At 61.5% G+C, this 115,343-nt stretch carries 92 protein-coding genes and 1 pseudogene; 71 read left to right on the top strand and 22 right to left on the bottom strand.

The genetic code is table 11. The annotated features are described in order from the left end of the window. The first annotated feature begins 1 nt into the window (after position 1). Both C4J85_RS19165 and rmuC read left to right on the top strand, forming a co-directional pair. Positions 2-325 carry a sel1 repeat family protein gene (locus C4J85_RS19165; RefSeq protein WP_124367865.1) on the top strand — a complete coding sequence of 108 codons (324 nt, stop codon included), beginning with the start codon at positions 2-4 and terminating at the stop codon, positions 323-325. 175 nt (positions 326-500) lie between these two features. Next, a complete protein-coding gene (gene rmuC, locus C4J85_RS19160) occupies positions 501-1,865 on the top strand; it encodes a DNA recombination protein RmuC (RefSeq protein ID WP_164487883.1) in 1,365 nt (454 codons plus the stop codon). Positions 1,866-2,542: 677 nt separating this feature from the next. On the opposite strand, the gene C4J85_RS19150 is transcribed toward rmuC, so the two are convergent. From C4J85_RS19150 to C4J85_RS19140, 3 genes are all read right to left on the bottom strand, one after another. Further along, entirely contained in the window at positions 2,543-6,013 is a 3,471-nt protein-coding gene (locus tag C4J85_RS19150; protein ID WP_124367864.1) for a hybrid sensor histidine kinase/response regulator, read from the bottom strand. A gap of 117 nt (positions 6,014-6,130) precedes the next feature. Then, on the bottom strand, positions 6,131-6,514 hold the full coding sequence (locus tag C4J85_RS19145; RefSeq protein ID WP_124363807.1) for a YbaN family protein: 384 nt from the start codon (positions 6,512-6,514) through the stop codon (positions 6,131-6,133). Positions 6,515-6,534: 20 nt separating this feature from the next. Further along, positions 6,535-7,122 carry a YecA family protein gene (locus C4J85_RS19140; protein ID WP_124363806.1) on the bottom strand — a complete coding sequence of 196 codons (588 nt, stop codon included), beginning with the start codon at positions 7,120-7,122 and terminating at the stop codon, positions 6,535-6,537. Between the two features lie 277 nt (positions 7,123-7,399). On the opposite strand from C4J85_RS19140, the gene recQ reads away from it, so the two are divergent. Both recQ and C4J85_RS19130 read left to right on the top strand, forming a co-directional pair. Then, positions 7,400-9,526, top strand: a complete 2,127-nt coding sequence (gene recQ / locus C4J85_RS19135) for a DNA helicase RecQ (RefSeq protein ID WP_124363805.1) — start codon at positions 7,400-7,402, stop codon at positions 9,524-9,526. A 121-nt stretch (positions 9,527-9,647) separates the two neighbouring features. Beyond that, on the top strand, positions 9,648-10,082 hold the full coding sequence (locus tag C4J85_RS19130) for a MarR family transcriptional regulator (protein WP_065884521.1): 435 nt from the start codon (positions 9,648-9,650) through the stop codon (positions 10,080-10,082). 309 nt (positions 10,083-10,391) lie between these two features. Here the strand turns inward: C4J85_RS19130 and C4J85_RS19120 are convergent, their stop codons facing one another. Next, the gene (locus tag C4J85_RS19120) at positions 10,392-12,581 is read right to left on the bottom strand and encodes a patatin-like phospholipase family protein (RefSeq protein WP_124369004.1); all 2,190 of its coding nucleotides are present in this window, start codon (positions 12,579-12,581) and stop codon (positions 10,392-10,394) included. An 83-nt stretch (positions 12,582-12,664) separates the two neighbouring features. Here C4J85_RS19120 and C4J85_RS19115 point away from each other — a divergent pair, with 83 nt between their 5' ends. Next, positions 12,665-12,952: a SelT/SelW/SelH family protein gene (locus C4J85_RS19115; protein WP_124363804.1), complete on the top strand. Its 288-nt coding sequence runs from the start codon at positions 12,665-12,667 to the stop codon at positions 12,950-12,952. Between the two features lie 2 nt (positions 12,953-12,954). On the opposite strand, the gene C4J85_RS19110 is transcribed toward C4J85_RS19115, so the two are convergent. Both C4J85_RS19110 and C4J85_RS19105 read right to left on the bottom strand, forming a co-directional pair. Further along, a complete protein-coding gene (locus tag C4J85_RS19110; RefSeq protein WP_124363803.1) occupies positions 12,955-13,836 on the bottom strand; it encodes a DMT family transporter in 882 nt (293 codons plus the stop codon). Positions 13,837-13,930: 94 nt separating this feature from the next. After that, positions 13,931-14,680, bottom strand: coding sequence for an AraC family transcriptional regulator (locus C4J85_RS19105; RefSeq protein WP_124410482.1), 750 nt, complete (start codon positions 14,678-14,680; stop codon positions 13,931-13,933). A gap of 137 nt (positions 14,681-14,817) precedes the next feature. Here C4J85_RS19105 and C4J85_RS19100 point away from each other — a divergent pair, with 137 nt between their 5' ends. Then, complete coding sequence (locus C4J85_RS19100) at positions 14,818-15,627, top strand: UDP-2,3-diacylglucosamine diphosphatase (RefSeq protein WP_124363801.1); 810 nt, start codon at positions 14,818-14,820, stop codon at positions 15,625-15,627. A gap of 415 nt (positions 15,628-16,042) precedes the next feature. Here the strand turns inward: C4J85_RS19100 and C4J85_RS19095 are convergent, their stop codons facing one another. The 3 genes from C4J85_RS19095 to phhA all read right to left on the bottom strand — a co-directional run bounded on the left by C4J85_RS19095 (position 16,043) and on the right by phhA (position 18,483). Then, positions 16,043-17,236: an amino acid aminotransferase gene (locus C4J85_RS19095; protein WP_124410481.1), complete on the bottom strand. Its 1,194-nt coding sequence runs from the start codon at positions 17,234-17,236 to the stop codon at positions 16,043-16,045. Then, a complete protein-coding gene (locus C4J85_RS19090) occupies positions 17,236-17,592 on the bottom strand; it encodes a 4a-hydroxytetrahydrobiopterin dehydratase (RefSeq protein ID WP_124363799.1) in 357 nt (118 codons plus the stop codon). The genes C4J85_RS19095 and C4J85_RS19090 overlap by 1 nt, the downstream gene beginning before the upstream one ends. 99 nt (positions 17,593-17,691) lie before the next feature. After that, complete coding sequence (gene phhA / locus C4J85_RS19085; RefSeq protein ID WP_124371427.1) at positions 17,692-18,483, bottom strand: phenylalanine 4-monooxygenase; 792 nt, start codon at positions 18,481-18,483, stop codon at positions 17,692-17,694. 257 nt (positions 18,484-18,740) lie between these two features. Between phhA and C4J85_RS19080 the strand changes: the two genes are divergently transcribed. The 51 genes from C4J85_RS19080 (at position 18,741) to yegS (ending at position 71,683) form a co-directional block, all read left to right on the top strand. Continuing rightward, positions 18,741-20,303, top strand: a complete 1,563-nt coding sequence (locus tag C4J85_RS19080) for a sigma-54-dependent transcriptional regulator (RefSeq protein WP_124363797.1) — start codon at positions 18,741-18,743, stop codon at positions 20,301-20,303. Between the two features lie 329 nt (positions 20,304-20,632). Continuing rightward, a complete protein-coding gene (locus C4J85_RS19075; RefSeq protein WP_124363796.1) occupies positions 20,633-21,373 on the top strand; it encodes a flagellar basal body rod protein FlgF in 741 nt (246 codons plus the stop codon). 70 nt (positions 21,374-21,443) lie between these two features. After that, positions 21,444-22,229, top strand: a complete 786-nt coding sequence (gene flgG / locus C4J85_RS19070) for a flagellar basal-body rod protein FlgG (RefSeq protein WP_057721328.1) — start codon at positions 21,444-21,446, stop codon at positions 22,227-22,229. 51 nt (positions 22,230-22,280) lie between these two features. Continuing rightward, complete coding sequence (gene flgH, locus C4J85_RS19065) at positions 22,281-22,976, top strand: flagellar basal body L-ring protein FlgH (RefSeq protein ID WP_124410480.1); 696 nt, start codon at positions 22,281-22,283, stop codon at positions 22,974-22,976. Between the two features lie 6 nt (positions 22,977-22,982). Further along, positions 22,983-24,092, top strand: coding sequence for a flagellar basal body P-ring protein FlgI (locus C4J85_RS19060; RefSeq protein ID WP_372237507.1), 1,110 nt, complete (start codon positions 22,983-22,985; stop codon positions 24,090-24,092). Positions 24,093-24,096: 4 nt separating this feature from the next. Continuing rightward, on the top strand, positions 24,097-25,362 hold the full coding sequence (flgJ, locus tag C4J85_RS19055) for a flagellar assembly peptidoglycan hydrolase FlgJ (protein WP_124410479.1): 1,266 nt from the start codon (positions 24,097-24,099) through the stop codon (positions 25,360-25,362). Between the two features lie 10 nt (positions 25,363-25,372). Continuing rightward, positions 25,373-27,418 carry a flagellar hook-associated protein FlgK gene (flgK, locus tag C4J85_RS19050; protein ID WP_124410478.1) on the top strand — a complete coding sequence of 682 codons (2,046 nt, stop codon included), beginning with the start codon at positions 25,373-25,375 and terminating at the stop codon, positions 27,416-27,418. Between the two features lie 14 nt (positions 27,419-27,432). Then, the gene (locus tag C4J85_RS19045) at positions 27,433-29,037 is read left to right on the top strand and encodes a flagellar hook-associated protein 3 (protein WP_124367855.1); all 1,605 of its coding nucleotides are present in this window, start codon (positions 27,433-27,435) and stop codon (positions 29,035-29,037) included. A gap of 280 nt (positions 29,038-29,317) precedes the next feature. Continuing rightward, the gene (locus C4J85_RS19040) at positions 29,318-30,247 is read left to right on the top strand and encodes a ketoacyl-ACP synthase III (protein ID WP_124410477.1); all 930 of its coding nucleotides are present in this window, start codon (positions 29,318-29,320) and stop codon (positions 30,245-30,247) included. A 262-nt stretch (positions 30,248-30,509) separates the two neighbouring features. Next, on the top strand, positions 30,510-31,931 hold the full coding sequence (locus C4J85_RS19035; RefSeq protein WP_124410476.1) for a flagellin: 1,422 nt from the start codon (positions 30,510-30,512) through the stop codon (positions 31,929-31,931). A gap of 75 nt (positions 31,932-32,006) precedes the next feature. Then, positions 32,007-32,357, top strand: coding sequence for a flagellar protein FlaG (locus C4J85_RS19030; RefSeq protein ID WP_124404862.1), 351 nt, complete (start codon positions 32,007-32,009; stop codon positions 32,355-32,357). 81 nt (positions 32,358-32,438) lie between these two features. Next, on the top strand, positions 32,439-33,833 hold the full coding sequence (fliD, locus tag C4J85_RS19025; RefSeq protein ID WP_124410475.1) for a flagellar filament capping protein FliD: 1,395 nt from the start codon (positions 32,439-32,441) through the stop codon (positions 33,831-33,833). A gap of 140 nt (positions 33,834-33,973) precedes the next feature. Further along, the gene (gene fliS, locus C4J85_RS19020) at positions 33,974-34,378 is read left to right on the top strand and encodes a flagellar export chaperone FliS (RefSeq protein ID WP_124367850.1); all 405 of its coding nucleotides are present in this window, start codon (positions 33,974-33,976) and stop codon (positions 34,376-34,378) included. A 25-nt stretch (positions 34,379-34,403) separates the two neighbouring features. Beyond that, positions 34,404-34,700 carry a flagellar protein FliT gene (gene fliT / locus C4J85_RS19015; protein WP_124410474.1) on the top strand — a complete coding sequence of 99 codons (297 nt, stop codon included), beginning with the start codon at positions 34,404-34,406 and terminating at the stop codon, positions 34,698-34,700. A 170-nt stretch (positions 34,701-34,870) separates the two neighbouring features. Further along, positions 34,871-36,346, top strand: coding sequence for a sigma-54 dependent transcriptional regulator (locus tag C4J85_RS19010; protein WP_124363784.1), 1,476 nt, complete (start codon positions 34,871-34,873; stop codon positions 36,344-36,346). 110 nt (positions 36,347-36,456) lie between these two features. Continuing rightward, positions 36,457-37,668: a PAS domain-containing sensor histidine kinase gene (locus C4J85_RS19005; RefSeq protein ID WP_124365190.1), complete on the top strand. Its 1,212-nt coding sequence runs from the start codon at positions 36,457-36,459 to the stop codon at positions 37,666-37,668. Positions 37,669-37,675: 7 nt separating this feature from the next. Continuing rightward, positions 37,676-39,052, top strand: a complete 1,377-nt coding sequence (locus C4J85_RS19000) for a sigma-54 dependent transcriptional regulator (RefSeq protein ID WP_124367848.1) — start codon at positions 37,676-37,678, stop codon at positions 39,050-39,052. A gap of 258 nt (positions 39,053-39,310) precedes the next feature. After that, positions 39,311-39,640, top strand: a complete 330-nt coding sequence (gene fliE / locus C4J85_RS18995) for a flagellar hook-basal body complex protein FliE (RefSeq protein WP_017134937.1) — start codon at positions 39,311-39,313, stop codon at positions 39,638-39,640. Between the two features lie 16 nt (positions 39,641-39,656). Beyond that, a complete protein-coding gene (gene fliF, locus C4J85_RS18990) occupies positions 39,657-41,432 on the top strand; it encodes a flagellar basal-body MS-ring/collar protein FliF (protein WP_124363782.1) in 1,776 nt (591 codons plus the stop codon). Further along, entirely contained in the window at positions 41,425-42,441 is a 1,017-nt protein-coding gene (gene fliG / locus C4J85_RS18985) for a flagellar motor switch protein FliG (protein ID WP_124367847.1), read from the top strand. The genes fliF and fliG overlap by 8 nt, the downstream gene beginning before the upstream one ends. Before the next feature lie 10 nt (positions 42,442-42,451). Further along, the gene (gene fliH, locus C4J85_RS18980) at positions 42,452-43,216 is read left to right on the top strand and encodes a flagellar assembly protein FliH (protein WP_124407820.1); all 765 of its coding nucleotides are present in this window, start codon (positions 42,452-42,454) and stop codon (positions 43,214-43,216) included. Beyond that, on the top strand, positions 43,206-44,564 hold the full coding sequence (gene fliI / locus C4J85_RS18975) for a flagellar protein export ATPase FliI (RefSeq protein WP_124363780.1): 1,359 nt from the start codon (positions 43,206-43,208) through the stop codon (positions 44,562-44,564). The genes fliH and fliI overlap by 11 nt, the downstream gene beginning before the upstream one ends. A 3-nt stretch (positions 44,565-44,567) precedes the next feature. Continuing rightward, positions 44,568-45,017, top strand: a complete 450-nt coding sequence (gene fliJ / locus C4J85_RS18970; RefSeq protein ID WP_124363779.1) for a flagellar export protein FliJ — start codon at positions 44,568-44,570, stop codon at positions 45,015-45,017. 181 nt (positions 45,018-45,198) lie between these two features. Further along, on the top strand, positions 45,199-45,504 hold the full coding sequence (locus C4J85_RS18965; RefSeq protein WP_124404856.1) for an STAS domain-containing protein: 306 nt from the start codon (positions 45,199-45,201) through the stop codon (positions 45,502-45,504). Next, positions 45,501-47,219, top strand: coding sequence for a fused response regulator/phosphatase (locus C4J85_RS18960; RefSeq protein WP_124371418.1), 1,719 nt, complete (start codon positions 45,501-45,503; stop codon positions 47,217-47,219). Before C4J85_RS18965 ends, C4J85_RS18960 begins: the two co-directional genes overlap by 4 nt. 30 nt (positions 47,220-47,249) lie before the next feature. Then, complete coding sequence (locus C4J85_RS18955; protein ID WP_124367843.1) at positions 47,250-47,594, top strand: Hpt domain-containing protein; 345 nt, start codon at positions 47,250-47,252, stop codon at positions 47,592-47,594. A 104-nt stretch (positions 47,595-47,698) separates the two neighbouring features. After that, the gene (locus C4J85_RS18950; RefSeq protein WP_124410473.1) at positions 47,699-48,985 is read left to right on the top strand and encodes a flagellar hook-length control protein FliK; all 1,287 of its coding nucleotides are present in this window, start codon (positions 47,699-47,701) and stop codon (positions 48,983-48,985) included. Positions 48,986-49,205: 220 nt separating this feature from the next. Continuing rightward, the gene (gene fliL / locus C4J85_RS18945; protein WP_124410472.1) at positions 49,206-49,706 is read left to right on the top strand and encodes a flagellar basal body-associated protein FliL; all 501 of its coding nucleotides are present in this window, start codon (positions 49,206-49,208) and stop codon (positions 49,704-49,706) included. 9 nt (positions 49,707-49,715) lie between these two features. Further along, positions 49,716-50,684 (top strand): flagellar motor switch protein FliM, encoded by a 969-nt coding sequence (gene fliM, locus C4J85_RS18940; protein WP_124363773.1) that lies wholly within the window; start codon positions 49,716-49,718, stop codon positions 50,682-50,684. A 43-nt stretch (positions 50,685-50,727) separates the two neighbouring features. Next, complete coding sequence (gene fliN / locus C4J85_RS18935; protein ID WP_053257298.1) at positions 50,728-51,195, top strand: flagellar motor switch protein FliN; 468 nt, start codon at positions 50,728-50,730, stop codon at positions 51,193-51,195. Position 51,196: 1 nt separating this feature from the next. Next, complete coding sequence (gene fliO, locus C4J85_RS18930) at positions 51,197-51,631, top strand: flagellar biosynthetic protein FliO (protein WP_124367841.1); 435 nt, start codon at positions 51,197-51,199, stop codon at positions 51,629-51,631. Continuing rightward, entirely contained in the window at positions 51,631-52,374 is a 744-nt protein-coding gene (gene fliP / locus C4J85_RS18925; RefSeq protein ID WP_124363771.1) for a flagellar type III secretion system pore protein FliP, read from the top strand. The genes fliO and fliP overlap by 1 nt, the downstream gene beginning before the upstream one ends. A gap of 4 nt (positions 52,375-52,378) precedes the next feature. Further along, positions 52,379-52,648: a flagellar biosynthesis protein FliQ gene (gene fliQ / locus C4J85_RS18920; protein ID WP_057721355.1), complete on the top strand. Its 270-nt coding sequence runs from the start codon at positions 52,379-52,381 to the stop codon at positions 52,646-52,648. A gap of 4 nt (positions 52,649-52,652) precedes the next feature. Next, positions 52,653-53,438 (top strand): flagellar biosynthetic protein FliR, encoded by a 786-nt coding sequence (fliR, locus tag C4J85_RS18915; protein ID WP_124410471.1) that lies wholly within the window; start codon positions 52,653-52,655, stop codon positions 53,436-53,438. Between the two features lie 3 nt (positions 53,439-53,441). Next, on the top strand, positions 53,442-54,578 hold the full coding sequence (gene flhB, locus C4J85_RS18910; RefSeq protein ID WP_124410470.1) for a flagellar biosynthesis protein FlhB: 1,137 nt from the start codon (positions 53,442-53,444) through the stop codon (positions 54,576-54,578). 761 nt (positions 54,579-55,339) lie between these two features. Then, positions 55,340-55,543: a cold-shock protein gene (locus C4J85_RS18895; protein WP_124410468.1), complete on the top strand. Its 204-nt coding sequence runs from the start codon at positions 55,340-55,342 to the stop codon at positions 55,541-55,543. A gap of 739 nt (positions 55,544-56,282) precedes the next feature. Further along, positions 56,283-58,397 carry a flagellar biosynthesis protein FlhA gene (flhA, locus tag C4J85_RS18885; protein WP_124369002.1) on the top strand — a complete coding sequence of 705 codons (2,115 nt, stop codon included), beginning with the start codon at positions 56,283-56,285 and terminating at the stop codon, positions 58,395-58,397. Between the two features lie 12 nt (positions 58,398-58,409). After that, positions 58,410-59,726, top strand: coding sequence for a flagellar biosynthesis protein FlhF (flhF, locus tag C4J85_RS18880; RefSeq protein WP_124363767.1), 1,317 nt, complete (start codon positions 58,410-58,412; stop codon positions 59,724-59,726). A gap of 105 nt (positions 59,727-59,831) precedes the next feature. Beyond that, positions 59,832-60,665, top strand: coding sequence for a flagellar synthesis regulator FleN (gene fleN / locus C4J85_RS18875; protein ID WP_003192912.1), 834 nt, complete (start codon positions 59,832-59,834; stop codon positions 60,663-60,665). Beyond that, a complete protein-coding gene (fliA, locus tag C4J85_RS18870) occupies positions 60,662-61,402 on the top strand; it encodes an RNA polymerase sigma factor FliA (protein WP_124359259.1) in 741 nt (246 codons plus the stop codon). The genes fleN and fliA overlap by 4 nt, the downstream gene beginning before the upstream one ends. A gap of 167 nt (positions 61,403-61,569) precedes the next feature. After that, the gene (locus C4J85_RS18865; RefSeq protein WP_005790040.1) at positions 61,570-61,944 is read left to right on the top strand and encodes a chemotaxis response regulator CheY; all 375 of its coding nucleotides are present in this window, start codon (positions 61,570-61,572) and stop codon (positions 61,942-61,944) included. An 18-nt stretch (positions 61,945-61,962) separates the two neighbouring features. Continuing rightward, entirely contained in the window at positions 61,963-62,751 is a 789-nt protein-coding gene (locus tag C4J85_RS18860) for a protein phosphatase CheZ (protein WP_124363766.1), read from the top strand. Between the two features lie 11 nt (positions 62,752-62,762). Then, on the top strand, positions 62,763-64,970 hold the full coding sequence (locus C4J85_RS18855; RefSeq protein ID WP_124371408.1) for a chemotaxis protein CheA: 2,208 nt from the start codon (positions 62,763-62,765) through the stop codon (positions 64,968-64,970). Positions 64,971-65,018: 48 nt separating this feature from the next. After that, a complete protein-coding gene (locus C4J85_RS18850; protein WP_124410467.1) occupies positions 65,019-66,146 on the top strand; it encodes a chemotaxis response regulator protein-glutamate methylesterase in 1,128 nt (375 codons plus the stop codon). Continuing rightward, positions 66,146-66,886, top strand: coding sequence for a flagellar motor protein (locus tag C4J85_RS18845; protein WP_124410466.1), 741 nt, complete (start codon positions 66,146-66,148; stop codon positions 66,884-66,886). The genes C4J85_RS18850 and C4J85_RS18845 overlap by 1 nt, the downstream gene beginning before the upstream one ends. 187 nt (positions 66,887-67,073) lie before the next feature. After that, on the top strand, positions 67,074-67,961 hold the full coding sequence (gene motD, locus C4J85_RS18840; protein WP_124363762.1) for a flagellar motor protein MotD: 888 nt from the start codon (positions 67,074-67,076) through the stop codon (positions 67,959-67,961). Positions 67,962-68,011: 50 nt separating this feature from the next. Next, entirely contained in the window at positions 68,012-68,800 is a 789-nt protein-coding gene (locus tag C4J85_RS18835) for a ParA family protein (RefSeq protein ID WP_124407812.1), read from the top strand. Further along, positions 68,800-69,591: a CheW domain-containing protein gene (locus C4J85_RS18830; RefSeq protein WP_124410465.1), complete on the top strand. Its 792-nt coding sequence runs from the start codon at positions 68,800-68,802 to the stop codon at positions 69,589-69,591. Before C4J85_RS18835 ends, C4J85_RS18830 begins: the two co-directional genes overlap by 1 nt. A gap of 79 nt (positions 69,592-69,670) precedes the next feature. Further along, positions 69,671-70,153 (top strand): chemotaxis protein CheW, encoded by a 483-nt coding sequence (locus C4J85_RS18825; RefSeq protein WP_124363759.1) that lies wholly within the window; start codon positions 69,671-69,673, stop codon positions 70,151-70,153. Then, positions 70,154-70,546, top strand: coding sequence for a DUF2802 domain-containing protein (locus C4J85_RS18820; protein ID WP_124363758.1), 393 nt, complete (start codon positions 70,154-70,156; stop codon positions 70,544-70,546). Between the two features lie 216 nt (positions 70,547-70,762). Then, a complete protein-coding gene (gene yegS, locus C4J85_RS18815; protein WP_124410464.1) occupies positions 70,763-71,683 on the top strand; it encodes a lipid kinase YegS in 921 nt (306 codons plus the stop codon). On the opposite strand, the gene C4J85_RS18810 is transcribed toward yegS, so the two are convergent. The 3 genes from C4J85_RS18810 to C4J85_RS18800 all read right to left on the bottom strand — a co-directional run bounded on the left by C4J85_RS18810 (position 71,642) and on the right by C4J85_RS18800 (position 73,964). After that, positions 71,642-72,301, bottom strand: coding sequence for a response regulator transcription factor (locus tag C4J85_RS18810; RefSeq protein ID WP_124371402.1), 660 nt, complete (start codon positions 72,299-72,301; stop codon positions 71,642-71,644). The genes yegS and C4J85_RS18810 overlap by 42 nt on opposite strands. After that, positions 72,298-73,191 carry a sensor histidine kinase gene (locus C4J85_RS18805; protein WP_124411212.1) on the bottom strand — a complete coding sequence of 298 codons (894 nt, stop codon included), beginning with the start codon at positions 73,189-73,191 and terminating at the stop codon, positions 72,298-72,300. Before C4J85_RS18805 ends, C4J85_RS18810 begins: the two co-directional genes overlap by 4 nt. 323 nt (positions 73,192-73,514) lie before the next feature. Next, complete coding sequence (locus C4J85_RS18800) at positions 73,515-73,964, bottom strand: hypothetical protein (protein ID WP_177412752.1); 450 nt, start codon at positions 73,962-73,964, stop codon at positions 73,515-73,517. 549 nt (positions 73,965-74,513) lie between these two features. Here C4J85_RS18800 and C4J85_RS18795 point away from each other — a divergent pair. Both C4J85_RS18795 and C4J85_RS18790 read left to right on the top strand, forming a co-directional pair. Further along, a complete protein-coding gene (locus C4J85_RS18795) occupies positions 74,514-75,449 on the top strand; it encodes a chemotaxis protein CheV (protein WP_124367833.1) in 936 nt (311 codons plus the stop codon). A gap of 40 nt (positions 75,450-75,489) precedes the next feature. Further along, positions 75,490-76,293, top strand: a complete 804-nt coding sequence (locus C4J85_RS18790) for an MOSC domain-containing protein (RefSeq protein ID WP_124410463.1) — start codon at positions 75,490-75,492, stop codon at positions 76,291-76,293. A gap of 48 nt (positions 76,294-76,341) precedes the next feature. Here C4J85_RS18790 and C4J85_RS18785 read toward each other — a convergent pair whose 3' ends face one another. Both C4J85_RS18785 and C4J85_RS18780 read right to left on the bottom strand, forming a co-directional pair. Beyond that, positions 76,342-76,623 carry a pyrimidine/purine nucleoside phosphorylase gene (locus tag C4J85_RS18785; protein WP_124363753.1) on the bottom strand — a complete coding sequence of 94 codons (282 nt, stop codon included), beginning with the start codon at positions 76,621-76,623 and terminating at the stop codon, positions 76,342-76,344. 64 nt (positions 76,624-76,687) lie between these two features. Beyond that, entirely contained in the window at positions 76,688-77,230 is a 543-nt protein-coding gene (locus C4J85_RS18780) for an exonuclease domain-containing protein (protein WP_124410462.1), read from the bottom strand. 187 nt (positions 77,231-77,417) lie between these two features. Here C4J85_RS18780 and C4J85_RS18775 point away from each other — a divergent pair, with 187 nt between their 5' ends. Both C4J85_RS18775 and C4J85_RS18770 read left to right on the top strand, forming a co-directional pair. Then, on the top strand, positions 77,418-78,041 hold the full coding sequence (locus tag C4J85_RS18775; protein WP_124410461.1) for a TetR/AcrR family transcriptional regulator: 624 nt from the start codon (positions 77,418-77,420) through the stop codon (positions 78,039-78,041). Positions 78,042-78,131: 90 nt separating this feature from the next. Next, complete coding sequence (locus C4J85_RS18770) at positions 78,132-78,920, top strand: ABC transporter substrate-binding protein (RefSeq protein WP_124410460.1); 789 nt, start codon at positions 78,132-78,134, stop codon at positions 78,918-78,920. A gap of 620 nt (positions 78,921-79,540) precedes the next feature. On the opposite strand, the gene C4J85_RS18760 is transcribed toward C4J85_RS18770, so the two are convergent. Beyond that, positions 79,541-80,092, bottom strand: coding sequence for an RNA polymerase factor sigma-70 (locus C4J85_RS18760; protein WP_124363749.1), 552 nt, complete (start codon positions 80,090-80,092; stop codon positions 79,541-79,543). A gap of 301 nt (positions 80,093-80,393) precedes the next feature. Between C4J85_RS18760 and C4J85_RS18755 the strand changes: the two genes are divergently transcribed. The 3 genes from C4J85_RS18755 to C4J85_RS18745 all read left to right on the top strand — a co-directional run bounded on the left by C4J85_RS18755 (position 80,394) and on the right by C4J85_RS18745 (position 96,824). Next, on the top strand, positions 80,394-81,146 hold the full coding sequence (locus C4J85_RS18755; RefSeq protein WP_124410459.1) for a thioesterase II family protein: 753 nt from the start codon (positions 80,394-80,396) through the stop codon (positions 81,144-81,146). Between the two features lie 51 nt (positions 81,147-81,197). Continuing rightward, positions 81,198-94,097: a non-ribosomal peptide synthetase gene (locus C4J85_RS18750; protein ID WP_124410458.1), complete on the top strand. Its 12,900-nt coding sequence runs from the start codon at positions 81,198-81,200 to the stop codon at positions 94,095-94,097. A gap of 153 nt (positions 94,098-94,250) precedes the next feature. Beyond that, the gene (locus tag C4J85_RS18745; RefSeq protein ID WP_124410457.1) at positions 94,251-96,824 is read left to right on the top strand and encodes a hypothetical protein; all 2,574 of its coding nucleotides are present in this window, start codon (positions 94,251-94,253) and stop codon (positions 96,822-96,824) included. 66 nt (positions 96,825-96,890) lie between these two features. Here the strand turns inward: C4J85_RS18745 and C4J85_RS18740 are convergent. Further along, positions 96,891-97,156, bottom strand: a pseudogene (locus tag C4J85_RS18740) (thiol:disulfide interchange protein DsbG); the annotation flags it as partial. 205 nt (positions 97,157-97,361) lie between these two features. Here C4J85_RS18740 and C4J85_RS18735 point away from each other — a divergent pair. Continuing rightward, positions 97,362-100,055, top strand: coding sequence for a hypothetical protein (locus C4J85_RS18735; protein WP_124410456.1), 2,694 nt, complete (start codon positions 97,362-97,364; stop codon positions 100,053-100,055). Between the two features lie 276 nt (positions 100,056-100,331). Beyond that, positions 100,332-103,049, top strand: a complete 2,718-nt coding sequence (locus tag C4J85_RS18730; protein ID WP_124410455.1) for a hypothetical protein — start codon at positions 100,332-100,334, stop codon at positions 103,047-103,049. A 69-nt stretch (positions 103,050-103,118) separates the two neighbouring features. On the opposite strand, the gene dsbG is transcribed toward C4J85_RS18730, so the two are convergent. From dsbG to dsbD, 3 genes are read right to left on the bottom strand one after another with little or no spacing between them, the layout of a single operon-like run. After that, positions 103,119-103,880 (bottom strand): thiol:disulfide interchange protein DsbG, encoded by a 762-nt coding sequence (gene dsbG, locus C4J85_RS18725; RefSeq protein WP_124410454.1) that lies wholly within the window; start codon positions 103,878-103,880, stop codon positions 103,119-103,121. Beyond that, entirely contained in the window at positions 103,856-104,701 is an 846-nt protein-coding gene (locus tag C4J85_RS18720) for a TlpA disulfide reductase family protein (protein WP_124367824.1), read from the bottom strand. Before C4J85_RS18720 ends, dsbG begins: the two co-directional genes overlap by 25 nt. Beyond that, a complete protein-coding gene (dsbD, locus tag C4J85_RS18715) occupies positions 104,701-106,428 on the bottom strand; it encodes a protein-disulfide reductase DsbD (RefSeq protein WP_124410453.1) in 1,728 nt (575 codons plus the stop codon). Before dsbD ends, C4J85_RS18720 begins: the two co-directional genes overlap by 1 nt. Before the next feature lie 176 nt (positions 106,429-106,604). Between dsbD and C4J85_RS18710 the strand changes: the two genes are divergently transcribed. The 5 genes from C4J85_RS18710 (at position 106,605) to C4J85_RS18690 (ending at position 111,443) form a co-directional block, all read left to right on the top strand. Continuing rightward, positions 106,605-107,285, top strand: coding sequence for a response regulator (locus C4J85_RS18710; protein WP_124367822.1), 681 nt, complete (start codon positions 106,605-106,607; stop codon positions 107,283-107,285). Beyond that, positions 107,285-108,604, top strand: coding sequence for an ATP-binding protein (locus C4J85_RS18705; protein WP_124371391.1), 1,320 nt, complete (start codon positions 107,285-107,287; stop codon positions 108,602-108,604). The genes C4J85_RS18710 and C4J85_RS18705 overlap by 1 nt, the downstream gene beginning before the upstream one ends. A gap of 120 nt (positions 108,605-108,724) precedes the next feature. Beyond that, positions 108,725-109,492, top strand: coding sequence for an N-acetylmuramoyl-L-alanine amidase (locus C4J85_RS18700; protein WP_124367820.1), 768 nt, complete (start codon positions 108,725-108,727; stop codon positions 109,490-109,492). Between the two features lie 246 nt (positions 109,493-109,738). Continuing rightward, positions 109,739-111,139, top strand: a complete 1,401-nt coding sequence (locus C4J85_RS18695) for an aspartate aminotransferase family protein (RefSeq protein WP_124410452.1) — start codon at positions 109,739-109,741, stop codon at positions 111,137-111,139. Positions 111,140-111,221: 82 nt separating this feature from the next. Beyond that, complete coding sequence (locus C4J85_RS18690) at positions 111,222-111,443, top strand: MbtH family protein (RefSeq protein ID WP_057721389.1); 222 nt, start codon at positions 111,222-111,224, stop codon at positions 111,441-111,443. 204 nt (positions 111,444-111,647) lie between these two features. On the opposite strand, the gene C4J85_RS18685 is transcribed toward C4J85_RS18690, so the two are convergent. From C4J85_RS18685 to C4J85_RS27535, 3 genes are all read right to left on the bottom strand, one after another. After that, entirely contained in the window at positions 111,648-112,781 is a 1,134-nt protein-coding gene (locus tag C4J85_RS18685; protein WP_124370322.1) for an IS4 family transposase, read from the bottom strand. Positions 112,782-112,881: 100 nt separating this feature from the next. Then, entirely contained in the window at positions 112,882-115,050 is a 2,169-nt protein-coding gene (locus C4J85_RS18680; RefSeq protein ID WP_124410451.1) for a mechanosensitive ion channel family protein, read from the bottom strand. 72 nt (positions 115,051-115,122) lie between these two features. Next, the gene (locus tag C4J85_RS27535) at positions 115,123-115,290 is read right to left on the bottom strand and encodes a hypothetical protein (RefSeq protein ID WP_164487701.1); all 168 of its coding nucleotides are present in this window, start codon (positions 115,288-115,290) and stop codon (positions 115,123-115,125) included. Positions 115,291-115,343 lie beyond the last annotated feature (53 nt).

Genomic DNA, 115,343 nt, shown 5'->3' with positions numbered 1-115,343 from the left:
TATGAAGTTTCGCTCAGTATCACCTTCTGTTACCGACACTCCCCAGACTGTTACCGCGCCCAAGCGTTTCTCTTTGAAAGTCGCCTTGTGGCTCCTCGACAGCCCGCGCCTGGGGCAGAGTACCAACGTCAAGCACCTGGCTGGCCGCCTGCTCAAGCAGCCTGCCCGCGAAGGCGTGGTGGCCGCGCAGAGCCGCCTGGGCCAATTGATGTGCCGTGAATGCGAAAATGCCCGCGACCGGCGCATCGGCCAGGATCTGTTGCGTTCGGCGGCCCGCGCCGGCGACCGTCGCGCTCAGCGCGAACTGGGCCAGGTCGAAGACTGAGCTGTCCTCCCGGGCATTGCTTGGTTAACCTTGCTCTTTTTTGGTGATGGCAGAAATGGCTATGGTTTTCGACTGGACCAGTGTCGCCCTCGGGCTTGCTGGCGCCGCGCTGCCGTTATTGGCGTTGTGCTGGCAGATTCAACGACGGCTGACCGCGCGCACCACCGGCTGGGAATTGCTGGAGGAGCGCCTGGCGACCGCGCAATTGGCCCAGGAAGGGCTTGCCGCCCAACTGGACGCCAGCCGCGACGAAATCAGCGATCTGAGCCACGCCAATGCCGCCAAGCAGGCCGACCTGGCTGCGGTGCGCCGCGAAGTCGAGCTGTTGCAGATCGACCGCGATAACGCCCGCGACGCCGCCCACGCCTGGAACCTGGACCGCAGCGCCAAGGAAACCGAGCTGCGCCGGCTTGACGCCTTGGCCGCCGCCTTGCGCGCCGAGCTGCGTGAACAGCAGGACAGCCATCAACAACGCCTCGCCGACCTGCAGGGTTCACGGGACGAGCTGCGCGCGCAGTTCGCCGAACTGGCCGGGAAGATTTTCGACGAGCGTGAGCAACGCTTTGCCGAAACCAGCCAGGAGCGCCTGGGGCAACTGCTGGACCCGCTCAAGGAACGCATCCAATCCTTCGAGAAGCGCGTTGAAGAAAGCTACCAGAACGAAGCCCGCGAACGCTTTTCCCTGGCCAAAGAGCTTGAGCGCCTGCAGCAATTGAACCTGCGCCTGTCGGACGAAGCCACCAACCTGACCCGCGCCCTCAAAGGCCAAAAAACCCAGGGTAACTGGGGCGAGCTGATCCTCGAGCGGGTGCTGGAGCATGCGGGCCTGGAGAAAGGCCGCGAATACCAGACCCAGGTCAGCCTCAAAGGCCCGGATGGCGAACGCTTCCAGCCCGACGTGCTGATCATGTTGCCGGGCGACAAGCAGGTGGTGGTGGACTCCAAGGTCAGCCTGATCGCCTATCAGCAGTACGTTGCGGCGGATGACGAAGTGATTGGCCAGGCGGCGTTGAAGCAGCATGTGCTGTCCTTGCGCAATCACGTCAAAGGCTTGGCCGGCAAGGATTACAAGCGCCTGGAAGGTTTGCACAGCCTGGATTTCGTGCTGCTGTTCGTGCCGATTGAGGCAGCGTTTTCCGCAGCGCTGCAAGCCGAGCCGAACCTGTTCCAGGAAGCCTTCGACCGTCATATCGTGATTGTCAGCCCCACCACCTTGCTTGCCACCCTGCGGGTAATCGATAGCCTGTGGAAGCAGGAACGCCAGAGCCAGAACGCCCGGGAAATCGCCGAGCGCGCCGGTTGGCTGTACGACAAGTTCGTGTTGTTTATCCAGGATCTGGACGAAGTGGGTAACCGCTTGCAGCAGTTGGACAAGGCTTACAGCGCAGCGCGTAACAAGCTGACCGATGGACGCGGCAATCTGGTCAGCCGCACCGAGCAACTGCGCCTGCTGGGCGCGCGTGCCAGCAAAAGCCTGCCGGCGGATTTGCTCGAGCGCGCGATGACCGATTCGGATGGCGTAGCGCATTCCCCTGAATAAAACATGATCAAAATGTGGGAGGGGGCTTGCTCCCGATTGCGGTGGGTCAGCTCAGGGTAAACTGACTGACAGACTGCCATCGGGGCATAGGTATCTACACAACTTTGTAGCAGCCCACGGTAACCACGATGCGAAGCGAGCCGCTCTTGATCTTGCTCTTGATCTAGGCGCCCCGTTAAACCACGCTGGCCGGAATTCGACAGTGATTTGGGGGGTAAACCGGCAGGGATGCCGGTTTAGCCGCCCCGCGCCATGGATGGCGCGTGGCGGCGGCCCCCCAATCAATGTCGGATTACGGGCACACCGAGCCTAGGCGAGGTGCCGAGTGGTGGGGCAAGAGCGTTTTGCTTACTTTTGCGCTTTTCAAAAGTGAGACGCCGTAAGGGCGGAACCCATAGCAGCCGTTACCGCAGCAACGGATATGTACTCGTCTTGATCCAACATCCTGGTCGGCTGTCAGGCCGCCATCGGGGGCAAGCCCTAATGCCTGTCAGTTAAGCGTACACCGCCGTCTGTAGGAGCGAGCTTGCTCGCGAAAAACGTCAACGATAACGCGTGCTTTCTGAATGAACGCGGTACCTGTGAGTTCTTCGCGAGCAAGCTCGCTCCTACAAAAAGCCTTAACTGACTGGCATTAGGGCAAGCCCCCTCCCACATTTTTACCGAGTACATCCCGTCTACAGAGGCAGGTGCCTACTTAACAGCGCCCGCAACGCCGCCGGCTTCACCGGCTTGGCCAGATAATCCAGCCCCGCTCCATGCACCTGCGCCACCATCTCCGGGCGCCCGTCTGCACTGATCACCACGCCGGGAATCGGCTCGGCCAATTGCGCCCGCAGCCAACTCATCAGTTCGGTGCCGGTTTCGCCGTGGTCCAGGTGATAATCCACCAGCGCCAGTTGCGGGCGCATGCCTTCGGCCAACAGGGCCGCGCACTCGGCCTGGCCGGTGGCGGTCCAGACTTCGCAGCCCCAGCGCGTCAGCAGGCTGCGCATGCCGATCAAGATACTTTCCTCGTTGTCCACACACAGCACCCGTGCGCCGCTCAAGGGCACGCCGTTTTCTACGGTGGCCTTCGGCTGCGGGCTGACCTGGCTGCGGGCCAGCGGCACACGCACGCTGAACACGCTGCCCTTGCCCGGCCATGAGCGTACGCTCAGGCGGTGGCCCAGCACGCGGCACAAACCGTCGGCGATCGCCAGGCCCAGGCCCAGGCCCTTTTCGGCGCGGGTCTGGTGGCTGTCGAGGCGCTTGAACTCTTCGAAAATCACTTTCTGTTTATCCGGCGGGATGCCAGGGCCACGGTCCCAGACTTCCAGGCACAATTGGCCCTGGCGGCGACGCACGCCCAGCAGCACCGGGCCATCGGCATAGCGGAAGGCGTTGGTCAGGAAATTCTGCAGGATCCGTCGTAACAATTTGATGTCGCTGTCCACCCGCAGGCGACTGCCGCGCAAACGAAAGCGCAAACCCTGTTCATGGGCGAGTGCCTTGAATTCGGCGCCCAGGGTGTCGAACAGCTCGTTGAGGACAAACGGCTGGCGTTGGGGATTGATCTTGCCGTTTTCCAAGCGCGAGATATCCAGCAGGTCGCTGATCAGATCCTCGGCCGAGCGCAGTGAACTGTCCAGGTGCTGCACCAGTTGCCGGGCCTCGCTCGAGAGGCCTTCGTGCTGGTGGGAGAGGGCGGCGGAGAACAGCCGCGCGGCGTTCAGCGGTTGCATCAAGTCATGGCTGACGGCCGCCAGAAAGCGGGTCTTCGACTGGCTGGCGGATTCGGCCACACCCTTGGCCTCGGTCAGCGCGACATTGAGTTGCGACAGTTCATGGGTGCGCTCGGTCACCCGTTGTTCCAGGCCTTCATTGGCCTCGGTCAGCGCTTGTGCGGCTTCGCGGAACGCGGTGATGTCGGTGAAACTCATGACGAAACCGCCACCGGGCATCGGATTGCCGATCAGCTCGATCACGCGCCCGTTGGGGAACAAGCGCTCGGAGGTATGCGCACGGCCCTGGCGCATCCAGTGCAGGCGTCGCGCCACATGCACTTGGGCTTCACCGGGGCCGCACAGGCCGCGCTCGGCGTTGTAGCGAATAATGTCGGCAATCGGCCGGCCGACACTGATCAAGCCATCGGGGTAGTTGAACAGCTCCAGGTAGCGACGGTTCCAGGCCACCAGCTTGAGCGACTGGTCAACCACGCTGATGCCCTGGGTGATGTTCTCGATCGCGCCTTGCAGCAGGGCGCGGTTGAACTGCAGCACCTCGGACGCCTCGTCGGCGATGCGTACTACGTCCTCCAGCTGCATTTCCCGCCCTTCAATCGCCGCTTTCACCACTGCTCGCGTCGAGGACGCACCGAGCACGCCCGCCAGCAAGCGCTCGGTGTGGGCGATCCAGTCGTTGTCGGCATTCTGGTTGGGGTTGAAGCCTTTGCCCTGGCGATAGGCGAAACGGATAAAGCTCTGCTGCGCCCGTTCTTCGCCGACAAAGCGTGCGGACAAGCTGAGCAGGTCGCTGATCTGTACCGACAACATGGAGCGAGCGCTGGTGCGCTGGCTGGTTTCCTGGCCGATGAAGCGGCCGGCCTGCCAATGCTCGGACACCCGCGTGCGCGACAGCATCGACACCCACACGAACAGCGTGAAATTACCGGCAAGCGAGAATACGGTGCCCAAGGTCAGTGAGGTCACGGAAAACCCGAACGGGTGCGAGTGCATCCAGGTCAGGCCGGGGAAAAGGCTCAGCGACCAGCCCAGGCTTTTCGCGGTCACCGGTAGGACCAGGGTGTAGAACCACAGGAAGGTACCCGCCGCCAAGCCCGCAAAAACCCCGCGCCGGTTGGCCTGCTTCCAGTAGAGCGCGCCGAGCATCGCCGGTGCCAATTGGGTCACGGCGGCAAAGGCGATCTGGCCGATGGTCGCCAGGCTTGCAGTGGAGCCCAGCAGCCGGTAGCTCACATAGGCCAGCAACAGGATAATCACGATGCTGACCCGGCGCACCGACAGCATCCAATGGCGGAACACTTCAAAGGGTCGTTCGGCGCTGGAGCGGCGCAACAGCCAGGGCAGCAGCATGTCGTTGGAGACCATGGTCGACAAGGCGATGCTGGCCACGATCACCATGCCGGTGGCCGCCGAGGCGCCGCCGATGAACGCAAGTACCGCGAGGGCCGGGTGGGCTTCGGCCATCGGCAGGCTGATCACGTAGGAGTCCGGCAGCACCGAACCGGGCAACAGCATCTTGCCGCCCAGGGCGATGGGCACCACGAACAACGCGGCAAGGATCAAATACGCCGGGAACACCCATTTGGCCAGGCGCAAGTCCTGCGGGTCGATATTCTCCACCACCGTCACATGAAATTGCCGGGGCAGGCAGATGATCGCCATCATCGCGACGCCGGTCTGCACCACCATCGACGGCCAGTTGATGGTCTCTTTCCAATATTCCTCCAGGCGCGGTGCAAGCATCGCCTGGCTGAACAGATCGCCGAAACCGTCGTACAGCCCGTAGGTCACAAACGCACCGACCGCCAGAAACGCGAACAGCTTGACCAGGGATTCAAAGGCAATCGCCAGCACCATGCCCCGGTGGTGTTCGGTGGCGTCGAGGTTGCGCGTACCAAACACGATGGTGAACAGCGCCAGCACCAGCGACACAATCAGCGCGGTGTCCTGGGCCCGGGTGCCCGTGGTGTCGGGCCCGGAGCCGATCAACAGGTTCACGCCGAGCACGATGCCCTTGAGCTGCAGGGCGATATAGGGCAGTACCCCAACCAGGCAGATCAACGCGACCACGACCGCCAGGGATTGGGATTTGCCGTAGCGCGCGGCGATAAAGTCGGCGATGGAGGTGATGTTTTCCTGCTTGCTGATCAGAATCATCTTCTGCAGCACCCAGGGCGCCAGCACCAGCAACAGCACCGGCCCCAGGTAGATCGGCAAGAACGCCCAAAGCTGTTCGGCAGCCTGGCCTACGGCGCCGAAGAAGGTCCAGCTGGTGCAATACACGGCGAGCGACAGGCTATAGACCCACGCACGCACGCGCGGCGGCAGCGGCGCATGGCGACGGTCACCGTAAAAGGCGATGGCAAACATGATGGCCATATAGGCCAGGGCAACGGCGGCGATCAGCCCGCTGGACAGCGTCATGGTAACTCCGAGCATAAGAACACCGGGCATTCCGGGCCCGGTTGGACAGTCTCGCATGATGCCTGGGGTTAGTCAGTGTCGACCAAGGTCGTGTGAGGGCGAATGTCGCAGGCGCGTTCAGCGCGGGGGCAGGGTTTTCTGGCGCAGGATGTAAATCGTCACCAGCACTGCGCTGGTCAGCATGAAGCCCCGTGCCCACGGCAACGGCACCAGGTAGCAGGAAATGGCGATGCTCAGCCACATCAAGCCGATGGCATAGACCTTGCCCTTGAGCGGGATGCCGTTACCGTCGAGGTAATCACGAATCCACGGGCCCAGGCGCGGGTGGTCCACCAGCCAGTGGTAGAAACGCGGGGAGCTTCGAGCGAAGCAGGCGGCAGCCAGCAGGAGAAAGGGTGTAGTCGGCAATACCGGCAGGAAAATGCCGATCACCCCAAGCGCTACGCTCAGCCAGCCGATGGCCAGCAGCGCGTAACGCAGGAGCGGCGAACGCTTGCCCATGGGGTCCACGGGCGAGCGACTCAGTGGTGACGTGGCTTGAGGATCGCCGGTTTTTCGTCAGGCGCGTTGCACAGCAGGTACAGCGCGGTGAGGGCTTCAGGGATCTGCACGATCATATCGTCCATCAGGTTGGCGTCGGCGGCGATATCGGAAAACTCCGGCTGGTCGTCGAACAGGCCCGAACCGACCATGATCGGCAGCAGCATTTCGCTGACTTCTTCCTCGGCGGTTTCGAACCAGGCGGCTTCGCGCAGGAATACGCCTTCCATGAAACCAATGCACCAGCCGCGCAGGTCGGAGTCGTCCGGGTCTTCACCCAGGTCCAGCTCGCAAGGCAGCTCGAATTCTTCATCGGAGGCCAGTTGGCGACCGATGTGGGCCTTGAGGGCCAGCAGGGTGGCTTCGATTTCTTCGCGCTGGGCGTCGTCGGCGTAGTGAGGTTCTTCGGCGAACAGCGCGTCGATCCATTCACGCTCGGGCACGTCTTCAGAGCAGATCGACAGGGCGGTCAGGTAGCCGTGGGCGGCCACGTAGTCCAGCGCCTCGTCATGCAGCTCATCGGCGTCGAGGAAGGCTTGCAGGCGGGTTAGTTGCTCAGCGAAGGACATTGAAGGGCTACCTTGGGAATAAACGATGCTGAATTCTAGGCTTTCTTGAGCGCCCAGGCCAGCCGCACGGCATTTTTGCCCGGTTTTAGACAGAGGCGCTCTATTCGTCAGTCGCGCCCTTTGCCGGTGAACGCTCGGGTATACTGCCGCGTTTTGTGATGCCCCTGCAGGCCACGCAGCAATCCGGGAAAACTTCGCTTACGGATTATTTTCCATGAAAGCGGGTTTTTTCGGCCAGCCTGTACAGAGGGATTTGCGCACCATTTTGGAGTTTTACATGCTCGAGCAGGCTCAACGCGTCCTCAAGGACATCTTCGGCTACGACAGTTTTCGTGGCCGCCAGGGTGCGATCATTGAGCGCGTGGCCAATGGCGGCGATGCCCTGGTCCTGATGCCGACCGGTGGCGGCAAATCGTTGTGCTTCCAGGTGCCGGCGCTGTTGCGCAATGGCCTGGCCGTGGTGGTGTCCCCGCTGATCGCATTGATGGACGATCAGGTCGCCACCCTGGAAGAACTCGGTGTCGCCGCCGCTGCCTTGAACTCCACCCTGAGTGCCGAGCAGCAGCGCGACCTGGCGGCGCGGATCAAGCGCGGCGAAGTGAAGATGCTCTACCTGGCACCGGAGCGGCTGGTGCAGCCGCGCATGCTGGCATTCCTGCAGAGCCTGGAAATTGCCCTGTTCGCCATCGACGAAGCTCACTGCGTATCGCAGTGGGGCCACGATTTCCGCCGCGAGTACCTGCAGCTGGGCCAACTGGCGGAGCTGTTCCCTGATGTGCCGCGTATCGCCCTGACCGCCACCGCCGACAAGCGTACCCGCGAAGAGATCGTCGAGCGCCTGCATTTGCAGAACGCCGAGCGCTTCCTGTCGAGCTTCGACCGGCCGAATATTTTCTACCGCATCGTGCCCAAGGAGCAGCCGCGCAAGCAGCTGCTGGCCTTCCTCTCGGAACGGCGCAGCGACGCGGGTATCGTCTATTGCCTGTCACGCAAGAAGGTCGATGAAGTCGCCGCGTTCCTCTGTGAACAAGGCTACCCGGCGCTGCCTTATCACGCCGGTTTGCCCAATGAAACGCGCTCGGCACACCAGAAGCGCTTCCTCAACGAGGAAGGCCTGATCATGGTGGCGACCATCGCCTTCGGCATGGGGATCGACAAGTCCAACGTGCGTTTCGTGGCGCACATGGACCTGCCCAAGTCCCTCGAGGCCTACTACCAGGAAACCGGCCGCGCCGGCCGTGACGGCCTGCCGGCGGATGCCTGGATGGTCTACGGCCTGCAAGATGTGGTGATGCTCAAGCAGATGCTGCAGAACTCCGAAGGCGATGAGCGCCACAAGCGCCTGGAGCAGCACAAACTCGACGCCATGCTCTCGCTGTGCGAAGAGACCCGCTGCCGCCGCCAGACGCTGCTGGCGTATTTCGACGAAGACATGCCGCAACCGTGCGGCCACTGCGACAACTGCATCGACGGTGTGCAGACCTGGGACGCCACCGAGCCGGCGCGCCAGGCATTGTCGACGATCTACCGCACCGGCCAGCGCTATGGCGTGGGCCATCTGGTGGATGTGTTGCTGGGCAAAGACAACGAAAAAATCCGCAGCTTCGGCCACGAGAAACTCTCGGTCTACGGCGTCGGCAAGGCCCGCGCCGAAGGCGAATGGCGCTCGCTGTTCCGCCAGATGGTCGCGCGCGGGCTGGTCGACATCGATATCGAAGGCTACGGCGGCCTGCGCTTGAACGACAGTTGCCGGCCTTTGCTCAAGGGCGAAGTCAGCCTGGAGCTGCGCCGCGACCTCAAGCCGCAGACCACCGCCAAGAGCAGCACCAGCCAGGCCAGCCAGCTGGTGCGTGGCGAAGAGCGCGAACAGTGGGAAGCCTTGCGTACCCTGCGGCGCAAACTGGCGCAGGAACACAGCGTGCCGCCGTATGTCATCTTCCCTGACTCCACATTGCTGGAGATGCTTCGCGAGCAGCCCACCACCATGGCCGAGATGGCCAGGGTCAGCGGTGTGGGAGCGCGCAAGCTGGAGCGTTATGGCCAGGCATTCCTCGAAGTACTCGGCGGCCAGGTCGAAGCACCGAAGGAAATCGCCGATATTCGCCACGAGCTGATCAGCCTTGCTCGCGCCGGCATGACCCCGATCCAGATCGCCGGCCAGCTGCAATGCTCGGAAAAGAACGTGTATACGTTGCTGGCCGAAGCCATCGGCAAGCAGCAATTGTCGTTGGAGCAGGCTCTTGATTTGCCTGAAGATTTGCTCGGTGAAATCCAGGATGCATTTCTCGACGGGGAAGGCGAATTGCCACCTGTCGCGGAAATCGCGCCGTTGTTTACCGGGCGTGTTCCCGAGGGCGTTTTGTACTGCGTACGCGCCGCTTTGCAGTCTGAATTCGAAATTTAGTGTGCCAATTACGACAATGTAACGAATCAGTACATACGGGGCCTTGCCTACTGGCATGGCTCATGCTTAGCTGACTAATAATTAGCCACACTTTGTTTTCAGTCTAAAACATGAGTTTTTTATGCCGTTAACCGATCAACACCGATTTGGCATGCAGTTGGCGCAAATGTCCCGAGGTTGGCGCGCCGAGCTGGACCGCCGTCTGGCGGGGCTGGGCTTGTCCCAGGCGCGATGGCTGGTACTGCTGCACCTGGCCCGTTTTACCGAAGCACCGACTCAGCGTGAACTGGCACAAAGTGTCGGGGTAGAAGGCCCGACCCTGGCGCGTCTGCTCGACAGCCTGGAAGGCCAAGGCCTGGTTCAACGCCAGGCAGTAGTGGAAGACCGTCGCGCCAAACGTATCCTGTTGTGTGATACCGCTCGGCCCCTCATCGACCAGATCGAGACCATTGCCACGGCGTTGCGCCATGAGCTGTTTGTTGGGGTGGACGAAGAGGATTTGCGCGTATGCATGCGCGTGCACGGGCACATTTTGGCGAATCTGGAAAAGTCCTGATTCCTGACACAACGACGATCAAAGTGTGGGAGGGGGCTTGCCCTAATGCCAGTCAGTTAAGAAGTAGAAAGGGTAAAAAGTAACCTGTGGCGAGGGAGCTTGCTCCCGCTGGACTGCGCAGCAGTCCCATTTTTGGGGCCGCTTCGCGGCCCAGCGGGAGCAAGCTCCCTCGCCACAGGTACAGTGTTCGTCCTTAACTGACTGGCATTAGGGCTTGCCCCCGATGGTAGAGTGTCAGTCAGGTATTCATTGACTGACACACCGCCATCGGGAGCAAGCCCCCTCCCACATTTTTTATTCTGCGTTGTGTCAGAAAGTCTGGCCCAGGTTCAGATACACCGCTTTCTGGTTGTCATCATTGAATCCATAGCTGAAATTCAGCGGGCCCAGCGGTGTATCGAAGCCCAGGAAAACACTCGCCGCGTTGATATACCCGCTGTCGAACTGGTTGTCGTTGTTCCACGCCCGACCCCGTTCCACCGAGGCTCCCAGGTACAACGGGAAATCCAGCGGCAGGTACGAGCGCGGTGTCAGCCGGCGGTAGTACACCGCGCGCATCAGGCTGACGTTCTGGCCCGAGATCGCGTCCTCGCGAAAGCCTGACAATTGCCGTGCGCCACCCAACAGGAAGCTGGAGATCACCACGTCGGATTTATCCAGGGTGCGTCCGTAGCGTCCGCCCAGGATCAACGTGTCGGGGCCGTGACTCATGGCTTTGTCCAGCTTGAACTCCCACTGGCGGTAGCGCTGGTCGGAACCCAGCCCCGGCTCGAACTCTCGGTAAGCCAGGGCGATGTCTTCGCCGGTGTGCGGGAAGTACACGTTATCGAAAGAGTCGAATGAGTATTTCAGCTCATAGAAGCCCTCACTGAAACTCACGCTCGGCAGGTCGCGGTCGCCGATACGCACGTCCGCCTTGCCCCAGGCTTCGCCCACGCCAAAGCGAATCTCGCCGCTGTTGCCGATCTGGCGCCCGACGTTCAAGCCGAAACCGTAGCGCTCCAGCCGATATTCCGAGATGGGGTCGTTGTCCATGATCAGCTCGACGTTCTGCGCCTGGGCACGGATGTAGGGCGCGACGAAGTAGCGCGAGCCTGTGTCCATGGGTTGGTAGAATTCGCTGTACAGCTCCTGGCGATCACCGATCTGCACCCGCGTCAGCCATTCGGCGCCGAGGCGGTTGATACCGTTCATCCGGTAGCTGGCGCCAAGGTTGAAGGCGCTGTCGCCGCGCATGTCATCCGACAGGTTCAAACCCAGGCGCAGGTAGTCGGTGCCGCTGCGCTTGCCGCGTGCGCTGATGACCAGGGTATTGTCCTTGGCTTTTTTCACCACGCGGTATTGCACCTGTTCGAAGTAGTCGAGGCCGTACAGCGTGCCCATGTCCGATTGCAGGCGGCCGAGGTTGAGCGGTTCGCCCAGCTCCTGGCGGATGTAATAGCGGATCACGTCGTCGCTGACTTTGGAGTCGTTTTCCACCTTGATCGCAGTGATGATCGGGGTGCGTTCGCCGGGCGTGCGCGCGGCGGTCAATTGCGGGTCTATCGGTTCGGCGGGCCGCAGGTGCGCCAGGCGCAGGTCGAGGGCACGCGTGGCGCGGTAGCCGGCATCGATCATGTCCTTGGCGCGGCCGAAATCCGTCACGCCGTAGGCTGCCAGGGACGGTTGGATCAACACGTCCCTGGGGTGCAAGGCCTTGAGTTGTTCCTCGGAATTGCGCCGGGTCATCAAGGTGATGGACTGGTTGAGCACATCGACCACGGTCGCCAATTGCTTGCGTGAGCGTAGCGGTGTGCCGATGTCCACCACGATGGCGATGTCGACGCCCATTTCCCGCGCCACGTCCAGGGGAATGTTGTCGGTCATGCCGCCGTCCACCAGCAGGCGCCCGTCCAGCTCTACCGGAGCGAACACGGCGGGGATCGACATGCTGGCGCGTATCACCTGGGGCAGGTGGCCCTTGCTGAACACTACTTTTTCGCCGGTGGTGATGTCGGTGGCCACAGCCCGGAACGGAATCGGCAGCTTGTCGAAGTTACGCGTGTTGCTGCTGTGGGCGAACATGCTTTCCAGCAGCAATGCCAGGTTCTGGCCCTGGATCACGCCCAGCGGCAGGCCGAGGCTGCCGTCGTCGCGAAAGCTGAGTTTCTGTTTGACCAGGAAATCGCGGTCATCCTGCTTGCGCCTGAACGGCACGTCTTCCCGGGGCGGTGCATCGGACAATGCCTGTTGCCAGTCGATATTCAGGGCGAGCTTCTCCAGCTCGTCGATCTTGTAACCCGAGGCGTACAGCCCGCCAATCACCGCGCCCATGCTGGTGCCGGCAATCGCGTCAACCTGGATGCCCTGTTCTTCCAATGCCTTGAGCACACCGATATGGGCCAGGCCACGGGCGGCGCCGCCCGACAGCACCAGGCCGATTTTCGGGCGCGGGCTTTCAACGGCGTCGGCGAGAAGGGGGAGCAGGCAGAGGAACAGGCAGGACAACAGGCGGCGCATCATGAATCTCGAGGCTGGGCGATAAAGGCCGGTATTATAGCCATGCGATCCACTGACGCCGTCACGCAGGAGCCTTTCACGTTATGTCCGCAAGCAAACCCGAGATCGTCATCACCTATTGCACCCAGTGCCAGTGGCTGTTGCGTGCCGCCTGGCTGGCCCAGGAATTGTTGAGTACGTTTGCCGAGGATTTAGCCAAGGTGTCCCTGGCGCCCTCCACCGGCGGCGCGTTTCGCATCACCTGCGACAACGTACAGATCTGGGAGCGCAAGGCCGATGGCGGCTTCCCGGAGGCCAAGGTGCTCAAGCAGCGCGTGCGCGATCAGATCGACCCGCAGCGCGACCTTGGGCATAACGACCGTACGCCGTGACGTCAGGCCGCAGCCGGCGGCTTGGCCTGGCTGGCGCTGCCCATCAGGCCGGAAAGCACGATGGCGACGATAATCAGCGCGCCGCCCAGCAGCATGCGCAGGGTGGGCGTCTCGGCGAACAGTAGCCAGGCCACGGTGATGCCATAGACCGGTTCCATGGCAAACACCACCGACGCGGTGCGCGCCTTGATCACCGCGAGGCTGGCGACAAACAGGCTATGGGCCAGGCCGGTACAGAACACGCCCAGCAGGCCGATCCACAGCCAGTCCAGCGCACGCACGTCCGCAAGCCCCGGTGCCGCCACGGGCAGCAGGCAGACTGCGACCACCACGTTCTGGCACAACGCGGCCTGTACCGCCGGAATGCGTCCGGAGCTGGCGCGGTTGTTCAATGACAACAAGGCGAACAGCAGCCCCGACGCGATGCCCCAGAGCAAGCCGCCCGTGGCGTCGCTGGCCAGGTTGAAGTCCGGGGTCACCAGAACCAGGCCGATGCTGACCAGCGCTACCAGCACCATTTCATTGGCGCGAATCCGCTCGCGGAAGATCAGCCCTTCAAGGATCACCGTGAAGGCCGGGAAGGCGGCAAACCCCAGCGTTGCCACCGCCACCCCGGCGACCTTGACCGCGATGAAGAATGTCACCCAGTGCGCGGCAAGCAGCACGCCGCTGACCAGCAGGCGGCGCCAGTCGCGCATCTGCAGGTTTTTCCAGGGCGCATTGCTGGCAAAGCGCGCGAAGACCGCCAGGGCAATCACCGCAAATGCGGCCCGCCCGAATACGATGATGGACGGTGAGGCGGCCGCCAGTTTGCCGAATACACCGGTGAGGCCAAACATCAATGCGCCGATATGCAGGGCGCCGAGGGCTGAGCGGGGAGTCATTGCGATGCCTACCAACGGAAGTGACAACCAGTCTAGAGGTTTGGCGAAAGGGGTGTCTGTCGTGCGGCTCGCGATTTTTAGCGCGAAACTCTTCCTATGACGTTCGCCGCATTGTGCCCGGCGAGGCGCCAAACTCGCGCAACATGGCTGCAGCGAAGGCACTTTGCGAGCGGTACCCCACGCGTGCGGCGATCTCACCAACGGGCAGCGGCGTCTCGCGCAGTAGGGTCAATGCCATTTGCAAGCGCTGGTTGCGCACGTAATCCATGGGGGTCTGCCCGCATTCGACCATGAAGCGCGCGTGCAAACGCGCAACCGACAGGCAGGCAATCCGTGCCAGGTCCGCGACACTCAGCGGGTGAGCGGCGTGGCGTTCGATATGCGCGTTGAACGCGGCATAAGGCAGGCGCCGCCCCGGTGGGGGCATCGCCTGCGGATGATTGAGGCTGGCGAGCAGCAGCAACGCGCCTTGCTGGGCGATCACTGGATCATGTATCGGGCTGCCAGCCAGCCATTGCACTAACTGGTGCTGTCGCGAATCCAGCGCCAGTCGGGCCGGCCGGTCGAGCAGGCGGCGACTGGCATCGGCGTGGTCACCCAATGTTTGCAACAGCCAATGCTCGGTTGGCACATCCAGCACCAGGCAGCGGCTACCCTCGCGGCTGCCGCAGGCGTGGTGAGCGGCAAAGGGCAGGATCATCACGCTGCTTTCCTGCACTTGGTTACCGCAGCCATCCACTTCGAAATCCAGGCGCCCGGACAGGCCGAACACTAATTGTGCATGGTCATGGCTATGGGCGATGGGGGCATCGGTGTACTGGCGAAGCGTAAGACTGGGGCTCATTGCGCTCTCCTGGGCGGCAAGTCCCCAGTCTACATCGCTTAAGGGCGGCCAAGCGTTGTCATCAGACTGAAGCACAGCTGTCATGGGCTATTCACTGCCAGGGCGCAAGCTCGCGAAAACAGCGTCGAGGGACACCCATGACCCGTGCCGAATTCGCCAAGCCCAGCCGCAAGCAACGGGTGCGTACCCTGTGGATTTCCGATGTGCATCTGGGCACTCGGGATTGCCAGGCTGAGCACTTGTCGCACTTTCTCAAGGGCTACCACGCCGACAAGGTGTATCTGGTCGGCGACATTATCGATGGCTGGAAAATGCGTGGCGGCATGTATTGGCCGCAAGCCCACACCAACGTCATTCGCCGCCTGCTGACCATGGCCAAACGCGGCACCGAGGTGATCTACGTCACCGGCAACCATGACGAGTTTCTAAGACGCTATTCCAAGCTGATCCTGGGCAATATCCAACTGGTGGACGAGGCCGTGCACGTGACCGCCGACGGTCGCCATCTGCTGGTGATCCATGGCGATCAGTTCGATGTGATCACCCGTTATCACCGCTGGCTCGCCTTCCTGGGCGACTCGGCCTACGAATTCACTCTCACCCTGAACCGCTGGCTCAATCACTGGCGAGCGCGCTATGGCTACGGGTATTGGTCGCTGTCGGCGTACTTGAAACACAAGGTGAAAACCGCCGTGAGTTTTATCAGCGATTTCGAAGAGGCCATCGCCCACGAAGTGACCAAGCGTGAGCTGCACGGGGTGGTGTGCGGGCATATTCACCATGCCGAAATCCGCAAGGTGGGGGAGGTGGATTACCTCAATTGCGGCGATTGGGTGGAGTCGTGCACGGCGTTGATCGAGCACTGGGATGGGCATATCGAGTTGTATCGGCTGGCGGATGCCCAGGCCAGGGACGCGCAGTTGAAGGCCGAGATGGTCACGAGCTGAAGGTCCTGACTCGGTCAAAATGTGGGAGGGGGCTTGCTCCCGATAGCGGAATGTCAGCCAGCTTATCTCTAGCTGATCCACCGCCATCGGGGGCAAGCCCCCTCTTATCAAACTTAAAATAACTCGCTGATTTTAAAGGATTAATTTTTCAGTTAAAAACTGAAATTTCACATTCAAAGATCGTTCCCACGCTCCTGCGTGGGATTGCAGCCCGTGACGCTCCGCGTCACCTGTGCGCAATCGCCGAAACTTGCAGCGCTTGGCGGGACGCGGAGCGTCCCAGGAGGCATTCCCACGCAGAGCGCGGGAACGATCACCTCAGCGCCAAGAATATTTGTAGGCGCCCCCAGTTTGCTGCGCGACAGCGCTACGTCGAAGAGGTAGTGGGGCCTCCCACATTTAGTTCCCGGTTTATTCAGTTGGAGACGTCGGCGATGGCTTGGGCCAGCAGCGTCAAGCGCGTGGCATCCACCCCCGCCACGTTGGCCCGTCCCGTACTGACCATATATACACTGTGCTTTTCACGCAGTTGCTGGACCTGTTCGGCACTCAACCCGGTATAGGAAAACATCCCACGCTGCGTCCCGATATGCGCATACCGCTCGGCCAAGCCGTGGGGCGCCAGCGCGTCCACCAGCCCGGCGCGCAACTGCGCAATGCGCGAACGCATGGCCTCCACTTCATCGCTCCACTGCTGTTTCAGCGCGGCATCGCCGAGGATGGTCGCGACCACGGCGGCACCATGGTCCGGCGGTGTCGACCACAAATTGCGCGCGATATTGGCCAGTTGACTGCGCACATCCGTGAGCTTTTGCGCATCGGCCGCGCACACGATCAATGCGCCAACGCGGTCGCGGTACAAACCAAAGTTCTTCGAGCACGAACTGGTGATCAACACTTCCGGCAGCTCGGCGGCGAACAGGCGCACCGCCCAGGCGTCCTGCTCCAGGCCATCGCCGAAGCCTTGGTAGGCGAAGTCGATCAGCGGCAGCAATTGGCGTTCGCGCACAATCTGCAGCACCTGGCGCCAGTCATCCTGGGACAGGTCGAAGCCGGTCGGGTTATGGCAGCAGGCGTGCAGCAAGACCACGTCGCCCTCTGGCACGCTGGACAGGGTGGCAAGCATCGCCGCCACATCCAGGCGATTGTCGCTGCCCACATAAGGGTAGTGACTGACCTTCAGCCCGGCTTTGGCGAAAATGGTTTCATGGATCGGCCAGGTCGGGTCGCTCAGCCACACGCCACGGCCGGGCAGGCTGTGGGCGATAAAGTCGGCGCTCAGGCGCAGGGCCCCGGTGCCGCCTGGCGTCTGGGTAGCGCCGGCACGCTGTTCACGCAGCAGCGCCGAATCGGCGCCCAGCACCAGCTCGCTGATCAGTGCGCCGAACGCTGCATCGCCGTGACCGCCGATGTAGGTCTTGGTGGTTTGCCTATCGACCAGGCGTTGCTCGGCGAGTTTTACCGAGTGCGGAATCGGCGTCAGGCCTTGGTCGTCCTTATAGACGCCCACGCCGAGGTCGAATTTGTTCGGGTTGGCATCCTGGGCATACAGGTCCATCAGCCCGAGGATCGGGTCGCCGGGCACGCGGCCAATCGCGTCGAAATGCATTACTTGCGGCCCTCGGCGCTGTTGGCCACTTCATCGGTGCGCGCGGCCATGATGAAGTCGTTGCGGTGCAGGCCCTTGATGGAGTGGCTCCACCAGGTCACGGTGACTTTGCCCCATTCGGTGAGCAGGCCAGGGTGATGGCCTTCGGCTTCGGAGATTTCACCCACGGCGTTAGTGAAGGCCAGGGCGAACTTGAAGTTCTTGAACAGGAAAACCTTTTCCAATTGCATCACGCCGTCGCGCACTTCGATGTTCCAGTCCGGGATCTGTTTGATCAGCACCGGCAGTTCTTCATCGCTGACTTGCGGGGCGTCGGCACGGCAGGCTTCGCAATGGGCTTGGTTCAAGGTGGTCATGTGGGGTGTCCTGAATTCGAATGATTGAAGATCAGTGGGCGTTACCCTAAAGCAACGCGCGGCCAGGGAACAGACTCACCTAGCCTCGAAATGTAAGTGTCACGCGGCTTTGGGCTTTGGTGGAAACTTCGGCGCATGCAGGCCCAACTGCATACCGCGCTCGACCATGCCCATGATGTCTTCCTGCGCCACGTCGAACAGGCGCTTGAGCTCGGGCAGCACGAAGTACAGCGGCTGCAGGATGTCGATGCGATACGGCGTGCGCATCGCCTCCAGCGGGTCGAAGGCCTGGTGTTCGGGCTCGTCCGACAGGCAATACACGCTTTCCTTGGGCGATGACAGAATACCGCCACCGTAGATGCGCCGGCCTTCTGGGGTATCCACCAAGCCAAACTCGATGGTCATCCAATACAGGCGCGCCAGGTACACCCGTTGCTCCTTGGTGGCCGCCAGGCCGAGCTTGCCGTAGGTGTGGGTGAATTCGGCGAACCAGGGGTTGGTCAGCAGCGGGCAATGACCAAAGATCTCGTGGAAAATATCCGGCTCTTGCAGGTAGTCCAGTTCCTCACGGGTACGAATGAAGGTCGCCACCGGAAACTGCTTGCTGGCGAGCAATTCGAAGAAGGTCTGGAAAGGGATCAGCGCCGGCACGCGGGCGACTTGCCAGCCGGTGGTGTCGGCCAGCACTTTGTTGATCTCGCCCAACTGTGGGATGCGATCCAGGGGCAGGCCAAGCTTGTCGATGCCGTCCAGGTATTCCTGGCAGGCACGGCCCTCGATCACTTTCAACTGGCGTGTGATCAGGGTGTTCCACACCGCGTGTTCTTCCGGCGGGTAGTGGATAAAACCTTGCGCATCGGGCTCGCGGGCCACGTAGTGCGTCTGCTTCATACGGCTCTCCTGCTAGGCATTCGTTCTTGTTATGTCCTGCTGTGTGTCTATTGATAACCCGCGCAGCGCAGGTTTTCAGCGGCTTCAAAGGCCTTTGAGTAGGAAAAATTACCGAATTTCGTAAACTATTCGTTACGGATGCGGCGCTCGTCGTTGCCTTGGGCTGGGAAAAGCGCCCGAGCTGTCACATAATCTTGACGACTATCTGCGCCCAGCGGCAAAAAGACGCGGCGCCTACCCACTTTTCGGGCCTTTTCATGCGTATCAAAGTGCATTGCCAGAACCGCATCGGCATCCTGCGGGACATCCTCAACCTGTTGGTGGAGTACGGCGTGAACGTCGCCAAGGGCGAGGTCGGCGGCGAGCATGGCAATGCCATCTACTTGTTCTGCCCAAACCTGGTGAACATGCAGTTCCAGGCGTTGCGCCCGCAGTTTGAGGCGATCGCCGGGGTATTCGGCGTGAAAAGGGTAGGGCTGATGCCCAGCGAGCGTCGGCACATGGAACTCAATGCGCTGCTGGGCGCCCTGGAGTTTCCGGTGCTGTCCATCGACATGGGCGGCTCCATCGTTGCGGCCAACCGTGCGGCGGCGCAGTTGCTCGGCGTGCGGGTGGATGAAGTGCCGGGCATTCCCCTGTCGCGCTACGCCGAAGACTTCGACTTGCCGGAACTGGTGCGCGCCAGCAAGTCGCGGATCAACGGGCTGCGGGTCAAGGTCAAGGGCGATGTGTTCCTGGCGGATATCGCGCCGCTGCAATCTTCCGAACACGATGACAGCGAAGCCATGGCCGGCGCGGTGTTGACGCTGCACCGCGCCGACCGGGTTGGCGAGCGTATCTACAATGTGCGCAAGCAGGAACTGCGCGGCTTCGACAGCATCTTCCAGAGTTCCAAGGTGATGGCCGCCGTGGTGCGCGAAGCCCGGCGCATGGCGCCGCTGGATGCACCTCTATTAATAGAAGGCGAAACCGGAACCGGCAAGGAACTGCTGGCCCGTGCCTGTCACCTCGCCAGCCCGCGCGGCCAGTCGCCATTGATGGCGCTCAACTGTGCGGGCTTGCCTGAGTCGATGGCCGAGACCGAGCTGTTTGGCTACGGCCCCGGCGCGTTCGAAGGCGCACGGGCCGAAGGCAAGCTCGGGCTGCTGGAACTGACCGCGGGCGGTACGTTGTTTCTCGATGGAGTGGGGGAAATGAGTGCACGCCTGCAGGTAAAACTGCTGCGCTTTCTGCAGGACGGGTGCTTTCGTCGCGTCGGCAGTGATGAAGAGGTGTACCTCGACGTGCGGGTGATCTGCGCGACCCAGGTCGATTTGTCCGAACTGTGCGCCCGTGGCGAATTTCGCCAGGACCTGTATCACCGCTTGAACGTACTGTCGCTGCATATCCCGCCCTTGCGCGAATGCCTGGACGGCCTCGGGCCATTGGTCGAGCACTTCCTCGATCAAGCCAGTCGGCAGATCGGTTGCCCACTGCCCAAGCTGGCGCCTGCCGCGATGGACAAACTCAGCCACTATCACTGGCCGGGCAATGTGCGGCAGCTGGAAAACGTGCTGTTCCAGGCGGTTTCGCTGTGCGAGGGCGGGACGGTCAAGCTTGAGCATATTCGCTTGCCGGATTACGGCGTGCGCCAGCCGCTTGGTGATTTCTCGCTGGAAGGCGGGTTGGACGCCATCGTCGGGCGGTTTGAAAAGGCCGTGCTCGAAGCGCTGTATGCCGAGCATCCGAGCAGCCGGCAGCTGGGCAAGCGCCTGGACGTGTCCCACACCACTATCGCCAACAAACTGCGCGATTACGAAATCCTCAAGGCCGGCAAATAACCTGCTGACATCCTGCGGTTAAAATGTGGGAGGGGGCTTGCCCCCGATAGCGGTGTGTCAGCCACAGATTGATGAACTGACCCACCGCCATCGGGAGCAAGCCCCCTCCCACAGTTTGATTTGCGTCGCCTACAAGACCGAGGCTTGCCGTTAGCGGCAGTAGTCCGCCGTTTTTTCGACTCTCACCCCACGCTCGGAATCTTGCGGTTCACCCGCAAACCCCCGCCCTGCCTGATCTTCAGCCAATTTCAAGAAGTTGGTTCGCAAATTGCTTAAGCCTCATCAGTACAGCGGTGGACGGCAAGCGTCCGTCAGAAAGAGGATAGAGCGTGGACAAGTACCTTTACGTGGCAATGACCGGCGCCAGCCAGAATGCTCTGGCGCAGAAGGCCCATGCCAACAATCTGGCGAACATTTCCACCAACGGTTTCCAGCGCGACCTGGAGCAGGCGCGGTCGATGCCGGTGTTCGGTGACAGCTTTCCGGCGCGGGCTTTTGCCCTGACCGAACGGCCGGCCACCGACTTCACGCCCGGCGCGATGATCGAAACCGGACGTGACCTGGACGTGGCCGTCAGCGGCGACGGCTGGATGGCCGTGCAAACCCCGGATGGCAGCGAAGCCTACGTGCGCAGCGCCAGCATGAACGTGGATGCGCTCGGTGTGCTGCGGGCCGGCAACGGTATGCCGATCATGGGCAACGGCGGCCCGATTGCCGTGCCGCCCCAGCAGAAAATCGAAGTGGGCGCCGACGGCACCATCAGCATCCGCGCCATGGGCGAAGGCCCGCGGGTGATGGCCGAAGTGGACCGTATCAAGCTGGTCCAGCCCGACCTCAAGAACATGAACAAAGGTTTGGACGGCACCATCCACACCAAGGATGGCCAGCCGGCCCAGGCCGACGCGAACGTCAAGCTGACCTCGGGCTTCCTGCAGGCGAGCAACGTCAATGCGGTTGAGGAAATGACCGCGGTACTGGCGCTCTCCAAGCAGTTCGAGCTGCACATCAAGATGATGAACACCGCCAAAGAAGATGACCAGGCCATGACCCGCGTCTTGCAGATGAGCTAACAGCCTTAATTGGCTTTTAAATAAACAGCGCAGCACGGCGCCAACAAACAGGCGCACGAAGGAGAACAGCATGCTTCCGGCTCTATGGGTTGCCAAGACAGGCCTGTCCGCCCAGGACACTAACCTGACCACCATTTCCAACAACCTGGCGAACGTGTCGACCACGGGTTTCAAACGTGATCGCGCCGAATTCCAAGACTTGCTCTATCAGATCAAGCGCCAGCCAGGCGCCCAGTCGACCCAGGACAGCGAACTGCCGTCGGGCCTGCAACTGGGTACCGGTGTGCAGATCGTCGGCACCCAGAAAAACTTCAGCGCCGGTAACCTGCAACAGACCGGCCAGCCGCTGGACATGGCGATCAACGGCCGTGGCTTCTTCCAGATCCTGCAACCGGATGGCACTACGTCCTACACCCGTGACGGTACCTTCCACTTGGACTCCAACGGCCAGATCGTGACCGCCAACGGTTTTGCCCTGGAGCCAGCCGTGGTGGTCCCGGCAGACGCCAAGACCTTCACCGTCGGCAACGACGGCACCGTGTCCATCACCGTGGCCGGCAACCCTGCGTCGCAAGTGATCGGCAACCTGCAAACCGCCGACTTCATCAACCCGGCCGGCCTGCAGGCCATGGGCAACAACCTGTTCCTGGAAACCGCTTCCAGCGGCGCGCCGCAAATCGGCACCCCTGGCCTGAACGGTTTCGGCACCACGCTGCAAAGCACCCTGGAAACCTCCAACGTCAGCACGGTTGAGGAGATGGTCAACATGATCACCACCCAGCGCGCCTACGAGATGAACTCCAAGGTGATTTCCACCGCCGACCAGATGCTTTCGTTCGTAACGCAGAATCTGTAATCAGTCTATGGGGCGCCTTGAAAGCGCCTGCAACACCGTGAGGTTAGGGTCATGAGTCGCATTGTTTCTGTTCTGGCATTGAGTGGGATCGCCGTGCTTGCGGGCTGTGTCGCCCCGTCGCCGAAACCCAATGACCCGTACTACGCGCCGGTGTTGCCGCGCACGCCGTTGCCGGCGGCGGCCAATAATGGCTCGATCTATCAGGCCGGTTTCGAGCAGAACCTGTACAGCGACCGCAAGGCGTTCCGGGTCGGTGACATTATCACCATCACCCTGAACGAGAAGACCCAGGCCAGCAAGAACGCCAACTCGCAGATCGGCAAGACCAGCAAGACCGGTATCGGCCTGACGTCGCTGTTCGGCGGCGGCCTGACCACCAATAACCCGTTGGGTGACGGTGACCTGAGCCTCAGTGCCGGCTACAGCGGCGACCGCGCCACCAACGGCAAGAGCGCGGCGGGGCAGGGCAACAGCCTGACCGGCTCGATCACCGTGACCGTGGCCGATGTGTTGCCCAACGGCATCATCGCCGTACGCGGTGAAAAGTGGATGACCCTCAATACCGGCGACGAGTTGGTGCGCATTGCCGGCATGGTGCGTGCCGATGATATTTCCACCGACAACACCGTGCCGTCGACGCGGATTGCCGATGCGCGGATTACCTACTCGGGTACAGGTTCGTTTGCTGATGCAAGCCAGCCGGGCTGGTTCGACCGTTTCTTCCTTAGCCCGCTGTTCCCTTTCTAGGTGGCCATTTTGAACTTCAAGCAGTTGATGGCGGCGGTCGTGTTGCTGTGCCTGAGCGCCGTCGCCCAGGCCGAACGCCTGAAAGACATCGCCAGCATTTCCGGCGTGCGCAGTAACCAGTTGATCGGTTATGGCCTGGTGGTGGGGCTCAATGGCACGGGTGACCAGACCACCCAGACCCCGTTCACCCTGCAAACCTTCAACAACATGCTGTCGCAGTTCGGCATCAAGGTGCCGCCAGGTTCGGGCAACGTGCAGTTGAAGAACGTCGCGGCGGTGTCGATCAGTGCCGATTTGCCGGCGTTCGCCAAACCGGGGCAGGTGGTGGACATCACCGTATCGTCCATGGGCAACTCCAAAAGCCTGCGTGGCGGTACGTTGCTGATGACACCGCTCAAAGGTATCGACGGCAACGTCTACGCCATCGCCCAGGGCAACCTGGTGGTGGGCGGGTTCGACGCCGAGGGCCGCGACGGTTCGAAGATCACCGTCAACGTACCGTCGGCCGGGCGCATTCCCGGTGGCGCCACGGTTGAACGCACCGTGCCGAGTGGTTTCAACCAGGGCAACAGCCTGACCCTGAACCTCAACCGGTCCGACTTCACCACCGCCAAGCGCGTGGTCGACAAGATCAACGACATGCTCGGCCCAGGCGTCGCCCAGGCCATCGATGGCGGTTCGGTGCGCGTGACCGCGCCCCTGGATCCCAGCCAGCGCGTCGATTACCTGTCGATCCTGGAAAACCTGGAGGTCGACCCCGGCCAGGCAGTGGCCAAAGTCATCATCAACTCGCGCACCGGCACCATCGTGATCGGCCAGAACGTCAAGGTCTCGCCGGCGGCGGTGACCCACGGCAGCCTGACCGTGACCATCACTGAAGACCCGATCGTCAGCCAGCCAGGGCCGCTGTCCAACGGCCAGACGGCGGTAGTCCCGCGTTCGCGGGTCAATGCCCAGCAGGAAGCCAAGCCGATGTTCAAGTTCGGCCCCGGTACCACCCTGGACGAGATCGTCCGCGCGGTGAACCAGGTGGGCGCGGCCCCTGGCGACTTGATGGCGATTCTCGAAGCCCTGAAACAGGCCGGCGCTTTGCAAGCCGACCTGATCGTGATCTGAGGCCATGGTCATGGATATGCGCAAGAGCGGGATCAGCAGCACGGCGGACTCGGGGTCTTACTCCGACCTGAACCGGCTTAACCAGCTCAAGGTCGGCGCCGACAAGAACAGCGAAGGCAACATGCGCAAAGTCGCGCAGGAGTTCGAGTCGTTGTTCCTGAGCGAGATGCTCAAGTCCATGCGCTCGGCCACCGAGGCTCTGGGCAAGGACAACCCGATGAACACCCCGGCGGCCAAGCAGTACCAGGAAATGTACGACCAGCAGTTGGCGGTGTCGATGTCCCGCGAAGGCGGTGGTATCGGCCTGGCCGACGTGCTGATGCGCCAGATGCAGAAGAACAAACCGGTGGACGCCCAGGCGGCTACCTTGCAGGGCCCGGCAGCCGATACCCCGGCGAAAAAAGCCGACGTGCCGACGGAAATTGCCGCCGGCACCCAGGCGCAAGGCCCGTTGGGTCGCTCCAACGGCCAACGCCCGTTGTGGGCCTACCGCGTGGCGGTGCCCGAAGGCGCCAGTGCGCATGCCAACGATATGGAGCTGATGAACCAGCGCCGTATCGCCTTGCCAAGCAAACTGACCGACCGCCTGCTCGCCGGCATCGTGCCGAGCACGCCGGTCGCTGCGCAAACCACCAGCGCGCCACTGCGCAACAGTGCTGCCGACGACAACGTGGTCAACAGCAGCGCCCGCAGCGTTGCCGTGCCGAGCGGCAAGATGCATGTCTACGGCCGCGCCATCGCCCAGCCACCGCTGGCACCGGCGAAAAAAGCCTTCAGCTCGCAGGATGAATTCGTCGCCACCATGCTGCCGATGGCCAAGGCCGCCGCCGCGCGTATCGGTATCGATCCGAAGTACCTGGTGGCCCAGGCCGCCCTGGAAACCGGTTGGGGCAAATCAGTGATGCGCGCCGAGGACGGCAGCAGCAGCCACAACCTGTTCGGCATCAAGGCCGGCCAGAGCTGGCAGGGCGGCCAGGCGCGTGCGATCACCAGCGAGTTTCGCGACGGCGCGATGGTCAAGGAGACGGCGCAGTTCCGCTCCTACAGCTCCTACCAAGACAGCTTCCATGACCTCGTGACCCTGCTGCAAAGCAATGATCGCTATAAAGAAGTTGTGAAATCAGCCGATAACCCGGAACAGTTTGTACGCGAGTTGCAAAAGGCCGGTTATGCAACTGATCCGGCCTATGCCAGCAAGATTTCGCAGATCGCCAAAAACATGAACAGTTACCAGAACTACGCTGCCGCTGGCGCAACCACACATTTATAAGGTCTGAACCATGAGTTTGCTCAGTATCGGGATGTCAGGGCTCAATGCCGCTCAAGGATCGTTGTCGGTCTTGAGTAATAACATCGCCAACGCCAACACCTCGGGTTATTCGCGTCAGCAGACCACGCAGAATGCCAATGCCAACAACCCTTACGGCGGCGTGTACATCGGCAGCGGCACGACCCTGGCCGATGTGCGCCGGGTGTATAACGAATTCCTCGACGCGGCCTACCAGAACAGCACGGCGCTCAACAACGACGCCAAGGCCTATTCCAGCCAGGCCAGCGCCATCGACAAGACCCTGTCGGACAAGACCACCGGCATGTCTTCGGTACTCAGCGCGTTCTTCGCCGCTGTGCAGACTTCGGCGGCCAACCCCAGCGATGTGTCCGCCCGGCAAGTGCTGCTGACCAGTGCCCAGACCCTGAGCAACCGTTTCAACTCGATCTCCAGCCAATTGAATGAGCAGAAAGAGTCGATCAACGGGCAGTTGGTGACCATGAGCGATCAGGTCAACCAGTTGACCTCCTCGATTGCTTCCCTCAACAAGCAGATCACCCTGGCCCAAGGCTCCAGCAACAGCGCCCCGGCCAACCTGCTGGATGCGCGTAACGAGGCAGTGCGTTCGCTCAATGAACTGGTCGGCGTGACCACCAGTGAAAAGAACGGCGTGTTCAGCGTCAGCACCGGCACCGGCCAATCCCTGGTATTGGGCGATCAGTCCAACACGATTTCGGCGGTATCGAGCAGCAACGATCCAAGCCAGTACACCATCCAGCTCAATGCCGGCGGCGGTACGGCGATCGACCTGGGCAACGTGCTCAGTGGCGGCAGCATCGGCGGTTTGTTGCGTTATCGCAGCGATGCCCTGATGCCGGCCATCAATGACCTCGGGCGTATCGCCCTGGCGACCGCCGATACGGTCAACAGCCAACTGGGCCAGGGCCTGGACCTGAACGGTGACTTCGGTGCGTCGCTGTTCAAGGACATCAACAGCGCGGCCGCGATTGCCCAGCGCAGTCAGGGCTCGATGGGCAACAGCACTGGCTCCGGCAACTTGAACGTGAGCATCAGCGACACCAGCAAGCTGTCGACCTACGACTATAAAGTCACCTTTACCAGCGGCAACAACTACACCGTGGTGCGTTCCGACGGCAAAGCCATGGGCGCGTTCGACACCACTACCACGCCGCCACCGGTGATCGACGGCTTCACGCTGGCCCTGGATGGCAAGGGGCCGATCGCGGCGGGCGACAGTTTCAAAGTCAGCCCGACGGCCACGGGCGCGGCAACCATCGGCACCGCGTTGACCGACGCCAATAAAATCGCGTTCGCCGGGCCATTGCTGGGCGAGGGCAGCAAGACCAACCAGGGCACCGGCACCTTTACCCCGCCGACCCTGACCTTGCCCATCGATATTCACGATGGCGCCAACACCGCGCAGCTGCGTACCGGTATTGAACATTCGATGCCGGTGAAGATGGTGTTCGGCAAGCCTGCGGCTGATGGCACCCAGGGCTACACGCTCAACGATGCCCAGGGTAACTCGATCGGTACCGGCACCATCGTGCCGGGCCAGGGCAACAAGATCACCGTCGACGTACCGATGCGCGATGCCAACGGCACGCTGCTGGTGCCGGCCAAGAGCTTCAAGTTCGACACCACCGTCGCCGGTTCGCCAGCCGATGGCGACAGCACTACGTTTTCCTTCAACGCTTCGGGCAAATCGGATAACCGTAACGCCCAGGCCCTGCTCGACCTGCAGACCAAAACCACGATCGGCCTGTCCGATGGCAGTGGCGGCGGCTTGAGCCTGGTGGCGGCCAACAGCCGCCTGGTCTCGACCGTGGGCGCCAAGGCCGCTTCGGCCAATACCGACACCACCGCCACCGGCGCCTTGCTCAAGGCCAACCAGGACGCGCGCAACTCGGTGTCCCAGGTCAACCTGGATGAAGAGGCGGGCGACATGATCAAGTTCCAGCAGTACTACACCGCGTCGTCGCAGATCATCAAGGCTGCGCAAGAAACCTTCAGCACGCTGATCAATAGTCTTTAAGGGAGCCTGGGACGATGCGTATTTCTACCGCTCAATATTTCGAAACCAGTTCCGCCAAGTATTCGGATAACTACTCCAGCGTGGTGAAAGCGCAGGAGCAGGCCTCTACGGGTGTGCGTGTGCAAACCGCTTCCGATGACCCGATCGCGGCGGCGCGTTTGCTGATGCTGCAACAACAGAAAGACATGCTCAGCCAGTTCAACGGCAACATCACCAGCCTGAAAAACTCCCTGACCAACGAAGAAAGCGTGCTGGGTTCCATCAATGATGCGCTGCAAAAGGCCAGCGAGCTCGCCCTGCGCGCCGGCGGCTCGCTCAGCGATGCGGATCGCAAGTCGATTGCCGGTGAGATCGGTGCCATCGAGGACCAGGTATTGGGCTTGCTCAACAGCAAGGACTCGTCGGGTAATTATCTGTTTTCCGGCTCAAGGACTTCGACCCCGCCCTACAGTCGCAACAGCGATGGCACTTACAATTACCAGGGTGATGAAACGCCTCTGAGCCTGCAGGTTTCCGACACGCTCAAAGTCAACGCCGGTGATACCGGCAAGAGCATCATGGGTGGCGCCATCAACTCGGGTCGCACCCAGGCGACGTGGATTCCGCCTGCCGTGGTACCGCCGGCGACTGCGCCGGTGCCGAACGACAACAAAGTGGCGCTATCGGCTGGCCTGGTGACGTCGGAAACCGACTACACCAATAAATTCGCGGACGGCCAGCCTTACCAGCTGACGTTCACCAGCAGCACGCAGTTCAAGGTGTCCGATCGAAACGGCAATGACATCACCTCCGAAATTGCGGGCAATGGCAGTTTCGACGCCAGCAAGGAGGAGGGCGCCACGGTGAGCGTGCGCGGAGTGAATTTCGATATCACCCTTAACCTCAAGGATGTCGCCACCGGGCCGAATTCCGATGCGCTGGTCAAGGACCGTTCGTTCAGTCTGGCGGCCAAGCCGGACAGCTTCAGTGTCTCGCGTACGCCCAGCAACGCCTCTGCCGCGCAATTGACCAATGCCACCGTGAGTAACCAGGCGGCCTATGTCAGCACGTTCCCGGCCAACAATGGGGCGGTGATCAAATTCACCAGCGCCACTGCTTATGAAGTGTATGCCCAGCCCTATACCGCCGACAGCAAGACGATTGCCACGGGTGATACGGGCGGCGGCACGACAGTCACCGCTGCCGGGGTAAGCTTTGATGTCAGCGGCACGCCGCAGGCTGGTGATCAATTCGCGGTCTCGGCCAGCACCCAGAAGACCCAGAACGCGTTGGATACCTTGAGCCAGTTGCGCCAGGCCCTGGAGCAACCGGCCGACGGCAACCCGGCGGCGATGCTCAAGCTTCGGGACGTGCTGGATGCATCCATCAGTAACTTTTCCAACACCCGCACCCAGATCGACGGTGTGCGAGGCTCTATTGGTGCACGGCAGAATGCGCTGGATATACAGACCAGCGAAAACACCAGCATCGGCCTGGCCAACACCAGTACCATGAGCGATCTTGGCAATATCGACACGGCACAAGCGGCGATCAACCTGACGTTGCAGCAGACCATGCTGCAAGCTTCGCAGTTGGCTTTCGTGAAAGTCTCTCAGTTGAGCTTGTTCAACAAGATGTAAGCGCGCAACAGAGCAGCCCGACGGCCCAGCCTGGAAACAGGCTGGGCCGTTGTCGTTCATAGGCTTAATTGTTTGAAGGTTTTGCATAAACCACACAAAATTGAGTGACCTGCGAGTCATAAAGCGCATCTTCACTGTATCGTGTGAAAAGGATAAGTCGCCTTGCTGTGGTTATTGCGCGGCTTTCAGCGAAATTTTTATGGGGTTATCCCCTTTATTGTCAGCACTTCGGGCGCAGTCCCTGGGGTGTTCTCCAGCTATTTAGTATTGGGAAGCCACAATGATTGGCATAAAAAGCATCGCCAGTTACGTGCCGGCGGACGGTATCGATAACTACGCCCAGGGTGCCAAATTCGCCAAGGATGAAGAATTCATCATTGGCAAGATCGGTTCGGCGTTCCTGCCGCGCAAGGACGCCACGCAGGAAACCTCCGATCTGTGTGTCGAGGCGGTCAACGCGTTGTTTGCCAACAACCCGGACTTGAAGCGCGAGTCCATCGACGCTGTGATCGTCGTCACCCAGAACGGCGATGAAGAAGGGCTGCCCCACACCGCCGCCATCGTCCAGGACAAACTGGGCCTGCCAACCCACGTGGCCGCCTTCGATATTTCCCTGGGCTGTTCCGGTTACGTGTACGGCATCTACGCGATGAAGGGCTTCATGGAAGCCACCGGTCTGAAAAACGGCCTGCTGATCACCGCCGACCCGTATTCGAAGATCGTTGACCCGGAAGACCGCAACACCACCATGCTCTTCGGCGACGCCGCCACCGCCACCTGGATGGGCGAAGACGCGCCGTGGTTACTGGGCAAATCCAAGTTCGGCACCGACGGTTCCGGTGCGCCGCACCTGAAGGTCAGCGATGGCGTGTTCTTCATGAACGGCCGCCAGGTGTTCAACTTCGCCTTGCTCAAGGTGCCGGCGCATTTGCACGAGCTGCTCGACGAGTCGGACCTCAAGGCCGATGACATCGATGCGTTCTGCATTCACCAGGGCAGTGCGGCGATTGTCGACGCCGTGGCGCGCCGTTTTGAAGATGCGCCGGTGGACAAGTTCATCAAGGACATGGTCGAGACCGGCAATACCGTGTCGTCGAGCATTCCGTTGCTGCTGGAAAAGCACGTGATGGACGCCACCTGGAAGCGCGTGGCGATCAGTGGGTTTGGCGTGGGCCTGTCCTGGGGCTCGGCGATTCTGTATCGCTCCTGACCCTTAAGAGCGCATAGCAAAACGCCGATGATCGAAAGATCATCGGCGTTTTTTATTTGGCGCCAGAAAAACCAATAAACCCTGGGTTTTCGGTAGTGCTAACCCCTTGAAATGCAAGGGCTGGCACAGGGCTAGTAAAAAAAATCAAAAAAACCCTCAAGCAACCGGCTACCACGACGATAACTATTACGTAGGTTCTCAGGCCACACCCGGCGGTTGCCAGGGCCGGAAGCCGCAGTATCCATCCATCGAGGATTTCGTCATGGCTTTAACAGTAAACACCAACATTGCTTCCATCACTACCCAGAACGGCCTTGGCAAAGCGGCCAACTCGCTGCAAACCTCCATGCAGCGTCTGTCCACTGGTCTGAGCATCAACAGCGCTAAAGACAACGCCTCGGGCCTGCAGATCTCCAACCGTCTGACCAGCCAAATCAACGGCCTGGGCCAAGCTGTAAAGAACGCCAACGATGGTATCTCCATCGCGCAAACCGCTGAAGGCGCAATGCAGGCTTCGACCGACATTCTGCAAAAGATGCGTACCCTGGCTCTGTCCTCGGCTACCGGCTCCCTGAGCGACGCTGACCGTACTTCCAACCAGGAAGAATACCAGGCGCTGACTTCGGAACTGACCCGTATCTCGCAAACCACTACCTTCGGTGGCCAGAAACTGCTCGACGGTTCGTACGGCACCAAAGCCATCCAGGTTGGCGCCAATGCCAACGAAACCATCAACCTGTCCCTGGACAACGTTGCTGCTAACAACATCGGCTCGCAGCAGATCAAGAGCGTCGGCGTTGCACCTAGCACCACAGGTGTTGCCGGTGGCGATATCGGTATCACCGGTAACGGCCAGACCGCTTCTGTTACCGTAGCAGCAGGCGCATCGGCGAAAACCATCGCCAGCCAACTGAACGGCGCTGTAGGTGGCCTGAGCGCTTCCGCCAGCACTGAAGCTCAATTCAGCGTGGGTGCTGCCGCCAAGACCGCGCCTGCTACCTTCACCATGACTGTTGGCGGCCAAGCCACCACTTTCACCGGTGTAACCGATACCGCCAGCCTGGCTGACCAACTGAAATCCAACTCTGCAAAACTGGGTATCAGCGTCAACTATGACGAATCCAAAGGCACTTTGTCGGTCAAGTCCGACTCCGGTGAGAACCTGAACTTCAGCGCCTCCACTGACGCCGGTTCGATCACTGTTGCTACCAAAGACGGTAAAGGTGCCTTCGGTACCGGCGTCGCTCTGGCCGACGGCCTGATCGCTACCGGTGCAGTGAACCTGGATTCGTCCAAAGGCTACGCGCTGAACGGTGCTGGTGTGACCGGTCTGTTCGCCGCAGCAGGTACTGCCGCAGCTTCGGCCAAGACCACTGTTGCACAGACCGACGTAAGCAGCGCTTTCAACGCACAGGCTGCTATCGCGGTACTGGACAAGGCTATCGGCGGCATCGACAGCACTCGTTCGGGCCTGGGTGCTGTTCAGAACCGTCTGACCACTACTGTAGACAACCTGACCAACATTCAGAAAAACTCCACCGCTGCACGCTCCACCGTTCAAGACACCGACTTCGCTGCTGAAACAGCTGAGTTGACCAAGCAACAAACCTTGCAGTCGGCTGCTACCGCGATCCTGTCGCAGGCCAACCAACTGCCATCCGCTGTACTGAAGCTGCTTCAGTAATAACGGCGCTTGGTAACTGACGGAAGGGCGCGTTTACGTGCCCTTTCGTCTTTTCGGTTGTAGAGGAGATTGGACATGGACATGAGTGTAAAGCTGGCCTCGTCTTATCCACCGGTAGCCCCTCAAGGCCCGGCCACCGCGGTGGTTGCGGACAAAGACAAAACCAAGGTCGAGGCGATCGTGCCGGCCGCCGGTGAGCCGAAACGGGCTGACCTGGAAAAAGCAGTCACCGATATTCGAGAATTCGTACAAGCGGCCCAGCGCAAACTGGATTTTTCCATTGATGATTCCACCCATCGGGTCGTGGTCAAGGTCATCGCCACTGAAAGTGGTGAAGTGATCCGCCAGATTCCGTCGGAAACGGCCTTGAAGCTGGCACAAAATCTGGCCACCGCCAGTCATGTGCTGTTCGATGAAAAGGTCTGAACTGGCATGAAACTTGTTGCGCTGTTTTCTTGAAGTGCGGTTCGTCAAGAAAACGCCAGCAGCCGTATTAGGAGAAAGACGATGGCGAGTACAACGGTAAACGGTGTGGGTTCTGGCATCGACATCCAGGGCATCGTAAAAGCTTTGGTCGACGCCGATCGGGCGCCGAAGCAGACCCAGATCAATACCCAGTCACAGAAAGCGACTACCCAGCTGTCGTCGATCGGCAAAATCCAGTCGGCGCTGGACGCTTTCCGTGGCGCCATCAAGAGCATGACCGACGACAACAGCTTCAGTGGCCTGACCGGCACTTCGTCGAATGAAAAGGTCGCGACCATGACCACCGCCCAGGGCGCTGCCAACGGCAGCTTCAACCTGGTGGTCAATAAACTTGCCCAGCCTTCCAAACTGTCCACGGTCACCCTGGCTGGCGGCGCTTCGACAGTGGTCAACAAGGGCGGTGCCGCAACCACCCTGACCATCTCCCAGTCGGGTAAAAAGTTTGATCTGAGCGTGCCGCCGGGCGCAACCCTGCAGCAGGTGCGTGACTCGATCAACACCCAGTTCGGCACCGTCGGGCTTAGTGCCAACATCGTCACCGACTCCACCGGCTCGCGCATGGTGTTGACTTCCACCACGGGCGGCGTCGGCTCGGACCTGACATTGTCGGGCAACTCGGGTATTGATACCGGCTATAAAGTGATCGATACGCCGCAGAACGCCGAGTACACCATCGATAACGTGCCCTATACGTCCAAGACCAACAACATCACGGACGCGGTGAGTGGGGTCAGCATCAAGCTGCTGTCGGTTTCACCGCCCGTGGATACGAAGGACCCGGACGGGCCGAAGGCAACCACGACGATTTCCGTGACTACCAGCACCGCGGCGCTCAAGTCCGGGGTCAAGGGCTTTGTCGACAGCTATAACGCTTTGCTCAAGGCGATGAATGCCGAAACCAAGGTGACCAAGGACGCGGCGGGTAACTCGGTATCGGCGACCTTGACCGGTGACGCCAACATGCGCTCGCTGCAAAGCTCCTTGCGCGCCGAGTTCAACGCCTTGTCCGGCAATGGCACCATCAAGTCCCTGGCACAATTCGGTATCAGTACCGACTCCGGTACCGGTCTGTTGACCATGGATGACAAAACCTTCGACAAGATTGCGCTGACCAACTCGGCAGATATCAGCAGTATGTTCAGCGGCAAGACCGGGTTGCTTGCACGCATGACCAATGCCACTGAAGGTTATGCCAAAGCGACCACCGGTATCTTCGCGACGCGCACGACCGCTCTATCCGACAGTCTCAAGACCTTGAGCAAGGACCAGGCGGAACTGGACGTGCATGTGGCGGATCTGCAAGCCAGCCTGACACGCAAATACGCGGCGATGGATTCGCTGGTCGCCCAGTTACGCCAGCAAAGTAACAACATCATGGGCACGCTCAACGCGCTGAACAACCAGAAAAACAATTGATTGAATGCATGAAAAAAGCCCGGGTCATCTGACCCGGGCTTTGTTTTTTACAGGACCATCGGGGTTAAAGTTTCTAGCAGCCCAGTCGACATAATGGTTACTGAAATCCTTTTCGCTGTCGCCTGTCACGAGGTAGAACCATGAATCCCATGCGAGCCCTTCGCCAATACCAGAAGGTTAATTCCCATGCCCAGATCTCCGAGGCGAGCCCGCATCGCCTGGTGCAGATGCTGATGGAAGGCGGTCTGGACCGCATGGCCCAGGCCAAAGGGGCGCTGGCGCGTGGCGACATCGCTGCCAAGGGCCTGATGCTCGGCAAGGCGATTGATATCGTGATCGGCCTGCGTGACGGCCTGGATGCAGAAAAGAGTGATAACCCGGCCTACGTTCAGCAGTTGGAAAGTTTGTATGCATATATGACTAACCGCTTGATGGAAGCGAACCTGCATAACGACGCCGACATGATCGACGAAGTGGCTCGTTTGCTGATCACCGTAAAAGAAGGCTGGGACGCCATTGCGGCGCAACAGGCAGTAGCAGAATAAGGCCTGAAGCCTTAAGGAGCACGTCATGAGCCACGCACTGCAACGCATTGATGAAACCCGTGAAGCCCTGGTCGACGCACTGGCTGCGCGCAACTGGGACGCCATTGGCGAGTTGGACCTGGGGTGTCGCAACGTGATCGATAACGTGCTCAGCGAAGCGCCGGTGGACGAGAATGCGTTGCGGGAGAAGCTGGAGGCACTGTTGGCGGTGTACCAGCAGTTACTCGAGGTGACGACCGGCGAGCGCCAGGCGATTTTCGAAGAGATGTCACAGATCAACCAAGCGAAAAGTGCGTCAAAGGTTTACCATCTGTTCGGCTGATAGGGGCGCGGTTGGTCCGAACGGCGCGTCATATATTTGACTGTGCCAGCATTTTTGACTTAACTAGTGCTGTTTTCAGATTTCAGACGTCTAGTAGAAGATAAGTCTTACAGACGTCTTGATTGCCTTCATTCCGGGGCAGGAAGTTTTACTAGGGAAGTTGCTATTGCATGTGGCGTGAAACCAAAATTCTGCTGATCGATGACGATAGCGTGCGCCGCCGCGATTTAGCGGTGATTTTAAATTTTCTCGGTGAAGAAAATTTGCCCTGCGGTAGCCATGATTGGCAGCAGGCGGTCAGCTCGTTGGCGTCGAGCCGTGAAGTCATTTGTGTGCTGATCGGGACGGTAAACGCTCCTGGCGCTGTTTTGGGCTTGTTAAAGACACTGTCAACCTGGGATGAGTTCCTTCCCGTGTTGCTGATGGGCGATATTTCTTCCGTGGACCTGCCCGAAGACCAGCGCCGCCGGGTACTTTCCACCCTGGAAATGCCGCCCAGCTACAGCAAGCTGCTCGACTCCCTGCACCGCGCCCAGGTCTATCGCGAGATGTACGACCAGGCCCGCGAGCGCGGCCGTCACCGTGAACCCAACCTGTTTCGCAGTCTCGTCGGCACCAGCCGGGCGATCCAGCACGTGCGTCAAATGATGCAGCAAGTGGCTGACACCGACGCCAGCGTGCTGATCCTGGGTGAGTCGGGCACCGGCAAGGAAGTGGTCGCGCGCAACCTGCATTACCATTCCAAGCGTCGCGACGGGCCGTTCGTGCCGGTCAACTGCGGGGCGATCCCGGCAGAGCTGCTGGAAAGCGAATTGTTCGGCCACGAGAAGGGCGCCTTTACCGGCGCGATCACCAGCCGTGCCGGGCGCTTCGAACTGGCCAATGGCGGCACGCTGTTTCTCGACGAAATCGGCGATATGCCGTTGCCAATGCAGGTCAAGCTACTGCGCGTGTTGCAGGAGCGCACCTTCGAGCGCGTGGGCAGCAACAAGACCCAGAGCGTGGATGTGCGCATCATTGCCGCGACCCACAAGAACCTCGAAAGCATGATCGAGGTCGGCAGCTTCCGCGAAGACTTGTATTACCGCCTCAACGTATTCCCAATCGAGATGGCGCCGCTGCGTGAGCGTGTGGAAGACATCCCGTTGTTGATGAACGAATTGATCTCGCGCATGGAGCACGAAAAACGCGGCTCCATTCGTTTCAACTCCGCCGCGATCATGTCGCTGTGCCGCCACGGCTGGCCGGGCAACGTCCGTGAGCTGGCCAATCTGGTGGAACGCATGGCGATCATGCACCCCTACGGTGTGATCGGCGTGGTCGAGTTGCCGAAGAAATTCCGCTACGTCGACGATGAAGACGAGCAACTGGTCGACAGCCTGCGCAGTGACATGGAAGAGCGCGTGGCGATCAACGGTCATGCGCCGGACTTCGGTGCCACGGCCATGCTGCCGCCGGAAGGACTCGACCTTAAGGACTACCTCGGCAACCTGGAACAAGGCCTGATCCAGCAGGCCCTGGACGACGCCAACGGCATCGTCGCGCGTGCCGCCGAGCGCCTGCGTATCCGTCGCACCACCCTGGTGGAAAAGATGCGCAAGTACGGTATGAGCCGCAAAGAGGGCGATGAACAGGCGGATGATTGACGCCTGTTTTTCAACCAGTTGATTCTTAGTTAGTTTTTTTTCGGCACGGGTATTGCTACAGCCCTCGCAACGTTCCGTTTAACTGACGGTCAGCCAAGCGAGAGAGCATGATGCCCCACGCCGCCCAACTATCTCCGGCCCCTGCCATCCAGGGGCTGGTTTCGCCTGTAGAGCCGCCGACCCGCCAGGGTCTTGAACAGGCGTTCTCGCAGTTCAACCAGATGTCGAGCCAACTGACCGATTCCTACAGTCTGCTTGAAGCCCGGGTGTCCGAGCTTAAAGGCGAACTCGCGGTGGTCAGCGCCCAGCGCATGCAGGAGCTGGCCGAAAAAGAGCGCCTGGCCAACCGCCTGCAGAATCTGCTTTCGCTGTTGCCAGGTGGCGTGATCGTCATCGATGACCAGGGCCGTGTGCGCGAAGCCAACCCGGCGGCCTGCGACTTGCTCGGCCTGCCGCTGGAAGGCGAGCTGTGGCGCCACGTCATCACCCGCTGCTTCGCGCCGCGTGAGGATGACGGCCACGAAGTGTCCCTTAAAGACGGGCGCCGCCTGTCCATCGCCACCCGCTCCCTGGATGCTGAACCGGGCCAGTTGGTGCTGCTCAACGATTTGACAGAAACCCGTCATCTGCAAGACCAACTGGCGCGGCATGAGCGGTTGTCGTCGTTGGGGCGGATGGTCGCGTCCCTCGCGCATCAGATCCGCACGCCGTTGTCGGCGGCGTTGATCTACGCCAGTCATTTGACTGATGAGCAGTTGCCGGCTGCTACCCACCAGCGCTTTGCCGGGCGTCTCAAGGAGCGCCTGCACGAGCTGGAACATCAGGTGCGCGACATGCTGGTGTTTGCCCGTGGCGAATTGCCGTTGACCGACCGCCTCACTCCGGCCGGTTTGATGCAGGCCCTGCAAGCGGCGGCGGCCACGCATATCCAGGGCGCCAGCCTGCGCTGGCAGTGCGACAGCCACCACGGCGAGTTGCTGTGCAACCGCGACACCCTGGTCGGCGCGCTGCTCAACCTGATCGAAAACGCCACCCAGGCCAGCGGCCCCGGTGCACGCCTCAAGGTGCACCTGTATCGCCGCGAGCAAACCCTGCGCCTGTGCATCAGCGACAGCGGCAGCGGTATCGCGCCGGCCGTGCTGCAGCGCCTGGGCGAACCTTTTTTCACCACCAAGACCAACGGCACCGGCCTGGGCCTGACCGTGGTCAAGGCAGTGGCCCGTGCGCATCAGGGAGAATTGCAGTTGCGCTCCCGGTTGGGGCGCGGCACCTGTGCATTGATGACCTTGCCGCTGTTTTCCAGCGCGGCGAGCGCGGAGTAAAAGGATCATGGCTATCAAGGTTTTATTGGTTGAAGACGATCGCGCCCTGCGTGAAGCATTGGCTGACACGCTGCTGTTGGCGGGCCATGACTACCGCGCGGTCGGCTCTGCCGAGGAGGCCTTGGAGGCGGTGCAGCAGGAAGCGTTCAGCCTGGTGGTCAGCGATGTGAACATGCCCGGCATGGACGGCCACCAGCTGCTCGGCCTGCTGCGCGCACGCCAGCCGCAATTGCCGGTGCTGCTGATGACCGCCCATGGCGCCGTGGAGCGGGCTGTGGACGCCATGCGTCAGGGCGCGGCGGATTACCTGGTCAAACCGTTCGAACCCAAGGCCTTGATCGAACTGGTCGCCCGGCATGCCCTGGGCGTCATCTCGGCGGTGGCGGGCGAAGGCCCGATCGCCTTCGAACCGGCCAGCGCACAACTGTTGGAACTGGCGGCCCGTGTGGCGCGCAGCGATTCCACGGTGTTGATCTCCGGCGAGTCCGGCACCGGCAAGGAAGTATTGGCGCGCTATATCCACCAACAATCCAGTCGCGCCCAGCAACCGTTTATCGCGATCAACTGCGCGGCGATCCCGGACAACATGCTCGAAGCCACCCTGTTTGGCCATGAGAAGGGCTCGTTCACCGGGGCTATCGCGGCCCAGGCCGGCAAGTTCGAACAGGCCGACGGCGGCACCATTCTGCTCGACGAAATCTCGGAAATGCCCTTGGGCCTGCAAGCCAAGTTGTTGCGCGTGTTGCAGGAGCGCGAAGTCGAACGGGTGGGCGCACGCAAGCCGATCCAGCTGGACATCCGCGTGGTCGCTACCACCAACCGCGACCTCGCGGGCGAAGTGGCGGCGGGGCGCTTTCGCGAAGACTTGTTCTATCGCCTGTCGGTGTTCCCGCTGGCCTGGCGCCCGTTGCGCGAACGCCCGGCCGATATCATTCCCCTGGCCGAGCGCCTGCTGAACAACCATGTCAAAAAAATGAAACACGCCCAGGCGCGGCTGTCGGCCGAGGCCCAGGCCTGCCTGGTCGCTTACCCCTGGCCGGGTAATGTGCGCGAACTGGACAATGCGATCCAGCGCGCGCTGATCCTGCAGCAGGGCGGCTTGATCCAGCCCCAGGATTTCTGCCTGGCCATGGGCAATGGCGTGGCGCCGTTGCCGAGCCTGGCGCCGGCACCGGTGCTTGCCGAAGCCGAATCGGCCGGCGCCCTGGGCGATGACCTGCGCCGCCGCGAATTCCAGATGATCATCGACACCCTTCGCGCCGAGCGCGGCCGCCGCAAAGAAGCGGCCGAGCGCCTCGGCATCAGCCCGCGCACCCTGCGCTACAAGCTGGCGCAGATGCGCGACGCGGGGATGGATGTGGAAGCGTATCTTTTCGCCACCTGACATCGCGCCAATGCCATTTGTAGGAGCGAGCTTGCTCGCGAAGAACCCATAGGCGCCGCGGGCATCCTGGAAGCACGCGTTATCGTTGACGTTTTTCGCGAGCAAGCTCGCTCCTACAAAAAGAACGTGCGGTCACAAGTTTGACAAGCTTTGTCGGCTTTTCTTACGAGTCGCAACGAAGCTGGCACCCTTGTTGCACCTCCCCTGATAACCGCTGCGTAGTGTCAAAAAATTGCGGGTCGTCGGAGAGAGAAGGTCATGAGCCAGGGTATTGAGTTCAATCGGTTGATGTTGGATATGCGCTCCATGCAAATGGATGCCATGGCTCAACCGAAGTCTGTCGCGCCAGCGCCGGAATTGGGCCAAAGCAGTTTTGCCGACATGCTCGGTCAGGCAATCAATAAAGTCAGTGATACCCAGCAGGCGTCCAGCCAGTTGGCGACCGCGTTCGAGATCGGTAAAAGCGGCGTGGACCTCACCGATGTGATGGTCGCCTCGCAAAAGGCCAGTGTTTCCTTCCAGGCCTTGACCCAAGTGCGTAACAAGCTGGTTCAGGCTTACCAAGACATCATGCAGATGCCGGTTTAAGGGCGAGATTTAAGTCATGGCAGAAGCAGTCGTGGACAACGTACCCGCCAAGACAGACGGCAAGCCGCCGCTGTTTGGCCTGTCGTTCCTGGAAAACCTCTCCGAAATGACCATGTTGCGTCAGGTGGGCCTGATGGTCGGCCTGGCTGCCAGCGTGGCGATTGGTTTTGCCGTGGTGTTGTGGTCGCAGCAGCCTGATTACCGGCCGCTGTACGGCAGCCTGGCGGGCATGGATTCCAAGCAGATCATGGAAACCCTCGCCGCCGCCGACATCGCCTACACCGTGGAGCCCAACTCCGGTGCCTTGCTGGTCAAGGCCGACGATGTGGCGCGTGCGCGGATGAAACTGGCGGCCGCCGGCGTCACGCCGTCCGACAGCAATATCGGCTTTGAAATCCTCGACAAGGACCAGGGCCTGGGCACCAGCCAGTTCATGGAAGCCACCCGCTACCGTCGTGGCCTGGAAGGCGAGCTGGCGCGGACCATTTCCAGCCTGAATAACGTCAAGGGTGCCCGCGTACACCTTGCCATCCCGAAAAGCTCGGTGTTCGTGCGTGACGAACGCAAGCCGAGTGCCTCGGTATTGGTCGAACTGTTTTCCGGCCGCTCCCTGGAGCCTGGCCAGGTATTGGCGATCATCAACCTGGTAGCCACCAGCGTGCCGGAGTTGAGCAAGTCGCAGATCACCGTGGTCGACCAGAAGGGCAACCTGCTGTCCGACATGGCCGAAAACTCCGCGCTGACCCAGGCCGGCAAGCAGTTCGACTACAGCCGTCGCATGGAAAGCATGCTCACCCAGCGCGTGCATAACATCCTGCAGCCGGTGCTGGGCAACGACCGCTACAAGGCTGAAGTATCTGCCGACGTAGACTTCAGCGCCGTCGAATCGACGTCCGAGCAATTCAATCCGGACCAGCCCGCCCTGCGCAGCGAGCAGTCCACCAGTGAACAACGCACCGCCAGCAACGGCCCGCAAGGCGTACCGGGGGCCCTGAGCAACCAGCCGCCGGCACCTGCTTCCGCCCCGCAAACCACCGGTGGCGCCGCTGCCACCGCTGGCGCGATTGCAGCCGGCCAACCGCTGCTGGACGCCAACGGCCAGCAGATCATGGACCCGGCTACCGGCCAGCCGATGCTCGCGCCGTACCCGGCGGACAAGCGTAACCAGTCCACCAAGAACTTCGAGCTCGACCGCTCCATCAGCCACACCAAGCAGCAGCAGGGCAAGATCAATCGCCTGTCGGTGTCGGTGGTGGTCGATGACCAGGTCAAGGTCAACGCCGCTGACGGTGCCGTTACCCGCGCGCCATGGAGCGCCGACGAATTGGCGCGCTTCACCCGCCTGGTGCAGGACGCCGTCGGCTTCGACGCCAGCCGTGGCGACAGCGTCAGCGTAATCAACATGCCATTCTCCGCCGAGCGCGGCGAAGTGATCACCGACCCGGCGTTCTACACCCAGCCGTGGTTCTGGGACATCGTCAAGCAAGTGCTGGGAGTGTTGTTCATCCTGGTGCTGGTGTTCGGCGTGCTGCGGCCAGTGCTCAACAACATCACCGGGCATGGCAAGAAACAACTGGCATTGGCCGGTGGCGACGTCGAGTTGGGCGGCATGGGTGGCCTGGACGGCGAACTGGCCAACGACCGCGTCAGCCTGGGCGGCCCGCAAAGCATTCTGTTGCCGAGCCCGAGCGAAGGCTACGACGCTCAGTTGAACGCAATCAAAAGTCTGGTAGCAGAAGACCCCGGCCGTGTGGCCCAGGTCGTGAAAGAGTGGATTAACGCAGATGAGTGATCGAGCCGCTGTTGCCAAGCTCTCCCGGGTCGACAAAGCCGCCGTGCTGCTGCTGTCGTTGGGCGAAACCGACGCCGCCCAAGTGCTGCGCCACATGGGCCCCAAAGAGGTCCAGCGCGTCGGCGTGGCCATGGCGCAGATGCGCAATGTGCACCGCGAGCAAGTCGAACAGGTGATGAGCGAGTTCGTCGAGATCGTCGGCGACCAGACCAGCCTGGGCGTCGGCTCCGATAGCTATATCCGCAAAATGCTCACCTCGGCCCTGGGCGAAGACAAGGCCAATGGCCTGATCGACCGCATCCTGCTGGGCGGCAACACCAGTGGTCTCGACAGCCTGAAGTGGATGGAGCCGCGCGCGGTCGCGGACGTGATTCGCTACGAACACCCGCAGATCCAGGCCATCGTCGTGGCCTATCTGGACCCGGACCAGGCCGGCGAAGTGCTCGGCCACTTCGACCATAAAGTGCGCCTGGACATCATCCTGCGCGTGTCGTCGCTGAACACCGTGCAGCCGGCGGCGCTGAAAGAACTCAACACGATTCTCGAGAAACAGTTCTCGGGCAACTCGAACGCCTCGCGCACCACCCTGGGCGGGATCAAGCGTGCAGCCGACATCATGAACTTCCTCGACAGCTCGGTCGAAGGCCAGTTGATGGACTCGATCCGCGAGATCGACGACACCCTGTCCGGCCAGATCGAAGACCTGATGTTCGTGTTCAACAACCTCGCCGATGTCGACGACCGTGGCATCCAGGCGTTGCTGCGCGAAGTGTCGTCCGACGTGCTGGTGCTGGCCCTCAAGGGCTCGGACGAGGGCGTCAAGGAAAAGATCTTCAAGAACATGTCCAAGCGTGCTTCCGAACTGTTGCGCGACGACCTGGAAGCCAAGGGTCCGGTGCGCGTCAGCGACGTGGAAACCGCGCAGAAAGAAATCCTCACCATTGCCCGCCGTATGGCCGAAGCCGGAGAAATCGTTCTCGGCGGGAAGGGCGGCGAAGAAATGATTTAAGGCGCCCCGCATGTCGAACAAAGATGAGACGCCCAGCGACCTGATTCGCGCGCGGGATGTCGGCGGGTTCGACATCTGGTCGTTGCCCAGCTTCGACCCCCACGTGCCGGAGCCAGAACCTGAGCCGGTGGAGGAACCGCCGGCACAGATGGAAGAAGTGCCGCTGGAGGAAGTCCAGCCGCTGACCCTTGAAGAGTTGGAAGCCATCCGCCAGGAGGCTTACAACGAAGGCTTCGCGGCCGGTGAAAAAGACGGCTTTCGCAGCACCACCCTGAAAGTTCGCCAGGAAGCCGAAGAAGCCCTCAGTGGCCAATTGGCCAGCCTGGAGCGCTTGATGGGCAACCTGTTCGACCCCATCGCCGAACAGGACGCGCAGCTGGAAAAATCCATGGTCGGCCTGGTGCAGCACATCGCACGCCAAGTGATCCAGCGTGAACTGGTGCTGGATTCCAGCCAGATCGAAAGCGTGATGCGCGAGGCCCTCAAGCTGCTGCCTCTGGGTGTCGGCAATGTGCGGCTGTATATCAACCCGCAGGATTTCGAGCAGGTCAAAGCCTTGCGCGAGCGCCATGAAGAAACCTGGCGCATCGTCGAGGACGCGGCGTTGCAGCCCGGTGGCTGCCGCGTCGAGACCGAGCACAGCCGCATCGATGCCACGGTGGAAACCCGCATCAGCCAGATCATGACCAAATTGCTCGACCAGTTGCATGAGCAGGTGCTGCACCCGGCCGAGCCTGACCTGAGCGTTGACCTGGACGCCACCGATGCGCCTTGACCGCACCAGCTTCGCCAAGCGCCTGGGCAGCTACGCCGAGGCCACCGAGTTGCCCGGCCAGCCGATCCTTGAAGGGCGCCTGTTGCGCATGGTCGGCCTGACCCTTGAAGCCGAGGGCTTGCGTGCCGCCATGGGCAGCCGTTGCATGGTGATCAACGACGACAGCTACCACCCGGTGCAGGTCGAAGCCGAAGTGATGGGCTTTTCCGGCAACAAGATTTTCCTGATGCCGGTGGGCAGCCTCGCCGGCATCGCCCCCGGTGCCCGCGTAGTGCCGCTGGCTGACACCGGGCGCCTGCCGATGGGCATGAGCATGCTCGGCCGCGTACTCGACGGCGCCGGTCGCGCGCTGGATGGCAAGGGCGGCATGAAGGCCGAAGACTGGGTGCCGATGGACGGTCCCACCATCAACCCGCTCAACCGTAACCCCATCAGCGTGCCGCTGGACGTGGGCATACGCAGCATCAACGGTTTATTGACGGTCGGTCGCGGCCAGCGCCTGGGCCTGTTCGCCGGTACCGGTGTGGGTAAATCGGTGTTGCTGGGCATGATGACGCGCTTTACCGAGGCCGACATCATCGTGGTCGGGCTGATCGGCGAGCGTGGCCGTGAGGTCAAGGAGTTCATCGAGCACAGCCTCGGTGAGGAAGGGCTCAAGCGTTCGGTGGTCGTCGCCTCGCCGGCGGATGATGCACCGCTGATGCGCCTGCGCGCCGCCATGTACTGCACGCGCATCGCCGAATATTTTCGCGACAAGGGCAAGAATGTCCTGTTGCTGATGGACTCGCTCACCCGTTTCGCCCAGGCCCAGCGCGAGATCGCCCTGGCCATCGGCGAGCCGCCAGCGACCAAGGGCTATCCGCCGTCAGTGTTCGCCAAGCTGCCCAAGCTGGTGGAGCGGGCCGGTAATGCCGAGGCCGGCGGGGGCTCGATCACCGCGTTCTACACTGTGTTGTCCGAAGGCGATGACCAGCAGGACCCGATTGCCGACTCGGCGCGGGGTGTGCTCGACGGGCACATCGTGCTGTCGCGGCGCCTGGCCGAAGAAGGGCACTACCCGGCCATTGATATCGAAGCGTCCATCAGCCGGGTGATGCCGGCGGTGGTGACGCCGGAGCACATGGCCCGCGCGCAATACTTCAAGCAGCTGTGGTCGCGTTATCAGCAGAGCCGCGACCTGATCAGCGTTGGCGCCTACGTGGCCGGTGGCGATCGCGAGACCGACCTGGCCATTGCGCTGCAACCGCAATTGGTGACCTACCTGCGCCAGGGGCTGAACGACAAGATCAGCATGGGCGAAAGCGAAGCACATCTGCAGTCCATCTTCGCCCCCGCGCCAGGCGGCTAAGCCATGGCCAACAGTCGCGCCGCGCGCCTGGCCCCGGTGGTGGAAATGGCCGAAAAGGCCGAAAAAACCGCTGTGCAGCGCCTGGGCTATTTCCAGGGCCAGGTGCGCCTGGCGGAAAGCAAGCTGGGCGACCTCGAGCGCTTTCGCCTCGAGTATCAGCAACAGTGGATCGAGCGCGGCAGCAAGGGCGTGTCGGGCCAGTGGCTGATGGGGTACCAGGGCTTTCTCAACCAACTGGAAACCGCCGTCGGCCAACAGCGCCAGAGCCTGGCCTGGCACCAGAACAACCTCGACAAGGCGCGCGAAAGCTGGCAAGCGGCGTTCGCCCGCGTCGAAGGTTTGCGCAAATTGGTGCAGCGCTATCTCGACGAGGCGCGAGCCCTCGAGGATAAGCGTGAGCAAAAGCTGCTGGATGAGCTGTCCCAGCGCCTGCCCCGCCAGGAACAGTTCTAACCAACGAAGCAGGGCAAATGTGGGAGGGGGCTTGCCCCCGATGCAGTGTGTCAGTCAATAAATCCATTGCTGATACACCGCTATCGGGAGCAAGCCCCCTCCCACATTTGATGTGCTGTGTTGCTCACCTTCTCTTCACCTGCTACACCTTATCCAGTGCCAACGACAAGGAAGCAGTCACATGTCAATCGAGCCAGATGTATCCCTGGATGGGAAGAAGTTGACGATCACGATCAAGGGCCGATTCGATTTCGGCAGCCACCAGGCATTTCGTGATGCCTACGAGCGGTTCTATAAGGTGCCTGAGTCATACGTCGTGGACCTGAAAGAAACCACGTATATGGACAGCTCGGCCCTGGGCATGCTTCTGCTGCTGCGGGACCATGCCGGTGGCGATAACTCAGACGTGCGCGTGATCAACAGCAACATGGACGTGCGCAAAATCCTCGCCATTTCCAATTTCTACAAGCTTTTCGATATCTCGTGAGAGTCCTGGCGCCCTTATCCGAGCCGCTGACCATCCTGATTGCCGAAGACAGTGCCGCCGACTTGCTGTTGTTGTCGACCATCGTGCGGCGTCAGGGTCACCATGTGCTCACCGCGACCAATGGCGAGCAAGCCGTTGAAGTGTTTGCGCGCGAGCGCCCGCAGTTGGTGTTGATGGACGCGATGATGCCGGTGATGGATGGTTTTCTCGCCGCGCGCTGGATCAAGCAATTGGCGGGCGAGCAGTTGGTCCCCATCATCTTCCTGACCTCGCTGCGCGAAAGCGCCGCACTGGCCGAGTGTCTGGACGCCGGCGGCGACGATTTCCTGCCCAAGCCCTATAACCAGTTGATTCTGGCCGCCAAGATCAACGCCATGGACCGCCTGCGGCGGCTGCAAGCCACGGTGCTGCAGCAGCGTGACCAGATCGCCCGTCACAACGATTACTTGTTACATGAGCAGCGCACCGCCAAGGCCGTGTTCGACAAGGTCGCGCATTCGGGTTGCATCAACGCGGCGCCGAATATCCGCTACCTGCAATCGCCCTATGCACTGTTCAACGGGGACCTGTTGCTGGCGGCCTATACGCCGTCCGGCGACATGCACGTGTTGCTCGGCGATTTCACCGGCCACGGCCTGCCGGCGGCCATCGGTGCCATGCCCCTGGCCGAAGTGTTCTATGGCATGACCGCCAAGGGCTATGGGCTGACGCAGACCCTGCGTGAGATGAACGCCAAGCTCAAGCGCATCCTGCCGGTGGACATGTTCTGCTGCGCCACACTGTTGTGCCTGAGCACCGAGCGGCGCGTGGTGGAGGTGTGGAACGGCGGCATGCCCGAGGGCTATGTGCATGAGGTCGCTACCGGCAAGCGCACGCCGTTGATGTCGCGGCATCTGCCGTTGGGCGTGCTGTCGGCCCAGGCGTTCGATGACAGCACCGAAGTCTGGCCCATGGCCCTGGGCGACCGGGTGTTCCTGCTCTCCGATGGGGTGCTGGACACCGCCGACGCCAATGACCAGTTGTTCGGTGCCGAGCGTTTGCAGCAGGTGTTTGCCGCCAACCGCGAGCCCGACCGCTTGTTCGAGGATATCGAGCAGGCGCTGGCGGCATTTCGCGGTGAGGCACGGGACGATGTCAGCATGGTTGAAATCACCTTGCTGTCCGGCCAACCGCTGCGCGTGGCGGAACCGATGTATTCCGACAGTGGCCAGTCGTGCCCGCTGAATTGGTCGGTGAGTTTTGAATTTCGCGCGCAGACCCTCAGGCGCTACAACCCATTGCCGTATCTGCTGCAATTACTGTTGGAGGTCCACGGCCTGCGTGAGCAGAGCGGTGCGCTCTACACGGTGATGGCCGAGTTGTATGCCAATGCCCTCGAACATGGAGTACTGGGGCTGGATTCGCAGCTCAAACAAGATGCCGAAGGGTTTGCGCAGTACTACCGCCTGCGCAACGAGCGGCTGGCGCAATTGAACAGCGGCCATATCCGGATACATGTGCAGGTGTCCCCGACTGCAAAAGGCGGCAAGATGACGTTGCGTGTCGAGGACAGCGGGCCTGGCTTCGATGTTGACGAGGTGCTGGCGCGGCCGCTGGATGCTGACCGTCTGTCTGGCCGCGGCTTGAGCCTGGTGCGTCAACTTTGCAGCGCGGTACGCTGGTCCGATGGCGGGCGCAGTGTCTGCGTGGAGTTTTGCTGGGAGGCTCTGGCATAATCCGCCGATTCTTGATCAAGGAGCGAGCAAGTGGCTGAGATTCATCTGGACCCCGACGTGCTGTCGGGCTTGCAGGAGGTGATGGAGGACGAGTACCCACGGTTGCTGGAGACCTTCCTTCATGACTCCGAAGAGCGCGTCACCGCCTTGCGCAAGGCGCGTGATGACGCCAAGGCGCTGGGGCGCATCGCCCATAGCTTCAAGGGCAGCAGCGGCAACCTTGGGGCGGTGCGACTGGCGCAGTTGTGTCAGCGCCTGGAAGTGGAGTCCGTTGGGACGACGGCGGATCTCGGGGCCCTGGTCGATCAGATCGATCATGAGTTTGCCTTGGTCCGGCCGCTGTATGAATCGGAGCGGCAGCGCTTCAGTCTCTGAAGCACTTCAAACCGCGATTTAGCTGCCCAGGGCGACTTGGCCCGACTCTTGCTCTATCTCTGGATACTGCATCCCCGACCCCCATGCAGTGGAGACCTTTATCTATGCCAGTCGCCCCTAATTCGCTCCTTCAGGCTGCCCCCGCGGCCAAGCCTCAAGCGCCTGCCGCCACCCCTGTGGCAGTGGCTGCGGACCCACGGGACAAGGGCCCTGGCTTCGCTCAAGTGTTCGCCAACCAAGGCGCCAAACCCGCCTTGAAAACCGCAGACGCCCCAGGCAAGTCGGCGCCGACGGCAGCCGACGATCAATCTGCCGCCAGCACGCCGGCGGTTGCCGATAGCGGCAATCCCTTGCCTGCCAAGCCGGCCAAGGCCGACGAGGACGCCGCCGACACAGCCGCCGACCCGTCCCTGGCGCAACAGCCGCCGGCCGATCCGCCGGTCGACCCCGCGCTGATCGCCACGGTCACCCCCGTTGCCGTGCCGGTGGAAACGCCAGCGCCGACGGCGGTCGTGGAAGATGACAAGCCTCAGCCGGCCGCCGCCGCCCCCGTTGCAGTGGTCGACACGGCCAAGTCACCCGCCTTCGACCCCGAAGCCGACCCCCTGGATGCGATGCCCGCCGTACGCTTGGCGATGGAGCAGGGCGGCCATGTGTCGGCCAGCAGCCAGGCGCCGCAGAAAACTGCGCCAGCCACGCCCCTGGATCAACCGACCGCCGCGCAGAACTTCGCGGCAGGCCTGGCCACTATGGTCGATCAACAAGCCACCAAGGACAGCACCGGCCAGGGCGGCGACAAAGCCTTCGGCGCGCTGATCGATGACGGCCTCAAGGATCTCAAGGACGCCAGCAGCGACACCCGCGTGGATGACTTCGCCAACCGCCTCGCCGCGCTGACCCAGGCCGCCACGCCGAAAACTGCCAACGCCCTGCCGCCGGTGACCAACGCCCCGCTGGCCATGCACCAGAGCGGCTGGACCGAAGAAGTGGTCAACCGCGTGATGTACCTCTCCAGCGCCAACCTCAAGTCGGCCGAAATCCAGCTGCAGCCGGCCGAACTGGGGCGCCTGGACATCAAGGTCAACATGACGCCCGACCAGCAGGCCCAAGTGAGCTTCATGAGCGGCCATGCGGTGGTCCGTGAAGCGCTGGAAAGCCAGTCCGGGCGCCTGCGCGAGATGTTCGCCCAGCAAGGCATGGGGCAGGTGGACGTGAATGTGTCCGACCAGTCTCGCGGGCAGGAACAGCCGCAACAGCAGAGCCAGGCGCGGGGCGTGAGTAGCGGCCGGAGTAGTTCTGGCGATGCTGCCGACTCTGTCGACGTGGCGGTCGCCGTCGCGCCGGTGGTGAGCAGTGTGATCGGCTCCAGCGCCGTCGACTACTACGCCTGACCCAAGCCGAACACCGTTCAAAATGTGGGAGGGGGCTTGCTCCCGATTGGGGTACATCAGTCATGGATTTGCTGACTGACACACCGCAATCGGGAGCAAGCCCCCTCCCACATTTTGATCTGTGTTGTCCTGTTGCCCTGGTGCCAGACAACTCTGGCATAACACTTGCTCTTGCCTTTCCGTAGATCTATGAATCCCAGAATAGTGACGGATTATTGGCATGGCGAACAGCGACGACGCAGCAACTCCCCCCGCAGGCAAAGGCAAGCTCAAGCTGATCCTGCTGATTGTGCTGGGCCTGCTCCTGGCCATTGGCGCCTCGGTGGGTGGCACCTGGTACATCATGCACAGCAGCGCCAGCAAGCCGGCCCCCGCTGCCGACGCCGCCACTAACGTCAAGCAACCGGCAATCTTCGAGCCGATGCTGCCGGCGTTTGTCGCCAACTACAACCAGAACGGCCGCCAACGCTACTTGCAGGTGAGCATCACCTTGCTGGCGCGCAACCAGGCGGACCTGGACGCGCTCAAGGTGCACATGCCAGTGATCCGCAACAACCTGGTGATGCTGTTTTCCGGGCAGAGCTTCGACAGCCTGGCCACTGCGGTGGGCCAGGAAATGCTGCGCCAGAAGGTCACTGCCAGCGTGCAGGAAGTGGCCCAGAAAGAGCTCGGCAAAGTCGTGGTCGAGCAGGCGCTCTTCACTAACTTCGTATTGCAGTAGGACCACGACATGGCCGTGCAAGACCTGCTGTCCCAGGATGAAATCGACGCGCTGTTGCATGGCGTCGACGATGGTCTGGTACAGACCGAAATGGCTGCCGAACCCGGCAGCGTCAAAAGTTACGACCTGACCACCCAGGATCGCATCGTCCGTGGACGCATGCCGACTCTGGAAATGATCAACGAACGTTTCGCCCGATACACCCGTATCAGCATGTTCAACATGCTGCGCCGTTCGGCGGACGTGGCGGTGGGCGGCGTGCAGGTGATGAAGTTCGGTGAATACGTGCATTCGCTGTACGTTCCCACCAGCCTTAACCTGGTCAAGATCAAGCCGTTGCGCGGCACCGCGCTGTTCATCCTCGACGCCAAGCTGGTGTTCAAGCTGGTGGACAACTTCTTCGGTGGCGATGGCCGCCACGCCAAGATCGAAGGCCGTGAATTCACGCCCACCGAACTGCGCGTTGTGCGCATGGTGCTGGAGCAGGCCTTCATTGACTTGAAGGAAGCCTGGCAGGCGATCATGGAAGTCAATTTCGAGTACATCAACTCGGAAGTGAACCCGGCCATGGCCAACATCGTCGGGCCGAGCGAAGCCATTGTGGTGTCGACGTTCCACATCGAACTCGATGGCGGTGGCGGCGACCTGCACGTGACCATGCCGTACTCGATGATCGAGCCGGTGCGCGAAATGCTCGACGCCGGCTTCCAGTCCGACCTCGACGACCAGGACGAACGCTGGGTCAAGGCCCTGCGCGAAGACCTGCTCGACGTCGACGTGCCCCTGAGCGCCACCGTGGCCCGTCGCCAGTTGCGCCTGCGCGACATTCTGCACATGCAGCCGGGCGACGTGATCCCCGTCGAACTGCCGGAAGAACTGATCATGCGCGCCAATGGTGTGCCGTCGTTCAAGGTCAAGCTCGGTTCCCACAAGGGCAACCTGGCGTTGCAGGTGATTGAGCCGATCAATCGCCGCTGATGCACCCCCTATTCATGATTGTTTGCTGCGCCGAGGACATGTAATGGCTACCGAACACGAAAACACTTCCGCCGAAGACCAGGCCCTGGCTGACGAGTGGGCTGCGGCCCTGGAAGAAACCGGCGATGTCGGCCAGGACGACATCGACGCGCTGCTGGCCGCCGACGCTGCCTCCGCGCCGGCCGGCAAACGCCTGCCAATGGAAGAATTCGGCAGCGTGCCGAAAAACAACGACCCGGTGACCCTCGACGGCCCTAACCTGGACGTGATCCTGGACATTCCGGTGTCGATCTCCATGGAAGTGGGCAGCACCGAAATCAACATCCGCAACCTGCTGCAGCTCAACCAGGGCTCGGTGATCGAGCTTGACCGCCTGGCCGGCGAGCCGCTGGACGTGCTGGTCAACGGCACGCTGATCGCCCATGGCGAGGTGGTGGTGGTCAACGAGAAGTTCGGCATTCGCCTGACGGACGTGATCAGCCCGAGCGAACGCATCAAGAAGTTGCGCTGAAATGAAGTACAGCATGGCGGGACTGTTGCTGGCGCTGCCCTTGGGCGCCCTGGCGGCTGAGCCGATCGCGCAAGCGGCTGCGGCACCTGCGGTCGGCAGCGTCGGCGGGCAGTTGACGCAACTGATGCTCGGCCTGTTGCTGGTGGTCGGCCTGATTTTCGTGCTGGCCTGGCTGATGCGCCGTGTGCAGCGTATCGGCCCGGGCAACGCCCAGGTCATCGAGCTGATCGGTTCGCGTGCCCTCGGCCCGCGCGATCGTTTGGTGCTGGTGCAGGTCGGCGAGGAGCAGATCCTGCTCGGCCTCACCCCCGGCCGCATTACCCCGTTGCACGTACTCAAGACACCGGTGGACGCGGCCAAGACCGAGGCCGCCACGCCAGAATTCGCCCAGCGCCTGATGGAATTGCTGGGCAAGGATCAGAAGGATAAGAAGTAATGCGCGTGTTCCTGACGCTCATGCTGTTGCTGGCCGCGCCGATGGCCCTGGGCGCCGACCCGTTGTCGATCCCGGCGATCACCCTGGGCACCAATGCGGCCGGCGCGCAGGAATACTCGGTCAGCCTGCAGATCCTGCTGATCATGACCGCGCTGAGTTTTATCCCGGCGTTCGTCATGCTGATGACCAGCTTCACGCGGATCATCATCGTGTTCTCGATCCTGCGCCAGGCCCTGGGCCTGCAACAGACGCCGTCGAACCAGATCCTCACCGGCATGGCGTTGTTCCTGACGCTGTTCATCATGGCGCCGGTGTTCGACAAGGTGAACCAGCAAGCCCTGCAGCCCTACCTGGCGGAGAAAATGACCGCCCAGGACGCCATCGACAAGGCCCAGGGCCCGATCAAGGACTTCATGCTGTCCCAGACCCGCTCCAGCGACCTCGAGCTGTTCATGCGCCTGTCCAAGCGCACCGACATCGCCACGCCGGACCAGGCCCCGCTGACCATCCTGGTGCCGGCCTTCGTCACCTCGGAATTGAAGACCGCGTTCCAGATCGGCTTCATGATTTTCATCCCGTTCCTGATCATCGACCTGGTGGTGGCGAGCGTGCTGATGGCGATGGGGATGATGATGCTCTCGCCGCTGATCATTTCGTTGCCGTTCAAGATCATGCTGTTTGTGCTGGTGGACGGCTGGGCGCTGATTATCGGCACCCTGGCCGGCAGTTTCGGAGGGGTATAGCGCGATGACCCCAGAAGTTGCCGTCGACCTGTTTCGCGAAGCGCTGTGGCTGACCACCCTGATGGTCGCCGTGCTGGTGGTGCCGAGCCTGCTGGTCGGCCTGCTGGTGGCGATGTTCCAGGCCGCCACCCAGATCAACGAACAGACCCTGAGCTTCTTGCCGCGCCTGCTGGTGATGCTGATCACCCTGATCGTCGCCGGCCCGTGGCTGGTGCAAACCTTCATGGAATACATCCTGCAGCTGTACGGCAGTATTCCGCAGTTGATCGGCTGAGCCGATGCAATCGTTACTGGCCTTGACCGACACCCAGATCAGCACCTGGGTGGCCTCGTTCATCCTGCCGATGTTTCGCGTCACGGCCATGTTGATGGCCATGCCGGTGTTCGGCACCACCCTGGTACCACGGCGTGTGCGCCTGTATTTCGCGGTGGCGATCACCGTGGTGATCGTGCCCGGCTTGCCGCCGATGCCGCCGGTCAACGCCCTCGACCTCAGCGCGTTGATGTTGATCGCCGAACAGATCCTGATCGGCGCCATGCTGGGCTTTTCCCTGAGCCTGTTCTTCCAGGCGTTTGTGGTCGCCGGGCAAATCATCTCGGTGCAGATGGGCATGGGCTTCGCGTCCATGGTCGACCCCACCAACGGTGTGTCGGCGGCGGTGATCGGGCAATTCCTGACCATGCTGGTGACCTTGCTGTTCCTGGCCATGAACGGCCATCTGGTGGCGTTCGAGGTCATGACCGAAAGCTTCACCACCTTGCCGGTGGGCTCGGGGCTGGTGGTCAACCACTTCTGGGAACTGGTGGGGCGCCTCGGCTGGGTGCTGGGCGCGTCGTTGCTGCTGGTGTTGCCGGCGATCACAGCGTTGCTGGTGGTCAACATCGCGTTTGGCGTGATGACCCGCGCGGCGCCGCAGCTGAACATCTTCTCGATTGGTTTTCCCTTGACCCTGGTGTTGGGCATGGGGATTTTCTGGGTCGGCCTGGCTGACATTCTCAATCAGTATCAACCGCTGGCGACCGACGCCTTGCAGTTCTTACGTGACCTGGCACGGGCGCGCTGAGCCATGGCCGAGAGCGAGAGTGGTCAGGACAAGACAGAAGACCCCACGGAGAAACGTAAAAAGGACTCCAGGGAAAAGGGCGAGATCGCACGCTCCAAAGAGCTCAATACCGTTGCGACCATGATGGCCGGTGCCGGCGCCTTGCTGATCTACGGCGGTGGCCTGGCGCTGGACTTGCTGGAGTTGATGAAGCACAACTTCACCTTGCCCCGCGAGGTGTTGCTCAACCCCGATTCCATGGGGCTCTACCTGATGCATTCGGGCAAGATCGCGCTGCTGGCGGTGCAACCTATCCTGATCACCTTGCTGCTCGCCGCGCTGATCGGCCCGGTCGCCCTCGGCGGCTGGCTGTTTGCCGCCAGCAGCATGGCGCCCAAGTTCAGCCGCATGAACCCGGCGGCCGGGCTCAAGCGCATGTTTTCCACCAAGGCCCTGGTGGAGCTGCTCAAGGCCTTGGCCAAATTCATCCTGATTCTGTTCGTGGCGTTGTCGGTGTTGTCGTCCGACATCGACGACCTGCTGCGCATCGCCCATGAACCGCTGGAGTCGGCGATCATCCACAGTCTGCAAGTGGTGGGTTGGAGCGCGTTGTGGATGTCTGCCGGGCTGATCATCATCGCGGCGGTGGACGCGCCGATCCAGCTGTGGGAAAGCCACAAGAAACTGCTGATGACCAAGCAGGAAGTGCGCGACGAACACAAGGACCAGGAGGGGCGCCCGGAGGTCAAGCAACGCATCCGCCAACTGCAGCGGGAGATGTCCCAGCGCAAGATGATGGCCTCGGTGCCCGACGCCGATGTGATCATCACCAACCCGACCCACTACGCCGTCGCCCTCAAGTACGACCCGGAGAAGGGCGGCGCGCCGATGTTGCTGGCCAAGGGCAGCGACTTTACCGCGCTCAAGATTCGTGAAATCGCTGTGGCCAACGACATCCTGCTGCTGGAATCACCGGCGCTGGCGCGGTCGATCTTCTATTCCACCGACCTCGATCAGGAAATCCCCGCCGGGCTGTACCTGGCCGTGGCGCAGGTATTGGCCTACGTCTACCAGATCCGCCAGTACCGGGCGGGCAAGGGCAAGCGGCCCGATCCGCTCAAGGACCTGCCGATCCCGCCGGATTTGCGCCGCGACTCCTGAAAACGCGCTTTTATGTCTGCCTCTGTAGGAGCGAGCTTGCTCGCGAAAAACTCCGAGTCGCCGCGTTCATCCTGATTTGCGCGTTATCGTTACCCACCTTCGCGAGCAAACTCGCTCCTACAGGAGGGTGCCCATTACCTGTCAACTTTGACAGTAGCCAATGCGCCGCCTTCACTGTTTGATACAGCGATGAGCTGCGCAGCCATGCGCGGCTCGGGAGGCGGTGATGGATAGGACTACGGTCAAGTGGTTCGATGCGGTCAAGGGCATTGGTTTTATTGCCCGGGATCGTGATGGCAACGCGGTTGCCGTGCAGTCGACAGATGCCAAGTGCGGTGAAGTCCCGCCAGCCGCTCCCACCTTGCGAAAGCCCCGCAAGCGGAAAAAAACACCGAAAGCCCCTCGCTAGCACCCATGGTCGTTTACGTCTACCTGTCAACTTTGACAGTAGCCAGCGCCAGCGTCTCACGGTTCTATTGCACCAGGCACTGCGCGCAGGCTGTGAACGAGATGCAGGGAGAACGGTATTGAAAGTGACGACGGGTACAGTCAAACGTGAGCTGGCCAGGGGCAAGTGGCTGATTGCGCTGGATGACGGGCATGACTGCGTCTTTATCGATTGGAGCGATTGGCGGGGGGCTGCACTGTCGATTGGTAAGAAGTTAACGTTTCAAATGATCCATAAACCCCAGGGCGTTTATGCGCTCCCCGTCAGTGCGCGTAACGATACCGGGATGGGTCCATAGTGTATGGAGACGGCAATGGCAACTGGCACTGTGAAATGGTTTAACGAGGAGAAGGGCTTTGGTTTTATTAAACCAGATGATGGAAGCGCGGATGTTTTCGCTCATTACTCGGCAATTCAGACGGAAGGGTATAAAAGCCTGCAAGAAAATCAAAAAGTTGAATATGACGTAGCACAAGGACCAAAAGATCCTCAGGCCGAGAATATACGGCCTCTTTAAAAGACCACCCTGTTGCAAATGTGGGAGGGGGCTTGCCCTCGATAACCATAGGTATCTACACAATTTTGTAGCAGCCTACGCTAACCACGATGCGAAGCGAGCTGCTCTTGATCTTGCTTTTGATCTTAGGCGCCCCGTTAAACCACGCTGGCCGGAATTCGACAGTGATTTGGGGGGTAAACCGGCAGGGATGCCGGTTTAGCCGCCCCGCGCCATGGATGGCGCGTGGCGGCGGCCCCCCAAATCACTGTCGGATTACGGGCACACCGAGCCTAGGCGAGGTGCCGAGTGGTGGGGCAAGAGCCCTTTGGTTACTTTGGGGCTCTTTTCCAAAGTGACCCGCCGTCAGGGCGGAACCCTAAGCCGCCGTTACCGCAGCAACGGATATGTACTCGCCTTGATCCAACATCCTGGTCGGCTGTCAGGCCGCCATCGGGGGCAAGCCCCCTCCCACATTTGGAGCGCGGGGCGGCAGTTAGAGAGGCTTCGGCTGCTGAGCCGTCACAGGTTCAGGGTCGCGCGAAAGTTGCGTAGATACCTATGGCATCGGGAGCAAGCCCCCTCCCAGATTTGGACACATTTGACCTGAGTTACACCCGTAGGCTGCGTCGCTTCCGAGGTCATCCTGGGCCCAAAAGCAAAGTTGGAAGGCTTCTTGCAATACCGCCTGCAGGACGCCCCCCAGCGTCAAAACTTTGCTTCAAGGACACGAGGAAGACCGGTGGTAGATCGCTCTCAAATGCTCAGCACGGCCCGTGGCACCCTGACTGACCTGTCGCGGGGCAACCTGGGCGTGCCGTTGTTGTTGCTGGTGATGCTGGCAATGATGATGTTGCCGATGCCGCCGTTCCTGCTCGACGTGTTTTTCACCTTCAACATCGCCCTGTCGGTGGTGGTGCTGCTGGTGTGTGTGTACGCCCTGCGGCCATTGGATTTCGCGGTGTTCCCGACCATCCTGCTGGTGGCAACCCTGCTGCGCCTGGCGCTGAACGTGGCGTCCACCCGCGTGGTGATGCTCCACGGCCAGGACGGTCACGCCGCCGCCGGTAAGGTGATCCAGGCCTTCGGTGAAGTGGTGATCGGCGGTAACTACGTGGTCGGTATCGTGGTGTTCGCGATCCTGATGATCATCAACTTCGTGGTGGTCACCAAGGGCGCCGGGCGGATTTCCGAGGTGAGCGCGCGGTTTACCCTGGATGCGATGCCCGGTAAGCAGATGGCTATCGACGCCGACCTCAATGCCGGCCTTATCGACCAGAACCAGGCCAAGAGCCGTCGCCTGGAAGTGGCCCAGGAAGCCGAGTTCTACGGCTCCATGGACGGCGCCAGTAAGTTTGTGCGCGGTGACGCCATCGCCGGCCTGCTGATCCTGTTCATCAACCTGATCGGCGGCATGGCCGTGGGTATTTTCCAGCACGGCATGACCTTCGGCGATGCGGGCAAGGTCTACGCCTTGCTGACCATCGGTGACGGTTTAGTGGCGCAATTGCCATCACTGTTGTTATCCACAGCTGCTGCGATCATGGTGACCCGTGCTTCGGGCTCCGAAGACATGGGCAAGCAGATCAGCCGGCAGATGTTCGCTTCGCCCAAGGCGCTGGCCGTGGCCGCCGGTATCATGGCCGTCATGGGCATTGTGCCGGGCATGCCCCACGTTTCGTTCCTGAGCATGGCGGCCATGGCCGGCGGCGCGGCGTACCTGTTCTGGAAGAAACAGAATGCGGTCAAGGTTCAGGCCCTGCAGGAAGTCGCCCGCCAGCAGGAATTGCTGCCATCGCCGGCCCGCGCCCAGGAAACCAAGGAACTGGGCTGGGACGACGTGACCCCGATCGACATGATCGGCCTGGAAGTCGGTTACCGCCTGATCCCGTTGGTGGACCGCAACCAGGGCGGCCAACTGTTGGCGCGGATCAAGGGTGTGCGCAAGAAGCTGTCCCAGGACCTGGGCTTTTTGATGCCCACCGTGCATATCCGCGACAACCTCGACCTGGCCCCCAGCGCCTACCGCCTGACCTTGATGGGCGTGATCCTGGCCGAAGCCGAGATCTACCCGGACCGGGAACTGGCGATCAACCCAGGGCAAGTGTTCGGTTCGCTCAACGGCATCACCGCCAAAGATCCGGCTTTCGGCCTGGAAGCGGTGTGGATCGAAGTCAGCCAGCGCAGCCAGGCGCAGTCCCTCGGTTATACCGTGGTGGACGCCAGTACCGTGGTCGCTACCCACCTCAACCAGATTCTCTACAAACACTCCCACGAGCTGATCGGCCACGAGGAAGTCCAGCAATTGATGGGTTTGCTGGCCAAAGCCTCGCCAAAACTGGCCGAAGAGCTGGTGCCGGGCGTGCTGTCGTTGTCGCAGTTGCTCAAGGTGTTGCAAGCCTTGCTCGCCGAACAGGTGCCCGTGCGGGATATTCGCAGCATCGCCGAGGCCATCGCCAACAATGCCGCCAAGAGTCAAGATACTGCCGCGCTGGTGGCGGCGGTACGGGTCGGTTTGTCCCGCGCCATCGTGCAAAGCATTGTAGGCGTTGAGCCTGAGCTGCCTGTTATCACCTTGGAGCCAAGGTTGGAACAGATATTGCTCAATAGTATTCAGAAGGCAGGGCAAGGCCAGGAAGAGGGCGTTCTGCTGGAGCCAAGCATGGCTGAAAAGCTGCAGCGTTCGTTGATCGAAGCCGCGCAGCGCCAGGAAATGCAGGGCCAGCCGGTGATTCTGCTGGTGGCCGGTCCGGTCCGCGCGATGTTGTCGCGCTTCGGGCGCCTGGCAGTACCGAATTTGCACGTGTTGGCTTACCAGGAAATTCCTGACAATAAGCAAGTGACTATCGTCGCGACAGTAGGGCCCAACGGCTGAGGGTAGTGGGTTATGCAAGTAAAGCGTTTTTTCGCCGCCGATATGCGTCAGGCCATGAAGTTGGTCCGCGATGAGCTGGGCGCCGATGCCGCGATTATCGGTAACCGTCGTATCGCTGGCGGTGTCGAGCTGACGGCTGCCCTGGATTACACACCTCAGGCCCTGGCTCCGCGTGTGCCGAACATGGAGCTCGAAGACGAGCTGCGCAAGACCGCTTCGCGCATCGTCTCGGCCCAGGCCGAACTGAGCATGCGCGGTGACAGCGACGCCACCACCAACCGCCAATTGTTCGCCGGCCTGCCACTGACCGCCGCCGAGCCGCTGGTGGAACCTACGTTTGTCGAGCCGCCACGTCCTGCAGCGCCAGCCCCGGCCGCCGCAGTCGACCAGCGTGTGTTCGATTCGATGCGCTTTGAACTCAACGGCCTGCGCGAGCTGCTTGAAGTGCAGCTGGGCTCGCTGGCCTGGAGCCAACTGCAAGGCAGCAAGCCGCAACAAGCCAACCTGTGGCGCCGGCTGCAGCGCATCGGCCTGTCCGGGCCGTTGTCCCGCGACCTGCTGGCGCTGACCGCCGAAGTCGAAGAGCCGCGCCAAGCCTGGCGCATGCTGCTGGCGCACCTGGCGCGGATGATCGCCACCCCGGAAATCGAACCCCTGGAAGAGGGCGGTGTGATCGCCATGGTCGGCCCCGCCGGCATGGGCAAGACCACCACCCTGGCCAAGCTGGCCGCGCGTTATGTGCTCAAGTACGGCGCGTCGAATATCGCGCTGGTGAGCATGGACAGCTACCGCATCGGCGCCCAGGAACAGCTCAAGACCCTGGGCCGTATCCTCAATGTGCCGGTGACCCACGTCGACCCGGGCCAGTCCCTGGCCAATGCCCTCGACCCGCTGCTGCGCAAGCGCGTGGTGTTGATCGATACCGCCGGCCTGCAAGCCAGCGACCCGGCATTGCGCATGCAGCTTGAAAGCCTGGCCGGACGCGGCATCAAGTCGAAAAATTACCTGGTGCTTGCAACCACCAGCCAGAAACAGGTTCTTACCGCTGCCTATCACAGCTACAAACGCTGCGGCCTGGCCGGTTGCATCCTGACCAAACTGGATGAAACCGCCAGCCTCGGCGAAGTGCTGAGCCTGGCGATCAGTCATGAATTACCGGTCGCCTACCTGACCGACGGGCCGCGGATCCCGGATGATTTGCATCTGCCGCGCCGTCATCAGTTGGTCAGCCGTGCTGTCAGTGTGCAAATGCAAGACGAGCCTAGCGAGGAAGCGATGGCCGACATGTTCGCCGACCTTTATCACAACCCGGCAAAGCGGGTGGGATAAGGCAGGATGAACACCGTGAAATGTACCTACATCGATGGTCTGCAAGCGATACACGCGACCAAGCCATGTAGCCTGCGTCTAAGCAAGACAAGGTAAAGAAATAAAATGGGCAGCATGCATCCCGTACAGGTGATCGCGGTGACCGGCGGCAAAGGTGGCGTCGGCAAAACTAACGTGTCAGTGAATTTGTCCCTGGCCCTGGCAGAGCTTGGCCGTCGCGTCATGCTGCTGGATGCTGACCTGGGCCTGGCGAACGTGGACGTTCTGCTGGGGCTGACACCCAAACACACGCTCGCCGATGTGATCGAAGGCCGCTGTGAGCTGCGCGATGTGCTGCTCCAGGGCCCCGGTGGTATCCGCATCGTGCCGGCTGCCTCGGGCACCCAGAGCATGGTGCACCTGAGCCCGGCGCAGCATGCCGGCCTGATCCAGGCCTTCAGTGATATCGGCGACAACCTCGACGTGCTGGTGATCGACACCGCCGCCGGGATCGGCGAGTCGGTGGTCAGCTTCGTACGCGCAGCGCAAGAAGTGCTGCTGGTGGTCTGCGACGAACCCACTTCGATCACCGACGCCTACGCCCTGATCAAACTGCTTAACCGTGACTACGGCATGAACCGCTTCCGCGTGCTGGCCAACATGGCCCAGAGTCCGCAGGAAGGGCGCAACCTGTTCGCCAAGTTGACCAAGGTCACGGATCGTTTCCTCGATGTCGCCTTACAATACGTTGGCGCAGTTCCCTATGACGAGTGTGTGCGCAAGGCCGTGCAAAAGCAGCGTGCGGTCTACGAAGCGTTCCCTCGTTCCAAGTGCGCACTGGCGTTCAAGGCGATAGCCCAGAAGGTCGATACCTGGCCGTTGCCTGCCAACCCTCGGGGGCATCTGGAGTTTTTTGTCGAACGATTGGTGCATCAGACGAGCGCGGGACCTGTGCTATGACATCCAGCGGCTACAACCTTTACAAAAAGTCGGCCCGTGACAGCCAGGGCGAATTGATCGAGCGCTATGCGCCACTGGTCAAGCGCATCGCCTATCACCTGCTGGCGCGCCTGCCTGCCAGCGTGCAGGTGGAAGACCTGATCCAGGCCGGGATGATCGGCCTGCTCGAAGTGTCGACCAAATACGACGCAAGCAAGGGCGCGAGCTTCGAGACGTATGCGGGTATCCGTATCCGTGGCGCGATGCTAGATGAAGTGCGTAAAGGGGATTGGGCGCCGCGTTCGGTACACCGCAATACGCGCATGGTCAGTGACGCAATTCGTGCAATTGAAGCAAAAACCGGTCGTGACGCTAAAGATCATGAAGTTGCGGCCGAACTCCAATTGAGTCTCGACGATTATTACGGGATTTTGAACGATACCTTGGGCAGCCGCCTGTTCAGTTTCGACGACCTGTTGCAGGACGGCGAACACGAAGGGCTGCATGAGGACGGCGCGAGCGCGCATATGGAACCGTCGCGCGATCTGGAAGATGAACGTTTCCAGGGAGCGCTGGCGGAGGCCATTGCCAATTTGCCGGAGCGCGAGCGCCTGGTGTTGGCGCTGTACTACGACGAGGAGCTGAACCTCAAGGAAATCGGTGAGGTCCTGGGGGTCAGCGAATCGCGTGTCAGCCAGTTGCATAGCCAGTGCGCGGCCCGCTTGCGGGGGCGGTTGGGAGAGTGGCGCGCGCGCTGACAGGCAGTGTGGGGACACTGCAGACGCTACCGCGAAGGTTTCGGCCTTCGCGGGTTCGCTCCGTGGTGCCCTGGGCAGTCCTTTTTGTGTAACGCCTGTTGATTGAAGTGGCGCGTCCAGGTGCTGGGCGCGTTTAAGACTGCTTGGAGGTCGAATTGGACAAGAACATGAAAATCCTCATCGTTGATGACTTCTCAACGATGCGGCGGATCATAAAAAACCTGTTGCGTGACCTTGGGTTCACTAACACGGTCGAGGCGGATGACGGCATTACGGCGATTCCGATCCTCAACAGCGGGAGCATCGACTTTCTGGTAACCGACTGGAACATGCCCGGCATGACCGGTATCGACTTGCTGCGCCATGTGCGCGCCGATGAAAAACTGCGCAGCCTGCCGGTGTTGATGGTGACCGCCGAAGCCAAGCGTGAACAGATCATCGAAGCCGCCCAAGCCGGGGTAAACGGCTATGTGGTCAAGCCATTCACTGCCCTGGCCTTGAAAGAGAAGATCGAAAAAATCTTCGAACGCATCGGCCATTGATGCTGCCACGGGGGAGCTATGGACCATAACGAAACGTCACAGGGCGATTTTGAGTCGACCCTGAAAAAACATGCTCACCAGTTGGTCGAATGCCTTGAAAAGGGCCAGTTCGGCGATGCGGTGCAGTTGATCCATGAGCTTAACCAGACCCGTGACCGCGGCCTGTACCAGGAAGTGGGCAAGCTCACGCGTGAGCTGCACAGTGCGATCGTCAATTTCCAGATTGACCCGCGCATGCCCCAGGCCGAAGAAATTTCCCAGATCACCGATGCCACCGAACGCCTGTCCTATGTGGTCAGGCTGACCGAGGCTGCGGCCAACCGCACCATGGACCTGGTGGAAAACGCCACGCCTCTGGTCAACGGCATGGCCAGTGAAGCCCAGGCCTTGAGCGTTGACTGGGGCCGCTTCATGCGCCGCGAAGTGGGGGCTGAAGAGTTCCGTGAACTGGCGCGTCGGGTCGACGGTTTTCTGTCGCGCAGCGAACAGGAAAACCGCACGGTGGCCGGCAACCTCAACGACATTCTGCTCGCCCAGGATTACCAGGACCTCACCGGCCAAGTGATCAAGCGTGTGACCCAACTGGTCACCGAAGTGGAAAGCAACCTGCTCAAACTGGTGCTGATGGCCGGCCAGGTCGACCGTTTTGCCGGTATCGAACATGACCGCGAAGCGATCCTCTCGGAAAAAGATCCACAAAAACACCTCGCCAAGGGTGAAGGTCCGCAGATTCATGCCGATAAACGTGAAGACGTCGTATCCGGTCAAGATGACGTAGACGATTTGCTGTCCAGTTTAGGCTTCTAAGGAGCACCCACATGAGCTTCGGCGCCGATGAAGAAATCCTTCAGGATTTCCTTGTAGAGGCCGGCGAAATTTTAGAGCAACTGTCCGAACAACTGGTCGAGCTGGAAAGCCGTCCGGATGATGCGAACCTGCTCAATGCAATTTTTCGCGGTTTTCACACTGTAAAAGGGGGCGCCGGCTTCCTCCAGCTCCATGAGCTGGTGGAGTGCTGTCACATCGCCGAGAACGTGTTCGACATCCTGCGCAAGGGTGAGCGTCAGGTTGACTCGGAATTAATGGACGTGATTCTCGAAGCACTGGATGCGGTCAACGCCATGTTCAGCCAGGTGCGTGAACGTGCACCGGTCACCGCCGCCACTCCGGAACTGCTGGCCGCCCTGGCGCGCCTGGCCGAACCGGCTGCGCAAGCACCGGCTGTGCAAGCCGTGCCTGAGCCAGTGGTGGAAGCCGAGGCGGATGTGACCGACAGCGAGTTCGAGCAACTGCTCGACTCGCTCAATGCGGTCAAGGCCGAGGCTGAAGCACCGGCTGCAACGGCGCCGGTTGCCACACCGACCAGCGAAGACATTACCGACGCAGAATTTGAATCCCTGCTCGACCAGTTGCATGGCAAAGGCCAGTTCGCGGCCGACGCCGTGGCACCGGCGGCTGCGCCAGCGGCACCGGCGGCCAACGCCAGTACCGATATTACCGACGACGAATTCGAGGCGCTGCTCGACCAACTGCATGGCAAAGGCACGTTCGTCGCCGAAGCCTTGCCGCAGGTCGCTGCCACTGCCGCCGTCGCTCCGGCGGCCAGTGCAGCACCTGCCGGTGACGGGCTGATTTCTGATAACGAGTTCGAAGCCTTGCTGGACGAGTTGCACGGCAAAGGCAAGTTCACCGAAGTGGCCCCGGCTCCGGCCGCCGCCGCAGCGGTCGCTACAGCCGCACCGGTTGCCGCCGCCAAAGCCGCAGCGCCGGTCGCCAAGCCAGCGCCTGCACCGGCTGCCGCGCCAGCTCCGGCGCGTCCTGCCGCTGCGCCGGTTGCCGATAAACCTGCCACTGAAGCCGAAACCACGGTGCGCGTAGACACTGCGCGCCTGGACGACATCATGAACATGGTCGGCGAGCTGGTGCTGGTGCGTAACCGCCTGGTGCGCCTGGGCCTGAACAGTGGCGATGAAGCCATGCAGAAGGCCGTGTCGAACCTCGATGTGGTCACCGCCGACCTGCAAACCGCCGTGATGAAAACGCGGATGCAGCCGATCAAGAAAGTCTTCGGCCGTTTCCCGCGCCTGGTGCGCGACCTGGCGCGCCAGCTCAAGAAAGAAATCAACCTGGAACTGGTGGGCGAAGAAACCGACCTCGACAAGAACCTCGTCGAGGCCCTGGCCGACCCGCTGGTCCACTTGGTGCGCAACGCCGTCGACCATGGCGTGGAAACCCCGGAAGAACGCGAAGCCTCGGGCAAATCGCGGGGCGGCAAGGTGATCCTGGCGGCGGAACAAGAGGGCGACCATATCCTGCTGTCGATCACCGATGACGGCAAAGGCATGGACCCGGCGATTCTGCGCAATATCGCGGTCAAGCGCGGCGTGATGGACAAGGACGCCGCCGATCGCCTCACCGACACCGAGTGCTACAACCTGATCTTCGCCCCCGGCTTCTCGACCAAGACCGAGATCTCCGACGTGTCCGGCCGTGGCGTCGGCATGGACGTGGTGAAGACCAAGATCAGCCAGCTCAACGGCTCGATCAATATCTACTCGACCAAGGGCCAGGGCTCGAAGATCGTCATCAAGGTGCCGTTGACCCTGGCGATCATGCCAACCCTGATGGTGATGCTGGGCAACCAGGCCTTCGCCTTCCCGCTGGTCAACGTCAACGAGATCTTCCACCTCGACCTGTCGCGCACCAACGTGGTGGACGGCCAGGAAGTGGTGATCGTGCGTGACAAGGCCTTGCCGCTGTTCTACCTCAAGCGCTGGCTGGTGGCATCGGCCAAGCATGAAGAGCAGCGCGAGGGCCATGTGGTGATTCTGTCGGTGGGCACCCAGCGCATCGGCTTTGTGGTCGACCAACTGGTGGGCCAGGAAGAAGTGGTCATCAAGCCGTTGGGTAAAATGCTGCAGGGGACCCCGGGCATGTCTGGCGCGACCATCACCGGTGACGGTCGCATTGCGTTGATTCTCGATGTTCCGAGCATGCTCAAGCGTTACGCCGCACGGCGTATTTGATTCTGGCGGGGCAGGGCGGTAGCGCCCGCCCCGTCTAACGGAGTGTTTATGGTAGTCAAGGTCCTGGTGGTGGACGATTCGGGTTTCTTCCGCCGCCGCGTCTCGGAGATTCTTTCCGCCGATCCAACGATCCAGGTAGTCGGCACGGCCACCAACGGCAAAGAGGCGATCGATCAAGCCATTGCGTTGAAGCCGGACGTGATCACCATGGACTACGAAATGCCGATGATGGATGGCATCACGGCCGTGCGTCACATCATGCAACGCTGCCCCACACCGGTATTGATGTTCTCCTCGCTGACGCATGAAGGCGCCCGGGTCACCCTGGATGCGCTGGACGCCGGCGCGGTGGATTTCCTGCCGAAGAATTTCGAAGACATCTCGCGTAACCCCGATAAGGTCAAGCAGATGCTGTGCGAGAAGGTGCACAGCATTTCGCGCAGTAACCGCCGCAGTCTGTTCAGCGCGCCCGCGCCGACACCTGCGCCTGCACCCGTGGCCGCGCCGACATCATCGTTCAGCCGCCCGGCGCCCGCCCCGGCAGCTCGGCCCGCGCCGGCAGCGCCTACCCGCGCGGCTGCACCGAGCGCCCATTCGCCCGCGCCCAAGCGCAAGGCCTACAAACTCGTGGCGATCGGTACGTCCACCGGCGGGCCGGTGGCCTTGCAGCGTGTATTGACTCAGTTGCCGGCCAACTTCCCGGCGCCGATCGTGTTGATCCAGCACATGCCTGCCGCGTTCACCAAGGCCTTTGCCGAGCGCCTGGACAAGCTGTGCCGCATCAGCGTCAAGGAAGCCGAGGATGGCGACATCCTGCGCCCTGGCCTGGCGCTGCTGGCCCCGGGTGGCAAGCAGATGATGGTGGATGGCCGTGGCGCGATCAAAATCCTGCCGGGCGACGAGCGCCTCAACTACAAGCCGTGCGTGGATATCACCTTCGGTTCGGCGGCCAAGTCCTACGGTGACAAAGTTCTGGCGGTGGTGCTCACCGGCATGGGTGCCGATGGCCGTGAGGGCGCGCGCCTGCTCAAGCAGGGCGGCAGTGCAATCTGGGCCCAGGACGAAGCCAGTTGCGTGATCTACGGCATGCCCATGGCGATCGTCAAGGCTGACCTGGCCGATGCGGTCTACAGCCTGGACGACATCGGCAAGCATCTGGTGGAGGCCTGCCTCTGATGGATGTCTTGAGCCTGATCGGCATCACCCTGGCGTTTGTCGCCATTATCGGCGGCAACTACCTTGAAGGCGGCCACCTTGGCGCCCTGGCCAACGGCCCGGCGGCGCTGATCGTGATCGGTGGCACCGTGGGCGCGGCGTTGTTGCAGTCGCCGGTGAGCTCGTTCAAGCGCGCCATGCAGATCCTGATTTGGATCATTTTCCCGCCACGGGTCGACCTGCCAGGCGGCATCGACCGCGTGGTCAACTGGAGCCTCACCGCACGCAAGGAAGGCCTGCTGGGCCTGGAAAGCGTGGCCGATGCCGAGCCCGACAGCTACGCCCGCAAAGGCCTGCAACTGCTGGTGGATGGCGCCGAGCCGGAGGCGATCCGCAGCATCCTCGAGGTGGATTTCTACACCCAGGAAAGCCGCGACATCAACGCGGCCAAAGTCTTTGAAAGCATGGGTGGCTACGCGCCGACCATCGGCATCATCGGTGCGGTAATGGGCCTGATCCACGTGATGGGCAACCTGGCCGACCCTTCGCAACTGGGCAGCGGCATTGCCGTGGCATTTGTCGCCACCATCTACGGTGTGGCGAGCGCCAACCTGGTGTTGTTGCCGGTGGCGAGCAAGCTCAAGTCGATTGCCATGCGCCAGTCCCGTTACCGCGAGATGTTGCTCGAAGGCATCCTGTCGATCGCCGAGGGTGAAAACCCGCGCTCCATCGAATTGAAGCTCCAGGGCTTCATGGATTGATGCACATGGGCATGGGCATGTGGCGAGCGAGCTTGCTCGCGCTGGGCTGCGAAGCAGCCCCACTCCAGGCAACACGGTCTTTCAGACAGGTCGCAGCGTCTGGGTTCAGGGCCGCTTCGCGCCCCAGCGCGAGCAAGCTCGCTCGCCACAATGAAGTGTTCGCTGTTGGTCAGAGAGGGAAGTGCCTGTGAGCCGTCGCCGTCGCGAGCCTGAAGAACACGTCAACCATGAACGCTGGCTGGTGTCCTACGCGGACTTCATCACCTTGCTGTTTGCGTTTTTCGTGGTGATGTACTCGATCTCGTCGGTGAACGAAGGCAAGTACAAGGTTATTTCCGAAGCGTTGATCGGGGTGTTTTCCGACTCCGACCGCGCGCTCAAGCCTATTCCTATAGGCGATGAACGACCCAAGACGGTGACCCCGGCCAAGCCGTTGGTCAACGACAGCGATGAAACCGCCGCCGGTGTCGGCGGCACCAGCGACCCGCTCAAAAGCATTGCCGACGATATCAGCGCCGCATTTGGCGACCTGATCAGCTCCAACCAGATGACCGTGCGCGGCAATGAACTGTGGGTGGAGATCGAGCTCAACTCCAGCCTGTTGTTCGCCAGCGCCGATGCGCTGCCGAGCGACCAGGCCTTCACCATCATCGACAAGGTGGCAGCGATCCTCAAGCCGTTTGAAAACCCGATCCACGTCGAAGGCTTTACCGACAACCTGCCGATCAGTACGGCGCAGTACCCGACCAACTGGGAACTGTCCTCGGCGCGGGCGGCGAGCATCGTGCGCATGCTCGCGATGCAGGGCGTGAACCCCCAGCGCCTGGCGTCGGTGGGCTACGGTGAATTCCAGCCGGTGGCCAACAACGCCACGCTCGAAGGCCGTGCGCGCAATCGGCGGGTGGTGCTGGTGGTGTCGCGCAACCTGGATGTACGCCGCAGCCTGACCGGCACCGGCACGGCGAATGCAACACCGGATGCGGCGTTGAGGCGCGCTGGCACACAAACTGCACCGGCCCCTGCAAAGCCGCTGGTGCGGGCCAGCTCCGTCAATTCTCCGTCACCGGCTCACTAACCTATGCAATGTCTCGGTCGCGCTTGTGCCCACCGGGAGGAATCAACCGAATGAGAGTCTGGGCAGTTGCCAATCAAAAGGGTGGAGTCGGCAAGACCACCACGTCCATCGCGTTAGCCGGCTTGCTGGCCGAGGCAGGCAAGCGCGTGGTCGTGGTCGACCTGGACCCCCACGGCTCCATGACCAGCTATTTCGGTTACGACCCGGATGCGCTGGAACACAGCTGCTACGATCTGTTCCTGCACAAAGGCAGCGTGCCCAGCGATTTGCCTGGGCAACTGCTGCTGCCCACCAGCAATGACAGCATTTCGCTGTTGCCGTCCAGCACCGCCCTGGCCACCCTTGAGCGCCAGTCGCCGGGCCAGAGCGGCCTGGGCCTGGTGATCGCCAAGACCCTGGCGCAGCTGTGGCAGGACTTCGACTACGCGATCATCGACAGCCCGCCCTTGCTCGGCGTGCTGATGGTCAACGCCTTGGCGGCCAGCCAGCAGTTGGTGATCCCGGTACAGACCGAACACCTGGCCGTCAAAGGCCTGGAGCGCATGGTCAGCACCCTGGCGATGATCAACCGTTCGCGCAAGCAGGCCTTGCCGTACAGCATCGTGCCGACCTTGTTCGACCGGCGTACCCAGGCCTCCCTCGGCACCCTGCGCGTACTGCGCGATGCCTATCCGGACACCATCTGGAACGGCTACATCCCGGTAGACACGCGCCTGCGTGACGCCAGCCGCGCCGGGCTCACGCCGTCGCAATTCGACGGCAAGAGCCGTGGCGTGCTGGCTTATCGGGCGTTGCTCAAGCACCTGCTGTCCCAGCAGCTTGTGGCGCAGGTGGCCTGATGAACCGTCCCCTGGACTTCAAGACCCGGCCGCAACTGGCACTGGAATCCTACCTGGATGCCTTGCTGCAGGAGGCGACCGCCGAGGAACTGCCGGAACCGATCCTGGTGCTGGAGCCGGCCGTCGAGCCTGACGCTGCGCTGGATGAGTTCCAGTTGGCGGTGCTTGAGGAGCAGGCCCGCGATGCACACGTCGAAGCGACGCCGCTGGTGGTGCCAGTCACGCCTGAGGTGATGGCGCCGGTGGTGGTCGAGCCGATCGTGGAAGTGCACCTGCCGCCGAGCATCACGCCGCCGCCGGTGACCGGCGATGGTCGCCCGTCGTGGGCCGCCGAGCCGTTCGAATGCCTGCTGTTCGACGTCGCCGGGTTGACCCTGGCGGTGCCGCTGGTGTGCCTGGGCTCGATCTATTCCCTGGAAGGCCAGGAGCTGACGCCGTTGTTCGGGCAACCGGAGTGGTTCCTCGGCATCCTGCCCAGCCAGGCCGGCAATCTCAAGGTGCTGGACACCGCGCGCTGGGTGATGCCCGACCGCTACCGCGACGATTTCCGCCAGGGCCTGCAGTACGTGATCTCCGTGCAGGGCTACGAGTGGGGGCTGGCGGTGCATCAAGTCAGCCGCTCGTTGCGCCTGGACCCGAACGAAATCAAATGGCGCAGCCACCGTGGCCAACGGCCGTGGCTGGCGGGCACCGTGATCGAACACATGTGCGCGTTGCTCGACGTCGCCGAACTGGCCGAGTTGATCGCCAGTGGCGCGGTCAAGGAAATGGCGCAGAACAAACGCAGTTGATTGAACAATAAAGGTCGTGCGGTTGCGCGGCCCATTAGCACACACGCCGTCGATAGCGGCATTTGAAGGGGTCAGAAGCATGAACAAGTCAGCGTCCGCACAAGGTTTGGATGATCCGATCCTGCAATGGGTGACCTTCAAACTGGACAACGAGTCCTACGGCATTAACGTGATGCGCGTGCAGGAAGTGCTGCGCTACACCGAGATCGCCCCGGTACCGGGTGCGCCGAGCTATGTGCTGGGCATCATCAACCTGCGCGGCAACGTGGTGACGGTGATCGATACGCGCCAACGCTTCGGCCTGGCGCCAACCGATGTCAACGACAACACGCGCATCGTCATCATCGAAGCCGACAAGCAAGTGGTCGGGATCATGGTCGACAGCGTGGCCGAAGTGGTCTACCTGCGCCAATCGGAAGTGGAAACCGCACCGAACGTGGGCAACGAAGAATCCGCCAAGTTTATCCAGGGCGTGTGCAACAAGAACAACGAGCTGTTGATTCTGGTTGAGCTGGACAAAATGATGAGCGAAGAAGAGTGGTCGGACCTGGAGAGCATCTGATTGTTCCTTGAGGCGGCGGTGATCGTCCTGGCCCTGTTGTGGGCCGGGACTTTGGCGTTTGTGCTGCGCTATGTGCGCCAGCAACGGGAGTTGGCCTTGCAACAGGCCGAGCGCGATGCGGTGCGTGACCGGCGCATTCTGGAGTTGGTCAAGCGTGTCGATCATTTCCAGCAGAGTGCGGTGCGGGTTGGGGATGAAGTGCATGAACTGCGCGCGATTCTCGGGCCGTTGCCGGACAAGTTGGTGCAGTTGGAACAGCGTGATCCTGCGAACCTGTCGTTCGCCCAGGCGGCCAAGCTGGTGGGCATGGGCGCGACGGTGGATGAGCTGACCCAGTCGTGCGGGTTGACCCAGGCCGAGGCGCAGTTGATGAGCAAGTTGCACAAGAGCTGATTCGGGCCGGGCTTGCTGGATTCAATGTGGGAGGGGGCTTGCTCCCGATGGCGGTGTATCAGTCAGCTTAACTAGAGCTGACCCACCGCTATCGGGAGCAAGCCCCCTCCCACATGTTGATCTGCGTACATCAATCAAATTTGTCCAGCCACAGACTTTTCCTCATCCCCAAGGGTCAACATCCTGCAATCACCTTGACCCAGGAGAGTTCCCCAAATGACCACCGCCAGAGCCCTGTTGATCCTCCACGGCAAACAAGCCCTCAACGAGGACGTACGCGCGGCTGTGCTGGCCCGGCGTGAGCAGGGTTGGGAGCTGGCAGTGCGGGTGACGTGGGAAGGTGGCGATGCCCAGCGCCTGGTCAATGAAGCCCTGGCCGACGGTTACACCCACATCATCGCCGGCGGTGGCGACGGCACCCTGCGCGATGTGGCCGAAGCCATGGCTCACGCCAATACCGATGCCAGCCTGGTGCTGATGCCGCTGGGCACCGCCAATGACTTCGCCAAGGCCGCCGGCGTGCCGTTGGAGCCGGCTGGTGCGCTGGCGTTGCTGGATGTTGAACCGAGGGCGATTGACCTGGGCCTGGTCGGCGGGCAGATATTCTTGAACATGGCCACCGGTGGTTTTGGCAGCCAGGTCACCGCCAACACCTCCGAAGACCTGAAGAAAATCCTCGGCGGTGCCGCCTACCTGTTCACCGGTTTGTCGCGTTTCAGTGAATTGAAGGCTGCCTACGGTGAGCTGGAAGGCCCGGATTTCCATTGGAAAGGCGAGCTGCTCGCGCTGGGGATCGGCAACGGGCGCCAGGCCGGGGGCGGGCATGTGCTGTGCCCGGGTGCGCTGGCCGATGATGGCCTGCTGGACATCAGCATCCTGCCGGCGCCCCAGGAGGTGGTCGGCACCTTGCGCGAATTGATGAGCAACGGCTGGGGCCTGGACACCATGTTCGTGCGGGCACGCCTGCCGTGGGTCAATATCAAGGTGGCGCAGGGCTTGTACATCAATCTCGATGGCGAGCCGCTGGAAGGCGATGATCTGCATTTCGAGGCCTTGCCCAAGGCCCTGCGCGTGCACCTGCCGCTGGGTTCGCCCCTAGTCGTCCAGGCTGATGATCTGCTCGCGCACAGCGAATAACACCAGGCCCGCCACGTCGAAAATCTGCAGGCGCTTCATGATCTGCGAGCGATGCGCTTCTACCGTCTTGATGCTCAGGCCCAGGCCGTGGGCGATTTCCCGGGTGGACTTGCCGCGCACGATCAGGCGCAGGATTTCCAACTGGCGCGCCGTCAAGTTGTGGCTATGGGGCGCGGGCGTCGCAGGGCCGTTGCTGCGGATCAGTGCTTGATTGATCACGGTGTGGGCGATCGCCGGGCTCAGGTAGCGCTCGTTGTTGCGCAAGGCATGCAGGGCGTGTTCCAACTCGTTGGCGGTCATGTCCTTGAGCAGGTAGCCGTGGGCACCTGATTCCAGCGCGCGCATGATCAGGTCGGGGTCGGTGTGCATCGACAGGATCAGCACTTTGCTCAGGGGGTAGGCGCCCTTGAGTTCCTGCAAGGCATCCAGGCCGCTGGTGTGTTTCATCGACAGGTCCAGCAGCACGATGTCCGGCTGCAGGGCGCGAAATTGCGCGAGCACTTGCGCGCCATCGCTGGCCTCACCGATCACGTCGTAGCCGGGCATGTCCAGGATCAGCGCACGCACGCCGGCGCGAATCAGTGCGTGGTCATCCACCAGGAGTAAATTGCAGGTCACTCGAAACCCTTAGGGGAACTGGCCCGTTCGAGGGCGCGGGGCGCCCAGGGGAAAAGCGCGTCGATCCGCGTGCCTTGGCCTGGCTGACTGCTGACCGACAAGGTGCCGCCCAGTTGGTCTATCCGCTCGGCCATGCCGGCCATGCCGCGTTGGCCCGCAAGGCCTGGGTCGATAGCCGGCGAAAAGCCCTGGCCGTCATCGCAGATCATCAGCGACAAGCCTTCGGGCAGGCGCCGCAGGCACACCCGCAGGTTGTGTGCCTGGGCGTGACGGAGCATGTTGGTCACGGCTTCCTGGGTGATGCGAAACGCCGCCACGGCCATTTCTTCAGGAATACCGGTCAGGCGTTGCTGGCATTCCAGGCTCCAGCACACCGAGGTGTTTTCCAGGGTCTTGAGCAGGTGCGCGCGCAAGCTGGCTTCCAGGCCCAGGCTGGCCAACTGGCGCGGGTTGAGAATGGCCGACACGTCGCGCACTTTGGCCAGGGTTTCGTCGAGGGTATTGCACAGCACCATGCAGTGCTCGTGCAGCTCTGGCGGCAGGCGACGCTGCAGCCATTCGCTTTGCAGCTTGGCGGCAGTCAGCAGTTGGCCGATGTCGTCGTGCAGCTCGCGACTGAGGCGATGGCGTTCGTTTTCCTGGACCTGCAACAGTCGGTCGGCCAATTCCTGGGGTTGGAATTTGATGGATTTGCGTGAACGCCATTGGTGCAGGCCCACCACCGCCAGCGTGGCCAGGTTGACCAGCAGGATCAGCAGCGACCAGGGCGAAGCATGCGCGTAGGCCCACACGCTGACCGACAACGAACACAGGCACAGCGCAAGGACGATGCGGCGTGCGTTGCTGCGCGACACAGACCTTGAGAAAAGGGGCTTGAGGTTGGCGTACATAGCGGATGGAGCCACTGAGGGTTCGCTGCGGGGAGACCGGTTGGCCGGGCTCTGTTTGGAATACGCTGCCGAATCGTGTTTAACCATGATGAAGTTGAGTCACTTCGAGTGGGGGCATAGTACCACCCCTGTTACCGTTGGTCGCCTGATTGGTTTATGGCCCGCGCAAATACTCTGGGGGGTAATCCCAGAGTTGAAAAAGTTGTATTAGTAAAGTTGGTTTGTATAGTTATTGCGTAGATGGCTAATTGATATTTCTGCCTTTCTCGCCGTTATCGGTCGTTTTTGGACAGGTCAGCTATCGTCGGTGACATGCTTGGGACTCAGGACGCATGATGCAACCGCTGCTGTGGTTTATGCCGGAAATCCTTTTGCGGAATCTGCAAGGTAACCGTCGCGATCAACGACGTTTGCTCGGTCTCGTCCAGGGCCAACTCACCGGTGCGCGTGTCGATCAGCTCCAATTGCCAGGCCAGCAGCGTCAGGCAGTCATGTAACGCATCCAGTGCCTGGTCATGCAGTTGCATCGGGTTTTCGGCGTTGGCAATGAGGTCCTGCAGGTGCCGCGAGAACTCGCTGATCGCCTGCAGCGCCAGGCTGTCGGCCTTCTCAGCCAGTTTGGCGAGGCTGGTTTTCATGCAGTCGATGGCGTCGCTGTCGTTGCGGATCAAATGCAGGTGGCTCAAGCACTCTTGGGACTTGATCAGCAGCATTTCGGCCTCCAGCAGAAACTCGGGAAGTGCCGTTTGCCATTCTTTCGCGCTATTCATCATGCATGTCTCCGCAACTCAAGCTCGGGTGATGAGATGTCGCACCGGGTGAATAGCTTAAAACTAGCGCTGAAATATGATTTGAGCTTGTAGGCTGATTCCGATATTCCAGTAGGACATTTATTGAAATGCTCACGAAAGTCGTGCGTAGTCCCAGTTGAGCGGGATGACACGACTTCAGTTGCCGATACGTGAGTGCCTGGAAGGCCCATGGGCCTAGGGCGTGGGATGGCAAACAAAAGCCTGACTCCATTCATGCAATGAGAATGGCGTCACATTAATGGCTATTAGATATCGCGAATATCAGGTCGGGCCTGATTGCGCATAGGGGAATCCCCTACGTCATGGAACCGCACGCCGATTGGAGTGTCGTGCAAGGCCCACGCAGCCCGAGGACAGGGCTGATGCAGTAAAGCATGATGTCAGTGTGACATCAATGTATTTACATGGCATTTTAGCGGGGTCAAGGTCTGGCGCTTGCCGCCGATAACTTGCCTATACGAACTGCACACCCTCTAAGCGCGCAACCCATGTGCACACCAGGAGCTCTTAATGGCCGGCATTCTCGACACCGTAGATCAACGCACGCAATTGGTGGGTGAGAATCGCCTGGAGATTCTCATGTTCCGCCTGTTCGGGCGGCAGCTGTTCGCGATCAACGTGTTCAAGGTGCAGGAAGTGCTGCAACTGCCCAAGCTGACCCTGATGCCGCAGCGCCATCCGTTTGTCTGCGGCGTGGTCAACCTGCGTGGCCAGACCTTGCCGGTGATCGACTTGTCCCAGGCCATCGGCATGCGCCCCCTGGTGCCAGGGCCCAACAGCACCATTATCGTCACCGAGTACAACCGTTCGGTGCAGGCGTTCCTGGTGGGCGGCGTCGACCGCATCGTCAACATGAATTGGGAAGCCATCCTGCCGCCGCCGGCCAGCGCCGGGCGCCAGCACTATCTCACCGCCATCAGCAAGGTCGATGACCAGTTGGTGGAAATCATCGACGTGGAAAAAGTCCTGGCGGAAATCGTGCCTTATAACGCCAAGGTCTCCCGGGAAAAGCTTGAGGACCCAGTGCTGGAACGCGCCCGTGGCCGTGAAGTGTTGCTGGTGGACGACTCCAACGTAGCGCTGTCGCAGTTGAAGGACACCCTGGGCCAGTTGGGCGTGAAGATGCACATCGCCAGCGACGGCCTCAAGGCGCTGAACATGCTCAAGGCCTGGGCCGACAGCGGCCAGGTGATGACCGACAAGCTGCTGATGATCTTCACCGACGCCGAAATGCCCGAGATGGACGGCTACCGCCTCACCACCGAAATTCGCAATGACCCGCGCCTGCGTGGCCTCTACGTGGTGCTGCACACCTCGCTGTCGGGGAGCTTCAATGACTCGATGGTCAAGAAGGTCGGCTGCGACAATTTCCTCTCCAAATTCCAGCCGGACAAGCTGGTGGATGTGGTGCGTCAACGACTGATGCTGGACGAAGTGCCCGCGTGACACTAGGGTATGCCACTTTGTTCCCCAGGAATGCAGGCTCATGCTCCGTCTCAGCGCGTTGTACCGTTACCCCTTGAAATCCGGCAAGGCCGAGGCCTTGCAGCAGAGTGGCCTGGACAAGCTCGGGCTGGCAGGGGATCGACGCTGGATGCTGGTGGACGAAGCCAGCGGGCGCTTCCTTACGCAACGCGCCGTGGCGAAGATGAGCCAGTTGACCGCGCTGTGGAACGCGGCGGGCGGCCTGACCTTGAGCTCGCCTGGCTATGGGACGCTGGACGTGGCATTGCCCGGCGCCGATGCATTGCGCGGTGTGATCATCTGGCACGACACCCTGCGCGTGCCGGACGCGGGCGATGCGGCGGCGGCCTGGGTCAGCGCCTTCATCGGCAAACCCACACGCCTGGTGCATATGCCCCTGGAGCGTGCACGCTCGACCCAGGCCGGTTTTGGCCGGGATGACGATCAAGTGGGGTTTGCCGACGGCTACCCCTTGCTGCTGATCGGCCAGGCTTCCCTGGACGATTTGTGCGCGCATATCGGCCGGCCGATGGAAATGCTGCGCTTTCGTCCCAACCTGGTGATCGAAGGCGGCGAGGCTTTCGCCGAGGATGGCTGGAAACGCTTGCGCATCGGCGATGTGGAGTTTCGCGTGGTCAAGCCGTGTTCACGCTGCATTCTAACGACCGTCGACCCCCAGACCGGCGAGCGCAGCCCGGACCGCGAGCCGTTCGCCACCCTGCAGGCCTATCGCAGCACCGACAAGGGCCCGATGTTCGGTCAGAACCTGGTCAACGATGGGGTTGGCCAGTTGGAAGTCGGGATGCCGGTAACGGTGCTGGAATAAAAATGCCCGTCTCGCAGGAGACGGGCATTTTTTTGCGCCGAGTCAGGCTCAGCTGCGGTATTCGCACAGGTAAGCGGTGTCTACGCCAACCTTCAACTGGAATTTGCTGTTGGCCGGGACGTTGAACTGGCTGCCGGCGGCGAAGGTTTCCCACTCGGCGTCAGGCAGTTTGACGATCAGCGCGCCGGAAACGACGTGCATGATTTCACGCTGGTCGGTGCCGAATTCGTATTCACCCGGGGCCATCACGCCGATGGTCGCCGGGCCTTCCGCGGTGCCGAAAGCGATCGACTTGACGGTGCCGTCGAAGTATTCATTGACTTTGAACATGAGTGAATCCTCGGAAAAAGGGTCTGGAAAGGTCAGCCAGTATGCCCAAGGGCAGGGGAGCTGCCTAGACCGGCAAAATCAGCGGCAACAGGCGTGCGGTGTTGCGCGCATCCTCCAGCGCCCGATGCTGCTGGCCAATGAACTGCATCCCCGCCAATTGCAGCGCGCCATTGAGCCCCAAGGGCTTGTCCAGCCGCCGGGCCTTGGCGAACCGTTGCTTGAGGTTGACATGGGGCGTCTGGCCGAGCGCGCTGGCCAGGCCATGGCGTTGCCATTCCAGCTCGAGTTGCACACGGTCGTAATCGCCCCAGCTGGCCCAGCCTTCCAGGCGTGCCTGATGCTGGCCCAGCCAGCGCTCGAACAGCGGCCACACCTCGGTGATCGGCGTTGCCGCGTCGATATTGGCCTGGGTGATATGGGTCAATTGGCGGCAAAAAGGCGTCAGCAGCGGCCGCCGCAGGGGGCGCACGAAGCGCTGGAAGTGATCCAGCTCGCGGCCCTGGCGGTTGACCAGGCTTGCGCCAATTTCGATGACTTCCATCTCCGTCACGGGCCAGCCGCCGTCATCCGTGGTGGCTTCAAGGTCAATAATCAGCCAATGAGGCATGCGCAGGTTCCCGTACTGTTCCTGTCCTGATGGGGATAGAGCGTAGCCGGGCCTTGTAGTTCCGCCCAGGGGGCGGATTCGCCTGGTTGGTAAACCCCGTACACAAGTTTTGCCCAAGCGCTTGCTCGGGTGGCGGCCACGGCCTAAATTGCCGCCCAAGACGATAGTAGACATGAGGGACAGCAGCATGGACGACCCCCAAGCCCTGCGGGTGATGCGCACCCTGGTCGACGCTGGACAATTGACCGACCCCGAGAGTGCCCGGGGCAAGTTGCTGCAAACCGCGGCGCACCTGTTTCGCAACAAGGGCTTCGAGCGCACCACCGTGCGCGACCTGGCCAGTGCGGTGGGCATTCAGTCGGGCAGCATCTTTCATCACTTCAAGAGCAAGGACGAGATCCTGCGCGCAGTGATGGAAGAAACCATCCTCTACAACACCGCGATGGTTCGGGCTGCGCTGGAAGCAGCGAGCACGGTGCGCGAGCGCGTTTTGGCGCTGATCCGCTGCGAATTGCAGTCGATCATGGGCGGCAGCGGTGAGGCGATGGCGGTGCTGGTGTACGAATGGCGTTCGTTGTCTGCCGACGGCCAGGCCCAGGTACTGGCCCTGCGCGATATGTATGAGGATATCTGGCTGCAGGTACTGGGCGAAGCCAAGGCCGCCGGTTATATCAGGGGCGACGTGTTCATCACCCGGCGCTTCCTGACCGGCGCGTTATCCTGGACCACCACGTGGTTTCGCACCCAAGGCAGCCTGACCCTCGAAGAGCTGGCCGACGAAGCGCTGTTGATGGTGCTCAAGGCGGACTGAAGTGCGGCTATTAATTTGCGGGTGAACATTGTCTCCCCAGGGAAAAACGCCTAGCTTATCGCCATCATAGAATTCACGGTGTGTGCCTAGATGTTTTCGCCATGGCGGCTGGCTGCAGGACTGACATTTTGGGCATTGGGTACCGCAGGGTGGACGCAGGCCAGCGCCGCGCAGTTGGTGAGGATCGGCGCGGCACATTTTCCGCCGTATACCGTACGCCCTGAGCAAGGCGCCGATACCGGATTGCTGCCGCAATTGGTCGAAGCGCTGAACGCCGTGCAAAGCGACTATCAGTTTGTGCTGGTGCCCACTTCGATTCCCAGGCGTTTTCGCGATTTCGAGCAAGGCCGGGTCGACATGGCGATCTTTGAAAACCCGTCCTGGGGCTGGAAAGACGTGGCCCATACCAGCGTCGACATGGGCCTGGAAGACGCTGAAATCTTCGTCGCCGAGCGTGAACCCGGTCGCGACCAAAGCTATTTCAGCGACCTTGCCGGCAAACGCCTGGCGGTGTTCAGCGGCTATCACTACGCCTTCGCCAACTTCAACCCCGACCCCAAGTACCTGGCCGAGCACTTCAACGCAACGTTGACGTACTCCCATGACAGCAACTTGCTGATGGTCGCCCGCAGGCGTGCTGATATCGCCTTGGTCACCCGTTCGTACCTGAGTGACTTCATGGTGCGCAATGCCGAGATGGCGGGGACATTCCTGGTGTCGGAGCGCATCGACCAGGTCTATCACCATTACGCGTTGCTACGGCCCAAAGCCCCGATCACCGGGCCTGCGTTTGCCGGGTTGCTCAAGCAGCTGCGGGATAATGGCCAAATGCTCAAGATATTTGAGCCGTATCGCATCGATGTAATGCCACTACTCTGAGAGCGCAGGAGATCAAATGTGGGAGGGGGCTTGCTCCCGATGGCGGTGGGTCAGTAACAGATGTGTTTACTGACACTCCCTCATCGGGGCATAGGTATCTACACAACTTTGTAGCAGCTTAAGTAACCACGATGCGAAGCGAGCCGCTCTTGATCTTGCTCTTGATCTAGGCGCCCCGTTAAACCACGCTGGCCGGAATTCGACAGTGATTTGGGGGGTAAACCGGCAGGGATGCCGGTTTAGCCGCCCCGCGCCATGGATGGCGCGTGGCGGCGGCCCCCCCAAATCACTGTCGGATTACGGGCACACCGAGCCTGGGCGAGGTGCCGAGTGGTGGGGCAAGAGCCCTTTGGTTACTTTGGGGCTCTTTTCCAAAGTGACCCGCCGTCAGGGCGGAACCCTAAGCCGCCGTTACCGCAGTAACGGATATGTACTCGCCCTGATCCAGCATCCTGGTCGGCTGTCAGGCCGCCATCGGGAGCAAGCCCCCTCCCACATTTAGGTCGCGGGGTATCAGTTAGAGAGGCTTCGGCTCCTGGGCCGCCGCAGGTTCAGGGCCGCGCCAAAATTGTGTAGATACCTATGCTCATCGGGGGCTTGCCCCCTCCCACATGTGTTTTTCAGACCCTGCGCGCAAACGTATCGCTGTGGTTGCCCGACACCTTGCGGCAGTGCACCAGCGCATCGCGGATCATGAAGTTCACCAAGGTCGGCGAAACCCCGAGTTCCTTGGCGATATCCTTCTGCGGTACGCCGTGCAGGCGGTACATCTCGAAGGCGTAGCGGGTGCGCTGCGGCAGCTCGGTCAGGGCGTCGGCGATGTTTTCCAGGGTGTTGAAATTGATATGGGAAGTTTCCGGTGAAGCGCCGTGGATCACCACATTCAAGCCTTCCTCTTCGGTCCCGGAATACTTGAGCTCCAGGGCCTGCTTGCGGTAGTGATCGATCGCCAGGTTGCGCACGATCTGGAACAGATAGCTCAGTTGGGCCTTGAACGAAGAGGTGATCGTCGGGGCCGACTGCAGCCGAAAATAAGCGTCCTGCACCACATCCTCGGCGCGGGAACGACAGCCGGTAATACGTGCCGCGATCTTCACCAGGATCAGTCGATTGTCGACGAACGCCTGGAGAAGTGGTGAGTCGCACCTGCCTGTGGATACTGGTTCCGTCATGGAAATCACCTGGTTGCAAAAGAGGTTAGGGGAGGGCGTCCTTGCTGAGGCCTCCTACACATCGGGCAACAAATTATGCTGAATGATAATGATTGTCAAATGAGAAGGCGAACTAATCTTATGCCTTCCGGTAAGGTGTGAACCGCGTCTCGCTCGCCCCCGGCGACTAATTATTTGCCGGGGCCGTCCGTTCTTCTGGGTGACAGGCCTGTAAACAAACGGCCAAGGATCAGCACCCGCAGGAGGGCGAAATGGGTTTTTATCGTGCAAACAGCGTGTTTCAGCTTGGAGTCCTCGGGTGATGAGTACGCCAACGCCGCTGCGCCTGTTCTGCCTGCCCCATTCCGGCGCCAGCGCCTCGGTCTACGCACGTTGGCGCCGCGTGCTGCCGGATTGGTTGCAGGTGTGCCCACTGGAATTGCCGGGGCGTGGCATGCGCATGGGCGAGCCGCTGCAGCGCGATATCAAGGCCCTGGCTGCCCAGCTCGCGACTGAAATCAGCCGCGACCTCAATGGACCCTATGCGTTGTTCGGCCACAGCCTCGGCGGCCTGTTGGCGTTCGAACTGGCCCATGCATTGAAAGCGTGCAATGTGCCCGCGCCGCTGGCGCTGTTCGCCTCCGGCACCGCCGGCCCGGCGCGGCGCGATGTCAGCGAATACGCCATCGAAAAGACCGACGCACAACTGATCGCCCGCTTGCGCGAACTGCAGGGCACCTGCGACGCCGCGTTGGCCAATGCTGAATTGATGGAGTTGATGCTGCCGATCCTGCGCGCCGATTTCCTGCTGTGCGGCAGCTTCACCTATGGCGAGCGCGAGCCCCTGGGCGTGCCGATCCATGTGTTCGGCGGCAAGCAGGACAGCGTGCGCGCCGACCAATTGCTCGACTGGCAGCTCGAGGCCGCCAGCGGCTTTTCCCTCGACATGTTCGAGGGTCACCACTTCTTCCTCGTGCAGCACGAAAGCGCCGTGCTGCGCTGTATGCGCCGCTATGCCGACGAACACCTGGCCCGCTGGCGCCTTGGCGCGGCGCGGCAACTGGCCGCCGGCTGAATCTCACCGACTTCCCGACTTTCCCGTAAGCCGATTTCAGGCAGGAACCCCATGATGGACGCCTTCGAACTTCCCCGCACCCTGGTCCAGTCCCTCCAACGCCGTGCCGCGCAGACGCCGGACCAGATAGCCTTGCGCTTTCTGGCCGAGTCAGCCGAGCACAGCGTGGTGCTCAGCTACCGTGACCTGGACCAACGCGCCCGCACCATCGCTGCCGCCTTGCAAGCCGATGTCGCGATGGGCGAGCGCGCAGTGCTGTTGTTCCCCAGCGGCCCGGACTATGTCGCAGCGTTCTTCGGCTGCCTGTACGCCGGGGTAATCGCGGTGCCGGCCTATCCGCCGGAATCCACCAAGCGGCATCACCAGGAGCGCTTGCTGTCGATCATCAGCGACGCCGAGCCGCGCCTGCTGTTGACCATTGCCAGCCTCGGCGAAAGCCTGGCGCAGATTGACCACGCACCACCGGTCTTGAGCGTAGACACCCTCGACGCACAGCTGGCCGCTCACTGGGTCGCCCCCGAGCTGCAAGCCGACGACATCGCCTTCCTGCAATACACCTCCGGCTCCACCGCGCTGCCCAAGGGCGTGCAAGTCAGCCACGGCAACCTGGTGGCCAATGAAGTGCTGATCCGTCGCGGCTTTGGCATCGACCTCAACCCGCACGATGTCATCGTCAGCTGGCTGCCGCTCTACCACGACATGGGCCTGATCGGCGGCCTGCTGCAGCCGATCTTCAGCGGCGTGCCGTGCGTGTTGATGTCGCCGGCCTACTTTCTGGCGCGGCCGTTGCGCTGGCTGGAAGCGATCAGCGAATACGGCGGCACCATCAGCGGCGGCCCGGATTTCGCCTACCGCCTGTGCAGCGAACGGGTCAGCGAGTCGGCCCTGGAACGCCTGGACCTGAGCCAGTGGCGCGTGGCCTATTCCGGCTCCGAACCGATCCGCCTGGACACCCTTGAACGTTTTGCCGACAAGTTCGCCGCCTGCGGTTTCACCTCAAGCCATTTCTTTGCTTCCTACGGGCTGGCCGAGGCGACCCTGTTCGTCGCGGGCGGCACCCGTGGCCAAGGCATCCCTGCGCTGCACGTCGATGAGCACGCGCTGGCCGCCAACCGCGCCGCGCCGGGGCAGGGCAGGGCCGTCATGAGTTGCGGCACTCAGCAGCCGGACCACGCCGTACTGATCGCCGATCCCCACACGCTGAGCGCGTTGGCCGATAACTGCGTGGGCGAACTCTGGACGAGCGGCCCGAGCATCGCCCAGGGTTACTGGCGCAACCCTGAAGCCACCGCCAAGACATTCGTCCAGCACGCCGGCCGGACCTGGCTGCGCACCGGCGACCTGGGGTTTATCCGTGACGGTGAGGTGTACATCACCGGGCGCTTGAAAGACCTGCTGATCGTGCGCGGGCACAACCTGTATCCACAGGACATCGAGCAAACCATCGAACGTGAGGTCGAGGTGGTGCGCAAAGGCCGGGTGGCGGCCTTTGCGGTGAATGACCGGGGCCTGGAAGGCATCGGCATCGCTGCGGAAATCAGCCGCAGCGTGCAGAAAATCCTGCCGCCCGAAGCGCTGATCAAGGCGATTCGCCAAGCGGTGGCCGAGGCTTACCAAGAGGCGCCTAGCGTGGTGGTGCTGCTCAACCCTGGCGCGCTGCCGAAAACCTCCAGCGGCAAGGTGCAACGGGCGGCGTGTGCGCTGCGCCATGCCGATGGCAGCCTCGACCGCTATGCGCAGTTCCCCGAGGTACAAGCGCCGGCGAGTGAGGTCGCGCTGGCGTCGGCCCTGCAACAGCAGATCGCGGCGATCTGGTGTGAGCAGCTGCAAGTGGCCACGGTTGCCGCCGATGATCATTTTTTCCTGCTTGGCGGCAACTCCATCAGTGCCACCCAGGTGGTCGCGCGGCTGCGTGAAACCCTGGGCCTGGAGCTGAACCTGCGCCTGTTGTTCGAGGCGCCCACCCTGCAAGGCTTCGCCGCCAGCGTCGCGCAGGTGCAACAGGCCGGCGGCGTTGCACAAGGCGCAATGGCTGCGCTGTCGCGCCAGCACGAGCTGCCGCAATCCCTGGCCCAGAACCGCTTGTGGATCACCTGGCAGCTGGACCCTCACAGCAGCGCCTACACCATCCCCGGCGCCCTGCGCCTGCGCGGCGCACTGGACGAAAACGCGCTGCGCTCAAGCTTCCAGTACCTGGTCCAGCGCCACGAAGCCCTGCGCACACGTTTCTATGAGCGTGACGGCGAAGGGTTCCAGCGCATCGAGTCCAGTGCGGCGTTCGACCTGCACCTCATCGACCTCAGCGACCTGCCCGGCGCCGAGCGCGAAGCCCGCGCGCAGCAAATCCGCGAAGACCAGGCACGGACTTCGTTCGACCTGGAAAAAGGCCCGCTGCTGCGGGTGACCCTGGTGCGCCTGGATGAAGAGGACCACCAGTTGCTGGTCACCCTGCACCACATCATTGCCGATGGCTGGTCGCTGACTATTCTGATCGACGAGTTCTCCCGTCTCTACGCGGCTGCGTCCCAGGGCCAGCCCCTGGAGCTGCCGCCACTGAGCCTGCAATACGCCGACTACGGCAGTTGGCAGCGCCAATGGCTGGCCGCAGGTGAAGGCCAGCGGCAACTGGCGTACTGGCAGGCAACGCTTGAGGGCGATCACCCGACGCTCGACCTGGCCACTGACCACCCGCGCTCGGCGCAGCGTCTGAACAGCGCCTCGCGGCATACCGTACGCCTGAGCGCCAAGCTCAGTGACGCGATTCGCCAGACCGCACAGGCCCATGAAGCCACCCCCTTCATGCTGCTGCTGGCCGCGTTCCAGACGCTGTTGTATCGCTACAGCGGCCAGCGCGAAATCCGCATCGGCGTGCCCAATGCCAATCGCTCACGCCAGGAAACCCAAGGGCTGGTCGGGTTCTTCATCAACACCCTGGTATTGCGTGCCGAACTCGACGGGCTCCAGCCTTTCAACCAGCTGTTGGCCGCGACACGCCAGGCGGCAATGGACGCCCAGGCGCATCAGGACCTGCCGTTCGAACAACTTTTGGAGGCCTTCCCCCAGGCGCGGGAACAACAGGGCCTGTTCCAGGTCATGTTCAACCACCAGCAACGTGACCTCAGCGCCCTGCGCCGCCTGCCGGGGCTGCTCGCCGAGGAACTGCCGTGGCACAGCCGTGAAGCCAAGTTCGACCTGCAACTGCACAGCGAAGAAGACCGCACCGGGCGCTTGAGCCTGGCCTTCGACTACGCCGATGAGCTGTTTGAGCCGGCAACCGTGCAGCGCCTGGCCGAGCATTACATCCACCTGCTGCAAGCGGTCTGCGAACAACCGCAGCAAGCCTTGGGCGAGCTGAAACTGACCGCAGAGGACGAGCAACAGGCGTGGAGCCAGGCACCCTGCGCGCCGGCCCGGCAGTGGTTGCCCGAGCTGCTCAATCAGCACACCTCGCACGCCCCCGCGCTGGTCTGGCAAGCTGGCAGCCTGAGCTTTGCCCAGTTGCATACCCAGGCCAACCGCCTGGCGCATTACCTGCGCGACAAGGGCGTCGGCCCGGACGTCTGCGTGGGCATCGCCGCCGAGCGTTCGCCGCAATTGCTGATCGGCCTGCTGGCGATCATCAAGGCTGGCGGTGCCTATGTGCCGCTGGACCCGGATTACCCCACCGAGCGCCTGGCCTACATGCTCGAGGACAGCGGCGTGCACTTGCTGTTGACCCAAACCGCACTGCTGGAACAACTGCCGACGGTGGCAGGCGTGTGTGTGATCGCCATGGACAGCCTGCACCTGGACCGCTGGCCGACCCAGCCACCGGGCCTGCACCTGCACGGCGACAACCTTGCCTACGTGATCTACACCTCCGGCTCCACCGGGCAGCCCAAGGGCGTGGGCAATACCCATGCGGCGCTGGCCGAGCGGTTGCAGTGGATGCAGGCCACCTACACGTTGGACGCCAGCGACGTGCTGATGCAAAAGGCGCCGATCAGTTTCGACGTGTCGGTGTGGGAGTGCTTCTGGCCGTTGATCAGCGGTTGCCGGCTGGTGCTGGCGGGGCCGGGTGAACAGCGTGATCCGCAGCGGATTGCCCAGTTGGTGCAGGCGTACGGCGTGACCACGCTGCACTTCGTGCCGCCGCTGTTGCAGTTGTTTATCGATGAACCCTTGGTGGCCGAATGCACCAGCCTGCGCCGGCTGTTCTCCGGCGGTGAAGCCTTGCCCGCGCAGTTGCGCAACCGCGTCCTGGCGCGCCTGCCGGCGGTGCAGTTGCACAACCGTTATGGCCCGACCGAAACCGCGATCAACGTCACCCATTGGCACTGCGCCGTGGAGGATGGCGAGCGCTCGCCGATTGGCCGGCCACTGGGCAATGTGATCTGCCGGGTGCTGGACGAACAGCTCAACCCGTTGCCGGCCGGTGTGCCGGGTGAACTGTGCATCGGCGGCATCGGCCTGGCGCGCGGTTACCTCGGCCGTGCGGGGCTCACCGCCGAACGCTTTGTCGCCGACCCGCTGGGCGCAGCCGGAGCGCGTCTGTATCGCACCGGTGACCGTGCGCGCTGGAGTGTCGATGGCGTGCTTGAATATCTGGGCCGTCTCGATCAGCAGGTCAAGCTGCGCGGCTTTCGGGTGGAACCGCAGGAAATCGAAGCCCGCCTGTTGGCGTTGGACGGCATCGCCCACGCCGTGGTGCAGGTACGGGACGGCCAGTTGATCGGTTACTACACCGGCCCGGCCGAACTGGATGCACAGGCAGTGAAAGCCGCCCTGGCCGTTGACCTGCCCGAGTACATGGTGCCTGCCTACCTGATGCGCCTGGACGCGATGCCCCTGAGCCCCAGTGGCAAACTCGACCGCCGCGCACTGCCGGAACCGGTGTGGCAAACCTGCGAGCACGTCGAACCGGAAACGCCGCTGCAGCAGCAAATTGCCGCGATCTGGCGCGAAGTGCTCGGGCTGCCCCGTATTGGCCTGCGCGACGACTTTTTTGCCCTCGGCGGCCACTCGCTGTTGGCCACGCAAATCGTCTCCCGCACCCGCCAGGTCTGCGATGTCGAACTGCCGTTGCGCACCTTGTTCGACGCCAGCGAGCTGGGTGCGTTTGCCGAGCAGGTCGGGTTGATCCAGGCCTCGGGCCAACGCAACCAACAGACTGCAATTGCCAAGGTCGACCGCAGCCAACCCGTGCCGCTGTCCTATTCCCAGCAGCGGATGTGGTTCCTCTGGCAGATGGAACCGGACAGCCCGGCTTATAACGTCGGCGGCATGGCGCGCTTATGCGGGGTGCTGGATGTGGGGCGTTTCGAGGCGGCGCTGCAGGCCTTGATCATGCGTCACGAAACCCTGCGCACCACCTTCCCGAGCGTCGATGGCGTGGCCTGTCAAAAGGTCTCGCCACAGACCGGCCTGCGCATGGACTGGCAGGACGTCTCGGCATTGACTGAAACCGAGCGTCAGCAGCGTTTGCAGCAACTGGCGGATCAGGAAGCGCATACGCCGTTCAACCTGGAAACCGGGCCGTTGCTGCGCGCTTGCCTGGTCAAGGCAGGTGAGCAGGAGCATTACCTGGTGCTGACCCTGCACCATATCGTCACCGAAGGCTGGGCCATGGACATCTTTGCCCGTGAACTCAGTGCGCTGTACGAGGCCTTCATCGACGAGCGCGACTCACCGCTGGCGCCGCTGCCGGTGCAATACCTGGACTACAGCGTGTGGCAGCGCCAGTGGTTGGAAGCGGGCGAGCGCCAACGCCAGCTGGATTACTGGACCGCGCAACTGGGCAGCGAACACCCGCTGCTGGAGCTGCCTGGTGACCGCCCGCGCCCAGCGGTGCAAAGTCACCGGGGCGAGCTGTACCGCTTCGACCTGAGCGACGCATTGGCCACCCGTGTTCGCGCGTTCAACGCCGAGCATGGCCTGACCCTGTTCATGACCATGACCGCCACCCTGGCCGTGTTGCTCTACCGCTACAGCGGCCAGACCGACCTGCGCATCGGCGCGCCGGTAGCCAATCGGATCCGTCCGGAAAGCGAAGGGCTGATCGGTGCGTTCCTCAACACCCAGGTAGTGCGTTGCCAACTCGATGGGCAGATGAATGTCGCGCAGCTGTTCGAGCAGGTGCGTCACACCGTGATCGAGGGCCAGTCCCATCAGGACCTGCCGTTCGACCATCTGGTGGAGGCGCTGCAACCGCCGCGCAGCGCGGCGTATAACCCGCTGTTCCAGGTGATGTGCAACGTGCAGCGCTGGGAGTTCCAGCAGAGCCGCCAACTGGCCGGCATGAGCGTCGAGTACCTGGCCAACGATGCCCGCGCCACCAAGTTCGACCTCAACCTGGAAGTCACTGACCTCGATCATCGCCTGGGCTGCTGCCTGACCTACAGCACCGATTTGTTCGACGAGCCGCGCATTGCCCGCATGGCCGCGCATTGGCGCAACCTGCTGGAAGCGCTGATCGACAACCCGCAGCAACGCCTCAGCGAATTGCCCCTGCTCAGCGCCGCCGAGCAACGCGCCGTGCAGGACAGCCTCGGGGTGGAAGCCGGTGAGCATCGGCTCGACCAGTGCATTCACCCACTGTTCAGTGAGCAGGCGCGCAAGCGTGCCGATGCGCCGGCGCTGACCTTTGCCGGGGTGACGCTCACTTACGCCGAACTTGATGCACGCGCCAATCGCCTGGCCTGGATGCTGCGCGAGCGCGGCGTCGGCCCGCAGGTGCGCGTCGGCCTGGCGCTGCCGCGTTCGCTGGAAATGGTCATCGGCCTGCTGGCGATCCTCAAGGCCGGCGGCGCCTACGTGCCGCTGGACCCGGAATACCCGCTGGACCGCCTGCATTACATGATCGAAGACAGCGGCATCGGCCTGCTGCTCAGCGATGCGCCGATGTTCGATGCCCTTGGCCCGTTGCCGGCGAACGTCGCGACCTGGTGCCTGGAACACGACCTGCCGCTGCTGAGCAACTACCCGGCCGGCGAGCTGCCGATGATCAGCCTGGCGCAACACCCGGCGTACCTGATCTATACCTCCGGTTCCACCGGCAAGCCCAAAGGCGTGGTGGTGTGCCATGGCGAAATCGCCATGCATTGCCAGGCGGTGATCGAGCGTTTCGGCATGCGCCCGGACGACTGCGAACTGCATTTTTATTCGATCAACTTTGACGCCGCCACCGAGCGCTTGCTGGTGCCGTTGCTCAGCGGTGCCCAGGTGGTCGTGCGCGCCCAGGGCCAGTGGGATGCCGAGGAAATCTGCACGCTGATCCGCACCCATCGCATCAGCATCCTCGGGTTTACGCCTAGCTACGGCAGCCAACTGGCGCAGTGGCTGGCCACGCAAGAGCAGACCCTGCCGGTGCGCATGTGTATCACCGGCGGTGAAGCCTTGACCGGCGAACACCTGCAGCGCATCCGCAGCGCTTTCCAGCCTGCACTGTTCTTCAACGCCTATGGCCCGACCGAAACCGTGGTGATGCCGCTGGCCTGCCTGGCGCCGGAGCAACTGGAAGAGGGCGCCGCCAGCGTGCCGATTGGCAGCATCATCGGCGCACGCGTGGCTTACATTCTCGACGCCGACCTGGCCCTGGTGCCGCAAGGCGCAAGCGGTGAGTTGTATGTCGGCGGGGCAGGCCTGGCCCAGGGGTATCACCAGCGTGCGGGGATGACGGCGGAGCGCTTTGTCGCCGACCCGTTCGCCGCGAATGGCGGGCGTCTGTACCGCACCGGTGACCTGGTGCGCCAACGTGCCGATGGGCTGGTGGAATACTTGGGGCGTATCGACCATCAAGTGAAGATTCGCGGGTTCCGCATTGAGTTGGGCGAGATCGAAACCCGCCTGTTGGAACATGATGCCGTGCGCGAAGCGGTGGTGCTGGCGCTGGATTCGCCGAGTGGCAAACAGCTGGTGGCGTATCTGGTCAGCGACGCTGAGCACGGCGCGTTGCGTGACGCGGTGAAGGCCCGGCTCAAGGCGCAACTGCCGGACTACATGGTGCCCGCTCATGTGATGGTGCTCGACAGCATGCCGCTGACCGCCAACGGCAAGCTCGACCGGCGTGCCTTGCCCGAGCCGGACCCCGAGGCGAATCGCCAACAGTATGTGGCGCCACGCAACGCGCTGGAGCACAGCCTGGCAGCGATCTGGTGCGCGGTGTTGAACCTGCAGCAAGTCGGCCTGGACGACAGCTTCTTTGAGCTGGGCGGCGATTCCATCCTGTCGATCCAGGTGGTCAGCCGTGCGCGGCAGGCGGGCATTCATTTCAGCCCGCGCGACCTGTTCCAGCACCAGACCGTGCAAAGCCTGGCCGCCGTTGCCACGCGCGCCGAGCAGGTTACCGCCGAGCAAGGTGTGCTCACCGGCCGCTCGGGCCTTACGCCGATCCAGCAGTGGTTCTTCGACACTGACATTCCGGCGCGTCAGCACTGGAACCAGGCGCTGCTGCTCAAGCCGCTGCAACTGCTCGACCCGCACCGCCTGGAGCAGGCCCTGCTGGCGGTGCTGGAGCATCACGATGCGCTGCGCCTGAGCTTCACCCGCCGCGACGCCCAATGGCACGCCGAACACCTGGCCGTGCCGCAAGGCGGCGTACTGATGCAGGCATGGGTGCGCGACATGGCCGACTGCACCGCGCTGTGCACCGACACCCAGCGCAGCCTCGACCTGGAACACGGCCCGCTGCTGCGTGCCTTGCTGGTGGACGGCCCCCAAGGCCAGCAGCGCCTGCTGATCGTCATTCATCACCTGGTGGTGGACGGCGTGTCATGGCGCGTGTTGCTCGAGGACCTGCAAAATGTTTATCGCCAACTGAGCGATGGCCAGTCCGTCAGCCTGCCGGCCAAGACCAGCGCGTTGCGCGAGTGGGCGGCGCGTTTGCAGGCGTATGCCCACAGCGAATCCCTGCGCGAAGAACTGAGCCTGTGGCAAGCGCAGTTGGCGGGCCCGGCGCTGGCGTTGCCGGTGGCTCGCCCACAAGGTGCACGGCGCAACCGTGACGCGCAGACGGTCAGCGTGCGCCTGGATGCCGAACGCACCCGGCAATTGCTGCAACACGCGCCGAGCGCCTACCGCACCCAGGTCAACGACCTGCTGCTGACCGCCCTGGCCCGCGTGCTGTGCCGCTGGAGCGGCCACGATTCGGCGTTGATTCAACTGGAAGGCCACGGCCGTGAAAGCCTGTTCGATGACATCGACCTGACCCGCAGCGTCGGCTGGTTCACCAGTGCCTATCCGCTGCGCCTGACCCCCCAGGCGCAACCGGGCGATTCGATCAAGGCCATCAAGGAGCAACTGCGCGGCGTACCGCATAAAGGCCTGGGCTACGGCGTGCTGCGCTATTTGGCGGACGACCTGTGCAAACGCACCCTGGCGGCGCTGCCGAGCGCCGATATCACCTTCAATTACCTCGGCCAGTTCGACCAGAGCTTCGGCACCGATGCGCTGTTCCATCCGCTGGATGAATCCGCCGGGCTCGCGCACGATCCGGACGCACCGCTGCCCAACGAGCTGAGCGTCGACAGCCAGGTGTACGGCGGCGAACTGGTGCTGCGCTGGACCTTCAGCCGCGAACGCCACGATCAACACACTATCCGCGCACTGGCCGAGGCGTATCTGGCCGAACTGCACAGCCTGATCGCCCATTGTCTCGAAAACGATGCCGGCGGCTTCACGCCGTCCGACTTCCCGCTGGCCCAACTGACCCAGGCGCAGTTGGACAGCTTGCCAGTACCCGCCAACGCCATCGAAGACGTCTACCCGCTGACCCCGATGCAAGAGGGCCTGCTGCTGCACACCCTGCTGGAACCGGGCACCGGCCTGTATTACATGCAGGACCGCTACCGCATCAACAGCGCCCTGGACCCCGAGCGTTTCGCCGAGGCCTGGCAACGGGTGATCGCCCGCCACGAAGCCTTGCGCGCCTCGTTCTGCTGGAACGTCGGCGAAGACATGCTGCAAGTGATCCACAAGCCGGGCAGCACGCCGATCGAATACCTGGACTGGAGCGCCGATCCCGAGCACGAGCACGAACCGCGTCTGCAAGCCTTGCTCAAGGCCGAGCGCGAAGCCGGTTTCGATCTGCTCAACCAGGCGCCGTTCCACCTGCGCCTGATCCGTGTGGGCGAGGCGCGCTACTGGTTCATGATGAGCAACCACCACATTCTCATCGATGCCTGGTGCCGTTCGCTTTTGATGAATGATTTTTTCGAAATCTACAGGGCCCTGGGCGAAGGTCGCGATGCGCAACTGGCAACGCCGCCGCGTTACCGCGACTACATCGCCTGGCTGCAACGCCAGGACCTGAACGAAGCGCGCCAGTGGTGGCAGCACAACTTGCAAGGGTTCGAGCGCACCACGCCGATCCCGAGCGACCGGCCCTTCCTGCGCGAACATGCCGGCCACAGCGGCGGCATGGTGGTCGGCGATTGTTACACCCGCCTGGATGCCCGTGATGGTGCGCAATTGCGCGAGCTGGCCCAGGCCCACCAATTAACGGTCAACACCTTCGCCCAGGCGGCCTGGGCGTTGGTACTGCGGCGCTTGAGCGGCGAGCGTGACGTGCTGTTCGGCGTCACCGTGGCCGGGCGTCCGGTGCAGATGCCCGAGATGCAACGCACCGTCGGCTTGTTCATCAACAGCATCGCCCTGCGGGTAAAACTGCCGGCAGACGACCAGCGTTGCAGCGTGCGCGACTGGCTGAGCGGCCTGCTCGACAGCAATATGCAATTGCGCGAGTACGAATATTTGCCCTTGGTAAAGATTCAGGAACTCAGCGAACTGCCCAAGGGCCAGCCGCTGTTCGACAGCCTGTTCGTGTTCGAAAACGCCCCGGTGGAAAGCTCGGTGCTGAGCCACGCGCAAAGCCTGAAGGCCACCTCGGACTCCGGCCGCACCCACACCAACTTCCCGCTGACCGCCGTGTGCTACCCCGGCGATGATCTTGGCCTGCACTTGTCCTATGACCAGCGCTACTTCGATGAAAGCACCGTGCAAGGCATGCTCGGCGAGTTCAAGCGCCTGCTGCTGGCGCTGGTGCAGGGCTTCCATGGCGACATGGCCGAGCTGGCGCTGATTGGCGAGCAGGAACGTGAATTCCTGGTGCACGGCTGCAACCAGAGCGAACACGACTATCCGCTGCAGCGCAGCTATATCGAGCTGTTCGAGGAACAGGTGGCGCAGCATCCACAGCGTATCGCCGCCAGTTGTCTCGACCGGCAATGGAGCTATGACGAGTTGAACCGGCGCAGTAACGGCCTGGGGCATGCGCTGATGGCGGCGGGTGTCGGCCCGGACCAGCCGGTGGCGTTGCTGGCCGAGCGTAATCTGGAGCTGCTGGGCATGATCATCGGCAGCTTCAAGGCCGGTGCCGGTTACTTGCCGCTGGATCCGGGCCTGCCGAGCCAGCGCCTGAGCCGCATCATCGACCTGAGCCGCACGCCGTTGCTGGTGTGCAGCGAAGCCTGCCGGGAACAGGCCATCGAACTGCTCGAAGGCTTCGACTGCCAGTTGCTGGTGTGGGAGGAAGTACCGGCTCGTGGCGAGAATCCCGGTGTCTATAGCGCTCCGGACAACCTCGCCTATGTGATCTATACCTCGGGTTCCACCGGCTTGCCCAAAGGCGTGATGGTCGAACAGCGCGGCATGCTCAATAACCAGTTGAGCAAGGTGCCCTACCTGCAACTGAGCGAGACGGATGTAATCGCGCAGACGGCTTCGCAAAGCTTCGATATTTCCGTGTGGCAATTCCTCGCCGCGCCGCTGTTCGGCGCGCGGGTAGACATCGTGCCCAACACCCTTGCCCATGATCCCCAGGGCTTGCTGGCCCATGTCCAGACACAGGGCATTACTGTGCTGGAAAGCGTGCCGTCACTGATCCAGGGCATGCTCGCCCAGGACGCTATCCGCCTCGACGGCCTGCGCTGGATGCTGCCGACCGGGGAAGCGATGCCGCCGGAGCTGGCGCACCAGTGGCTGTTGCGCTACCCGCACATCGGTCTGGTCAACGCTTACGGCCCGGCGGAATGCGCGGACGATGTGGCGTTCTACCGTGTCGACCTGGCCTCGACGCGGGGCACCTATTTGCCGATTGGCATGCCCACCGACAACAACCGCTTGTACCTGTTGGACGGCGCACTGGAATTGGTGCCCCAAGGCGCTGTCGGCGAACTGTGCGTGGCCGGTATCGGGGTCGGTCGTGGTTACGTCAGCGACCCGTTGCGCACCGCACCGGTGTTCGTGCCGAACCCGTTCGGCGCACCGGGCGAGCGGCTGTACCGCACCGGCGACCTGGCACGGCGGCGCAGTGACGGCGTGTTGGAGTATGTCGGGCGGGTTGACCACCAGGTGAAGATTCGCGGCTACCGCATCGAACTGGGTGAAATTGAAGCGCGCCTGCACGAACAACCCGAGGTGCGTGATGCGGCGGTCGGTGTCCAGGTGGGCGTCAACGGCAAGCACCTGGTGGGCTATTTGGTGGCTGCGGATGAGGCGTTGAACCCTGGCGAACGCCTGGACCGTATCAAGCAACGCCTGCGCGCCGAACTGCCGGAATACATGGTGCCGCTGCACTGGCTCTGGCTCGAACGCCTGCCGCTCAACGCCAACGGCAAACTCGACCGCAAGGCCCTGCCGGCCTTGGAGATCGGCCAGTTGCACAGCCAGGACTACCTGGCACCGCGCAACGCGCTGGAAGCTACCCTGGCCGACATTTGGGCCGAGGTGCTCAAGGTCGAACGGGTAGGGGTGCAGGACAACTTCTTCGAACTGGGCGGGCACTCGCTGCTGGCCACGCAGATTGCGTCGCGGGTGCAGAAGACGCTGCAGCGGGATGTGCCGCTGCGGGCGATGTTCGAATGCAGCACGGTGGGGGAGCTGGCCGAGTATATCGAGGGGTTGGCGGGGAATGAGATCAGTGCCGAGAAGGTGGATCGGTTGAGTGATTTGATGGCGGAGTTGGAGGGGTTGTGAGGCGGCCGTTGGTCTGAAACGCCTAGGCTGTCCAGCAGAACTGTTAATTCTGACAGTAGGAACGCCTGTTTTTTTACGGTGTGATAGGGCGATGCTGATCAGGCCAACACCTGGGCTTCGGCATTCCCTGTCTATTGAAAAGGAACGTTCACCATGTCCAAGTCATTGCCGGATGCCCTTGACCTGCCCAAGCCAAAGCTGCTTGAGGCTGACGAAAATGGCAGTGTCGATTCACTCAACCTGCTGAACGGAGGCAACGTCAGCGTCTGCTACGACGATATGCAGGCAAATGACTTCATCGCTCTGGACTGGCCGTTGGCAGGCAGCTCTTATCCGCCGATAAAGCCCCAGCATGGCGACGACGCAGGCTGTATCAACTTTCATATTCCTTCTGAATACATAGCCTTGTGGTTGGACAATTTCGCGTTGTTTACATACACCGCCACTAGAAACGATGAGAGTCAAACCTCTTTACAAGGTGAGGTACGGATCAGTCTGCCTTCGAACTTGCCTCAGGCGCAAATTCTCGAAGCGATCGATGGCAAACTGGATCTTTCTTTGTTGTGTTGTAAAGATCCGATTCTTTACATTCCACCCTGGGCATTTGCCGGCACAATCCAAACGATCAACTGCTATATAGGCGGCATCTATCCGGATGGCTCCAAGGCCCGACTCTATCCATTCGAGGATGAACCGGTTACCGACGAAGACGTACGCCTGGGGTGGCGTCGAGTACTACCTCGGGCGTTGCTCCAGCAACTTAAACATGACAGCGAACTGTATCTTGTTGCGTCCGTGCGCTTCAGCCGGGCTACTCCCTATAGATTGTTCCGCTCGCTTTTGTTGACGTTGCTCACCGAGCCTCACTTGGAGCTGTCGCCCCCTGAACTCAAGGAAGCTGTACACACCGAGTTCGACGGGTGGGTGGTCAACCCGATAAACACGGTGAACGGAGCGCATATCGCGGTGGCTTATGAGGGCATGTGCAGCGGCGACATGGTTTGCCAGACACTTACCGGCACCCCAGGGCCAGGCACAGTCGAACTGGAATGTCGCCAACCGGTTGAAGGTGAAACCAGCCTGGTGTTTGCGGTACCGCCCTCAGTGATCCGCGCCAATTTTGAGCAAGCCATTACGTTGACCTACAACGTCACGCGCTGCGATGGCAGCCATTGGTCCTCACCCGAGCGCCGAGTGAAGGTGCTGGGCATCATGGACTTGCCAGAACCGGGCATTGAACAGGCCACTGGCAACCGGGTGGACCTCAATACTTTTGGTGATGACGCAACGGCGATAGTGCCCATCTGGCATTACGCCATGGAGCAGGACTGCTGCTGGATGTGGGTAACCGGCACACTTGAGGCCGGCAACGCTTATCAGTTTTATATATTGGAAGGAGAGCCGCTTACTACCGCTTGGTTACGCGACGGAGTTGATACACCGATAGCCAGGAACAAGCTGAAAAAATTGGCCGATTGCAGTGAGTTTGAACTGCATTTTGCGGCGAATTTTGATGGGCTGTGCGACCTGGGCACGGCCGTCGAGTTTCCTGTCCGGACCTTCAGCATCGAACAGGAAGCTCTGGTGCTGGTTGAGCCAACAGTGACGGAGGCGGTGCTTACCAACTTGACCGCTTACAACGGGCGCAATGGTGTACATGTCGAGGTGAAATACGCCGGCAGCAATCCCAAGCACTCCATCAGTGTCTGCTGGAAACGACCGGACGATACATGCTGGTTATTGCCCTCCAAACCTGGCAGCACGACGGGCGCGGTGACCTGGTTGTTGCCGCCGGAAGCCGTGATCGAGAGTATGGGTAAGGTGGTGGAGATCGCTTATACGGTCACTACCGCCTGTAAGGTGCAGACATCGCCGCCGTTGAATTTGAGCATCAGCCTTCCTGTACGCCTGGAAACGCCAAACTTGCGGCAGGCTACGCCTCCCAGAACGCAAAATGGCATTGTGGATACGCGAACATTCGCCGGGAATGCCGATGCCTTCATAGATTGGATGTGGTTTTTGCGAGCAGGACACAAGTGCTGGCTTCGGGCGACAGGAATCAATAAGAGCGGCGCTCCCTACAGTTTTGTTGTTTATGCGGCTCGAACGATTACAGCTTCAGAAGAAGCGGCAGCGTCCGAGGTGGCGGCAACTGTACTGCGATCCGAGTTGGTAAAGGCGCAGGATCAGTCCTCCATGACCTTCACATGGAGCGTGTCGACTGACGGCTTGACTGAGAATGTGGTGTGTCCATCGCGCGTGTTGACCGTAGTCACACCACCTGAAATGCGTTACGAAAACTTCACAGGGCAAGCCACCAAACTGATCTCTGCCGGACAGAGCATTAGTATTCCAACGATGACCATTGCCTTTATTTCAGGCCCTGGACAAGCGGGTATCTCGTCATATTCTTCGATCCCCGGAATGTTGGAAGGCCAGGCACTGGTTACTTCCAATGGCGTACGGCAGGCATCTTCACCGCAACTTCTGCGCTTGACCTTAACCTTCAACTGTAAACGAGTGAGATTTGCTTACACATGGAACAACTTTCCTAAAATGATCACCTTCTATAGTCCACAAGGTGGTTACTTGGGCGCGGTTAGCCTTAATGAAAGCCCTATGGATGGTTGGGTAGATTTCTCGGCAACGGGGAGTTCAACTATTGGGAGGATAGACATCAGCTCCGACGACTATATGTACTGGGACTTCTTTACATTCTGGTTGTAGTCACTTCCTGTAGCAAAAGCGCCCATGTTGATACGTGGGCGTTTTTTTCGTACGTTCCTGCTTACCTTACTTCGGCCCCAGAATCTTCACCAACTTCTCCGGCGACGGCGCCCCTTGCTGTTGCTGCAAGCCCCCCTTGTCATCCAGATAGAAAATCGCCGGCGTCGCCGACAACTCCAGTTCCTCCATCAACTTCATATTGGCATCGAGCTTGGCCTCGATATCCGCCGGGATTTGGCCAGTGCCTGCAACTTGCTGCCCTTGCCGGCGGCTTCGTGTTCTTCCAGGGCTTTTTGCGGGTCTTTAGCGGCTAACAGCGCGGCGCATTGGCCGAGTGTCGCACTCGTTGCTGGCCACGTAGCCAGCACAGTTTGAGGGGGTTATAAGGTGACCGTTGGTCTAAAATCCCGAGAATTCCCGACAAAACTGTTAATTCTGACAGTAGGCAAGGTTCTTGATCCAAGGGTTAGATAACCGCAGTTTCTGGCCAGTCTGGCCAGTCCCGACGGTGATCTAACGCTGGACAGGAGTCTTATCGTGGCGCGCAAAATACCTGCAAAAAAAACCGGTTCCATTCAGACAGCTAATTCGCTGCCAGCCGTTGAAGCGGAACTGCCCTATGCGATTATCGAGCACGCTGCGAACAACAGCCTGCTGTATCCCATCGATGCAATCAATGGCACGACGGCCACGCTGACGTTGCCGGCGAATGCCACCAACGTCATGTTCTATATGGCGGTCAAGGATCAGGACGAGCCGAGATTCGAGCCAGTTTCTGTCGAAAATGGCGTGAATGTCGTCGACATTCCGGCACCGTGGGTCAGCTACTGCATCGGGCACACGGTATTGATCAAGTACACGGCCAATGCAGGGGGGCGGGCATTGGAGTCCTTGACGCTGGAGCTGGAAATCCAACAGATCAGGGAGGAGCATCTCGTCGTCTCAAGGCCGGTGTTTACCCATGCCAAGGAGGAGTGGAGTACCTGGTACCTGCGCATGCAGGAGTTTACGGGGGATGAAATTGTCGCGATCAAGGCCTGGCCGATGATTCAACCCGGGCAGCGGTTGTTTGCCGTTGTTGCGGGTAACCAGCATGTCGCGCCCTATCGCTTCGCCTGGGTGGCCAGGGATCATGTGGTGCAGGAGCACGAAGCCCATCCAGACCATGTTTTCCGCTTTACGCTTTCGCGAGGCTGGCTGTCCAGGCTGGACGACTATTCGGCGATCACCGCCCACCTGGGCGTGATTTGGGACACCACCGCCCCGGTATACCCTGCGCCTGGCGATCCGCTTCTGGAGAATCCGCTCCCAGTGAACGCCGAGGATTTCCACCTGCGCACCACTTCGTTGTTGCTGGTCGACCCCGGACAGGAACTGAACCCACCGCACTTGAAGGAGTCGGTGGAGCTACCCCCAGGTCAATGGCAGGTCAACCCTACCAATACGGTCAACGGCGGGCATGCAATCGTCAGCTACGACGGCATGTTCGAGGGCGACCATGTCTGTGCCTATGCGTCGGGCCCGAATTACGCGCCGGTGGTCCTCGGCTGCCAGGACGTGAAGAAAGACGAGACGAGCCTGTCGTACGATGTTGCCCCCGATATCGTTGCAGCGCTGTTCGACAAGACGCTGACGCTCAACTACAGCCTCCAGTTCAACAGTTATCTACCCCAATCTTCCCCTGATCGCCGCATCAAAGTGCTTGCTCCGCACCTGACCACACCGGATATCGAAGAAGCGACGATGGGGACCGTTAATCTCACTACGTTCAACAACGATGCCACGGGTGTGGTGCCTCTTTTTGACTATGCCAAAGAGGGCCAATGTTGCTGGATGTGGCTGACGGGCGTGGATGAGGACGGCGCGGCCTTGCACTTGGATGTGTTGCAGGGCGTACCACTGAAGCCGCACTGGCTAATCGATGGCGTGGATACGTCCATCGCCCGGAATGCTCTGAAAAAACTGGCGGATTGCAGCGACTTCAAGCTGCATTTTGCGGCGAGCTTCGATGGACAGTGCGATCGATCGACCGCCCGCGAATTCCCGGCTCGATCTTTCACCATCGTCCAGGAACAGCGAGTGCTCAAAGCGCCCACCGTGCATGAAGCTGTGGGCAACGAGCTGACCGTGTGGAATGGACGAAATGGCGTGCATGTCGAGGTGAGTTACCTCGGTAACCACCCCAATCACACCCTCAGTCTGTGCTGGACGAAGCCAGACGGAGCGTGCTGGCCACTGGACGCCCAGCCGGGCAGCGCCAGCGGAACCACTACCTTTTTGGTACCTCGAGAGGCGGTGATCGAAAGCATCGGCAAAACGGTGAAGATCAGCTACACCGTCACCAGTGCTTGCAAGGTGCAGACTTCAGATGATTTGAATTTGCACATCAGCGTACCGGTGCGCCTGCCGACGCCGGTGGTGGAACAGGCCACGCCACGCGCTACTCAATACGGCATTCTCGATCTGGCTACCTTCCCCGCAGATGCTCTAATCACAGTTGAAACCTGGTGGTTTGCGCTGGCCGGGCAACGTGTCTGGCTCAAATGCACGGGTATCAAAAAAGATGGCACTGAGCATACTTTCTATGTGGTGAAGGGCCTACCGCTTACCGCTGAGGAGGCCCAAGCGGGGCTCTCTCAAACGATGAGTCGATCAGATATTTTGCTGTTAAAACATGATTCTCCCCTGACCGTCACCTGCATTACAGCGCCAGATAGCAACGATCCAGAAAGGGATTCCATCACTTTTCCAGTGTTGAACCTGATTGTGAAGCGGCAACTGATCTGCCAGGAAGAGCGCTTTGAGGGACTGGCGCAGGGGACGTTTGCCGCAGGCGGCAGTATTCAGACGAAGTTGATGAAAATAACCTTTCAATCGGGGGCGGGTCTGGCGGGTATAGCGGCCCATGGTAATGACAACTATTACTCAGGTAACCACTTTGTCATGTGCCAAAATTCCGGTCATCAAATTCCACCACAGCTGCATCGATTTGATTTCAGTCGTGAGCTGGAATCTGTCAGGTTCAGTTGGTCCTGGAAACAACTCCCAGGGACAGTCACCTTTTATGGCCCCGCCGGTAATGTGGTCCGGCAAGAGACCTATACCGAGGATTGGCGAGGCGGTTTCTGGGTCGAGTTGGCAACGTCGCCTGGGATCTCGGTAGCGTGGATGACGGTACTTGTAGAGGACTACTCGTTTATCGATAACTTCAGCATGTGCTACCGCGAGTAAGCTGTGTTTGCTGATATACAGTTAGCGAACCCCATGAGTTGTTGTTCTAGGGGAGTGCCCGCCCAGTGCGGGCATTCTCCTGGCTGAGTTGGCGTTGCATGGATGGCGCGTTGGCGGGGTTTTGAGACGGCCGCTGGTCTGAAACGCCTGGGCTGTCCAGCAGAACTGTTAATTCTGACAGTAGGCAAGGTTCTTGATCCAAGGGTTAGATAACCGCAGTTTCTGGCCAGTCTGGCCAGTCCCGACGGTGATCTAACGCTGGACAGGAGTCTTATCGTGGCGCGCAAAATACCTGCAAAAAAAACCGGTTCCATTCAGACAGCTAATTCGCTGCCAGCTGTTGAAACGGAACTGCCCTATGCGATTATCGAGCACGCTGCGAACAACAGCCTGCTGTATCCCATCGATGCAATCAATGGCACGACGGCCACGCTGACGCTGCCGGCGAATGCCACCAACGTCATGTTCTATATGGCGGTCAAGGATCAGGACGAGCCGAGATTCGAGCCAGTTTCTGTCGAAAATGGCGTGAATGTCGTCGACATTCCGGCACCGTGGGTCAGCTACTGCATCGGGCACACGGTATTGATCAAGTACACGGCCAATGCAGGGGGGCGGGCATTGGAGTCCTTGACGCTGGAGCTGGAAATCCAACAGATCAGGGAGGAGCATCTCGTCGTCTCAAGGCCGGTGTTTACCCATGCCAAGGAGGAGTGGAGTACCTGGTACCTGCGCATGCAGGAGTTTACGGGGGATGAAATTGTCGCGATCAAGGCCTGGCCGATGATTCAACCCGGGCAGCGGTTGTTTGCCGTTGTTGCGGGTAACCAGCATGTCGCGCCCTATCGCTTCGCCTGGGTGGCCAGGGATCATGTGGTGCAGGAGCACGAAGCCCATCCAGACCATGTTTTCCGCTTTACGCTTTCGCGAGGCTGGCTGTCCAGGCTGGACGACTATTCGGCGATCACCGCCCACCTGGGCGTGATTTGGGACACCACCGCCCCGGTATACCCTGCGCCTGGCGATCCGCTTCTGGAGAATCCACTCCCAGTGAACGCCGAGGATTTCCACCTGCGCACTACCTCATTGCTACGGGTCGACCCTGCGCTGGATCTGAAACCGCCGCACTTGCGCGAGTCCGCGCATTACAACGGTGAGTGGTGCCTCAATCCTGAAAACACCCAGGAGGGAGGGGAGATCGTTATCCAGGGGCTGGACACTTACAAAGGTGACGAGGTGCGGTTTAGTGTAAGCGGGCCCGGTTATGCGAAAAAGCCGTTGGGGGATTACACGGTTGAACAGGACGGCGAGATGCCTCTCGTCAGACTGCCGGCCTGTGTGGTGGCATGTTTCTTCAACAAGCAGATGACGTTGAGCTATGACCTCGCCGTCAGTGGCACGGTACAGCCGTCCCCAGTAAGGGTGATCAACGTTTTAACCGCCGAATTTGAGCGCCCGTTGATTGAAGAAGCGAACCCGGATCGGTTGTTGTGCCTTGATAACTTTTCAGGGGATGCAAACGTGATAGCGCCCTTGGGGGCATATGGTCAGTGCGCGAGCCATTGCTGGATGTGGATCGATGCTAAACATGCAGACGGCAGCGCTTACCGCTTGGATATTCTGGACGGTGAAGTTGTCACGGACGCTTGGAAAAGCGACGGCGTCAGGGCTGATATTCCAAGGGTTGCGTTGGAGAAGATCGGCGATTGCTCCAAGTTCGAACTGCGCGTCAAGGCCAGCTTTTGCGAGGCGAGCGAACTGAAGGACGCCCTCGAATTCCCACCCGCGACATTCACAATTTACCAGCAGCCCCTGACGCCACGGGCACCCACAGTCAGGGAGGCACAGGGCGGTGTTTTGGTGGCGTGGAACGGTCGTGAAGGGGGGCATGTCGAGGCGGTTTACGATGCCTATCAACCGAGCCACCAGCATACTGCCCAATGGTGCTTGAAAGGGGAGGACAGTTGCTGGTCACTGCCTTTGCAGCAGGGCACGTCCGACCCGGTCACTTTCCTTGCCTCCCGCGAACAAGTGATCAACAGCTTGCGCAAGACGGCACTGATTTCTTATACCGTGATCAATGCCTGCAAGCAGATGGTGTCCGAGACACTGGAGTTGCAGGTTGGTGAGCCCATCATGGCGCGGCGTCCTCGTCCCGTGGTGAGGCAGGCGACTGGCAACATCCTGGATCTGCGTACCTTCCCAGGGAAGGATGCAGAGGTCATCGTCAAGAGCTCCGATGTCGACGTCGATTTGGCGTGGTGGTTTTTCATGGAGGGGCATTTCGGGGTTATGACGCTTGAAGGAACTGCAAAAGATGGCTCTTCGACCACCGTACCGATCATGGCGAGGCGCCTCGAAAGCAGTGATAGGTACGAATTGTCGTGCTTGATCCCACGCTCGGATTTGGAGAAGTTAGCAAGTAATACGCAGATCACCATTAACTTTTCGCATTTCATAGGCCCAGATCCGGTTAAAAGCATCGAGATCAAGTTTCAGCCGTTGACGTTGAACTTCATCACAGCGCTTTACGACCTCACTGATTTTGACCCATCCGGCAAAGGCTGGAATGGTTGGCAGAGAGGCTTAGGTGCATTAGACCCCAACGATCTGGAGTTGAGAGATGATCCGTGGGGCGGCTGGATTGGTTACTGGTTGCGTGACTACAGTTATACAGATACATCCAACCCTGCTACTGAGAGCGAGAAAATGTTTAAGATTTTCACCGATCTGGAACCGGGGCGCTCATATCATTTCTCAGCCTTGGTCTGTAATAGTAGTGGTCAAGGCGCCTCCCCCCTCATGGCGTTAGCCGTTGATAGAAAAGATATAACCGCTGTGATACAGCCTCCGACAACCTGGCAGACACTTGAGGGCGTATTCGTAGCTACTTCAAGGACCGCAAGGCTTAGCGTTAATAATCACCAAATGGGTGCGGTCCGTGGTAACGATTTTGGAGTCACTATGCTCAAGCTCAACGAAGTCCAGCAATAGTTAACTGAGGTGGATCAAGCATAAGGCCTTCGATGTTCGGAGGCCTTATCCATAACGTATGCGCGTTGCTTATTTGGGCCCCAGTATCTTCACCAACTTCTCCGGCGACGGCGCCCCTTGCTGTTGCTGCAAGCCCCCCTTGTCATCCAGATAGAAAATCGCCGGCGTCGCCGACAACTCCAGTTCCTCCATCAACTTCATATTGGCATCGAGCTTGGCCTCGATATCCGCCGGGATTTTGGCCAGTGCCTGCAACTTGCTGCCCTTGCCGGCGCCTTCGTGTTCTTCCAGGGCTTTTTGCGGGTCTTTGGCGGCTAACAGCGCGGCGGATTTGCCTGGGCTGTCTTCGCGGATGATGCCGACCATGATGTGGCGCAACTGCACCTTGCCGGCTTTTACCCAAGGGCGGGCTTGTTCCCAGAACATGTTGCAGTACGGGCAGTTGGGGTCGCTGAACAGGTAGACGGTGCGCGGTGCATTGACGTCGCCGTCCTGGATCCAACTGCTCTTTTCCATCTTGGCCCAGACTTCCCTGGACATCGGTGCGTACACCAGTTTTTCCAGGGGCGCGCTGCTCAGGTCGTTGCCCTGGGCGTCGTACAGGTTGCCGGCGATCACGCTTTTGCCGTCGGCGGTCAGGTACAGCGCCATGCCGCGGTTCTGGTATTGCGCGGCGTAGCCGGTGAGGCCGCTGGGGGCGTCGAATTTTCCGAGGATTTCAGCGCCCTTGGCTTCGATCTGTTTGATCGGGGCCGGCCAGTCTTCGGCCTGGGCCAGGGTGGCGGCGAGCGTCAAAGGCAGCAGGGTCAGCAGGTGGCGGAGGCGAGGCATGTGGGTTTCCTTTGTGGGACGGTGTCGAAGGGTTCCATGGCACGGGCCAGGCTGGCTTGGGACAGCTCACCCAGGTGACTGTTGATCAGGCGCCCGTCGGCTGTGTAGAACAGGGTGGTGGGCAGGGCCATGGAACCCACGGCCTGGCCGAGGCGACCGCTGGCGTCGAACAGCACGTTATCCAGGTTCAGGCCCTGAGTGGCCAGGTACGTGCTGACGCTTTGCATGCTCTCGGCCTGGTTGACGAACAGGAAGGTGACGTCCGGGCGTTGGTGCTGCGCGCGTTCCAGCACCGGCATTTCCCGACGGCACGGCGGGCACCAGGTGGCCCAGAGGTTGATCACCAGCGGGCCGCCTTTGTAATCGGCCAGTTGCACCACATTGCCGTTGGCATCGCGCAAGGTGATGTCCGGCAGTTGCGAGCCCTTGTCGTAAAGGTGCAGGGACAGGCTGGCCATGCCCCAGAACACCAGGCCGCTGATTACCCCGGCACTCAGTGGCTTGCGCAGGGCCGGGCGCCTCCAGCCGTAGGCCAGCGCTCCCAGCACCAAGGCGATAACGCCGGGCCAGGCGAGAAAGCCGCCGTCGCGCAGGTCGACCATCTGCAGCCAGTCGTTGCGGTAATCGCTCCAGTACATCAGTACAAAGCTGACGCGTGCGGTCAGCATGCCGAGCAGGAACAGGCTGAACAGCACCGATTCGGGGTTTTCACCGCCACGCTTGGCCACGCGCCAGCCCACCAGGGTGGCAAGAATCAGCGCGCTGATCAGCAGGATATGATTCAGGGCGATGGCGAAGGTGCCGATGGTGAGGGTCAGCATCAGCGCGCGTCTCGGGTTTGCGTCCAGCGTTGCAGGAAGGCGGCGGCATCCACTTCGCCAGTGATGCGCTGGGCGCGGCGTTCTTCGCCGTCCGGGCCGATCCATACGAAGCTCGGTGGCCCAGGGACTTTGTAACGGCCAAGCAGCTCGCGGCTGGCGGCGTTGTCGGCGGTAACGTCCAGGCGCAGCAGGCGCACGTCTTTCAAGGCATCCATCACTTCAGGTCTACCGAACACCTGTTTTTCCATGATCTTGCACGACACGCACCAGTCGGCGTAGTAATCCACCAGCACCCATTGGCCCTGGGCCTTGGCGCTGTCGAGCTGGCTTTGCAGGGCGGCGGGGTCGTTGATGGTCACGAACGCATCGTGCGCGCTGGCGGTGGCCGAGACCTGCGCGCCGCTGTAGACCTTCAGCGGTTGCCACAGCTCATCGCTGCCACCCGCCGCGCCCACTACCAATATCGCGCCCCACAGTCCCAGCAGCAGGGAACCGGCGCCACACACCTTGGCGGCCAGGCCGTATTCACGGGCCAGGGCCCAGCCACAATAGGCCATGACCAGCGCCAGTGCGCCCCACAGGCCGATCCACAGGCTTTCGTCGACCACCGGGCGGATCATCAGTACGGCGGTGCCGAGAAACAGGAAGCCGAAGATGCCCTTGAGCACGTTCATCCAGGTGCCCGGCTTGGGCAGGAACCGGTTGCCCACGGTGACCAGCAGCAACAGCGGAATGCCGATGCCGATACCCATGGCAAACAGGATCAGGCCACCGTGCAGCGCATTGCCGCTCTGGGCGATATACAGCAAGGCGCCGGCCAGGGGCGCGGTCATGCACGGGCCCACCAGCAGGCCGGACAACGCGCCGAGAATACCGGCACCGACCAGGCTGCCACCGCTTTGCTTGCGGCTGACATGGTCCAGGCGATCGCGCAGGAAGGCCGGCAGTTGCAGTTCAAAGAAGCCGAACATCGGCAGGGCAAGGAGCACGAACAACGCGGCGAAACTGCCGAGGATCCACGGGGTTTGCAGCAGTGCGGCAAGGTTGCCGCCGAGCAACGCGGCCATCACGCCCAGCGCGGCATACACCAGGGCCATGCACACCACGTAGCTGCTGGCCAAGGCAAAGCCGCGACGCGGGCTGGCACCGCTGCCCACCACCAGCCCGGCGAGGATCGGCAGCATCGGCAGCGAGCAGGGCGCAAACGCCAACAACAGGCCCAGGCCGAAAAAGATCAACAGGCTCCAGCCCAGGCTGCGCTGTTGCAGGCCGCTGGCCAGGCTCTGGTCCTGGGCCTCGGCGGTGGCGGCGCCTGCCGGGGTGCCGCCCAGGTCCACGGTGATCGATTGCGGCGGATAGCACAGGCCGGCATCGGCGCAGCCCTGCCAGCCCAGTTTGACCTGGCCGGTGGCGCCGGCCGGGATCTTCACTTCCAGGCCCTGGCGATACACTTGCTGTTCGCCGAAGAACTCGTCGCTATGGGCTTCGCCCTGGGGCAACACAGGCTTCTCGGCCAGGCCGTCGAATTTCATGCGCTGCTGGTACAGGTAGTAACCGTCGGCAATCTGCCAGTACAGCTGGGTCTCGCCGCTTTCAAGACGTTCGGAGGTAAAGGTGAACGCTTTGCCCACCGGCAGGAAATCAGGTTTGGTCTCGAAAGGGTTGCCCGGCGCGGCCTGGGCCAGCCCCGCGAACAACACCAGCAGAAAGGTCAATAGATGCCGCATGGTCCAGCCTTAGTTCGATACAAGTGAGACACACAATGTGTGGCGTTGATTAACCGATGATTAACCGGGCGCTATTCTAGAGTGTAGAGATTCTATGGTGTTGCGAAGTTCGCGGCATAATGCGCGCTTAATCCGTGCCTTTTCTAATCACCCGCATCTTTCATGAAGGGTTCAGCATGCACGTACTGGTCTGTGAAGACGACGAACTGATCGCCAGCGGCATCGTGGCCGGCCTCACCGCCCAGGGTTTCACGGTCGAACGCGTGGGCACAGCGGCGGCGGCCAGGGCGATGCTCAGGGCGGCGACCTTCGACATCATGGTGCTCGACCTTGGCCTGCCCGACGAAGACGGCCTGAAACTGCTGCAACAACAGCGCAGCCAGGGCCTGGAAATTCCGGTGCTGATCCTCACCGCGCGTGACTCGGTGACCAACCGCGTCGACGGCCTGCAGGCGGGTGCCGATGACTACCTGCTCAAGCCCTTCGACCTGCGCGAACTCGCCGCCCGCCTGCAAACCCTGCTGCGCCGCGTGGCGGGGCGCAGTGTCAACCTGATCGAACATGGCCGCCTGGCGTACGACCCCAGCAGCCGCGAGACTTTCCTGGGCGGCCAGCCGGTGGACCTGTCGCGCCGTGAACAAGCGCTGTTGCAGGCCCTGCTGCACAACAAGGGCCGTGTGCTCTCCAGCGAGCAGCTCAAGGACAGCGTCTACGGGTTCAACGACGAACTGGAAAGCAACGCGCTCAATGTGCATATCCACCACCTGCGGCGCAAATTGGGCAATGGCATCGTCGAGACCGTGCGCGGCCTCGGCTATCGCCTGGGCCCGGCCGATACGGGAGAGGATGCTCCGTGATGAGCCTGCGCCTGCGCCTGACGTTCAAGCTCGGCGCCGCGTTTGTGTTGATCTGGGCCCTGGCGGCGGCCTGGATGCTCAACGACCTGCGCAACCAGATGATGTTTTCCCTCGACCAGCGCCTGGTCGCCTCGGCGCGTATGGTGGCTGGGCTGACCGAACAGATGCCGGGCCTGGCCAGCGTCGGTGCCGGCACCCATTTGCGCACCGAACAACTCAATGTACCGGGGGGCATGGCCTGCCAGGTCAGTTCCCTGCATGGCGAAATCCTGGCGCGCAGCCATACCACGCCGGATGAGGGGCTGGAGTCGCGCAAGAGCGGTTTTCGCGACCAGATGATCGATGGCGTGGGCTGGCGCAGTTTCACCCTGTCCCGTGGCGACCTGCTGATCACCACGGCCGACCGTCAGGTGGAGCGTGAGGCGCTGAACCTGTCGATCCTGCTGGCGGCCTCAGTGCCGGTCGGCGTGGCCTTGTTGGGGTGCCTGTGCTTGCTGTGGCTGGGCATCGGCCAGAGTCTGGTGCCGCTCAATCGCATGCGGGACGCCTTGATGCGCCGCAGCGCCGACTCGCTCGAACCGCTGCAGATCCACCCGCTGCCCAGTGAACTCAAGCCGTTGCTCGACACCCAGAACCAACTGTTGCAACGCATCGCCAAGACCATCGAGCGCGAACGCCGCCTGACCGGCGACGCCGCCCATGAACTGCGCAGCCCGTTGACCGCGATCAAGACCCACCTGCAAGTGGCCCGTATGACCGAAGGCGCGGCCCGTGATCAGTCCCTGGCCCACGCCGAGGAAGGCGCCGACCGCTTGCATCGCACTCTGGAGCAACTGTTGCTGCTGGCGCGCGTAGAGGGCAGCTTGTCGTTCGATGACGGTTTGCAGTCCAGCGCCGAGGACGTTGCCAGGCTGGCGATCCAGGACGCCAACGCCGGGGACAACTCGCGCATCGACCTGGTCCTGGCGGACAGCCTTGCCGCCACACCGGTGGACATGCCCGTGGGCCTGGCCGTCGCGGCCTTGCGTAACCTGCTGGACAACGCCTTGCGTCACACCCCGGCCGATACCCGGGTGGAGCTGAAGGTGTCGTCCAGCGCTGACAAGGTGATATTCCGCGTGCGTGACCATGGCCCGCAGATATCCAGCGAAGACCTGCAATACCTCACCCAGCGCTTCTGGCGCAACGGCAGCAGCGAAGGCTGTGGCCTGGGCCTGGCGATCGTTCAAGCGATCGTCCAGCGCTGCGCTTGCTCGTTGACATTCGACAGCCAGGCGGATGGCCTGCGGGTTGAATTGGGCATGCCGCTGCGACGCTGACTTTTCTGCAAGTGCCAAATAGTTACCGCCCGCTTGAAGCTCACGCCTTCAGGATGGCGGTAATTTTTTTGCGCTTGAAAGGGCCGAATGATTCGGCCCGTACTGAAAAGGACGGATCTTATGTTGGTCATCGATACCAGTTTCCCTGCCAGGGACTTCAACGAACGTAACGGCGAGCCGGTGGGGCAAATACTCTTGCATTACACCGCGGCGCCCTTTGTCTCGTCCTTGCGCACCCTGACCCAGAACGGGGTCAGCGCTCACTATCTGCTGCCCGATCCTGACGAACCGGCCTACCGCGCCGCCGGTTATGAAGAACTGCGCGTTTTTCGCCTGGTGCCCGAGGACAAGCGCGCCTGGCATGCCGGGGCGAGCCATTGGGATGGGCGGGATAACCTCAACAGTCGCGCGATTGGCATTGAAATCGTCAACCTGGCGCGCGATGACAAAGGCGTGTTCACCTTCCCGGCGTATCGCGAGCAACAGGTAGAGGTTTTGATTACGCTGGTGCGCGATATTCTGGAGCGTTATCCGCAGATCGGACCGGTGGATATTCTCGGGCATTCGGATGTGGCGTACTGGCGCAAAAGCGACCCGGGGCCCGAGCTGCCTTGGCGCTGCCTGTATGAGGCCGGAGTAGGCGCCTGGTTTGACGAGGCAACCCGAGCGATGTACCAACGCCGGTTTTGCCTGGGGTTACCGCCGGAGGTGGAGGTAGAGCGGGCCTTTCAGCGGTATGGGTACAAACCAGCGTGGAACCGCCAAGCCTTTGAACAGCGGACCCGGGCGTTTCAAATGCACTTTCGGGCGCGGGATTACGGTGGGCTTCTGGATGCTGAGACCTGCGCGATCCTGTACGCGCTCAACGACAAATACCGCGGGCTTTGAAACCAAACGCCATTCAAATGTGGGAGGGGGCTTGCTCCCGATAGCGGAGTGTCAGCTAACCATTGGCTGCCTGATACACCGCCATCGGGAGCAAGCCCCCTCCCACATTTGATTTGCACACGTCTGTAAATCTGACCAGGTCCCTAAATCCCCCCGCACCTGATGCGTCTTCAGAACATGAAGTCCGTGCGCATTCCCCGCCCCCCACGGATGACCACCATCACCCGCGTATTGAGGGATCGAGAGATGTCAGTCGCCACCAGCCCCATCGAAGCCGCGCCTGTGCACGTCAGCGAAACGCTCTACCAGTTCGACGACAGCCCGTTGCTGGCCCGCCAGCGCCAGCAGGAATCCAATGCCCGCAGCTACCCGCGGCGCATTCCCCTGGCGCTCAAGCGGGCCAAGGGTATTTATGTCGAAGATGTGGAAGGCCGCAGTTTCATTGACTGCCTGGCCGGCGCGGGCACCCTGGCGCTCGGCCATAACCACCCGGTGGTGATCCAGGCCATTCAACAAGTGTTGAGCGATGAGTTGCCGTTGCACACCCTGGACCTGACCACGCCGGTCAAGGATCAGTTCGTGCAGGATTTGTTCGGCCTGCTGCCGTCGGAACTGGCGCGCGAGGCGAAAATCCAGTTCTGCGGCCCCACCGGCACCGATGCGGTGGAAGCGGCCTTGAAGCTGGTACGCACTGCCACCGGGCGCAGTACGGTGTTGTCGTTCCAGGGCGGTTATCACGGCATGAGCCAGGGCGCGTTGAGCCTGATGGGCAGCCTCGGGCCGAAGAAGCCGCTGGGCGCATTGCTTGGCAACGGCGTGCAATTTCTACCATTCCCCTACGACTACCGCTGCCCGTTCGGCCTGGGTGGCGCGCAGGGCGTGCGGGTCAACCTGCATTACCTGGAAAACCTGCTCAACGACCCCGAAGCCGGCGTGTTGCCGCCGGCTGCGGTGATTGTCGAAGTGGTGCAGGGAGAGGGCGGCGTGGTCCCGGCCGATCTCGACTGGCTGCGCGGGCTGCGGCGTATCACCGAACAGGCGGGCGTCGCGCTGATCGTCGATGAAATCCAGAGTGGCTTTGGCCGTACAGGCAAAATGTTCGCCTTCGAGCACGCGGGGATCATCCCGGACGTGGTGGTGATGTCCAAAGCCATTGGTGGCAGCCTGCCGCTGGCAGTGGTGGTGTACCGCGACTGGCTCGACACCTGGTTGCCGGGCGCCCATGCCGGGACCTTCCGTGGCAATCAGATGGCAATGGCGGCGGGTTCGGCAGTGATGCGCTACCTTAAGGAGCACGACCTGGCCACGCATGCGGCGGCGATGGGCGAGCGCCTGGGTGCACATCTGCGCCTGCTGCAGCGCGACTTCCCGCACCTGGGAGATATTCGCGGGCGTGGGCTGATGCTCGGCGTGGAGCTGGTTGACCCGGATGGCGTGCGCGACATCCAAGGCCACCCACCGGTGCATCGTCAGCTCGCGCCGTTGGTACAACGTGAATGCCTCAAGCGCGGCCTGATCCTGGAGCTGGGCGGGCGGCATGGCGGCGTGGTGCGTTTCCTGCCGCCGCTGGTGATCACCGCCGCCGAGATCGACGGGGTCGCCGAGATCTTCGGGCGCGCCGTGGCGGCGGCGCTCGCCAGCCTCTAATTTTCCCGGTCCCTGAAACGTTTCTAGAGATATCAGCGCTGCGCATGGTGCGCGGCCAGCCTTTGAGCGACGGAGAACCGCAATGACCTCAGTATTTGACCGCGACGACATCCTGTTTCAGGTAGTGGTCAACCACGAAGAACAGTATTCGATCTGGCCCGACTACAAGGCCGTGCCGGAAGGCTGGCGAACCGTGGGCAAGAGCGGCATGAAGAAAGAGTGCCTGGCCTATATCGAAGAGAACTGGACGGATATGCGTCCGCTGAGCTTGCGCCAGAAGATGGATGGCGCTGCACTCGCCTGAACGCCACTGATCAAAAATGTGGGAGGGGGCAAGCCCCATATGCGCTAACCAAACCTCCCTCCCCACAACTCGTCCTGCTGGCGTCCTCGTTTTCGTGGGGATTCACGCAGTGCCTGGCTGATATCTCCCCACTTCTCGATACACGTAAACAACGACAAGTGGGGATTGATCGCGCTGCAAAGTAGCCAGTAAATAAAGGCCATCTCACGCCAGTGACAACGGAGTGGCGGCACTTCCTTTTTCTGTCTCGTCTCCCTCGATAGGGGAAAAATGCTCGCCCGCTGCGATTAACCGCTCAATCAGGCAAGCCACTAATAATTTCCCTTGCAACCATGCTTTTGCGCCTTCCGGATTTTTCTTTCTGAGGTGGGATAACCCCAGCAATGACTTCATCCGCTTGAACGCCAACTCCACCTGCCAACGGTGCCGATAGAGAGCCAAAACCTCCTGCGTATCCAGGCAGTCCAAGGTTGTTACCAGCACCACGTAACCGGCCGCTTCCATCGTTTCAGGTTTCAATTGCTTCTGCTTTTTTTGCCCGACTCTCTTGAGCTTGCACTCGCTTTGCGATCGCTGCTCGTCGGTTTTTCGATAGGCGCACACACGTACTGCAATATCCCCCTTTGAACCTTTCATCACAGCTGCCCACTCGCCCGTTTGCCCTGGCTGCAAGGTCCGTAGTCGCGCCAGTTGCTCAAAAGGCGACCCTTGCTCATCGCTAAGCGGCAGGCTGCTCAGGTTCATTCGTACCAGGATGTCACCGCCTGCATTGAGTACATGATTGACTCCACGCCGGTTGGCAAACCCTCGATCCGCGATGAAAACATCGCCCTGCTGCACCGAAAACCGAGTCAACGATTCGCCTGTTTTGGACGGTGTCACTTGCACTTCACAGCAACGCAACGTGCTGATATCCATCGTGTAATGCAGCCGCCATGTTGAGGTGACCGCGCCAGGCTCCATTACGACACTGCCATCAGCAGCCAGTATTCGTCTCCCCAGCAGCGCCGGGCATTGCATGGCCGCGACCGGCGATTGTTGGATCAACTGCTCTGTGATCCAACCTAGCCAGGCCCCCGATTTGTTGACCCTCTTGAGAAGGCCCACGTCTGATAACTCCAGCAATTTCCCTGTACGCGCTCGCTCTACCGTTTCGACCATCGAGCAATCGGCGCTCATGTACATCAATAACGTGCGCAATAGACTCTCTGGCCCGCTGAATCGGCGACCGAACTTCAGGGCCCCCAGCTCTTTTGCCTTGGCTTCCCATCCAGGCGGTAGTAGTGCCAGGAGCTTGGGCCAGTCTTCATTCAGTTTTTGTGTTGGGTCTATTGTCACTGCTCTCGCATCCTAAAGAGTCAGACTTGATTATATCTTTTGGGGTTTGGTTAGCGCATATGGGGGCAAGCCCCCTCCCACATTTAGACAGTGTCGCCTTCTAGAGGCTCTTCTCTTTCTCCAATGCGCCTGATGCTCCCGTCACCACCTGCACACTCAAGCGCGGTGTCGCCAGGTCAAGCCCGGCTTCATCCAGATGCCGCTTGAGTGACAGGTTGAACGCCCGCGACACTTCCCACTGCTTGATCGGCGCCGTCTTGAACCGTGCGCGCAGGATCGCGCTGCCAGATTCAAAACTCTCCACGCCCTGAATCTCCAGCGGCGACCAGATATTGCGGCGTTGCAGTGGGTCATTGCGCATGGCGTGGCCGACATCGCGCATCAGCTTGATTGCGTCGTCGATCTGCATGTTGTAGGGGATCGCCACGCGAAAGATCGCGTAGCCGAATTCCCGCGAGTAGTTCTTGATGCTCTTGATCTCGCTGAACGGAATGGTGTGCACGATGCCGTCGATATCGCGCAGGCGCACGGTGCGGATGGTCAGCCCTTCGACGGTGCCGAGGTGACCGCCGACGTCCACGTAGTCATCGATGGCCAGGGAGTCTTCGATGATGATGAACAGGCCGGTGATCAGGTCGGCCACCAGCGACTGCGCACCGAAACCGATCGCCAGGCCGATCACACCGGCACCGGCCAGCAGTGGCGTGACGTTCATGCCCATGTTCGCCAGGGCGACGATGGCGGCGATGATAAAAATAGTCACGAACAGCACGTTGCGGATCAACGGCATCATGGTTTGCGCACGCGCGTTGGCCAGGCCTTTACGCGAGCGGGTCAGGGCATGATGGATCGCGGTGTCGCTGAGAATCCAGATCAGCCAGGCAAACAGTAAAGTCCCGCCGAGGCTGAACAGCTTGACGCTGATTTCATGGCCATCGCCTTCGGTGAAGCGAATCAGTGACAGGCCCCACACGCGCAGGCCCAGTTCGATAAACACCAGCCACACCAGCAGGTGCGCCAGGGTGTAGACGAAGCTTTTCAGGCGGTCGGAGTACAGCGCATGGCGCTTGTGCCCGCGTTGCGGCTTGAGGGCGTGGCGCCGCACCAGCCCGTTGATCACCATGCACAACACCAGCAACACGGTGCACAGCAGCGACTGGCGCAGGGCGGTGCTGGTGTCGCCGGCGGACAGGAAGGTGGCGAACAGCGAAATACCCACCAGCAACAATGCCGGCAAGTACCAGAAAGTGCCGATGATCGACAGGGTATCGGTGAGGGCGCGACGCGTCAGGCGGCGCGACAGTGGTTGGTTACGGATCAGGTGAGCGATCGGCCGACGGAAGCGCAGGATAAACACGCCAGTGGACAGCGCCGCCATCACATTGGCCACGGTTGCAGCCGTATGAGCCAGGTGCTGGCCGAGCGCCGCGACCAGTCGCGGGTCGCTCAAGGCTTCGCCAAAGGCGGCGAAACTGCCGATCCACCACAGCGGGCGAAAGGCCTGATGGCGCAGGATATACAGGGCGCGGTGGCGGTGCGGGCCGTCCAGCAGGGAAAACGCAATCACGCAGATCGCCGAGAAACAGGTGCCGACGACCAGGGCGTAAGCCAGCACCATCGCCAGGGATTTGCCCAGGGACGAGGGCAGGGCGTAGCTCAGGTAAACCGTGATCACCAGGGCGATCAACCACGGGCCGAGTTTGCGCAGGGCGAAGCGCAGCATGTCCCAGGTGCGCGGGTGTTGCGGAAGCTCTTCAGGCAGGCCGAAGCGTTCGCGCACGCGGTGGCTGAGCCAGATCAGCGCGGCGGCCAGCAGGCTCCATACCGCCAGGATTACCGCAAAACCAAAGATGATCGGCAGCCATTCAGTGGCCGGCAGCATCAGCGCACTGAGTTCCTCCCTGGCCAGGTCGACTTCATTGGACCAGCGGCCCAGTGGGCTGTCGGCGCCGGAGAACTGCTGTTCAAAGCCCGACAGCGTGCTGCCGATCAGGCCGAGCACACCGAGTTCGGCCGCCGGTTGGGCTTTTTGCGTGGCGGCGCGCAGTTTCTTCAAGTCGCTCAGCAACTGGGTGCGCTGCTGATCGTTCTCCAGGGTCTTGATCACCTCGTCCAGCGACTGCCCCAAAGGCACCTCGGCCTGGGGTTGGGCTTTGTTGGAGCTGCCCAGCATTCCGGGCAAACCCACGGCTTGGGCGCAGGTGATAGGCAGCAGCGTGAGCAGGGCGATGAGCAGGTAGCAGGGCAGGGCAAACAGACGGGAAAGCACGAGGCAGTCAACCTTGAAAACGACGAATTGGCCGAGTGTACGAGGCCGCTATGCCAGATGCGAGCGCATTTGTCATTCCGCCAGTTTGGCGAGGATCTTGTATACCACGGTGCCCAGGATCAGCAGCATGCCGACCCACATGCCGAACACGCCAAGGGGTTTGTCGCGAAAGTTGAAGCCGACGGCGAGCAGGAGCATGCCGATCAGGATCGGGATAAGCATGGCGTGGAAAGAGGACATGGAGATCATCAGGCGACGGCCTTGTCGGAGTGGGAGTTCTGACAAGTCTAGGT

Source organism: Pseudomonas sp. R4-34-07 (assembly GCF_003852375.1).
GTDB lineage: Bacteria > Pseudomonadota > Gammaproteobacteria > Pseudomonadales > Pseudomonadaceae > Aquipseudomonas.
This window is presented reverse-complemented; position numbering and strand designations above follow the sequence as displayed.

Excerpts from the sequence above, each read along its gene's own strand:
- C4J85_RS19165 (WP_124367865.1), top strand. The coding sequence starts at position 2 with ATGAAGTTTCGCTCAGTATCACCTTCTGTTACCGACACTCCCCAGACT.
- C4J85_RS19150 (WP_124367864.1), bottom strand. The coding sequence starts at position 6,013 with ATGACGCTGTCCAGCGGGCTGATCGCCGCCGTTGCCCTGGCCTATATG.
- C4J85_RS19145 (WP_124363807.1), bottom strand. The coding sequence starts at position 6,514 with ATGGGCAAGCGTTCGCCGCTCCTGCGTTACGCGCTGCTGGCCATCGGC.
- C4J85_RS19140 (WP_124363806.1), bottom strand. The coding sequence starts at position 7,122 with ATGTCCTTCGCTGAGCAACTAACCCGCCTGCAAGCCTTCCTCGACGCC.
- recQ (WP_124363805.1), top strand. The coding sequence starts at position 7,400 with ATGCTCGAGCAGGCTCAACGCGTCCTCAAGGACATCTTCGGCTACGAC.
- C4J85_RS19130 (WP_065884521.1), top strand. The coding sequence starts at position 9,648 with ATGCCGTTAACCGATCAACACCGATTTGGCATGCAGTTGGCGCAAATG.
- C4J85_RS19120 (WP_124369004.1), bottom strand. The coding sequence starts at position 12,581 with ATGCGCCGCCTGTTGTCCTGCCTGTTCCTCTGCCTGCTCCCCCTTCTC.
- C4J85_RS19115 (WP_124363804.1), top strand. The coding sequence starts at position 12,665 with ATGTCCGCAAGCAAACCCGAGATCGTCATCACCTATTGCACCCAGTGC.
- C4J85_RS19110 (WP_124363803.1), bottom strand. The coding sequence starts at position 13,836 with ATGACTCCCCGCTCAGCCCTCGGCGCCCTGCATATCGGCGCATTGATG.
- C4J85_RS19105 (WP_124410482.1), bottom strand. The coding sequence starts at position 14,680 with ATGAGCCCCAGTCTTACGCTTCGCCAGTACACCGATGCCCCCATCGCC.
- C4J85_RS19100 (WP_124363801.1), top strand. The coding sequence starts at position 14,818 with ATGACCCGTGCCGAATTCGCCAAGCCCAGCCGCAAGCAACGGGTGCGT.
- C4J85_RS19095 (WP_124410481.1), bottom strand. The coding sequence starts at position 17,236 with ATGCATTTCGACGCGATTGGCCGCGTGCCCGGCGACCCGATCCTCGGG.
- C4J85_RS19090 (WP_124363799.1), bottom strand. The coding sequence starts at position 17,592 with ATGACCACCTTGAACCAAGCCCATTGCGAAGCCTGCCGTGCCGACGCC.
- phhA (WP_124371427.1), bottom strand. The coding sequence starts at position 18,483 with ATGAAGCAGACGCACTACGTGGCCCGCGAGCCCGATGCGCAAGGTTTT.
- C4J85_RS19080 (WP_124363797.1), top strand. The coding sequence starts at position 18,741 with ATGCGTATCAAAGTGCATTGCCAGAACCGCATCGGCATCCTGCGGGAC.
- flgG (WP_057721328.1), top strand. The coding sequence starts at position 21,444 with ATGCTTCCGGCTCTATGGGTTGCCAAGACAGGCCTGTCCGCCCAGGAC.
- flgH (WP_124410480.1), top strand. The coding sequence starts at position 22,281 with ATGAGTCGCATTGTTTCTGTTCTGGCATTGAGTGGGATCGCCGTGCTT.
- flgJ (WP_124410479.1), top strand. The coding sequence starts at position 24,097 with ATGGTCATGGATATGCGCAAGAGCGGGATCAGCAGCACGGCGGACTCG.
- flgK (WP_124410478.1), top strand. The coding sequence starts at position 25,373 with ATGAGTTTGCTCAGTATCGGGATGTCAGGGCTCAATGCCGCTCAAGGA.
- C4J85_RS19045 (WP_124367855.1), top strand. The coding sequence starts at position 27,433 with ATGCGTATTTCTACCGCTCAATATTTCGAAACCAGTTCCGCCAAGTAT.
- C4J85_RS19040 (WP_124410477.1), top strand. The coding sequence starts at position 29,318 with ATGATTGGCATAAAAAGCATCGCCAGTTACGTGCCGGCGGACGGTATC.
- C4J85_RS19035 (WP_124410476.1), top strand. The coding sequence starts at position 30,510 with ATGGCTTTAACAGTAAACACCAACATTGCTTCCATCACTACCCAGAAC.
- C4J85_RS19030 (WP_124404862.1), top strand. The coding sequence starts at position 32,007 with ATGGACATGAGTGTAAAGCTGGCCTCGTCTTATCCACCGGTAGCCCCT.
- fliD (WP_124410475.1), top strand. The coding sequence starts at position 32,439 with ATGGCGAGTACAACGGTAAACGGTGTGGGTTCTGGCATCGACATCCAG.
- fliS (WP_124367850.1), top strand. The coding sequence starts at position 33,974 with ATGAATCCCATGCGAGCCCTTCGCCAATACCAGAAGGTTAATTCCCAT.
- fliT (WP_124410474.1), top strand. The coding sequence starts at position 34,404 with ATGAGCCACGCACTGCAACGCATTGATGAAACCCGTGAAGCCCTGGTC.
- C4J85_RS19010 (WP_124363784.1), top strand. The coding sequence starts at position 34,871 with ATGTGGCGTGAAACCAAAATTCTGCTGATCGATGACGATAGCGTGCGC.
- C4J85_RS19005 (WP_124365190.1), top strand. The coding sequence starts at position 36,457 with ATGCCCCACGCCGCCCAACTATCTCCGGCCCCTGCCATCCAGGGGCTG.
- C4J85_RS19000 (WP_124367848.1), top strand. The coding sequence starts at position 37,676 with ATGGCTATCAAGGTTTTATTGGTTGAAGACGATCGCGCCCTGCGTGAA.
- fliE (WP_017134937.1), top strand. The coding sequence starts at position 39,311 with ATGAGCCAGGGTATTGAGTTCAATCGGTTGATGTTGGATATGCGCTCC.
- fliF (WP_124363782.1), top strand. The coding sequence starts at position 39,657 with ATGGCAGAAGCAGTCGTGGACAACGTACCCGCCAAGACAGACGGCAAG.
- fliG (WP_124367847.1), top strand. The coding sequence starts at position 41,425 with ATGAGTGATCGAGCCGCTGTTGCCAAGCTCTCCCGGGTCGACAAAGCC.
- fliH (WP_124407820.1), top strand. The coding sequence starts at position 42,452 with ATGTCGAACAAAGATGAGACGCCCAGCGACCTGATTCGCGCGCGGGAT.
- fliI (WP_124363780.1), top strand. The coding sequence starts at position 43,206 with ATGCGCCTTGACCGCACCAGCTTCGCCAAGCGCCTGGGCAGCTACGCC.
- fliJ (WP_124363779.1), top strand. The coding sequence starts at position 44,568 with ATGGCCAACAGTCGCGCCGCGCGCCTGGCCCCGGTGGTGGAAATGGCC.
- C4J85_RS18965 (WP_124404856.1), top strand. The coding sequence starts at position 45,199 with ATGTCAATCGAGCCAGATGTATCCCTGGATGGGAAGAAGTTGACGATC.
- C4J85_RS18950 (WP_124410473.1), top strand. The coding sequence starts at position 47,699 with ATGCCAGTCGCCCCTAATTCGCTCCTTCAGGCTGCCCCCGCGGCCAAG.
- fliL (WP_124410472.1), top strand. The coding sequence starts at position 49,206 with ATGGCGAACAGCGACGACGCAGCAACTCCCCCCGCAGGCAAAGGCAAG.
- fliM (WP_124363773.1), top strand. The coding sequence starts at position 49,716 with ATGGCCGTGCAAGACCTGCTGTCCCAGGATGAAATCGACGCGCTGTTG.
- fliN (WP_053257298.1), top strand. The coding sequence starts at position 50,728 with ATGGCTACCGAACACGAAAACACTTCCGCCGAAGACCAGGCCCTGGCT.
- fliO (WP_124367841.1), top strand. The coding sequence starts at position 51,197 with ATGAAGTACAGCATGGCGGGACTGTTGCTGGCGCTGCCCTTGGGCGCC.
- fliP (WP_124363771.1), top strand. The coding sequence starts at position 51,631 with ATGCGCGTGTTCCTGACGCTCATGCTGTTGCTGGCCGCGCCGATGGCC.
- fliQ (WP_057721355.1), top strand. The coding sequence starts at position 52,379 with ATGACCCCAGAAGTTGCCGTCGACCTGTTTCGCGAAGCGCTGTGGCTG.
- fliR (WP_124410471.1), top strand. The coding sequence starts at position 52,653 with ATGCAATCGTTACTGGCCTTGACCGACACCCAGATCAGCACCTGGGTG.
- flhB (WP_124410470.1), top strand. The coding sequence starts at position 53,442 with ATGGCCGAGAGCGAGAGTGGTCAGGACAAGACAGAAGACCCCACGGAG.
- C4J85_RS18895 (WP_124410468.1), top strand. The coding sequence starts at position 55,340 with ATGGCAACTGGCACTGTGAAATGGTTTAACGAGGAGAAGGGCTTTGGT.
- flhA (WP_124369002.1), top strand. The coding sequence starts at position 56,283 with ATGCTCAGCACGGCCCGTGGCACCCTGACTGACCTGTCGCGGGGCAAC.
- flhF (WP_124363767.1), top strand. The coding sequence starts at position 58,410 with ATGCAAGTAAAGCGTTTTTTCGCCGCCGATATGCGTCAGGCCATGAAG.
- fleN (WP_003192912.1), top strand. The coding sequence starts at position 59,832 with ATGGGCAGCATGCATCCCGTACAGGTGATCGCGGTGACCGGCGGCAAA.
- fliA (WP_124359259.1), top strand. The coding sequence starts at position 60,662 with ATGACATCCAGCGGCTACAACCTTTACAAAAAGTCGGCCCGTGACAGC.
- C4J85_RS18865 (WP_005790040.1), top strand. The coding sequence starts at position 61,570 with ATGAAAATCCTCATCGTTGATGACTTCTCAACGATGCGGCGGATCATA.
- C4J85_RS18860 (WP_124363766.1), top strand. The coding sequence starts at position 61,963 with ATGGACCATAACGAAACGTCACAGGGCGATTTTGAGTCGACCCTGAAA.
- C4J85_RS18855 (WP_124371408.1), top strand. The coding sequence starts at position 62,763 with ATGAGCTTCGGCGCCGATGAAGAAATCCTTCAGGATTTCCTTGTAGAG.
- C4J85_RS18850 (WP_124410467.1), top strand. The coding sequence starts at position 65,019 with ATGGTAGTCAAGGTCCTGGTGGTGGACGATTCGGGTTTCTTCCGCCGC.
- C4J85_RS18845 (WP_124410466.1), top strand. The coding sequence starts at position 66,146 with ATGGATGTCTTGAGCCTGATCGGCATCACCCTGGCGTTTGTCGCCATT.
- C4J85_RS18835 (WP_124407812.1), top strand. The coding sequence starts at position 68,012 with ATGAGAGTCTGGGCAGTTGCCAATCAAAAGGGTGGAGTCGGCAAGACC.
- C4J85_RS18830 (WP_124410465.1), top strand. The coding sequence starts at position 68,800 with ATGAACCGTCCCCTGGACTTCAAGACCCGGCCGCAACTGGCACTGGAA.
- C4J85_RS18825 (WP_124363759.1), top strand. The coding sequence starts at position 69,671 with ATGAACAAGTCAGCGTCCGCACAAGGTTTGGATGATCCGATCCTGCAA.
- yegS (WP_124410464.1), top strand. The coding sequence starts at position 70,763 with ATGACCACCGCCAGAGCCCTGTTGATCCTCCACGGCAAACAAGCCCTC.
- C4J85_RS18805 (WP_124411212.1), bottom strand. The coding sequence starts at position 73,191 with ATGTACGCCAACCTCAAGCCCCTTTTCTCAAGGTCTGTGTCGCGCAGC.
- C4J85_RS18800 (WP_177412752.1), bottom strand. The coding sequence starts at position 73,964 with ATGATGAATAGCGCGAAAGAATGGCAAACGGCACTTCCCGAGTTTCTG.
- C4J85_RS18795 (WP_124367833.1), top strand. The coding sequence starts at position 74,514 with ATGGCCGGCATTCTCGACACCGTAGATCAACGCACGCAATTGGTGGGT.
- C4J85_RS18790 (WP_124410463.1), top strand. The coding sequence starts at position 75,490 with ATGCTCCGTCTCAGCGCGTTGTACCGTTACCCCTTGAAATCCGGCAAG.
- C4J85_RS18785 (WP_124363753.1), bottom strand. The coding sequence starts at position 76,623 with ATGTTCAAAGTCAATGAATACTTCGACGGCACCGTCAAGTCGATCGCT.
- C4J85_RS18780 (WP_124410462.1), bottom strand. The coding sequence starts at position 77,230 with ATGCCTCATTGGCTGATTATTGACCTTGAAGCCACCACGGATGACGGC.
- C4J85_RS18775 (WP_124410461.1), top strand. The coding sequence starts at position 77,418 with ATGGACGACCCCCAAGCCCTGCGGGTGATGCGCACCCTGGTCGACGCT.
- C4J85_RS18770 (WP_124410460.1), top strand. The coding sequence starts at position 78,132 with ATGTTTTCGCCATGGCGGCTGGCTGCAGGACTGACATTTTGGGCATTG.
- C4J85_RS18760 (WP_124363749.1), bottom strand. The coding sequence starts at position 80,092 with ATGACGGAACCAGTATCCACAGGCAGGTGCGACTCACCACTTCTCCAG.
- C4J85_RS18755 (WP_124410459.1), top strand. The coding sequence starts at position 80,394 with ATGAGTACGCCAACGCCGCTGCGCCTGTTCTGCCTGCCCCATTCCGGC.
- C4J85_RS18750 (WP_124410458.1), top strand. The coding sequence starts at position 81,198 with ATGATGGACGCCTTCGAACTTCCCCGCACCCTGGTCCAGTCCCTCCAA.
- C4J85_RS18745 (WP_124410457.1), top strand. The coding sequence starts at position 94,251 with ATGTCCAAGTCATTGCCGGATGCCCTTGACCTGCCCAAGCCAAAGCTG.
- dsbG (WP_124410454.1), bottom strand. The coding sequence starts at position 103,880 with ATGCCTCGCCTCCGCCACCTGCTGACCCTGCTGCCTTTGACGCTCGCC.
- C4J85_RS18720 (WP_124367824.1), bottom strand. The coding sequence starts at position 104,701 with ATGCTGACCCTCACCATCGGCACCTTCGCCATCGCCCTGAATCATATC.
- dsbD (WP_124410453.1), bottom strand. The coding sequence starts at position 106,428 with ATGCGGCATCTATTGACCTTTCTGCTGGTGTTGTTCGCGGGGCTGGCC.
- C4J85_RS18710 (WP_124367822.1), top strand. The coding sequence starts at position 106,605 with ATGCACGTACTGGTCTGTGAAGACGACGAACTGATCGCCAGCGGCATC.
- C4J85_RS18705 (WP_124371391.1), top strand. The coding sequence starts at position 107,285 with ATGAGCCTGCGCCTGCGCCTGACGTTCAAGCTCGGCGCCGCGTTTGTG.
- C4J85_RS18700 (WP_124367820.1), top strand. The coding sequence starts at position 108,725 with ATGTTGGTCATCGATACCAGTTTCCCTGCCAGGGACTTCAACGAACGT.
- C4J85_RS18695 (WP_124410452.1), top strand. The coding sequence starts at position 109,739 with ATGTCAGTCGCCACCAGCCCCATCGAAGCCGCGCCTGTGCACGTCAGC.
- C4J85_RS18690 (WP_057721389.1), top strand. The coding sequence starts at position 111,222 with ATGACCTCAGTATTTGACCGCGACGACATCCTGTTTCAGGTAGTGGTC.
- C4J85_RS27535 (WP_164487701.1), bottom strand. The coding sequence starts at position 115,290 with ATGTCCTCTTTCCACGCCATGCTTATCCCGATCCTGATCGGCATGCTC.